General features: G+C 32.8%; 129 protein-coding genes, 8 tRNA genes and 1 pseudogene. 77 read left to right on the top strand and 61 right to left on the bottom strand.

Translation table 11 applies throughout. The features are described 5' to 3' along the window. The first annotated feature begins 53 nt into the window (after positions 1 to 53). The 7 genes from KO361_01190 (at position 54) to KO361_01160 (ending at position 3,991) form a co-directional block, all read left to right on the top strand. The gene (locus KO361_01190; GenBank protein ID MCC7574187.1) at positions 54 to 452 is read left to right on the top strand and encodes a translation initiation factor IF-5A; all 399 of its coding nucleotides are present in this window, start codon (positions 54 to 56) and stop codon (positions 450 to 452) included. 15 nt (positions 453 to 467) lie between these two features. Further along, the gene (gene rpl40e / locus KO361_01185) at positions 468 to 629 is read left to right on the top strand and encodes a 50S ribosomal protein L40e (protein MCC7574186.1); all 162 of its coding nucleotides are present in this window, start codon (positions 468 to 470) and stop codon (positions 627 to 629) included. Positions 630 to 771: 142 nt separating this feature from the next. Then, complete coding sequence (locus KO361_01180; GenBank protein ID MCC7574185.1) at positions 772 to 1,407, top strand: 50S ribosome-binding GTPase; 636 nt, start codon at positions 772 to 774, stop codon at positions 1,405 to 1,407. A 14-nt stretch (positions 1,408 to 1,421) separates the two neighbouring features. Next, complete coding sequence (locus KO361_01175; protein MCC7574184.1) at positions 1,422 to 1,799, top strand: DUF2073 domain-containing protein; 378 nt, start codon at positions 1,422 to 1,424, stop codon at positions 1,797 to 1,799. A gap of 12 nt (positions 1,800 to 1,811) precedes the next feature. Next, positions 1,812 to 2,201 (top strand): Zn-ribbon domain-containing protein, encoded by a 390-nt coding sequence (locus KO361_01170; GenBank protein MCC7574183.1) that lies wholly within the window; start codon positions 1,812 to 1,814, stop codon positions 2,199 to 2,201. Between the two features lie 132 nt (positions 2,202 to 2,333). Continuing rightward, positions 2,334 to 2,897 (top strand): 50S ribosomal protein L15e, encoded by a 564-nt coding sequence (locus tag KO361_01165; protein MCC7574182.1) that lies wholly within the window; start codon positions 2,334 to 2,336, stop codon positions 2,895 to 2,897. A gap of 44 nt (positions 2,898 to 2,941) precedes the next feature. Continuing rightward, positions 2,942 to 3,991, top strand: a complete 1,050-nt coding sequence (locus KO361_01160) for a tRNA (guanine(26)-N(2))-dimethyltransferase (protein ID MCC7574181.1) — start codon at positions 2,942 to 2,944, stop codon at positions 3,989 to 3,991. On the opposite strand, the gene KO361_01155 is transcribed toward KO361_01160, so the two are convergent. Beyond that, positions 3,981 to 4,259, bottom strand: a complete 279-nt coding sequence (locus tag KO361_01155; GenBank protein ID MCC7574180.1) for an elongation factor 1-beta — start codon at positions 4,257 to 4,259, stop codon at positions 3,981 to 3,983. The two genes, KO361_01160 and KO361_01155, sit on opposite strands and share 11 nt — an antisense overlap. A gap of 29 nt (positions 4,260 to 4,288) precedes the next feature. Then, complete coding sequence (locus tag KO361_01150; protein MCC7574179.1) at positions 4,289 to 4,459, bottom strand: DUF1610 domain-containing protein; 171 nt, start codon at positions 4,457 to 4,459, stop codon at positions 4,289 to 4,291. A gap of 112 nt (positions 4,460 to 4,571) precedes the next feature. Here KO361_01150 and KO361_01145 point away from each other — a divergent pair, with 112 nt between their 5' ends. Both KO361_01145 and KO361_01140 read left to right on the top strand, forming a co-directional pair. Next, complete coding sequence (locus KO361_01145) at positions 4,572 to 4,928, top strand: RimK/LysX family protein (GenBank protein MCC7574178.1); 357 nt, start codon at positions 4,572 to 4,574, stop codon at positions 4,926 to 4,928. Continuing rightward, positions 4,925 to 5,989: a RimK family alpha-L-glutamate ligase gene (locus tag KO361_01140; protein MCC7574177.1), complete on the top strand. Its 1,065-nt coding sequence runs from the start codon at positions 4,925 to 4,927 to the stop codon at positions 5,987 to 5,989. The genes KO361_01145 and KO361_01140 overlap by 4 nt, the downstream gene beginning before the upstream one ends. A gap of 3 nt (positions 5,990 to 5,992) precedes the next feature. Here KO361_01140 and KO361_01135 read toward each other — a convergent pair whose 3' ends face one another. Both KO361_01135 and KO361_01130 read right to left on the bottom strand, forming a co-directional pair. Then, the gene (locus tag KO361_01135; GenBank protein ID MCC7574176.1) at positions 5,993 to 6,523 is read right to left on the bottom strand and encodes a ZPR1 zinc finger domain-containing protein; all 531 of its coding nucleotides are present in this window, start codon (positions 6,521 to 6,523) and stop codon (positions 5,993 to 5,995) included. A gap of 73 nt (positions 6,524 to 6,596) precedes the next feature. Beyond that, positions 6,597 to 6,992, bottom strand: coding sequence for a cell division protein SepF (locus tag KO361_01130; GenBank protein MCC7574175.1), 396 nt, complete (start codon positions 6,990 to 6,992; stop codon positions 6,597 to 6,599). A gap of 188 nt (positions 6,993 to 7,180) precedes the next feature. Between KO361_01130 and KO361_01125 the strand changes: the two genes are divergently transcribed. Next, the gene (locus KO361_01125; GenBank protein ID MCC7574174.1) at positions 7,181 to 9,721 is read left to right on the top strand and encodes an alpha/beta hydrolase; all 2,541 of its coding nucleotides are present in this window, start codon (positions 7,181 to 7,183) and stop codon (positions 9,719 to 9,721) included. Between the two features lie 88 nt (positions 9,722 to 9,809). On the opposite strand, the gene KO361_01120 is transcribed toward KO361_01125, so the two are convergent. The 3 genes from KO361_01120 to KO361_01110 all read right to left on the bottom strand — a co-directional run bounded on the left by KO361_01120 (position 9,810) and on the right by KO361_01110 (position 10,821). After that, positions 9,810 to 9,924: transfer RNA gene (locus KO361_01120), tRNA-Thr, on the bottom strand. Between the two features lies 1 nt (position 9,925). Next, the gene (locus KO361_01115; protein ID MCC7574173.1) at positions 9,926 to 10,081 is read right to left on the bottom strand and encodes a hypothetical protein; all 156 of its coding nucleotides are present in this window, start codon (positions 10,079 to 10,081) and stop codon (positions 9,926 to 9,928) included. A 35-nt stretch (positions 10,082 to 10,116) separates the two neighbouring features. Continuing rightward, complete coding sequence (locus tag KO361_01110) at positions 10,117 to 10,821, bottom strand: alanyl-tRNA editing protein (protein MCC7574172.1); 705 nt, start codon at positions 10,819 to 10,821, stop codon at positions 10,117 to 10,119. Positions 10,822 to 10,895: 74 nt separating this feature from the next. On the opposite strand from KO361_01110, the gene KO361_01105 reads away from it, so the two are divergent. Next, positions 10,896 to 11,537 (top strand): endonuclease III, encoded by a 642-nt coding sequence (locus tag KO361_01105; protein ID MCC7574171.1) that lies wholly within the window; start codon positions 10,896 to 10,898, stop codon positions 11,535 to 11,537. On the opposite strand, the gene KO361_01100 is transcribed toward KO361_01105, so the two are convergent. The 3 genes from KO361_01100 to KO361_01090 all read right to left on the bottom strand — a co-directional run bounded on the left by KO361_01100 (position 11,538) and on the right by KO361_01090 (position 13,206). Further along, positions 11,538 to 12,161 carry a hypothetical protein gene (locus tag KO361_01100; protein ID MCC7574170.1) on the bottom strand — a complete coding sequence of 208 codons (624 nt, stop codon included), beginning with the start codon at positions 12,159 to 12,161 and terminating at the stop codon, positions 11,538 to 11,540. A 39-nt stretch (positions 12,162 to 12,200) separates the two neighbouring features. Then, positions 12,201 to 12,866 carry a hypothetical protein gene (locus tag KO361_01095; GenBank protein ID MCC7574169.1) on the bottom strand — a complete coding sequence of 222 codons (666 nt, stop codon included), beginning with the start codon at positions 12,864 to 12,866 and terminating at the stop codon, positions 12,201 to 12,203. Between the two features lie 85 nt (positions 12,867 to 12,951). Beyond that, a complete protein-coding gene (locus tag KO361_01090) occupies positions 12,952 to 13,206 on the bottom strand; it encodes a DUF4282 domain-containing protein (GenBank protein ID MCC7574168.1) in 255 nt (84 codons plus the stop codon). Between the two features lie 108 nt (positions 13,207 to 13,314). On the opposite strand from KO361_01090, the gene KO361_01085 reads away from it, so the two are divergent. Continuing rightward, entirely contained in the window at positions 13,315 to 15,000 is a 1,686-nt protein-coding gene (locus KO361_01085) for a tRNA uridine(34) 5-carboxymethylaminomethyl modification radical SAM/GNAT enzyme Elp3 (GenBank protein ID MCC7574167.1), read from the top strand. Here KO361_01085 and prf1 read toward each other — a convergent pair. Further along, entirely contained in the window at positions 14,997 to 16,115 is a 1,119-nt protein-coding gene (gene prf1 / locus KO361_01080) for a peptide chain release factor aRF-1 (GenBank protein MCC7574166.1), read from the bottom strand. The genes KO361_01085 and prf1 overlap by 4 nt on opposite strands. A gap of 381 nt (positions 16,116 to 16,496) precedes the next feature. Between prf1 and KO361_01075 the strand changes: the two genes are divergently transcribed. Continuing rightward, the gene (locus KO361_01075) at positions 16,497 to 17,642 is read left to right on the top strand and encodes a Fic family protein (protein ID MCC7574165.1); all 1,146 of its coding nucleotides are present in this window, start codon (positions 16,497 to 16,499) and stop codon (positions 17,640 to 17,642) included. Between the two features lie 13 nt (positions 17,643 to 17,655). On the opposite strand, the gene KO361_01070 is transcribed toward KO361_01075, so the two are convergent. Beyond that, entirely contained in the window at positions 17,656 to 18,411 is a 756-nt protein-coding gene (locus KO361_01070; GenBank protein ID MCC7574164.1) for a class I SAM-dependent methyltransferase, read from the bottom strand. A gap of 125 nt (positions 18,412 to 18,536) precedes the next feature. Then, entirely contained in the window at positions 18,537 to 19,451 is a 915-nt protein-coding gene (locus KO361_01065) for a hypothetical protein (protein ID MCC7574163.1), read from the bottom strand. Positions 19,452 to 19,606: 155 nt separating this feature from the next. Between KO361_01065 and thrS the strand changes: the two genes are divergently transcribed. Beyond that, the gene (gene thrS, locus KO361_01060; GenBank protein MCC7574162.1) at positions 19,607 to 21,529 is read left to right on the top strand and encodes a threonine--tRNA ligase; all 1,923 of its coding nucleotides are present in this window, start codon (positions 19,607 to 19,609) and stop codon (positions 21,527 to 21,529) included. 49 nt (positions 21,530 to 21,578) lie between these two features. On the opposite strand, the gene KO361_01055 is transcribed toward thrS, so the two are convergent. Next, on the bottom strand, positions 21,579 to 21,785 hold the full coding sequence (locus tag KO361_01055; GenBank protein MCC7574161.1) for a hypothetical protein: 207 nt from the start codon (positions 21,783 to 21,785) through the stop codon (positions 21,579 to 21,581). Positions 21,786 to 21,906: 121 nt separating this feature from the next. Here KO361_01055 and KO361_01050 point away from each other — a divergent pair, with 121 nt between their 5' ends. Further along, on the top strand, positions 21,907 to 22,518 hold the full coding sequence (locus KO361_01050) for a uracil-DNA glycosylase (GenBank protein MCC7574160.1): 612 nt from the start codon (positions 21,907 to 21,909) through the stop codon (positions 22,516 to 22,518). Here KO361_01050 and KO361_01045 read toward each other — a convergent pair. From KO361_01045 to KO361_01035, 3 genes are read right to left on the bottom strand one after another with little or no spacing between them, the layout of a single operon-like run. Further along, positions 22,515 to 22,697, bottom strand: coding sequence for a hypothetical protein (locus tag KO361_01045; protein ID MCC7574159.1), 183 nt, complete (start codon positions 22,695 to 22,697; stop codon positions 22,515 to 22,517). The genes KO361_01050 and KO361_01045 overlap by 4 nt on opposite strands. Before the next feature lie 9 nt (positions 22,698 to 22,706). Further along, a complete protein-coding gene (locus KO361_01040; protein MCC7574158.1) occupies positions 22,707 to 23,360 on the bottom strand; it encodes a hypothetical protein in 654 nt (217 codons plus the stop codon). Between the two features lie 5 nt (positions 23,361 to 23,365). Then, positions 23,366 to 25,006: a hypothetical protein gene (locus KO361_01035; protein ID MCC7574157.1), complete on the bottom strand. Its 1,641-nt coding sequence runs from the start codon at positions 25,004 to 25,006 to the stop codon at positions 23,366 to 23,368. Between the two features lie 129 nt (positions 25,007 to 25,135). Between KO361_01035 and KO361_01030 the strand changes: the two genes are divergently transcribed. The 5 genes from KO361_01030 (at position 25,136) to KO361_01010 (ending at position 26,821) form a co-directional block, all read left to right on the top strand. Then, a complete protein-coding gene (locus tag KO361_01030; protein ID MCC7574156.1) occupies positions 25,136 to 25,330 on the top strand; it encodes a winged helix-turn-helix domain-containing protein in 195 nt (64 codons plus the stop codon). A 68-nt stretch (positions 25,331 to 25,398) separates the two neighbouring features. Continuing rightward, positions 25,399 to 25,956 (top strand): DUF655 domain-containing protein, encoded by a 558-nt coding sequence (locus KO361_01025; GenBank protein MCC7574155.1) that lies wholly within the window; start codon positions 25,399 to 25,401, stop codon positions 25,954 to 25,956. Positions 25,957 to 26,020: 64 nt separating this feature from the next. Next, entirely contained in the window at positions 26,021 to 26,164 is a 144-nt protein-coding gene (locus KO361_01020; GenBank protein ID MCC7574154.1) for a hypothetical protein, read from the top strand. Between the two features lie 184 nt (positions 26,165 to 26,348). Further along, on the top strand, positions 26,349 to 26,552 hold the full coding sequence (locus KO361_01015; protein MCC7574153.1) for a hypothetical protein: 204 nt from the start codon (positions 26,349 to 26,351) through the stop codon (positions 26,550 to 26,552). A gap of 56 nt (positions 26,553 to 26,608) precedes the next feature. Beyond that, positions 26,609 to 26,821, top strand: a complete 213-nt coding sequence (locus KO361_01010) for a hypothetical protein (GenBank protein ID MCC7574152.1) — start codon at positions 26,609 to 26,611, stop codon at positions 26,819 to 26,821. Positions 26,822 to 26,828: 7 nt separating this feature from the next. Here the strand turns inward: KO361_01010 and KO361_01005 are convergent, their stop codons facing one another. Together KO361_01005 and KO361_01000 are read right to left on the bottom strand one after the other, a co-directional pair. Next, on the bottom strand, positions 26,829 to 27,485 hold the full coding sequence (locus tag KO361_01005) for a hypothetical protein (GenBank protein MCC7574151.1): 657 nt from the start codon (positions 27,483 to 27,485) through the stop codon (positions 26,829 to 26,831). 30 nt (positions 27,486 to 27,515) lie between these two features. Beyond that, positions 27,516 to 27,857 carry a hypothetical protein gene (locus tag KO361_01000; protein MCC7574150.1) on the bottom strand — a complete coding sequence of 114 codons (342 nt, stop codon included), beginning with the start codon at positions 27,855 to 27,857 and terminating at the stop codon, positions 27,516 to 27,518. Positions 27,858 to 28,025: 168 nt separating this feature from the next. On the opposite strand from KO361_01000, the gene KO361_00995 reads away from it, so the two are divergent. Beyond that, entirely contained in the window at positions 28,026 to 29,624 is a 1,599-nt protein-coding gene (locus KO361_00995) for a TCP-1/cpn60 chaperonin family protein (GenBank protein ID MCC7574149.1), read from the top strand. A 12-nt stretch (positions 29,625 to 29,636) separates the two neighbouring features. Here the strand turns inward: KO361_00995 and KO361_00990 are convergent, their stop codons facing one another. Beyond that, positions 29,637 to 30,386: a carotenoid biosynthesis protein gene (locus KO361_00990; GenBank protein ID MCC7574148.1), complete on the bottom strand. Its 750-nt coding sequence runs from the start codon at positions 30,384 to 30,386 to the stop codon at positions 29,637 to 29,639. A 124-nt stretch (positions 30,387 to 30,510) separates the two neighbouring features. Here KO361_00990 and KO361_00985 point away from each other — a divergent pair, with 124 nt between their 5' ends. After that, positions 30,511 to 31,596, top strand: coding sequence for a GTP-binding protein (locus tag KO361_00985; GenBank protein MCC7574147.1), 1,086 nt, complete (start codon positions 30,511 to 30,513; stop codon positions 31,594 to 31,596). A gap of 68 nt (positions 31,597 to 31,664) precedes the next feature. On the opposite strand, the pseudogene KO361_00980 reads toward KO361_00985, so the two are convergent. Continuing rightward, a pseudogene (locus tag KO361_00980) lies at positions 31,665 to 32,522 on the bottom strand (ORF6N domain-containing protein). Between the two features lie 68 nt (positions 32,523 to 32,590). Then, complete coding sequence (gene gltX / locus KO361_00975) at positions 32,591 to 34,273, bottom strand: glutamate--tRNA ligase (protein MCC7574146.1); 1,683 nt, start codon at positions 34,271 to 34,273, stop codon at positions 32,591 to 32,593. 279 nt (positions 34,274 to 34,552) lie between these two features. Between gltX and KO361_00970 the strand changes: the two genes are divergently transcribed. The 3 genes from KO361_00970 to KO361_00960 all read left to right on the top strand — a co-directional run bounded on the left by KO361_00970 (position 34,553) and on the right by KO361_00960 (position 35,867). Further along, a tRNA-Ala gene (locus tag KO361_00970) sits at positions 34,553 to 34,661 on the top strand. A gap of 108 nt (positions 34,662 to 34,769) precedes the next feature. Then, the gene (locus KO361_00965) at positions 34,770 to 35,120 is read left to right on the top strand and encodes a hypothetical protein (protein MCC7574145.1); all 351 of its coding nucleotides are present in this window, start codon (positions 34,770 to 34,772) and stop codon (positions 35,118 to 35,120) included. Between the two features lie 99 nt (positions 35,121 to 35,219). Next, positions 35,220 to 35,867 carry an HAD family hydrolase gene (locus tag KO361_00960; GenBank protein MCC7574144.1) on the top strand — a complete coding sequence of 216 codons (648 nt, stop codon included), beginning with the start codon at positions 35,220 to 35,222 and terminating at the stop codon, positions 35,865 to 35,867. A gap of 46 nt (positions 35,868 to 35,913) precedes the next feature. Here KO361_00960 and KO361_00955 read toward each other — a convergent pair whose 3' ends face one another. After that, positions 35,914 to 36,627 carry an rRNA pseudouridine synthase gene (locus KO361_00955; protein MCC7574143.1) on the bottom strand — a complete coding sequence of 238 codons (714 nt, stop codon included), beginning with the start codon at positions 36,625 to 36,627 and terminating at the stop codon, positions 35,914 to 35,916. Between the two features lie 160 nt (positions 36,628 to 36,787). On the opposite strand from KO361_00955, the gene KO361_00950 reads away from it, so the two are divergent. The 7 genes from KO361_00950 (at position 36,788) to KO361_00920 (ending at position 42,137) form a co-directional block, all read left to right on the top strand. Further along, positions 36,788 to 37,969, top strand: coding sequence for a radical SAM protein (locus tag KO361_00950; GenBank protein MCC7574142.1), 1,182 nt, complete (start codon positions 36,788 to 36,790; stop codon positions 37,967 to 37,969). A gap of 36 nt (positions 37,970 to 38,005) precedes the next feature. Continuing rightward, positions 38,006 to 39,871, top strand: a complete 1,866-nt coding sequence (locus KO361_00945) for a hypothetical protein (GenBank protein MCC7574141.1) — start codon at positions 38,006 to 38,008, stop codon at positions 39,869 to 39,871. A 56-nt stretch (positions 39,872 to 39,927) separates the two neighbouring features. Then, positions 39,928 to 40,152: a 30S ribosomal protein S17e gene (locus KO361_00940; GenBank protein MCC7574140.1), complete on the top strand. Its 225-nt coding sequence runs from the start codon at positions 39,928 to 39,930 to the stop codon at positions 40,150 to 40,152. 12 nt (positions 40,153 to 40,164) lie between these two features. After that, positions 40,165 to 40,446, top strand: a complete 282-nt coding sequence (gene albA / locus KO361_00935; protein ID MCC7574139.1) for a DNA-binding protein Alba — start codon at positions 40,165 to 40,167, stop codon at positions 40,444 to 40,446. A 92-nt stretch (positions 40,447 to 40,538) separates the two neighbouring features. Next, positions 40,539 to 40,612 (top strand) — tRNA-Arg (locus KO361_00930). Positions 40,613 to 40,703: 91 nt separating this feature from the next. Continuing rightward, positions 40,704 to 41,795 (top strand): hypothetical protein, encoded by a 1,092-nt coding sequence (locus KO361_00925; protein ID MCC7574138.1) that lies wholly within the window; start codon positions 40,704 to 40,706, stop codon positions 41,793 to 41,795. Positions 41,796 to 41,921: 126 nt separating this feature from the next. Continuing rightward, positions 41,922 to 42,137, top strand: a complete 216-nt coding sequence (locus KO361_00920) for a hypothetical protein (GenBank protein MCC7574137.1) — start codon at positions 41,922 to 41,924, stop codon at positions 42,135 to 42,137. On the opposite strand, the gene KO361_00915 is transcribed toward KO361_00920, so the two are convergent. Together KO361_00915 and KO361_00910 are read right to left on the bottom strand one after the other, a co-directional pair. After that, complete coding sequence (locus KO361_00915; protein ID MCC7574136.1) at positions 42,134 to 42,403, bottom strand: CDGSH iron-sulfur domain-containing protein; 270 nt, start codon at positions 42,401 to 42,403, stop codon at positions 42,134 to 42,136. The two genes, KO361_00920 and KO361_00915, sit on opposite strands and share 4 nt — an antisense overlap. 66 nt (positions 42,404 to 42,469) lie before the next feature. Next, a tRNA-Val gene (locus tag KO361_00910) sits at positions 42,470 to 42,542 on the bottom strand. A gap of 162 nt (positions 42,543 to 42,704) precedes the next feature. Here KO361_00910 and KO361_00905 point away from each other — a divergent pair. From KO361_00905 to KO361_00890, 4 genes are all read left to right on the top strand, one after another. Beyond that, on the top strand, positions 42,705 to 43,295 hold the full coding sequence (locus KO361_00905; protein MCC7574135.1) for a nucleotidyltransferase domain-containing protein: 591 nt from the start codon (positions 42,705 to 42,707) through the stop codon (positions 43,293 to 43,295). Next, complete coding sequence (locus KO361_00900) at positions 43,288 to 43,767, top strand: HEPN domain-containing protein (protein ID MCC7574134.1); 480 nt, start codon at positions 43,288 to 43,290, stop codon at positions 43,765 to 43,767. Before KO361_00905 ends, KO361_00900 begins: the two co-directional genes overlap by 8 nt. A 460-nt stretch (positions 43,768 to 44,227) precedes the next feature. After that, positions 44,228 to 46,429: a hypothetical protein gene (locus KO361_00895; GenBank protein MCC7574133.1), complete on the top strand. Its 2,202-nt coding sequence runs from the start codon at positions 44,228 to 44,230 to the stop codon at positions 46,427 to 46,429. A 167-nt stretch (positions 46,430 to 46,596) separates the two neighbouring features. Then, on the top strand, positions 46,597 to 46,815 hold the full coding sequence (locus KO361_00890; GenBank protein MCC7574132.1) for a hypothetical protein: 219 nt from the start codon (positions 46,597 to 46,599) through the stop codon (positions 46,813 to 46,815). On the opposite strand, the gene KO361_00885 is transcribed toward KO361_00890, so the two are convergent. After that, positions 46,810 to 48,114, bottom strand: coding sequence for a hypothetical protein (locus KO361_00885; protein ID MCC7574131.1), 1,305 nt, complete (start codon positions 48,112 to 48,114; stop codon positions 46,810 to 46,812). The two genes, KO361_00890 and KO361_00885, sit on opposite strands and share 6 nt — an antisense overlap. A 140-nt stretch (positions 48,115 to 48,254) precedes the next feature. Between KO361_00885 and KO361_00880 the strand changes: the two genes are divergently transcribed. The 11 genes from KO361_00880 (at position 48,255) to KO361_00830 (ending at position 57,298) form a co-directional block, all read left to right on the top strand. Then, positions 48,255 to 48,402: transfer RNA gene (locus KO361_00880), tRNA-Tyr, on the top strand. 101 nt (positions 48,403 to 48,503) lie between these two features. Beyond that, positions 48,504 to 48,578, top strand: a tRNA-Asp gene (locus KO361_00875). Positions 48,579 to 48,609: 31 nt separating this feature from the next. Further along, a tRNA-Lys gene (locus KO361_00870) sits at positions 48,610 to 48,683 on the top strand. Between the two features lie 36 nt (positions 48,684 to 48,719). After that, entirely contained in the window at positions 48,720 to 49,088 is a 369-nt protein-coding gene (locus tag KO361_00865; GenBank protein MCC7574130.1) for a DNA-directed RNA polymerase subunit H, read from the top strand. Beyond that, positions 49,081 to 50,595 carry a DNA-directed RNA polymerase subunit B'' gene (locus tag KO361_00860; protein ID MCC7574129.1) on the top strand — a complete coding sequence of 505 codons (1,515 nt, stop codon included), beginning with the start codon at positions 49,081 to 49,083 and terminating at the stop codon, positions 50,593 to 50,595. Before KO361_00865 ends, KO361_00860 begins: the two co-directional genes overlap by 8 nt. Continuing rightward, on the top strand, positions 50,592 to 52,397 hold the full coding sequence (gene rpoB, locus KO361_00855) for a DNA-directed RNA polymerase subunit B (protein MCC7574128.1): 1,806 nt from the start codon (positions 50,592 to 50,594) through the stop codon (positions 52,395 to 52,397). Before KO361_00860 ends, rpoB begins: the two co-directional genes overlap by 4 nt. Positions 52,398 to 52,406: 9 nt before the next feature. Continuing rightward, positions 52,407 to 55,004, top strand: coding sequence for a DNA-directed RNA polymerase subunit A' (locus KO361_00850; protein MCC7574127.1), 2,598 nt, complete (start codon positions 52,407 to 52,409; stop codon positions 55,002 to 55,004). An 18-nt stretch (positions 55,005 to 55,022) separates the two neighbouring features. Continuing rightward, a complete protein-coding gene (locus KO361_00845) occupies positions 55,023 to 56,171 on the top strand; it encodes a DNA-directed RNA polymerase subunit A'' (protein MCC7574126.1) in 1,149 nt (382 codons plus the stop codon). 19 nt (positions 56,172 to 56,190) lie between these two features. Next, positions 56,191 to 56,445, top strand: a complete 255-nt coding sequence (locus KO361_00840; GenBank protein ID MCC7574125.1) for a ribosomal L7Ae/L30e/S12e/Gadd45 family protein — start codon at positions 56,191 to 56,193, stop codon at positions 56,443 to 56,445. Next, complete coding sequence (locus tag KO361_00835; GenBank protein ID MCC7574124.1) at positions 56,442 to 56,858, top strand: NusA-like transcription termination signal-binding factor; 417 nt, start codon at positions 56,442 to 56,444, stop codon at positions 56,856 to 56,858. Before KO361_00840 ends, KO361_00835 begins: the two co-directional genes overlap by 4 nt. 5 nt (positions 56,859 to 56,863) lie before the next feature. Beyond that, the gene (locus tag KO361_00830; GenBank protein MCC7574123.1) at positions 56,864 to 57,298 is read left to right on the top strand and encodes a 30S ribosomal protein S12; all 435 of its coding nucleotides are present in this window, start codon (positions 56,864 to 56,866) and stop codon (positions 57,296 to 57,298) included. Between the two features lie 36 nt (positions 57,299 to 57,334). On the opposite strand, the gene KO361_00825 is transcribed toward KO361_00830, so the two are convergent. The 4 genes from KO361_00825 to pta all read right to left on the bottom strand — a co-directional run bounded on the left by KO361_00825 (position 57,335) and on the right by pta (position 60,339). Beyond that, positions 57,335 to 57,691, bottom strand: coding sequence for a hypothetical protein (locus KO361_00825; protein MCC7574122.1), 357 nt, complete (start codon positions 57,689 to 57,691; stop codon positions 57,335 to 57,337). A 65-nt stretch (positions 57,692 to 57,756) separates the two neighbouring features. Next, positions 57,757 to 58,179, bottom strand: coding sequence for a hypothetical protein (locus tag KO361_00820; protein ID MCC7574121.1), 423 nt, complete (start codon positions 58,177 to 58,179; stop codon positions 57,757 to 57,759). A 49-nt stretch (positions 58,180 to 58,228) separates the two neighbouring features. Next, positions 58,229 to 59,374, bottom strand: coding sequence for an acetate kinase (locus tag KO361_00815; protein ID MCC7574120.1), 1,146 nt, complete (start codon positions 59,372 to 59,374; stop codon positions 58,229 to 58,231). Further along, positions 59,371 to 60,339, bottom strand: a complete 969-nt coding sequence (pta, locus tag KO361_00810) for a phosphate acetyltransferase (GenBank protein ID MCC7574119.1) — start codon at positions 60,337 to 60,339, stop codon at positions 59,371 to 59,373. The genes KO361_00815 and pta overlap by 4 nt, the downstream gene beginning before the upstream one ends. Before the next feature lie 99 nt (positions 60,340 to 60,438). On the opposite strand from pta, the gene KO361_00805 reads away from it, so the two are divergent. Genes KO361_00805 through KO361_00795 form a run of 3 tightly spaced genes read left to right on the top strand, consistent with a single transcriptional unit; the run spans position 60,439 to position 63,888 of the window. Beyond that, complete coding sequence (locus KO361_00805) at positions 60,439 to 61,293, top strand: A24 family peptidase (GenBank protein MCC7574118.1); 855 nt, start codon at positions 60,439 to 60,441, stop codon at positions 61,291 to 61,293. Positions 61,294 to 61,300: 7 nt separating this feature from the next. Next, a complete protein-coding gene (locus tag KO361_00800) occupies positions 61,301 to 62,410 on the top strand; it encodes a metallophosphoesterase (GenBank protein MCC7574117.1) in 1,110 nt (369 codons plus the stop codon). Next, on the top strand, positions 62,407 to 63,888 hold the full coding sequence (locus tag KO361_00795) for an L-lactate permease (protein ID MCC7574116.1): 1,482 nt from the start codon (positions 62,407 to 62,409) through the stop codon (positions 63,886 to 63,888). Before KO361_00800 ends, KO361_00795 begins: the two co-directional genes overlap by 4 nt. Before the next feature lie 4 nt (positions 63,889 to 63,892). Here the strand turns inward: KO361_00795 and KO361_00790 are convergent, their stop codons facing one another. The 3 genes from KO361_00790 to KO361_00780 all read right to left on the bottom strand — a co-directional run bounded on the left by KO361_00790 (position 63,893) and on the right by KO361_00780 (position 67,189). Continuing rightward, positions 63,893 to 64,438: a hypothetical protein gene (locus KO361_00790; protein ID MCC7574115.1), complete on the bottom strand. Its 546-nt coding sequence runs from the start codon at positions 64,436 to 64,438 to the stop codon at positions 63,893 to 63,895. A 67-nt stretch (positions 64,439 to 64,505) separates the two neighbouring features. Further along, positions 64,506 to 65,747: a nucleotidyltransferase domain-containing protein gene (locus KO361_00785; protein MCC7574114.1), complete on the bottom strand. Its 1,242-nt coding sequence runs from the start codon at positions 65,745 to 65,747 to the stop codon at positions 64,506 to 64,508. Positions 65,748 to 65,833: 86 nt separating this feature from the next. Continuing rightward, the gene (locus tag KO361_00780; GenBank protein ID MCC7574113.1) at positions 65,834 to 67,189 is read right to left on the bottom strand and encodes a translation initiation factor IF-2 subunit gamma; all 1,356 of its coding nucleotides are present in this window, start codon (positions 67,187 to 67,189) and stop codon (positions 65,834 to 65,836) included. A 121-nt stretch (positions 67,190 to 67,310) separates the two neighbouring features. On the opposite strand from KO361_00780, the gene KO361_00775 reads away from it, so the two are divergent. The 9 genes from KO361_00775 to KO361_00735 all read left to right on the top strand — a co-directional run bounded on the left by KO361_00775 (position 67,311) and on the right by KO361_00735 (position 72,960). Then, a complete protein-coding gene (locus KO361_00775) occupies positions 67,311 to 67,919 on the top strand; it encodes an NAD(P)H-dependent oxidoreductase subunit E (protein MCC7574112.1) in 609 nt (202 codons plus the stop codon). Continuing rightward, the gene (locus tag KO361_00770) at positions 67,916 to 69,709 is read left to right on the top strand and encodes a 4Fe-4S binding protein (GenBank protein ID MCC7574111.1); all 1,794 of its coding nucleotides are present in this window, start codon (positions 67,916 to 67,918) and stop codon (positions 69,707 to 69,709) included. The genes KO361_00775 and KO361_00770 overlap by 4 nt, the downstream gene beginning before the upstream one ends. Positions 69,710 to 69,837: 128 nt before the next feature. Beyond that, positions 69,838 to 71,538 (top strand): [FeFe] hydrogenase, group A, encoded by a 1,701-nt coding sequence (locus KO361_00765; GenBank protein ID MCC7574110.1) that lies wholly within the window; start codon positions 69,838 to 69,840, stop codon positions 71,536 to 71,538. An 83-nt stretch (positions 71,539 to 71,621) separates the two neighbouring features. After that, positions 71,622 to 71,723, top strand: a tRNA-Pro gene (locus KO361_00760). A gap of 27 nt (positions 71,724 to 71,750) precedes the next feature. Continuing rightward, a complete protein-coding gene (gene rpl37ae, locus KO361_00755; GenBank protein ID MCC7574109.1) occupies positions 71,751 to 71,987 on the top strand; it encodes a 50S ribosomal protein L37ae in 237 nt (78 codons plus the stop codon). Between the two features lie 25 nt (positions 71,988 to 72,012). Beyond that, positions 72,013 to 72,150, top strand: a complete 138-nt coding sequence (locus KO361_00750) for a DNA-directed RNA polymerase subunit P (protein MCC7574108.1) — start codon at positions 72,013 to 72,015, stop codon at positions 72,148 to 72,150. Between the two features lie 2 nt (positions 72,151 to 72,152). Then, positions 72,153 to 72,386: a hypothetical protein gene (locus tag KO361_00745; GenBank protein ID MCC7574107.1), complete on the top strand. Its 234-nt coding sequence runs from the start codon at positions 72,153 to 72,155 to the stop codon at positions 72,384 to 72,386. Further along, entirely contained in the window at positions 72,383 to 72,709 is a 327-nt protein-coding gene (locus KO361_00740) for a prefoldin subunit (protein MCC7574106.1), read from the top strand. The genes KO361_00745 and KO361_00740 overlap by 4 nt, the downstream gene beginning before the upstream one ends. Before the next feature lie 2 nt (positions 72,710 to 72,711). After that, on the top strand, positions 72,712 to 72,960 hold the full coding sequence (locus tag KO361_00735) for a UPF0147 family protein (GenBank protein MCC7574105.1): 249 nt from the start codon (positions 72,712 to 72,714) through the stop codon (positions 72,958 to 72,960). On the opposite strand, the gene KO361_00730 is transcribed toward KO361_00735, so the two are convergent. The 4 genes from KO361_00730 to KO361_00715 form a co-directional block, all read right to left on the bottom strand. Next, entirely contained in the window at positions 72,955 to 73,521 is a 567-nt protein-coding gene (locus KO361_00730; GenBank protein ID MCC7574104.1) for a mechanosensitive ion channel family protein, read from the bottom strand. The genes KO361_00735 and KO361_00730 overlap by 6 nt on opposite strands. Before the next feature lie 46 nt (positions 73,522 to 73,567). After that, complete coding sequence (locus KO361_00725; GenBank protein ID MCC7574103.1) at positions 73,568 to 74,008, bottom strand: hypothetical protein; 441 nt, start codon at positions 74,006 to 74,008, stop codon at positions 73,568 to 73,570. Positions 74,009 to 74,038: 30 nt separating this feature from the next. Further along, on the bottom strand, positions 74,039 to 74,176 hold the full coding sequence (locus KO361_00720; protein MCC7574102.1) for a hypothetical protein: 138 nt from the start codon (positions 74,174 to 74,176) through the stop codon (positions 74,039 to 74,041). 85 nt (positions 74,177 to 74,261) lie between these two features. Beyond that, positions 74,262 to 75,827 carry a hypothetical protein gene (locus tag KO361_00715; GenBank protein MCC7574101.1) on the bottom strand — a complete coding sequence of 522 codons (1,566 nt, stop codon included), beginning with the start codon at positions 75,825 to 75,827 and terminating at the stop codon, positions 74,262 to 74,264. A 224-nt stretch (positions 75,828 to 76,051) separates the two neighbouring features. Between KO361_00715 and lonB the strand changes: the two genes are divergently transcribed. The 4 genes from lonB (at position 76,052) to KO361_00695 (ending at position 80,227) form a co-directional block, all read left to right on the top strand. Then, complete coding sequence (gene lonB / locus KO361_00710; GenBank protein ID MCC7574100.1) at positions 76,052 to 77,974, top strand: ATP-dependent protease LonB; 1,923 nt, start codon at positions 76,052 to 76,054, stop codon at positions 77,972 to 77,974. A 63-nt stretch (positions 77,975 to 78,037) separates the two neighbouring features. After that, the gene (locus tag KO361_00705; GenBank protein ID MCC7574099.1) at positions 78,038 to 78,292 is read left to right on the top strand and encodes a 50S ribosomal protein L35ae; all 255 of its coding nucleotides are present in this window, start codon (positions 78,038 to 78,040) and stop codon (positions 78,290 to 78,292) included. Between the two features lie 160 nt (positions 78,293 to 78,452). Next, positions 78,453 to 78,851 (top strand): hypothetical protein, encoded by a 399-nt coding sequence (locus tag KO361_00700; protein MCC7574098.1) that lies wholly within the window; start codon positions 78,453 to 78,455, stop codon positions 78,849 to 78,851. A gap of 62 nt (positions 78,852 to 78,913) precedes the next feature. Continuing rightward, positions 78,914 to 80,227 (top strand): hypothetical protein, encoded by a 1,314-nt coding sequence (locus KO361_00695; GenBank protein ID MCC7574097.1) that lies wholly within the window; start codon positions 78,914 to 78,916, stop codon positions 80,225 to 80,227. Between the two features lie 5 nt (positions 80,228 to 80,232). Here KO361_00695 and KO361_00690 read toward each other — a convergent pair whose 3' ends face one another. Both KO361_00690 and KO361_00685 read right to left on the bottom strand, forming a co-directional pair. After that, a complete protein-coding gene (locus tag KO361_00690; protein ID MCC7574096.1) occupies positions 80,233 to 80,664 on the bottom strand; it encodes a hypothetical protein in 432 nt (143 codons plus the stop codon). 5 nt (positions 80,665 to 80,669) lie between these two features. Then, the gene (locus tag KO361_00685; protein MCC7574095.1) at positions 80,670 to 80,930 is read right to left on the bottom strand and encodes a hypothetical protein; all 261 of its coding nucleotides are present in this window, start codon (positions 80,928 to 80,930) and stop codon (positions 80,670 to 80,672) included. A gap of 170 nt (positions 80,931 to 81,100) precedes the next feature. Between KO361_00685 and KO361_00680 the strand changes: the two genes are divergently transcribed. Beyond that, a complete protein-coding gene (locus tag KO361_00680) occupies positions 81,101 to 81,820 on the top strand; it encodes an ArsR family transcriptional regulator (protein MCC7574094.1) in 720 nt (239 codons plus the stop codon). On the opposite strand, the gene KO361_00675 is transcribed toward KO361_00680, so the two are convergent. From KO361_00675 to KO361_00665, 3 genes are read right to left on the bottom strand one after another with little or no spacing between them, the layout of a single operon-like run. Beyond that, the gene (locus KO361_00675; protein MCC7574093.1) at positions 81,821 to 83,191 is read right to left on the bottom strand and encodes a hypothetical protein; all 1,371 of its coding nucleotides are present in this window, start codon (positions 83,189 to 83,191) and stop codon (positions 81,821 to 81,823) included. Beyond that, entirely contained in the window at positions 83,175 to 84,650 is a 1,476-nt protein-coding gene (locus KO361_00670; GenBank protein ID MCC7574092.1) for an ATP-binding protein, read from the bottom strand. The genes KO361_00675 and KO361_00670 overlap by 17 nt, the downstream gene beginning before the upstream one ends. 30 nt (positions 84,651 to 84,680) lie before the next feature. After that, positions 84,681 to 85,772 carry a hypothetical protein gene (locus KO361_00665; protein MCC7574091.1) on the bottom strand — a complete coding sequence of 364 codons (1,092 nt, stop codon included), beginning with the start codon at positions 85,770 to 85,772 and terminating at the stop codon, positions 84,681 to 84,683. 576 nt (positions 85,773 to 86,348) lie between these two features. Between KO361_00665 and KO361_00660 the strand changes: the two genes are divergently transcribed. Beyond that, entirely contained in the window at positions 86,349 to 87,149 is an 801-nt protein-coding gene (locus tag KO361_00660) for a tyrosine-type recombinase/integrase (GenBank protein ID MCC7574090.1), read from the top strand. 324 nt (positions 87,150 to 87,473) lie between these two features. On the opposite strand, the gene KO361_00655 is transcribed toward KO361_00660, so the two are convergent. From KO361_00655 to KO361_00640, 4 genes are read right to left on the bottom strand one after another with little or no spacing between them, the layout of a single operon-like run. Further along, positions 87,474 to 87,713 carry a DUF167 domain-containing protein gene (locus KO361_00655; GenBank protein MCC7574089.1) on the bottom strand — a complete coding sequence of 80 codons (240 nt, stop codon included), beginning with the start codon at positions 87,711 to 87,713 and terminating at the stop codon, positions 87,474 to 87,476. Positions 87,714 to 87,718: 5 nt separating this feature from the next. Further along, positions 87,719 to 88,858 carry a hypothetical protein gene (locus KO361_00650; protein MCC7574088.1) on the bottom strand — a complete coding sequence of 380 codons (1,140 nt, stop codon included), beginning with the start codon at positions 88,856 to 88,858 and terminating at the stop codon, positions 87,719 to 87,721. A 48-nt stretch (positions 88,859 to 88,906) separates the two neighbouring features. Next, positions 88,907 to 89,374 (bottom strand): hypothetical protein, encoded by a 468-nt coding sequence (locus KO361_00645; GenBank protein MCC7574087.1) that lies wholly within the window; start codon positions 89,372 to 89,374, stop codon positions 88,907 to 88,909. 5 nt (positions 89,375 to 89,379) lie between these two features. After that, the gene (locus tag KO361_00640; protein ID MCC7574086.1) at positions 89,380 to 90,384 is read right to left on the bottom strand and encodes an AAA family ATPase; all 1,005 of its coding nucleotides are present in this window, start codon (positions 90,382 to 90,384) and stop codon (positions 89,380 to 89,382) included. Between the two features lie 143 nt (positions 90,385 to 90,527). Between KO361_00640 and rpl44e the strand changes: the two genes are divergently transcribed. Genes rpl44e through KO361_00615 form a run of 5 tightly spaced genes read left to right on the top strand, consistent with a single transcriptional unit; the run spans position 90,528 to position 92,584 of the window. Then, positions 90,528 to 90,845, top strand: coding sequence for a 50S ribosomal protein L44e (gene rpl44e, locus KO361_00635; protein ID MCC7574085.1), 318 nt, complete (start codon positions 90,528 to 90,530; stop codon positions 90,843 to 90,845). A gap of 36 nt (positions 90,846 to 90,881) precedes the next feature. Then, positions 90,882 to 91,067, top strand: a complete 186-nt coding sequence (locus KO361_00630; protein ID MCC7574084.1) for a hypothetical protein — start codon at positions 90,882 to 90,884, stop codon at positions 91,065 to 91,067. A gap of 40 nt (positions 91,068 to 91,107) precedes the next feature. Then, positions 91,108 to 91,992, top strand: a complete 885-nt coding sequence (gene map / locus KO361_00625) for a type II methionyl aminopeptidase (GenBank protein MCC7574083.1) — start codon at positions 91,108 to 91,110, stop codon at positions 91,990 to 91,992. A gap of 19 nt (positions 91,993 to 92,011) precedes the next feature. After that, positions 92,012 to 92,230, top strand: coding sequence for a hypothetical protein (locus KO361_00620; protein MCC7574082.1), 219 nt, complete (start codon positions 92,012 to 92,014; stop codon positions 92,228 to 92,230). A gap of 39 nt (positions 92,231 to 92,269) precedes the next feature. Then, complete coding sequence (locus KO361_00615; protein ID MCC7574081.1) at positions 92,270 to 92,584, top strand: transcription factor S; 315 nt, start codon at positions 92,270 to 92,272, stop codon at positions 92,582 to 92,584. Between the two features lie 8 nt (positions 92,585 to 92,592). On the opposite strand, the gene KO361_00610 is transcribed toward KO361_00615, so the two are convergent. The 7 genes from KO361_00610 to nifJ form a co-directional block, all read right to left on the bottom strand. Then, on the bottom strand, positions 92,593 to 92,946 hold the full coding sequence (locus tag KO361_00610) for a DUF192 domain-containing protein (GenBank protein MCC7574080.1): 354 nt from the start codon (positions 92,944 to 92,946) through the stop codon (positions 92,593 to 92,595). A gap of 52 nt (positions 92,947 to 92,998) precedes the next feature. Continuing rightward, positions 92,999 to 93,784: a PAC2 family protein gene (locus KO361_00605; protein ID MCC7574079.1), complete on the bottom strand. Its 786-nt coding sequence runs from the start codon at positions 93,782 to 93,784 to the stop codon at positions 92,999 to 93,001. Beyond that, complete coding sequence (locus KO361_00600) at positions 93,765 to 93,935, bottom strand: RNA-protein complex protein Nop10 (protein ID MCC7574078.1); 171 nt, start codon at positions 93,933 to 93,935, stop codon at positions 93,765 to 93,767. The genes KO361_00605 and KO361_00600 overlap by 20 nt, the downstream gene beginning before the upstream one ends. Positions 93,936 to 93,937: 2 nt before the next feature. Beyond that, positions 93,938 to 94,723: a S1 RNA-binding domain-containing protein gene (locus tag KO361_00595; GenBank protein ID MCC7574077.1), complete on the bottom strand. Its 786-nt coding sequence runs from the start codon at positions 94,721 to 94,723 to the stop codon at positions 93,938 to 93,940. A 17-nt stretch (positions 94,724 to 94,740) separates the two neighbouring features. After that, positions 94,741 to 94,917 carry a 30S ribosomal protein S27e gene (locus KO361_00590; protein MCC7574076.1) on the bottom strand — a complete coding sequence of 59 codons (177 nt, stop codon included), beginning with the start codon at positions 94,915 to 94,917 and terminating at the stop codon, positions 94,741 to 94,743. 125 nt (positions 94,918 to 95,042) lie between these two features. Then, on the bottom strand, positions 95,043 to 95,225 hold the full coding sequence (locus KO361_00585; protein MCC7574075.1) for a 4Fe-4S binding protein: 183 nt from the start codon (positions 95,223 to 95,225) through the stop codon (positions 95,043 to 95,045). 2 nt (positions 95,226 to 95,227) lie between these two features. Next, a complete protein-coding gene (gene nifJ, locus KO361_00580; protein MCC7574074.1) occupies positions 95,228 to 98,752 on the bottom strand; it encodes a pyruvate:ferredoxin (flavodoxin) oxidoreductase in 3,525 nt (1,174 codons plus the stop codon). 208 nt (positions 98,753 to 98,960) lie between these two features. Between nifJ and KO361_00575 the strand changes: the two genes are divergently transcribed. After that, positions 98,961 to 99,530, top strand: coding sequence for a hypothetical protein (locus KO361_00575; GenBank protein MCC7574073.1), 570 nt, complete (start codon positions 98,961 to 98,963; stop codon positions 99,528 to 99,530). Positions 99,531 to 99,603: 73 nt separating this feature from the next. Continuing rightward, complete coding sequence (gene aspS, locus KO361_00570) at positions 99,604 to 101,007, top strand: aspartate--tRNA ligase (protein ID MCC7574072.1); 1,404 nt, start codon at positions 99,604 to 99,606, stop codon at positions 101,005 to 101,007. Positions 101,008 to 101,016: 9 nt separating this feature from the next. Here aspS and KO361_00565 read toward each other — a convergent pair whose 3' ends face one another. Both KO361_00565 and KO361_00560 read right to left on the bottom strand, forming a co-directional pair. After that, positions 101,017 to 102,099 carry a hypothetical protein gene (locus KO361_00565; protein ID MCC7574071.1) on the bottom strand — a complete coding sequence of 361 codons (1,083 nt, stop codon included), beginning with the start codon at positions 102,097 to 102,099 and terminating at the stop codon, positions 101,017 to 101,019. Then, complete coding sequence (locus tag KO361_00560; GenBank protein ID MCC7574070.1) at positions 102,096 to 105,308, bottom strand: LamG domain-containing protein; 3,213 nt, start codon at positions 105,306 to 105,308, stop codon at positions 102,096 to 102,098. Before KO361_00560 ends, KO361_00565 begins: the two co-directional genes overlap by 4 nt. A 251-nt stretch (positions 105,309 to 105,559) precedes the next feature. Between KO361_00560 and KO361_00555 the strand changes: the two genes are divergently transcribed. From KO361_00555 to KO361_00535, 5 genes are read left to right on the top strand one after another with little or no spacing between them, the layout of a single operon-like run. Beyond that, positions 105,560 to 106,027, top strand: a complete 468-nt coding sequence (locus KO361_00555; GenBank protein ID MCC7574069.1) for a hypothetical protein — start codon at positions 105,560 to 105,562, stop codon at positions 106,025 to 106,027. Then, positions 106,024 to 107,166: a hypothetical protein gene (locus KO361_00550; GenBank protein MCC7574068.1), complete on the top strand. Its 1,143-nt coding sequence runs from the start codon at positions 106,024 to 106,026 to the stop codon at positions 107,164 to 107,166. The genes KO361_00555 and KO361_00550 overlap by 4 nt, the downstream gene beginning before the upstream one ends. An 18-nt stretch (positions 107,167 to 107,184) precedes the next feature. Then, on the top strand, positions 107,185 to 107,415 hold the full coding sequence (locus KO361_00545) for an NrdH-redoxin (GenBank protein MCC7574067.1): 231 nt from the start codon (positions 107,185 to 107,187) through the stop codon (positions 107,413 to 107,415). After that, positions 107,412 to 108,305 carry an FAD-dependent oxidoreductase gene (locus KO361_00540; GenBank protein MCC7574066.1) on the top strand — a complete coding sequence of 298 codons (894 nt, stop codon included), beginning with the start codon at positions 107,412 to 107,414 and terminating at the stop codon, positions 108,303 to 108,305. Before KO361_00545 ends, KO361_00540 begins: the two co-directional genes overlap by 4 nt. Beyond that, on the top strand, positions 108,302 to 108,730 hold the full coding sequence (locus tag KO361_00535; GenBank protein MCC7574065.1) for a hypothetical protein: 429 nt from the start codon (positions 108,302 to 108,304) through the stop codon (positions 108,728 to 108,730). Before KO361_00540 ends, KO361_00535 begins: the two co-directional genes overlap by 4 nt. Positions 108,731 to 108,745: 15 nt before the next feature. Here the strand turns inward: KO361_00535 and KO361_00530 are convergent, their stop codons facing one another. The 6 genes from KO361_00530 to KO361_00505 form a co-directional block, all read right to left on the bottom strand. Then, positions 108,746 to 110,089: a phosphomannomutase/phosphoglucomutase gene (locus tag KO361_00530; protein MCC7574064.1), complete on the bottom strand. Its 1,344-nt coding sequence runs from the start codon at positions 110,087 to 110,089 to the stop codon at positions 108,746 to 108,748. Positions 110,090 to 110,280: 191 nt separating this feature from the next. Next, positions 110,281 to 111,501 (bottom strand): ABC transporter permease, encoded by a 1,221-nt coding sequence (locus tag KO361_00525; protein ID MCC7574063.1) that lies wholly within the window; start codon positions 111,499 to 111,501, stop codon positions 110,281 to 110,283. Then, positions 111,501 to 112,700 carry an ABC transporter permease gene (locus tag KO361_00520; GenBank protein MCC7574062.1) on the bottom strand — a complete coding sequence of 400 codons (1,200 nt, stop codon included), beginning with the start codon at positions 112,698 to 112,700 and terminating at the stop codon, positions 111,501 to 111,503. Before KO361_00520 ends, KO361_00525 begins: the two co-directional genes overlap by 1 nt. Before the next feature lie 31 nt (positions 112,701 to 112,731). Then, positions 112,732 to 113,964, bottom strand: coding sequence for a hypothetical protein (locus KO361_00515; protein MCC7574061.1), 1,233 nt, complete (start codon positions 113,962 to 113,964; stop codon positions 112,732 to 112,734). 32 nt (positions 113,965 to 113,996) lie between these two features. Continuing rightward, positions 113,997 to 114,737: an ABC transporter ATP-binding protein gene (locus KO361_00510; protein MCC7574060.1), complete on the bottom strand. Its 741-nt coding sequence runs from the start codon at positions 114,735 to 114,737 to the stop codon at positions 113,997 to 113,999. Positions 114,738 to 114,776: 39 nt separating this feature from the next. Then, positions 114,777 to 115,274: a PadR family transcriptional regulator gene (locus tag KO361_00505; GenBank protein ID MCC7574059.1), complete on the bottom strand. Its 498-nt coding sequence runs from the start codon at positions 115,272 to 115,274 to the stop codon at positions 114,777 to 114,779. Between the last annotated feature and the right edge of the window lie 69 nt (positions 115,275 to 115,343).

Below are 115,343 nucleotides of genomic sequence, written 5' to 3'. Positions count from 1 at the left end.
AATATTTTTAAATAAAATAGTAATTCTTGACTATTATACAGGACGTGATATTCATGAGTGATATAAAATATAAATCTGCAGGAAGCTTACAAAAAGGAAACTACGTAGTAATGGACGGCGTAGCATGCATTGTATCAGATGTTAATATATCGAGACCAGGAAAACACGGACACGCAAAAGTAAACTTTTCAGGAGTAGGATTACTAGATGGCAAGAAAAGAAACATGGTGTTGCCAGGATCAGACAACGTTGATATTCCAATAATAGATAAAAGAAACGCACAAGTACTAAGCGTGCATGGAACATCATGCAACGTCATGGACTCAGAAACATTTGAATCATTTGATTTAGAAATACCACAAGAATTAGCAGGAGAAATAAACGAAGGAACAATAGTTCTGTACTGGGTAATACTAGGCGAAAAAGTAATGAAACAAATAAAATCAAACTAAACACGGTGAAAAATAATGGGTAAATTTCCAGAAGCAGCAGCAAGACTTTTAAACAACATATTCGTATGCAAAAGATGCAAAACCAAAATAAGAACAACTAATCTTAGAGTTCTAAAAGGAGAATCATCTTGCAGAAAGTGTTCTTCAAAAGCATTAAGACCAGCTAAGAAGAAATAAACAATTTTTTTTATTAAATTTTTTTTTTTTAAATTCTAAACATTAAAATAAATTAAAAACTATTTTTTTAGAACTTAATACTTCTTAATTAAAGAATAAGTAAACAAAAGATTTAAATACCTTTACGGTAGTTTAATTTTTCATGATAAAAAAGTTTAAAGGTTTTTTCAAAAAATTTTTCAACGGACTCTTTAGGAAAAAGAAAAAAGTAAAACTAGGATTATACGGACCTCCAAACGGAGGAAAAACAACTCTTGCTAACAAGATATGCGTAGATTGGCTAGGAGAAGAAATGGGCTCAGTATCAAGCATAGCTCACGAAACTAGAGAAATCCAAATAAAAGAGCATATAACAATAAAATCTAAAGGCAAAGAATTATCTTTTAATTTAGTTGATACTCCGGGAATAGCAACAAAAATAGACTATGAAGACTTCATAAAAGTAGGAATGAAAGAAAAAGAAGCAAAAGAAAGAGCAAAACAAGCAACAAAAGGAGTAATAGACTCAATAAAATGGTTAGATGACATGGACACAGTAATAGTTGTATTAGACGCAACACAAGATCCATACAGCCAAGTTAACATAACAATAATAGGTAACTTAGAAGCAAGAAAAATACCTGTATTAGTAGTTGCAAACAAAGTAGATCTTAAAAAAGCAGACATAAAGAAAATACAAGCAGCATTCCCACAATATGAAGTAATAGGAATAAGTGCTAAATTCGGAAAAAACATGGACGAATTTTATGACAAATTATTCGACATGGCGGGTTCATAATGGTGAAAAGAAACATGCTAACATTACAATTCATACCTTACAATGAGATAGATGGCTTAAGCTCAGATAAAAGAATATCAAAACTACTAAAAGCAGTAAAAGCCAACAAAATAGTGCTACTAGAAGGAAGATTAAAACCAGAAGAAGAAGCGGAACTAATACAAAAAACAATGGAACAAATAAATGATAACTTCAAAGGAATAGAATTAAGTGCGGTAAACACAACTAACTTATCAGAAGGATTCATAAAAAAATTAAAAACAAAATTAGTAAACTTACTTCTAGGAAATAGACACGGATTAACAATAATAGGTCCGGCAAAGATAATAAAGGAAATAAAACAAGATCCGGACAAGATACAACTCTTCACAGAAGACTTGTCCAAGAAATAGAGGTGAATAAAAATGCCTCATCAATGTGTTAAATGCGGTGTTCTACATGGAGATGCGTCAAGCGCGATACTGAAAGGCTGTACTAGTTGCGGAGGCAAACTATTCTTCTTCGTTAAAGACACGGACTTAAAAAGAGCAAAAGAAAGAACATTTGACTTAACAAAAAAAGACAAAGACCAAATAGAAAAAGACGTATATGACATAATAGGATCAGACGTAGACAAAGAATTACCAGTAGTTCTAGACTTTGAAAGCATAAACATAATAGCGCCAGGAAAATACGAATTAGACTTAGTTAACCTATTCAAAAAGAAACAACCATTAATATACAAATTAGAAGACGGAAAATACATGATAGACTTAATAGAAACCTTCAAAAAATTTAACATAAACAAAAAATAAACAGTCTAAACAACGAAAACATTAATCAAAAACCTTTATAAATCAAGTGTTATTTCTAAAAACAAGGTTAATGTGGCGAGTAGCTTCGCTGAAAACCAAATAAAAAAACAAAACAACGGAGGCTAAAAAAAAATGGGATACCTAAAATATTTCAAACAAAACTGGAATTCTAATACTCAAGAATCCAAAGAACTAAACAAAGAAAGACTAATGCAGTGGAGAAGAGAACCAGTAACAGTCAGGATTCACAGACCAACAAGATTAGATAGAGCAAGAAGCTTAGGATACAAAGCTAAAAAAGGATTCATCCTCGTAAGACAAAAAGCAACAAGAGGAGGAAGACAAAGACCAGACATAAAAGGAGGAAGAAGAACAGCTCACTCCAGTCAAAGAAAAGACGTATCAAAGAATTATCAATTAGTATGCGAAGAAAGAGCAGCTAAAAAATACGTTAACTGCGAAGTACTAAACAGCTACTACGTAGGAAAAGACGGAAAAAATATATGGTACGAAGTAATACTAATAGAAAGAGATAATCCATCAGTATTCTTAAATAAAGAAACAGCTTGGGCACTAGACACAAAAAACAAAGTCTTAAGAGGACTAACTAGTGCAGGAAGAAAATCTCGAGGCTTAAGAAAAAAAGGAATAGGCTCAGAGAAAACAAGACCAAGCAGAAAAGCAAACAAACACTAACTTTTTTTATTTTTATTTTTCTTTTTTTTAACTCAGGTAGCACTATGAAAAAAGTAACCGAGGGAAAAACCAAGATATGTGTGGAAACACAACAAGTAGTAAATAAAAAAATGCCCTCGTTCTACAACCCAGTCATGACTACTAACAGAGACTTCACTTTATTAGTTCTAAACGCGTTAGAAAAAAAAGAACTAACAATAATAGATCCCCTAGCAGGAACTGGAATAAGATCACTAAGAATACTAAAAGAACTAAAACCAGAAAAAACAAAAAAAATAGTGATAAATGACATAAAAAAAGGATTCAAAGAGAAACTAGAACAAAACTTAGAATTAAACAAATTAAGTAAAGAAAAAATAATAATAAGAAATGAAGACGCAAATAAAGTTCTAAACACAGAAGGACACTTTGATTACGTAGACATAGACCCTTTCGGAACACCCAATCCTTTTCTAGATTCAGCAATAAGAGCCTTAAACAGAAACGCGATCCTAGGAGTAACAGCCACAGATACTTCTGCACTATGCGGAAGCTACTCGAGCGCGTGCAAAAGAAAATACTGGGCAGAACCCTTAAGAAACGAGTTAATGCATGAATTCGCAACTAGAATACTAATACGCAAAGTACAACTAATAGGTGCACAACACGAAAAAGCACTCACTCCATTAGTTTCATATGCAACTGATCACTACATAAAAATATTCTTCGAATCACAAAACAACAAAACAAAAACAGATGAAATACTAAAAAAACATGAATTATACAAAGAAAAAGGACCTATATGGACAGGCATAATAAATAATCATGAATTCATAAAAAAAATGCTTAATCAAAACTTAGAGATAAACAAAAAAACCCTTAAACTATTAAAAATACTAGAAGAAGAATCAACAATACAAGAACCTTTCTTCTATGATTTACATGAAATTGCGAGTCAACAAAAAACCAAAACAATACCGCGAAAAGAACAACTAATACAAGAACTACAAAAAACAGGATACGAAGCAACAAGAACTCATTTCAACGAAAACGCAATAAAAACAAATGCGTCAAAAAAAGAATTAATAAAAAAATTTAAAAAAATTATCCGATAGCTCGTCTAACATCAATAACTTCAACGGAATTAACACCTTTAAGAGCTTCAATTTCTTTCTCAACAGGTTCAGGACTACCCATGGATTCATCCATAACGAAAGTAATTTTTAAAGCCTTAAGACCAAAAGCTACAGGTTCAATCTCTTCACGAGTATCACCTTCACCAGCGAAATCAGCGATCTTCTTTTTAACTTCCTCAGTCAAAGAAGCTAAATCAACTTCTGGAGACTCAGGCATAATTTTTACAGTAACAATTGCATTAGCCATTATACATACCTCTTATTCCTTTTATTTACTTAATTAGGACCTACAAAGCCACACTTAGGACAAGTATACTTAGAAGCTATTTTTCTAGCTTTTGAAGACCTAACTATTTCATAATCACCACAATTAGGACACATAAAAGAAACAGAGCCCCTATCATTCGTTACACTAATATTCAATGATAAACATTTCTTTTCAACCATAAAAACCACGAAAACACAATCAATTTATAAACATTACGGGTCTAACAAAGAAAACAAATAAAAAAATAATTAAACCAAATAATTTTTAAATGAAACAAAAATAACTAAAAACATGACAAAAAGAACCAAGGAAGAGCAAAAAATCATAATAGGTCCTGTTGAAAACATAACTATTAATGCTAAAGAAAAAAAAGGAAAATACGAAGGTAGAGTAGACACGGGAGCCGCCAGTAGCTCAATAGACGCCAGAATAGTGGCTGATTTAAAACTCGGACCAGTACTGAGTGTAAAAACAGTAAGAAATGCGCATGGAGAAACATTAAGGCCTGTAGTAGAAGCAGAAATAGTGTTAAAAAAGAAAAAAATGACGACTATATTCACAGTCGCGGATAGAAGCAGAATGAAATACAAAGTCCTAATAGGAAGAAACATATTAAAACAAGGATTCTTAATAGATGTGACAAAATGAAAGCAGCAATAATAAGCCAAGGAAGCGAAAGTTCAAAATGGACATATGAGGCAATGAAGAAATACTTTGAAGAAGTAGATGAAATAAACGTAAAAAACCTAGAACTAAGCATATCAGGAAGCACAGCACAAATCTTACATAAAGGAGAACCTCTAAAAAAATATGATTGCATATACGCAAAAGGCTCATTTAGATATAGCCAAATATTAAGATCATTAACGTCTATATTACACAAAGAATGTTATATGCCAATAATACCTAGCGCGTTCACAATAGCACACGACAAATTATTAACTCAATTAATGATGCAACAACACAGCATACCTATGCCAAAAACATACATAAGTTCAACCATAGATTCAGCAAGACAATTATTATCAAGTCTTAATTATCCTATAATCATGAAGTTCCCACAAGGAACACAAGGAAAAGGAGTGATGTTTGCGGATTCATACAGCTCAGCATCATCTATTCTAGATGCGTTATCCGCATTAAAACAATCATTCATAATACAAGAATACATAGATACAGGCTCGACTGATTTAAGGGCATTCGTAGTGGGAGAAAAAGTCGTAGCTAGTATGATAAGAAAAGGAGCAAAAGACGAAGTAAGATCAAATATACATACAGGTGGAACAGGAGAAGTGATAGAAATAGATGAACACACAAAACAAATCGCGATAAAAGCAGCAAAAGCAATAGGTGCAGAAATATGCGGGGTAGATATATTACAAGGATACAAAGGACCCCTAGTAATAGAAGCAAATATTAGTCCAGGATTGCAAGGAATAACAAAAGCAACAAAAGTGGATATAGCTGACAAAATAGCCAAATATTTATATGAACAAACTAAGCATAGAAAAGACAATTATAATAATAAAATTAAAAAAGAAGCAATGGCTGACATAAACAACGAAAGTACAATAATAACTAATCTGGATTTTAGAGGATCAAGAATATTATTGCCTGAAATGACTTCAGTAATATCAAAAATAAAATCAGAAGACCAAATAGAAATAACAGCAAAAAAAGACTACGTGTCCTTAAAAAAAATAATATAAATATTATTTCTTAACAGTTTTATCACTAATAATAGCAGAATTACCGCTAGGATCATTTAGATTAATAGTGATTTCTTCTTGACCCATAAGAACCTTTGTAAGCTTTTTAACCATGTTTTTAGCTTTCTTCCGCTCAGAATCATCCTCGGCATTATCCCTTAAAAATTCGACTTGACGTTTAATCCTATTAATAATTCCTTCCACGTTAGTAACGTATCCATTACTGGCTTCACCAGGCTCAATACTGCCAATCCTAGGAATAACAATAGTGGCAAAAGAAGACTTAATAACACGCACTTTCAAATCATCCTTAGAAGAAACGACTAAAGAACACTTAACAGCGGGCTTATTATCTAATGCTTCAACGTCAGCTTTATGATAACCACATTCTTCATTCTCACAATCCATAGAAAAAACAACTACTCGACCAAAAAAAGGAATCTCTCGTTCAGCTTCTCTAAGAGTCAAAGTATTCTTCTTACAAAAAGGACACTGCTCTCCTTCTAAAACATCAATATTAAAATCGTCATTCATAAAAAAACAGTTTCTTTATCTATTTAAAAAATTTGTTGTAAGAAAACATATAAAAAAAAGAAAAAAATAATAATTAATCTTCAAACTGAGCGGGGCTGGCTGATTTATGAATCTCAGCGAAACTAGGTACGACGACTACGTAATCCTCGCCGAAACCAGCAATTTCACCATCAATAGCTTCAACTGTTTTCTTTAACTTGTTAACGGCGCGTTTAAGCTCAATCATATCCTTCTCACGCAAAGGACTAATATTAACTAAACAAATAGTATTTCCTTCACGTAAACACTCAAGAATAGACTTAATGTCAGCAAAATCATCAAGTACGAACGGCCTCACAATAACCTTAGAAGAACCACTCCTTGAACCAACACTAGTATCAAGCTCAACATATTCATCCTCAGAATCTAACATGTCGTCATCATCATAATTCTTCTTTTTAAATCTCCTCATCGAAAAAAAATTCGTCATTTAACCTTCCCTCCTATAAATCATAATTATTGCTTGAAATATTAGTAAAGCAACAAAAAAATGATTATCAAGAACATATATAAAACTTTCGTTTCTAAAATAAGTCCAGAAAAACTGTTAGTGCACAACAAAAAAGATTTAAAAGATACATTTTTATACTTTCACGCATAATCCTAAAAAAGATAAAAATGTCTAAAAAAGATAAAAAAAAGAGAACAAACAAAAAAATCTCTAAAAAAATAAAAAAAGAGAAATCAAGCCTTGTTGATAACTTAAAAAAGCACAAAAAAGAACTAATTAGAATATTGATTGTATTAACAATCCTAATAATTCTTTATTTTTCATCAGCTATGATGATAAACATAAGATCAAACTACGCAGAACAAATAATAATGGAAACAAGTCCACAAAACATAAATATTAACACAAAACAAAATGAAAAAGAACAAATATTAATAGAAACAGAGATAAGAACAAATCTTTTCTGTAAAACTACTTGTGAATACGAATTAAAAGATTTAAGTGAAAACAAAATATTAGATAAAGGCGAATTTTATTTTTCAAACTATAAAAAACATGAATATGAATCAATATTATCAACAAATAAATTGGGATCGGGACAAATAATGTATTTGTTCGAAATAAGTTGTATAAATTATGAATCAAATATGTGTAAAGCAATGACTTTACCAGTTATAAGAACTGCTTTAATAACTATGAATTACGAACCAAGCAAAGAACAACAACTAAAAAAAGAAGAAGTACAAACAATAATAAATGAAATAACTGAACTAATAATGGCTGGTCAAACAAACACGTTAATGGCGCAAGCTATTGTTAACAATATTTCTCAAATGAAAAAAGATCACTTAGAAAAAGAAATAATTGAATTAATATTTTTTCAAAACATATTAGAAAAAGACTTAGATAAAATAAATGAAGATTGGAAAACACAGAATTATTCATATGTAGAACAAGAAATAAAAAAACATAATGTGATTGAAAAATCATTAAATTTCAAAGAAAAAGCCAATCACTTAATATACATAATAGAAAAAGAACAAGAAATATACAATGAAGCAATACAAACATTAACAACTTTTAGAGAAGAAATAAACTTGTTAAATCAAATAAACAAAATAATAATATTATCTGACAAAGAACCAGAAACTAATTTACAAGAAATACACCATTTAAATCTCAAATTATTAACTGCGTTAAATGAAAAAAAATTCAACAACTATCAAGAATTAAAAAATTTAATAATAGATATACAAAACAAATCTTTACAATTAAAGAAAACACATGATGAATTAAAAGAATCATCATTTTATGAAATAAATACTTGGATTCAACTAATGAATAATGATTTATGCTTACTACAAAACAAAGAAAACTGCAATGAAAAAATAAAAATAATAAGTAACGAAACAAACATACAAGAACCAACATTATTATGTGAAGAAACACAAATAATACAAGAACTAAAAAAAGAACTAAAAGAACAACAAGAAACAAAAAGACAAAATCTAACAAAACAAGAAATACTAGAAATAGATACAGAAAAAAGATTAGTGGAACAATCGATGTTACAATGGCAAATACAACAAATAAATGATACTAATGCAACAAAATTAATAAACTTGTTAATGAATTATGCTCAAAGAGTAAATGAAACAAGTAACCAAAACTATTATTTAAATAATCATAATGAATCAAAACAAGAATACTTCTTACCATTAACTTATTTAGAAAATGAAACCCAAAAATATTTCTTAACATGCACATCAGAATTAGAATTTCCAATAATAACTAAACAAAAAGAACTAATAAAAGAAATAAAAATAATGACTCCTAACATAAAGATAATAGAAGACGTATCAGCGACGTGTTGTTTCAAAAACAAATGCGAATCATGCTGTGACTATGAAGAATGCATACAACAACAAAAAAATCCTTTAATAGTATTACATGGATACTCGTTTTATAGCTTTAATTCAGCATTACATTCCACGAACGCTTTTAACGACTTCGTAAAACAAATAACTCAAGAACATAAATATTATCCTGCAGGAATAATAGGACCATCTTATTATCCTGAATATGAAGAGAATGAATTAACAAGAAACTTTGCAACACCAATATTTAAAGCGACATATTACGAAGTACTAAGATTCGGAGAAATAACACCGGGAGAATTATCAATAAGAATTCAAAGCATAACAGAACACGCAGAGAAACTTCATGAAATAATAGAATACATAAAAAAAATAACCAAAAAACAAGAAGTGGATATAATCGCGCATTCAATGGGGGGATTAGTAACAAGAACATACATAGAAAAATACGGAGAAAACTCACTAGGAACAATAATATTAGTAGGAACACCTAACCAAGGAGTACCACAAAGACTAGCATATCTGTGCAGATTCTTCGGAGGACAAACAGAATGCGACGATATGTACCAAGAAAGCGGGTTTATGAATTACATAAATAAAGAAATATCGCCTCCAAAAAAACAAATACACTTACTAATAGGAACGGGTTGTAACACATTCGGAGCAGACGGAGACGGCATAGTGCAAACAAGAAGCGCAGAATTAAACTTCACCACGAATTATTACTTCGAAGGAACTTGTGATTTAGTGGATAATTTTCATAGAGATATGATAAAACCTACTAAGTACCCTGAGATATACGAAAAAATAAAAGAAATACTAATGAATTAATTCTCAAAATCAAAGATTTAAAAAAATTTGGATTTCAAATGTAAATAATTCTTTGTTTGAAAAACAATTTTTTTTTTAAAATTAAAAGAGCCTCTGGCGAGATTTGAACTCGCGACCTTCTGCTTACTCCACCCCTTAATCGAGTCCTAAAAAACTCGTTTAGAGGATACGAGGCAGACGCTCTACCACTGAGCTACAAAGGCACTATTCAATTTTTTCTTTAAGTTCATCAAGAGACAGCTTAGACTGACAAGAACTACAAACTAATCTTTTCTTGCCTTTAGTATTCTTAACGTAAGTACCAAAAACTTTACCAAGAATACCTTGTTCAACTTTCAAATTACAAACATGACACTTCATTTTATTATTGAAACAAACCTTTATTTATAAAATTTTCATTCAAAACCAACAACTAATCTACGATTATTCTTACCTTTATTCTCAGTTTTTAACAATTTCAAATTCTTAACTTCAGAAGTGCTCTTAACATGAGTGCCTCCATCAACCTGAACATCAACACCTTCAATCTCAACAATCCTCAAAGTCTTAATATTAGGAGGTAAAATATTAGCGAGCTTCAAAGCTCCAGGCAACTTAAAAGCTTTTTCCCTAGATAAATAATAAGAAGAAATTGAATGATCTTGAACAAGAACACCATTAGCTTTATTAACTAATTCTTTTAATAACTCTTTATCGTAATTATCAAGATTGAAATCAATTCTTAATTTATCTTCATACAATTGATTACCAGTAATCAAAGCACCAGTTTCATTATGAAGAATACTACAAAGAACATGAGTCGCTGTATGTGCTTTCATCAAATTATAACGACGATTCCAATCAATAAAACCTTTAACAACATCACCCGCAACTAAACCATTAGCTTCAAGAACATGAATAATTTCACCACTCTCTTTTCGAACATCAACAACTTTGAATTCGTCAACTCCTCTAACAATGAAGCCAGTATCATGAGGCTGACCACCACTACTAGGATAAAAAGCGGTTTCTTTTAAAACAACAGAATCGCCAACAACTTTTTCAACAACACTCTCAAATTCTTTCAAATAAGAATCATCCATATACAAAGCCTTACTCATAATATCACCCAAAAATAATTATTAAAAAGAAAGAATTAAAAAAACCTTTAAATAAATAACTATTCACTAATAAAATGAATAAAAACCTGAGTATTAAAGAAAAACAAAAAGAATTCTTAGAAATATGGAAACAAGCAAACAAGAAATATGGAAAAAACAAAAAAAGATTAGCGGGAGAAGGATGGAAAAAAGACTGGCAATTATTAATAACGACGATGCTATCAGCACAATCAAGAGACGAAATAACGATACCAGTCGCAGAAGCATTATTTAAAAAATATAAAACCTTAAATGAAATAGCGAACGCGACAAAAGAAGAATTAAAAGAAGATATAAAAAAAATAAATTACAACGAAACCAAAGCCAAACACATAAAACAAACAACGCAAATACTCCTAGAAAAACATAAAGGAAAAGTGCCAAGAACTAAAGAAGAATTAATAAAAATGCCTGGAATAGGAATAAAAACAGCGAACCTAGTATTAGCAGAGCTCTACGACGAACAAGAAATATGCGTAGATACACACGTACACAGAATCGCAAACGTATTCGAACTAGTAAAAACAAAAACACCAGAACAAACAGAGAAAGAACTAAAAAAAATAGTGCCAAAGAAGTATAGGAACAAAATCAACAGGATATTCGTATTGTGGGGGCAAGAAGTAAAAGGAAAAAATCCTGAAAAATTCCTAGAAAAACTCAAAGAAAAAAATTAATCACTTAATGATTTTCCCAGTACGAAAACTCCACATGGCCAAATCAAGAACATCAACATCAAGATTGTGTTCATCAGCAAACTCTTTAATTTTCGACTCAATCCTAAAATAATCAGAGTCCTTAAAAGGAAACTCATCAACCTCGAGAACTCCTAATTCCTTCATCACACTAAGAACATGCTTATCAACAATACATAATCCTTTAACACCTATGTTCCTAAGAAAATGACTAGATTCCTTCAAACCAAAACCCTTAAGATTATTCTTAATAAACAACCTTTTAACATGAATATCTTCATCAGAAACAACATGCTTCAAATCAATACCTAATTCTTTAAGTTTTTCACGATTAAAAAATAAATACTCTGATCGCTTATTATAAAACCTAACTTTCTTATGAACACTACGCTTATAATCATCCAAAGAACCATGATGAAGAACAGGCCTTAATAATTCAACAGCTAACAAACCCATCTCAGCACTAGAATTAGCAGCAAAAACACAAAACGCCAATTCCTCAAATAAATCGTCGTGAGACGCATCACGAAAACGCTCAAAATCCTTTAATCTAGATAAAGCTTCCACTTCAACGTTCCTATAATGATCCAAGAAATCTTGCTTCATAAAAACAAAGAATTACTAATTACTTAAAATAAATTTCTACTAATTACCAAAATCAAAAACAGCATAATCTTTTTTTTGAACGCCTAAATTCTTAAGTTCAGAATTATAAATTCCAACTTCTCGAAAATTACAATCATTAAAATCATTAGTTTTCAAAGGAGAATAAATAATTAAAGAATCATCCTTAAAATTATTAGAAAATAAACCAATATTCTTCTTAAACCAATCCTTAGGATGCTCTATTTCAGAAGGAACAATCAAAAAATCACAAACATCATCATGAAGATAAGGCAAACCAATATCTGAACAGATCCTAGTTATAGCACTAAATGATTTATCGCCAATACAGAAATTTAAAAGTTTATCATCAGAATAAAAATCAAAAAGAGCCTTATCCAAATTAGTAATTAACAAAGAATCAGAATCAATACGCGGAATAAAATAACCGGTGTAACTAGACGAACCAACACTTAAAGACTGATTAGAAACACAAATAACTTTCTGATAATTCTGCTCTCTCAAAGTACCAACTAAACCAACGTCGTAATGATTACTTAATTCAAACAATTTTTCTAAATCTTGCTCGTTAAAAGAATTCTCAGGAAAAACAACTAATCCATTAATGCCTAAACTAAATTCTTCAGCGTACATATTTAACGCGGCCTTATCAAAAGGACTAGGAATATTGGTCGCGACGACTTTCATAAAACTAAAGAATAAACAAAAATATATAAAACTATCGCTAAATAATCACTATTAAGTAGTATTAAATAAAAAAAGAAAAAAATAATTATTTCTTCTTAGAACGAGTATTTTCCTCAATTCTAAACAAAACCAGAGCCACTTCTAACCATATCCTCAAGAATACATAAGCAGCAACAGCTCCCACAACGCCCATAATGAAAGAAACAAATCCTCCAAAAATAGACGCAATCACGCCCAAACCAAGAAAAATTATTACAACCATATTAATAATTTTAATAATCCTAGGCGTAACCAAACTCGTCATGAAGAAAAAATCTCCCCAAAAATCATTCTTCGCCATAAATATCAACCTCCTTAAAATTTAATACAAAGATTATTTAAATAATTTACTACAAAAAACAACAAAAAAGCCTAAACATTATTATAATAAACAAAATTACTAAACAACATGAACGAAGCAATACTGGACCAAGGATTCTTATCAGAAATATTAACATACTTAAAACAAAAACCAAACAAAAACCAAATAGCAAAGAAAAAAATAGAACTCTGTAGAAAATACGGCTTAAAAAAAATACCAACAGACATAGAATTATACTTGAATTTAGAAGAAACACCTGAACTAAAAAAAACACTACAAACCAAACCAGTAAGAACAATATCAGGCGTAGCAACCATAGCAATAATGACTCACCCAGCTAAGTGCCCGCACGGAAAATGCACATACTGCCCGGGAGGACAACAAAGCTACTTCGGAGACGTACCACAATCATACACAGGAAACGAACCAGCAACAATGAGAGGAATCAGAAACAACTACGATCCATACTTACAAGTATTTAACAGACTAGAACAATACATAGCAATAGGACAAAACCCAGAAAAAGCAGAAATAATAATCATGGGAGGAACATTCATAGCAACAAACAAAGAATACAGAGAACAATACATAACACAAGTATTCAACGCATTAAATGATTTCTCACAATTATTCTACGAAGAAGAATTTAATGCTAAAAAATTCAAAGAATTCTTCGAATTACCAGGAAGCATAAAAAACGAGGAAAGAGGAAATAGAATAAGAAAAAAAATCCTAGAACACAAACAAAAAAATAAAGACACACTAAAAGAAGCACAAAAAAAGAACGAAGACTCAAAAATAAAATGCGTGGGCCTAACAATAGAAACCAAACCAGACCAAGGCTTTAAGGAACACGGAAATCAAATGCTAGAACTAGGATGCACAAGAATAGAACTAGGAGTACAAACACTGAAAGATGACGTATTAAAAAAAGTAAAAAGAGGACACACCTTAGAAGATACAAAGAAAAGCATACAAGAACTAAAAGACCTAGGATTCAAACTAAATTTTCACATGATGCCAGGACTGCCTGATACAAGTAAAGAAGAAGAAAAACAAATATTCAAAGAACTCTTCAACAACGAAGATTACAAACCAGACATGCTCAAAATTTATCCACTAATGGTGATGCCAGGAACACCTTTGCACGAAGATTACAAAAAAGGATTATACAAACCCTTAAACACAGAAGACGCAATAAAAATATTAGCAGAAATTATCCCAGAAATACCAGAATATTGCAGAGTAATGAGAGTACAAAGAGACATACCACCAACGCAAGCAGAAGCCGGCGTAAACATGAGCAACTTAAGACAAGCAATAGACCAAGAAATACAAAAACAAGGAAAAAAAATAAAAGAAATAAGAGTAAGAGAAATAAAAAATCAAGAAATAAAAGAACCAACAACACTAAACGTAACAGAATACGAAGCAAGCAAAGGAAAAGAATACTTCATAAACGTAGAAGACGCAAACCAAAAACTACTAGGCTTCCTAAGATTAAGATTTCCAAGCACACAACTTAGAAAAGAAATAACAAATAAAACCGCGCTAATACGAGAATTACACGTATACGGAGAGGCAACAGCTCCACAAAAGACAGGAATAACACAACACAGAGGAATAGGCAAACAACTCATGAAAAAAGCAGAACAAATAACTAAAGAACAAGGAAAAAACAAAATAGTAATAATATCAGGAATAGGAGTCAGAAAATACTACGAAAAACTAGGATACCAACATGAAGGACCATACATGACTAAGAAAATCTAAGCATTATCTCCTACGTCATAACGAAGAATAGCAGCAAAACCACCCATGTCACGAAGCTGAGAACCTTCTCTTGTTTCAGTACTAATAATCTCAACGTTAGAACCAAACTGTTCAGCTTTCTCAATCAAATCATCAATAATGGCTTCATCAACAATATCAGAAATCAACAAAATATCAACGGCACCCATATCGAGCAAACGCTTACAATCAGCCAAACCATAAGTTACGGTACCGCTATTCTTAGATAATTTCTCAAAGAAACGCTGCATTAACTTCTTTTCCTCAACCACTGATTCTTCAGCTAACAAGTCCTGACTACGCTCCAACAACTCTTGCAAACCAAACTCATCAGTATAACTAAGATCCTTAACACCAATAACTTTATTCTTTAACTCAGTAGGTAAAAAACTACCTTCAACGAATTCATACTTAGTAGGACCGGGACCCCCAACAATCAAACCACGAAGCTCCTTCAACTCAAAAAACTGATCCTTAACCAAAGAACCAACACGCTGATAAAACTCCTTAGCAGCCAACTCACGATTCCTAGCAAAACGAACAGAAGACTGACCACCAGCCTTAAACTTACCAGGAACCATACTCTCAGCACTAGCAACAACAACTATGGACTTACCACGAAGAATAGCAATCGTAGCCTCCCTACGATCCATAGCAATTAAACCAAAAGAATCCTCATCAGCCAACATTTCACGAAGAGGCTCCAAAACGAATTCTTTATCACATCTATACAAACGCTGATTCAAAGGAATAGGAGGTTCAAAACTCCAAACTTGAAAATCTTGCTGACCCTCGCGCTCCGCGACGTTACCAGCAAAAATCACCAAGCCATTATTAGGAGTCCTAGAAAAAAGCTTCAAATGTTGAATAATTTTCTCCAAAGAAGAAATCACGTTATCACGAGTTTGCTTACTCTTAATATTAGAAGCAGTACCTTGCTCTTGAGAAATATGACTAACAATCTTATTCAAATCATAACCAGCAGGAACATACACAGAAACCAATTCCGTGCCTCGACCACGATGATTCTCAACTTCCTTAATGAATTTCTTAAGCTTAAACTTTTGCTTCTCATTAATCTTAACTAACTTAGCCATAAACAATATGAAACGAACAAGTATTTATAAATCTTTCAGGACAAACAACAAACAACAAACAAGTGAATTAAAAATTAAAAACCAAAGAAAACCTTTTTTAATAAAACAACATTCTCAAGAACAATGCCTGCGTAGTATAGTTGGACAGAACACGAGCTTGCGGAGCTTGAGACCGGGGTTCAAATCCCCGCGTGGGCACCTTCTTAAATTAAGTTTTTTTAGTTTATTTCCTAAAATTAGTTAATTTAGTGCTGTTTAATTTTTTTTGGTTTGGTGTTTTTGAATTGAGAGTTTGCGCGAATACATTTCTTAAATTAAGTTTTTTTAGTTTATTTCCTAAAATTAGTTAATTTTATATAGTTTTAAGTGTTTCTTTTGCTTATGCCAACAAAATACGATGTTTTTGCTAAGTTAATTGAAAAAAGCCCTTGCAGAGAATCGGAACTGGGTTTTAAATCAGAAGTATATGTTCAATTAAAAAATTTAGTAAAAATTGGTTGGGTAAAAGAACAAAATAAATTTTATGTTCCAATTAAAAATAACAAAACATTTTATGCATTTAAAACAATTAAATATTGTTTGAAAAATAATTTAGATTATAATTTATTTTTTTCAAAAAATATGCCTTTAATTTTAACAGATTTAATCAAAAACTTGCCAAATTTACGTCCACGTAAATTAAAAAATAACAAAGACATTTTAAATATTTTATCTTACTTAGAAAACAATCAATTCATCCTTGTTCATAAAAAAAAACCTTACATAGGGATAATGCTAAGACATCAATTATTTGATTATATTCTAGGTGTCTTTGATATTAAAATAAAAGTTCCTAAACCTAACATAGATTTTAAGGATGTTAAATTAAAAGTTAAAAAAATAAAGGGAAAGCCTGTAAATCCTTTTGATGAAGAAATTTTTTCTTTTCTCGCTGGTAGCGCTCAACTTGAAGGCGCGACTATTTCAATTGGGGAAACAAGAGATTTATTAGTTAAGGATATTTATCCTGAAAAGCCTCAAAAAGATATTCAAATGGTAAAAAACCTTAATGAAGCACTAATTTATGTTCTAGAAAATATTGATGAAGAAATAACTGAAAAACAAATAAAAAAAATCAATTACTTGATAATGTTTAGTATGCACAGGCACGCAGGCAAATATAAAATAACTCAAAACAAAATTCAAGGAAATCCTGATTTTAAAACAGTTATTCCTAGCAAAGTTCCTGAGCACATGAATTCTTTTTGCTCTGAAATAAAAAAAATAAATTCTGCTAATTGTTTAGATAAATTAGGTTGGATTCACAACGAATTTCAAAGAATACACCCTTTTGCTGATGGTAACAGTAGAACAACTAGGATGATTTTAAATTGGATAATGATGCAAAACGGTTTCCCTTTAATAATTTTGAAAATGGGTTCTTTCGATGAATACATGAATTTAACAAAACTCTCAAAGAAACGAGATGATGATGAACTAACACAATTTTTCTGGAACATACTTGTTCACGAAGAAATAAATAAATAATAAGTGCGAAAAACTATTTTTTTCTTGCTAAAATAAGATATCTTTTAGAAGAAAACTCTAATTTTCCTTCTTTTTCTATTTTTTTATGGAGTCTCAATAAAACTTCTTTGTATTTCTCAACACCAAAATTATTTATTGTCCAAGGAATGACTTTAAGAACAAAAACTAAGGCTTTAATATCTTTAAAAAAAGTTTTACCTTCCCATTCCTCTGCCCTTTCAATTTTAAAACCTTCTTTTTTTAATTTTTCAACAACGATTGATAAAGTGTTATCAGGCCAATTAGGAGTATCGCCAAATTCAGACATTAAATCAGACCAATTATTTGCTTCAACTTGTTGCGTGAAAAAAATACCGTCTTTGCGAATGATCCTGCTAAGTTCTTTAACATTAAAAGCACCATGTCTATTAAGCACCAAATCAAACTCACCTGTTTCAAAAGGAAGATTTTCATTATTTGTGACAAACATAACTTTTCCTCCGAAAGCATCTAAAGCCTTTTGCGCAACAGAAACATTTGGTTCATATTTCTCAATAGCTTTAACATTAAACGGTTTAAAAGTTGATAAAATTTTACAATAAACTTCTGCGCCTCCTGTGCACATATCTAAAACAGATTCAGAATTTTTAATAAAATTCTTCGCATTTCCTTCATAATCCCAATCAGGATATCCTTCATCGTAACGATTACCTAAATACGAAAAATCCCATCCTTCGAAGCTCTTTTTTTCTTCTTTTTTCCATTCATTTATTAAATCAATATCTTTCATACTATTGATAAAAAATTTATCAAAGTATATAAAATAAACGCGAAATTATATGATTGATTGATTTGATAGAGTGATTTGAACCTGAAAAGTCCAAGTCCCCGCGTGGGCATTCCTATTAAAAAAATTTAATCAAAAAGCAAATCCAAGATTTCTCTTCGCTCATTTTTAACTTCGTCAAAAGATTTACCAAAAACAAAACCACTAAAAACATTCCTTGCCAAACCAGAAAAATAATTAACAGGCTTACTATCATTATAAGAAACACTTCTCAAACCCCTAACGAAATCATCAGAAACAACATAATTATTAGAAAAACACTCAACAAAATCCTTTAAAGGCAAACCAGAATTATAAGAACCAGAAATAATGAATTGAGAAGCATCACGCGCAAAATCCTCGTTAGCAATAGTTTTCTTAGCAAACCTAAGATTAGTAAAATACGCTTTACCTTCAGAATACTCAACGATGAAAGCAGTAGGATCACCAACAACGTAATTATGCTCATGCATAACACTAAGAGAACCAAATAACTCATTAAGAGCTTTAACTTTTTCAAAATCAGGCCGTTCATCACTAAGATACTTAGCTAAATTAACCATGTCGGGCTTAGCTTCAAAAACCAATAATTCATCAGTGCTTAAATCAAGAACAAGATTTAAAACAGGCAAAGAAGAAACACTTGATTCTTCATAAAAATTTTTTCTAGAACTAATAAAATCAGAATCAACAGTAGAAAAACCTTTATTCCAAGTATTTTCAAAGAATTTCCTAAAATTATTAAGAACTAATCTCTCAACTAAACTATCAGATTCCAAAAAATAATCTTTGTTATCAAGAGAAACAATTCTTCCCTGATTCTTATATTGCTCAAGAGACAAACCCTTAACGTAACTTTTGTAAACAGACTCTTTATTAAAAGAATCTTTTTCAGAAATATCAGAAAAAAACAAAACATCACGAACACAAAAATTATCAACTCTATTATTAGAACTAACAGGCACTAATACTAAATCCTCTAAATAATTTTTTGAAAAAAACATATTTAACTAATAAAGTAAAACAACAAAAACATATAAATGTTGTGTCATCTAGTAGTAGTTATAAAACATTATTGTGTGGATTAATCAAAAAACTTTATAAAAAAAAGAAACACACGAATTAATCAAAAACAAATAATATTTTCAAGAGGTAAAAAATGACTAAAGAAATAACTCTAGAATTCCCAGATGGATTAAAGAAAAAATACGAAGAAGGAATAACAGGAGAAGAAATAGTAAAAAACATATCAGAAGGACTAGCAAGAAAAACCATTTGTTACTCAATAAACGAAGAACTAAAAGACTTGTATGAACCAATACGAACTAATGGAACAATCAAATTCTTAACCTTTGAAGACGAAGAAGGACAAGACGTATTCAGACACTCGTCTGCTCACTTAATGGCACAAGCAATACTACGCGTATTCCCAGAAGCAAAACTAACAATAGGACCAGTAGTAAAAGAAGGATACTACTACGATATTGATCACGCACCATTCAAACAAGAAGACCTAGAAAAAATAGAACAAGAAATGAACAAAATAGTAAAAGAAAACTTACCAGTGAAAAGAAAAGAACTAACACAAGAACAAGCACAAGAACTATTCAAAGACAACAAATACAAACTCGAATTACTAAAAGGCATAGGATTAGACGAAGAAAACTACAAAGATAAAATCACTGTTTACGAACAAGGAGAATTCTCAGATTTATGCAGAGGACCACACGTTCCCAGAACAGGAATGATAAAAGCATTCAAAATCACTAAAATAGCAGGAGCATACTGGAGAGCAGACGCAAAAAACAAACAACTACAAAGATTATACGGAATAAGCTTCCCAGAAAAAAAACAACTACAAGAACACTTACACTTAATAGAAGAAGCAGAAAAAAGAGACCATAGAAAAATAGGAAAAGCCCTAGACCTATATTTTTTTAATGACGTAAGCCCAGGCGCAGCATTCTTCCACCCAAAAGGAACAATCATATACAACGAATTACTAACCTTTTTAAGAGAAGAATACAAAAAAAGAAAATACCACGAAGTCATAACACCATTAATATATGACAAATCACTATGGGAAACCTCAGGGCACTGGGAACACTACAAAGAAAACATGTTTTTACTAAACATAGATGAAAGAGAATTCTCATTAAAACCAATGAATTGTCCAAGCCACCTAATATTATTTAAAAACATAACAAGAAGCTACAGAGACCTACCACTAAAAATAGCTGACTTCGCACCCCTACACAGAAACGAACTAAAAGGAGTCCTAGGAGGACTAACCAGAGTAAGAAGATTCTCACAAGACGACGCACACATCTTCTGTACTAAAGAACAACTACAACAAGAAATACTAGACTTACTAGACTTCACAGAGTACATATACAAAAAAATATTCAAATTCGAATACAAAATAAAACTAAGCACGAAACCAGAAAAAGCAATGGGCTCCTCAGAATTATGGACTGAAGCAGAACGCGCACTAAAATTAGCACTAGACCACAAAAACATGATTTATGAAATAAAAGAAGGAGAAGGCGCATTCTACGGACCAAAAATAGACTTCGACATAAAAGACGCATTAGGACGAGACTGGCAATGCTCAACAATACAACTAGACTTCCAAATGCCAGAACGATTCAAAGCAACATACGAAGGAGAAGACGGAACCAAACACTACCCCATCATGGTGCACAGAGCAATCCTAGGATCACTAGAACGATTCATCGGCGTACTAATAGAACACTACGCAGGAAAACTACCACTATGGCTCAGCCCAGTACAAGTAAAAGTATTAACAATAACGGACAAACAAAACATTTACGCAGATAAAATAATAGAATACCTAGAACAAAAAGGAATACGCACAGAAAAAGATTACAAACCAGAAACAATGGGTAAAAAAATCAGGAACGCACAATTAGAACAAGTAAAATACATAATAGTACTAGGAGAAAAAGAACAACAAAACGAAACAATCAACGTAAGAACTCGCGACGGAGTAATACACGGAGAAGCAAAACTAGACAAATTCACAGAACAAATAATACAAGAAATCAAAGAAAAACAATAATCAAAAAAGTATTATTTAACAAAGAATCATAAAAGAACCCAAAAAAAAGTTATTTACGCTTACCCTTAACATTTTTCTCTTCAAAAGCCTGCTCGTAAGCATCATCGCCCTCAAAGTTCTTTTTCACTTTTTCTTTAACTTCGTCATAACCAGCCATGAACGCCTCTTCCTCAGGAGAAATCTGATCATTATCAACTAATTCCTCACGAGACTCATCGTCATACACTTCCTCGAAATCATCACGGTCTTCATCCATAAACTAATTCTTTCTCGAAGTTGTTTAAATACTTTTCTATCATACAAAATAATTATTACAAAACTTAAAATGAGCTAAAAAACACAAAAAAATAAAAATAACAACAACTAAAAACAAATAAATGACACAAACAACATTAAGAGAAGATTCAAAACAAGAACAACTAAAAATAATAGAACAAGAAATAAAAGAAAACCTGAACTGCCCACTAAAAAAAACAGCCACTAACTTAGTATTCGGAAAAGGAAACCCCGACGCTAAGATATTATTCATAGGAGAAGCACCTGGAGAAAAAGAAGACCAACAAGGAATACCCTTCGTAGGATCCGCAGGAAAAAAACTAGACGAACTACTAAAAAAAATAGACCTAACCATGGAAGACGTGTACATCGCCAACATCCTAAAATACAGACCACCAAAAAACAGAAACCCAACCACAGAAGAAATAAAAAATCATACACCTTACCTAATAAAACAAATAAAAATAATAAACCCACAAATAATCTGCACCCTAGGAAATTACGCAACAAAATTCGTACTAGCAGGATTCACAACGAACGGAATGAACAAAATACAAGGAATAACAAAGCTACACGGAGAAACACAAAAAATAAACGAACTAATAATAATGCCTATGTACCACCCTGCAGCAACACTATACAACCCCGACTTAAAAGAAACACTAGAAAAAGACTTCGAAAAACTCAAACAAAAAATAAACAACCAAAACTAATCATCCTCAACCTCGTGAATTTCCTCAACTCTACGCTTCGCATTCTTATAAGTAACATTCAACAACAAAGAATTCTCCTTCCTCAAACGCTCAATCTCTCCATCCTTCCGAACAATCTCTTCCCTCAACAACTTAATGACAGCATCCTTCGATAAAGGCTTTTCCTTAGGAACTTTCACAAAACCACCTCAAACACCCAAAACATCCTCAGCCTCAGAAAAATCATCAACAAAAACATGAGCCGAATTACTAAAAGTAGTAATAGTACCATTCTTCAAATCAAGCTTCTTAGAAACAAAGCTCATCAAACAAAACAACTGATAAATATTAGCAGGCCAACCAAAAAACAAATCATTACTACGAATATGACAATTCATATTAAGCTTATCATCAACGACCCTGAACTGAACATAAATAATACCAGGAGTATTCTTATTATCAATCTTAGAATCCTCACAAGGATCATAAAAAACAAGAACTGCGCGCCTAGAACTAGGATCCCTAGAAAGCAAAGGAATAATAAAAGAATTAATCTGATCAAGCTCATTACCAAAACCAAAAATTCTACCACCATAAGTATACTCATAAATAGGAGCCTGAAACTCCTTAAACATAATACCAGACAACTCCTCCTTAGAAGGATAAACCCATTTCTTAGACTCAATCATGGTCTTAATAGGTTCATCAACACCAGAATCATCAACACACTCAAGATTCAAAACAAGATTAAATAACTCACGACAAACCCTACTATCATTATCAGTAAAATCTCTACCATTATCCCTAATAAGCAAAACCGCGCGCTTCCACAAATCCAAAGCACTATTACTCGTAAGCTCCATAAACATCACCTAAAAAAACTATCCAAAGTAACCTCGCCACTCAAAGACCTAAAATCATAAGTAAAAAAAGGCAAATAATGATTAGTTAACAAAAAATGAAACTCAGAAATTATCTCCTCAGGCAAAGACCTAGAATCCCTAAAAAAACGAACCCTATCCCCGCCCCTAAAAACCTTATACAAAGACTCTCTCCTACGAATGTCCCTAACAATAATATCAGAATAATAATCAGACAAACTCTTAATCAAAACCTTCTTATAAATCCTAGGACTCAAAAAATCCTTATCAAAACGCCTAAACGCACTAGACAAAACAATCTTAAAACGAATAGGAATACCACAAGATCTAAAAATAGTCTCCTCAGACTTACAGAATTCATCCAACTCATCAACCGCGCTCATCAACAAATCATTAAAAATCACGAAACCAGAATCCTTATCCTGCTCCTGACTAAACAACAAATCATAATTCCACAACCTAATATAATTATAAGAAAAACTAAAAAACTTACTCTGAAAACCCTGATTAAGCTTATTCACAGGCCTAAACAAAGAATCAGATTTCTTACGCTGAGTAGAAGTAGCCAACAACAAAGCACGAGCAATCTTCATAATCAACTCACGAAACGCAGAATAATTAACCTTATCCTTAAAAGAACGATAAATATCAATATAAATACTAGTCTCAGAACAACAAACACCAATCGTTTTCCCACGAACCTTAGAACAATAAAGCTCCCAATCCTGCTCATCAAAAGTATAAGCACCAGCCCTACCAATCATATAAGGAGCCTTATGCAAATCAACATTCTGAACATTAACCCTTATCTTCTTCTCAGAAAAATTCTTAACCACGCTACTAATCAAACGATTCTGACCAGACAAAGTCTTAGAATTAGTCTGAAAAATCACAAAGACCTTATCAGGATTAACCTCAGAAAAAACATCAAAAAAATCACTCAACCTAACATAATTCCTAACCTTAGTCAAATCAAAAACAAGATTAACATACTTATTATAATCCTTAGTATCAATATTAATCTTACGCAAAAAATTAGTCTGCTCCTCAACAGAACTCTTATCAACCACGTCCTGAAAATCCAACAAACCAACAACGTCATTAAAAATAGGATATGACTCACTAAGAGTTTCATACAACTTCTTAATACTTTGAAAACGAGAACACTCCAACACAAAAGAATTAATCTTAGTAAGCCAATTCTGAGAATCAAAACGCTTCACAACCCTATCATCCTCGTACTCCTCAATACCAGACAAAAAAGGAACATCATCCTTTAAAGAAGAAATACTCTCAACCACGCGCCTAACCGCGAAATCCTTCTTATCAAGAACAATTTTTTCATGATTCAAACAAAAAAACTTTTCACCCTTACCAACAACCCTAGTAATCTTAATAAAATCATCCTCAGATAACTTATTCAAATGATACAACAACTTCCTATGAAGACGAGCCTTATTCCGCTTACCAATCTTAACCAACTCAAAATCACGCTGAGGATTATTCATCAAAGAAACCAACTCCTCATACTCAGAAGGAAAAACACTCTTAACCAAAACAGTCGTAGAAATATCAGAATTCTTACTCAAAGTCAATGCTTGAATAATTCTCTGCTCAATCTTATTCATAAAAACCACCAAACAACCATGAAAAAACTAATTGTAACACTTATTTATAATGATTTTTATTAATTTTTTCATTCCAAACCAAGAAAAACAAGCAAAGCTTTATATATTGATAACACAATGTAACAAAATATGGGACAACAAGAAGTATACGATTTCCTCGTAAAAAACAAAAAAGGATGGTACACATCTAAAGAAATAAGCGAATCAATAAACGCAAGCATAGGATCAGTAACTATGTCCTTAAAAAAATTAAGAAAAGCCAATCTAGTAAAATTTAAAACAGCAGGCAAACGAAACACGTATTCTTACCAAATACAAGCATGAAAGGCAAAATATATAAATATGTGAACAAATTCACTAATCACTAATGAGTAAATTGGGGGATGTAAATGATGCAAAACAGAAGAGAAGAAACAGCGATAGTTCTAGACTTTTTGCTAAACGGCTATTCATACGACAACAGTCCGAGCCATTTGAAAACCCCTATAGTTCAAGCTCTTGGGATTAACAACTTCACAATCCTAGAATTAGTACCAAGAAAAGGAATATTCTTACAACCATTCGAAACAGTGTACGTAGGACAATCAAAAAGAGACAAAATACACCACATAAACGGAAGAATACCCTACACGAAACTAACCAGCACAGCGAAAGCAGAACTAGAACACGCAGTGAAAGACATAGTGCATAAAGAAGAAAAAAGATTCATAGAATTCTTCAACGAAGCAAAACCACTAAACACGAGGATACACACCCTAGAATTCTTACCAGGAGTAGGAAAAAAACACATGATGGAAATAATAGAAGAAAGAAGAGACAAACCATTCAGCGACTTCAAAGACTTAAAACAACGCGTAAAACTAATACAAGACCCAGAAAAACTCATAGTAAAAAGAATAGTTCAAGAACTAGAAGGAAAAGAAAAATACAACTTATTCGTATCAAGATAATTCTATAATTATTTTCATTAAAAAATATAAACAAAGACTCATTACTAATAATAAGGTGAGGGGTTTGAAGAATATCTACGTAGAAAGGTTCCAGAAGAAACTAGGTTGCGGAGCCACAGTGACAAGATTCAGAGAAACAGTATTCGAAGACGACGAAGAAAGACAAGGACAATACTTCAAAGATAAACTCTGGGAAGAAGAAAATTAAAAAAAAAACAAAGAGGAGCTAAAAGCAACTAATCTAGGTTTTCCTATTCAAAAAAAATTATTTTTGCTGCCAGCTACGGAGCAGGACCTCAAAAAAAGTCCTGCCCTAGTAACTGAAAATTCTAAGTATTTCATCCGATAAATTTATATGCTAAACAATAAACCAAAAAAATAGGTGATTAATAATGACTGAAGAAAAAAACCCAATGGACGAACAATACGAAGAGCTAGCAACAGAAGACTTAGTATATGGGAATCATCATGCACTAAACACGTTACTAGACATACTAATAGAAAAAGGCATAATCAGTGAACAAGAATTCAAAGATAAACTAGATGCCGTAATAGAAGAAAGCGAAAGCGTAGAAGACGTAAAAATAGACCAATAAACACTGGACAAATACGCGCGCAGAACTTTTTAAACAAACCATTTTCTTATTTTTTTATGTTCTTCGAAATAAACAATACAGTTCAAGACACAAACAAACTACTAAGAAAAAGACTACTAATCAAAAAAAACATACAACGAATTCTAGAAGAACAACCACTACTACAAAGAATAAACAAAGAAGAATACTACTGCGAAGAATCAATGCAAATAATAAAAATAAAAACACAAAACATAGAAGAATACACAAACAATAACTTCACATTATAAAAAAAAACTAAAAAGGCTTCCTAGCAATAGTACCAGGACTCTTCCTACCAACAACAGGACCATCAAAAACCTCGAAGCCCGCACTAACAAGATTATTCCTAACAAACTTAGCACAAGAATAAGTAAACAACAACGCACCAGGATTCATTTTACCAAACAAAGAACTAAAAACACTTAAAGACCACAAATCAGGAACCTTACTAGGAGAAAAAGCATCAAACAAAACAAAATCAGCCATCTCCAAAACATCATGAATCCTAGTAGTAAAATCACCAAAAACCATATTCAAAAACAAACCTTCCCTAACCAAAGAATCTTGTTCCCTTAACAAAAAATTATTAACAAACTCCTTAACAAAAACATAACTACTAAAACCAGGATTTAACAAAGCAACCTTACCAAGAATACTTTTATCATTCTCAAAACAAAAAAACCTCAACTCTTTATATTTAACCAAATCAATAACAGCAGCGGAATTATAACCAAGACCAAAACAAACATCATAAACAACGACTTCATCCTTAACAGGAAGAAACCTCGCAACCAACTCAGCATATTTCTTCCTAGACTCTTCCTCCGCGCCACTAACAGAATGATAAGAATCCTGAACTAATTCATTAAAAAAAGTAACAGAACCATCCTCAGTAACAATTTCCTTAAGCAAAATAAACAACTCCTGAACCCCAAAAAAAAATTATTCCTCGCTACCCAGCATCAAAATAGACCTAATAGCAATAACCAAACCAGACGCGGACACGAAAGCACTAAAATTCATCAACACACCCTTAAGCAAACCAGTAGCCATAGTGCCAAGGTAAGGCTCAATCAATATAATACCTGAACTAACCACTATTAAAGCAATAATAGAAACCAGGTACTGCGTAATCTCAGATTTCTTAATATTCATAAAACCAACACTAATACCCAAAAGAAAAAGAATCAAAGACAAACCAGGAATAACCAAGAAACCACTCATAATAGCCAAAACTAAACCAGTAATAAAAGCCCACTTACCCAAAAAAAATTTACCATGCATAAAGATACCTCAAACAATTTTTTTAAAATAATAAAAAAAAGATAATAAAAACTCAATTAAATACTTTTGGATTATAACAAAAAAAAGAACTCGTAAAAAAGCTTTTATATAAAGATACATTACCAAAACTAATACAACATTATGAACTCAAAAAAAGGAAGAATCAAAATGACAAACAAAAAAGATCACGAACAATACATATTACCAGAAGGCACACAAAGAAACACAGGAAGAAACGCACAAAGAATGAACATATTAGCAGCGAGATTAATAGCAGAAACAGTGCGCTCAACACTAGGACCAAAAGGCATGGATAAAATGCTAGTAGACGAAGAAGGAAACATAACAGTAACAAACGACGGAGTCACAATACTAAAAGAAATGAACATAGATCACCCATCAGCGAAGATGGTAATAGAAATCGCGAAGACACAAGAAGAAGAAGTAGGCGACGGAACCACAACGGCGGTGGTACTAGCAGGAGAATTACTAAAAAAAGCAGAAGAATTACTAGATTCAGGAATACATCCAACAATCATAGTGAAAGGATACAGATTAGCAAACCAAGAAGCACTAAGAATACTAGAAAAAACAGCAAAACCAATAAACAAAGAAGATAAAGAAACACTAATAAAAATAGCAGAAACAGCTATGACTGGCAAAGGCGCAGAAGAAAACAAAGAAAAATTATCACTAATAATAGTAGAAGGATTACTAGAACTAGCAACACGCGACGAAACAAATCTAAGAAGCAACATATCAGTAAAAAGAAAAATAGGAAATAACGCGTCAGAATCAGAACTCATAAGAGGCGTAATAATAGATAAAGAAAAAACACATCCTGACATGCCAACAAAAATAACAAACGCGAAAATACTATTACTAGATACGCCTTTAGAAATAAAAAGCACCGCTTCCGAAACAAAAATATCAATAAACACGCCGGAAATGATGCAATCATTCATAGACATAGAAGAAAAAACCCTGAAGAACCTAGTAGAAAAAGTAAAAAAAACAGGAGCAAATACGTTATTTTGCCAAAAAGGAATAGATGACTTAGCACAATACTTCCTAGCAAAACAAGGAATATACGCGATTAGACGAGTAAAAAGAAGCGACATGAAAAAATTAAGCCAAGCAACAGGCGCAAAAATAATCAGTGATTTAGACGACGCAGAAAACACGATAGGAACTGCTGGAATAGTAGAACAAGTAAGAACAGGCGAAGATTACATAACGCTAGTAAAAGAATGTAAGAATCCAAGAACACTATCAATCCTAATAAAAGGATCAACGAGTCACGTAGCAGACGAAACCGCTCGCGCAGTTGAAGACGCAATAGGAGACGTAGCAACAGTGATACAATCAAAAAAAGCAGTACCAGGCGCAGGAAGCACAGAGATCCTGCTGTCAAAAAAACTTAAAATTTATGCACACACCTTAAAAGGAAGAGAACAACTAGCAGTACAAAGCTTCGCAGAAGCATTCGAAATAATACCAAAAACACTAGCAGAAAACGCGGGACTAGACCCTATAAATGTGCTAACAGAATTAAAACATGCACACGACGCAAACAAAAACGAAGAAGGAATAAACGTATTTAACGGAGAATTAATGAATTCTTGGCAAGAAGGAGTAATAGAACCACTAAAAATAAAATCACAAGCAATAAACAGCGCAACAGAAGTAGCCACGATGATACTAAGAATAGACGACGTCATACTATCAGAAAAACAAAAAACAAGAAACGAACCAAAAGAACTATGACTAACACAAAAATTATTTCTTCATTAACTTATGACCTAAGTAAAACAATAACGAAACACCAATAATTGAAGGAACAACAAAGCCTTGCATAATAACAATCACGGTCCAAAACAAATTACCAAAAAAAGCACTAAACAAAACATTACTACTCATCCCGAATTTATCTTTAACAAACAAATAAATAATTAAAACACCTATAGCACCAGAAAAAATCCATCCAAGGAAATTACTAAAAGGAATACCATAATAAAAACCATTAATACCCCACTCCCAAAAATTAATACTAATAGAACCAGGATCAAGAACCAAATCAAAAACCATTAAAACAAAACCACCAACAACGACTTTTTTTAACAACAAAAACCAATCACGATTATTCTTATTAATCCAAGACTTATTATTAAAAAAATCCTCAGTCAAAAACCAAGAAGCAATAACCAAAGGAACCCAACCAAAACTAACAGTCCAAGGAATAACACCAACAAAAAAACCAAGCTTATCAGTGTAATTAAAAAAACCATAAGGAAAACCAGTAACAACACCAAGAGTCTCAATGAACATAGAAAAAAAAGAAAGCAACAACAAAACAACTAATCCCTTACGCTTAGTTGCTTTAACAAAATAACAATAACAAGGAATAGCCAAAACAACCATGAACAAAGTAGAAATCAAAACATAACTACTCTGATAATCAAGTAAAACAACGAAGAAAGCACTCAAAGCAACAAATAAACCAATAAAAAACATAAACATCTTCTTCATAAAAAAAAGAAAACCCGAACAATATTTAAATATTCATAAACAAATATTTTAAGAAAAATAACGAACCACGTTTTAAAGAATATAAACATCAAGATTTAAATAATACTTCTAAATCACAAGTACTGTGGGAAACGAAGACAAGATAAAAGAACTAGAAGACTTAATAGCTAATTCACAATACAACAAAAGAACCCAAAAAGCCATAGGAATCTACAAAGCACAACTCGCAAAGCTAAAAGAAAAAGAAGCAAGCAGAAGCGGAGGAGGCGGAGGAGAAGGCTTCGCAGTAAGAAAAACAGGCGACGGCACAGTAGTACTACTAGGATTCCCAAGCGTAGGAAAAAGCACATTACTAAACAACTTAACAGACGCGGACTCAGAAGTAGGCGCATACGCATTCACCACTTTAACAACAGTACCAGGAATGCTAGATTACGAACACGCAAAAATACAAATCCTAGACGTACCAGGAATCGTACACGGCGCAGCCACGGGGCGAGGAAGAGGAACAGAAGTATTCTCAGTACTAAGAAGCGCAGATCTAATCCTAATATTAATAGATGTGAACAACCCGAACCACTACGAAGCCATCCTAAAAGAAATAAACGATTCAGGAATCAGAATAAACCAAGAAAAACCAGACGTAAAAATAAAAAAAACCAGCAAAGACGGAATAAAAATAAGCAAAACAGTGAAACTAGAACTAGACGATGACACAATAAAAGAAGTACTAAAAACATTCAGAATAAACAACGCAGACGTAGTCATAAGAAGCCAAATAAACGTAGACCAACTAATAGACTGCATAGAAGCAAACAAAATATTCGTACCCTCAATCACGATCCTAAACAAAGTAGACATGGTAACAAAAGAAGAAGCAGAACGCGTCGCAAAAAAAATAAAAGCGGACCTAAAAATAAGCGCAGAAAAAAAATATCACATAGAAGAACTAAAAGACCTAATCTACACAAAACTAAACCTCATCAGGATATACATGAAAGAACCAGGAAAAGAACCAGACCTAGACATACCACTAATAATAGCAAAAAAAAGCACAGTAAGAGACGTATGCAGCAAACTACACAAAGACTTCATAAGCAAATTCAAATTCTGCAGGATATGGGGAGAATCCGCGAAGTTCCCAGGACAAAAACAAAGCCTAAAACACATCCTAAAAGACAAAGACATACTCGAAATACACCTACGATGAAAAACAAACTAACAAAAAACCAATCTAAAATCAATTCAAAAAAAAACTACAAAAAAACTAAAATCAAGTTAATTAATTCTTGACAAAACAAAATCAGAACCAATACCAAGCTTAGAGAAAGCAAACCATTTTTTGCCGAGGTCTTTCAAACTCGCCCCGAAATGAAACAAATCACCATTAATAATCAAAAAACGATCATGACTTAAACCAAATTCAACAATTTCCCAACCACCAAATTGTTCATTAAATTTATCTTTCGCAAACAACAATTTACTAGACAAATTCTTAGTATAAATCTTCACTGAAACACCCTTTGCTTTATCAGAAAATAACTTCAAAGTGTTCTCATCCACATAATTATCAATAAGAATAATTTCTCACTTCGCTTTTTTAATCAAATCAGAAACAAACAAAAAAGCATCAAAAACCTGACCATCAAAAAAAATACCCCGCACAGGAAATCTTTTTTGTTCCATCGCCTCAAAAATCTTATTAAAATTATCATCATAAGCTAAAAATTTTTGATTAATCCTATGAAATTTCTCAAAAACATCAACATTTTGAAATAAAAAACGACGCATATCAATAAAAGCACGCATAATCTTAACATTAACCTCAACAGCTTTTTTACTACGCAAAACACTAGAAAGCATAGCCACGCCCTGCTCTGTGAAAGCAAAAGGTAAAAATCTTTTTTTAATCCAACTAATATTTGCTGTCGCAATTTGCGACCGCAAAATCTCAAAATCAGATTCACTTAATTGAAACATGAAATCCTCTGGAAAACGCTCAATGTTCCTTTTAACTTGCTCATTTAATCTAGTTGTGGACACACCATAAAGCTCTGCTAAATCAGAATCAAGCATTACTTGCTTACCACGAATATTGCGAATCTTTTGTTTAATAGATATTTCTACTTCATTCATACACTGAAAAGAACAGGTCTTATTTTAATAATGATTACGAGTAAAAAACCGGAAAAACAAACGAAAACCTAAGAATGAGTAAACCAAAAAAAGTATTTATTACCTTCAACTTTATCCAAGCGACAAAACCCGAAACGCTCGAACTGAACAACATCACCAACTCTCGCTTTCTTTACGTTTTCTTCACACAAACCCTTAACAACTTCTTTATCAGGCATTAAAACCTCAGCTTCAACACCGCTTGAAACAGGCAAATAATGAAGCATACTCTTACCTTTTTCCTTAAACGTTTTAACATCTTCATCCAAGAACTTAGCCACCTTACTTTCAAAGTCAAACTCAAAATTAAACAATTCAATAAACCTGTAAACACCACTCTTAAAAGAATCAAAATCTTTACGCGAAACAAAGAACACATCCTTTGTATTAAACAAACGACCACCCTTCCTGTGCATAGGATGAAGATTCAACTCAAAACTCTTACTCGGAGCACCCACAACTTCTAACTTAACAGGATCAGAAACAAAGAAAAACCTATCAGAAGACTCATCCAATAATCTACGATTCTGAACAATCAAATCATCCCAAGTCAAAACAGATTCACTCTTAGAAATACCAGTACTAACAACGAAATTCTCAATAGCCCTAGGAAGAAAACCCCTACGACGAAGAGCACAAAGAGTAATAAGAGAAGGATCATCCCAACCAATCAACTCATTATTCTTAATCATCTCACGAATAACCCTACCAGACGCTTCAGCACCCTCAATATTAAACCTCGCCATCTCAAAAATCTTAGTTTCATCATAACCAAACAAACGCTGAATAAATCTTTGAAGCTCATTCCTCATCTCAAACTCCTTACTCCTAATACGATGAGTAATCTTAAAATAACCATCCATGATGCTATTTTGAAAATCATAATTAGGCCACACCCTATACTTAGAACCATGACGAGCATGTTCATTCAAATTAACACGAAAAATACTAGGATCACGCATAGTACTATTCTTATGCAACAAATCAATTTTCAAACGAACAGTAGCATCACCAGGACTCATAGAAGTCTTCATCAAATCCCATAACTCAAGATTCTTAACAGACGAATTACCACGACAAGAACAAGGAACACCAGTTTCCCTTTGAACCTTAATATCCTCAGATTTACAAGAACAAACATACGCCTTATCATCCTTTAACAAAGATTCACAATGCTCATAATACAAATCCATAAAATCAGAAGCAAAAACCAACTCATCCCAAGACACACCGAGCCAACCAAAATCCTTCAACATAATATCATAAAACTCAGCCCTAACCAAATCAGGATTAGTATCCTCAAAACGCAAACAAAATTCGCCGTTGTATTGTTTAGCAAGCAAATAATTCAATAATAAAGATTTAGCATGACCAATATGAGGATGCTTCTCAGGACCAGGAGGAAACGCGGTCTTAACAAACTCACCCTCTGAAATGCCTAGAAAATCAAAAATATTCCTCTCCTTCTTAACAAAAACATCAGGTTCCAATTCAAGAAGCTTCTCCTTTTGAACATCCAAACCAAGACTATTAACTTCGCCTGCAACAACACCTAACTCAACAACCAAAGACTTCATATCCTTACGCGCATCAGGAAACTCACCAAGAAAACCACCAATCAAAGCCTTAGGATTAGCAGAACCATCATGCTTAACAGCATTCTTCAACGCGAGCTTAAACATCAAATCCCTTTGCTCAATACTAAAAACCATAAAACAATAGTGAGTGAGAAATCTTTATAAAAACTTCGACTTTTACAACCAACGGTTTCGTCCGTTGATGCCGAGTGGGTCTTCCTTCGGTCGAGCCCAAAGTTAAGCAATAAGTAGGGGCTCTTAGCTCCAACGGTTTCGTCCGTTGATGCCGAGTGGGTCTTCCTTCGGTCGAGCCCGAAGTTAAGCAATAAGTAGGGGCTCTTAGCTCCAACGGTTTCGTCCGTTGATGCCGAGTGGGTCTTCCTTCGGTCGAGCCCGAAGTTAAGCAATAAGTAGGGGCTCTTAGCTCAGTCTGGTAGAGCGCTCGGTTGGCACACAAAAGAATAAAAAAAATTTTTTTTGTCCAAAGATCGTGAGGCCGCGGGTTCAAATCCCGCAGAGTCCATCAGGAGTTTGCGGTCCTGAAACAAGTGTTGAGGATATCGCAGAGTCCATCTTAGAGGAAAACGAGTTATTCACAAACTTTTTATAATTAATAACAATACTTCAAGGAATGAAGACGCATATTGACCCTAAAGAAAAGAACATAAGAGTCAAAACAACCAGTGTATTAATATGCAGTAAGCCGTGTAAGAAGTACGGCTCACAAAACGATGATTATCCTGTGCTCGTAATAAAATTATTTGACGTTAATAATCCGCATAAGTCACCAAGTGTTTTTCCACACACGATTTACGAGTTTACAAACATAGAGAAAGTTAGAATAAGAAGATTGAATGTTTCTTATTATTTAGCGGGTGAACACACTGTTATAAATGACTTGGAAGAATTATACATAATAAGGGATGAAAACAAGATAGAGTTAAAAGCGTACCAATACGAAGTGGAACACAGAGATAAATAATTAATAAAAATAATTAATAAAAAAAAGTTATTCGTTAATCCTTAAAAGGATTCATGTTCAAAAAGAAGCATAACGCTTTTTTTCAAGGAGGAAAAAGAAATGAAGAAAAAAGTATTAGTTTTTGATTTATGGGGAACCATAGTCGAAACAGGAGTGAAACCAAGTCCGAGCCGACAAATAAAATATTTCTTAAGAGTGAGAGAGTCATTCTCAGACTTCGTGTTAGCGTTTGAGCATAGCTTCATGACTCGAAAATTCGAATCATTAAAACAAGGATTCGAACACGTAGTTAAAGATTTTAACTTAAGAATACCTGATTTTGTCTATGAAAAAATGATAGGGATGTGGAACAAAAACGTTATATTATCAGAGATGTACGAAGACGTAAAACCAGTACTAGAAGAACTAAGAAAAAAGAAATACAAAACAGTGCTACTAGCAAACATAGATCAATTCGCATACGAACAATTAGAACACAAACACCAATTATCAGAGTTATTCGACGCTGTTTACCCATCATTCGAAACAGGACTATTAAAAATAAATTCTGAGTCATTCGAAAAAATAGCTAAGGATCTAAAAGTAGAAAAAGAAGAAATACTAATGATAGGGGACTCGGTGCATAGCGACATGGAAGCAGCTGAGAAAGCAGGAATACAAGGATTGCTATTAGACAGAAAAGACAACAGAGAATACGATAACAAGATATTGTTATTAACAGAATTAGAAGAACAACTAAAAAAATAAGCACCTAATAATTTCATTTTTTTTTTTTTTTTTTTTTTTTTTTTATTTATTTCTTATTGTTTAATCTTTTCTCAAGCTCTTCCTTAGAAAATTCTTTAACAACGTTATTACCAAGAATATCCAAAGACAAACCACCAATCTTAATCCTACGAAGACTCACAACTTCATGATTCAAAGCATCAAACATCCTACGAATCTGCCTGTTCCAGCCAGTCTCAAGAACGATTTCAAAAACAGTTTGCTCAACACTAGGAATAATCTTGATGTCACATTTAGCAATACCTTCATCTAATTTAATACCTGTTCTTAACGCGACGATGTCATTCTTAGACAAATTACCAAGACACACCCCATCATAAGTCTTCTTAATATTATTAGACGGATGCATAACGTAATTCGCGAAGTCACCATCATTAGTAAGAATTAACAAACCAGTAGTATCCTTATCAAGTCTACCAACAGGATACACATTAAGATCCTTAAACTTATCAGGTAAAACACTCATAATGGTTCGCTCATTAGGATCAAAAACACTAGTCACTAATCCAGCAGGCTTATTCATCAACAAATAAACTTTTTTAACAACGCGCACAACGTCTTTATCAACCCTGACTTCATCAACTAAAGGATCAGCAACAGAACCCAGAACAGCTACTTCACCATTAACAAAAACACGACCTTCCCTAATCAAATCCTCAGCTTTCCTCCTAGAAACACTAGAATTATTACAAATAATCTTCTGAACCCTAACTTTAACCATAAAAAAAAGAAATAACTCACAATTTAAAAATATACTCAATCATATTCAGTATATTCAGTATAATCAATATATGCAATATGTTAATTTACTGCGCTTAATTAGCTTAAAGATTAATTAATAATCGTAAAAAAATATAAACAACACAAAAATCCTAATAAAAATGATAGAAATAAAATTCGAAGACATAACGTTTCAAGAAACCAATACGGGAATAAGAATATGGTATTACGATAATTATTACTTTGACGTAGAAGAAGAACTAGGATTCGAATACGAAATAAAAACCAAGAACTTGTACGTGAACAACGAAAAGAAAGCAGAAAAAAAACTAAGCATAATAATAAATCAAGGACTAAAAAAATTAAGAAACAAATTAAGAAACAAAGAAACATTACTAATAAACGAAGAACTAGGACTGCCACTAATAGGAAGCAACGAATTCGGATTAATAGACAGAGGAACAAACATAATAGAAGTAAAACCAGTAACAGGGTGTAACTTAAACTGCGTTTTTTGCTCAATAAGCGAAGGAATAAACAACAAAAAAGACTTAGTAGTAGAACTAAACTATTTAATACAAGAGTTCAAAAGATTAGCAAGCATAAAAAAGAAACCAATAGAAGCAAACATAGGACCACAAGGAGAACCTTTATTGTACCCAAGAATAATAGAACTAGTAAGAGAAATAAAAAAAATAAACAACGTAGAAACAGTATCCATAAACACTAACGGAACATTACTAAATGAAGAATTAATAGATAAATTAAAAGAAGCAGGACTCACAAGAATAAATCTTTCATTACATTCATTAAGCACTGAACAAGCAACAAAGCTAGCAAACGCTTATTACGACGTGGAAAAAATAAAAAGAATCATAAAGTACTGCGAAGGAAAAATAGACATCATGCTCACCCCGTTATACATACCAAGTCACAACGAAGACTTAGAAGAATTATTCTTATTCGCGAAAAACATAAAAAACAAAAACTCGCCGATCCTAGGAGTACAAAATTATTTGAACTACAAACAAGGAAGAAACATAACGCAACAAGCAGAATGGAACACTTTCTACGATTACCTAAGAAAAAAAGAACAAGAACTAAAAATTCCATTAATGCTAAAAGAAACAGATTTTCAAATAGATTACGACGAAACACTTCCTAAGCCATTCAAAAAAGGACAAATAATCAAAGCAACAATAATAACTAATGCGAGAAACAAAAACGAGTACTACGCGACCGCGCAAGAAAGAACAATAACAGTGATAAACCCTAAGAAAATTAACGGAGTAGTAAGCATAAAAATACTAAGAGATAAACACAATATATACTTAGCAACATGAAAAGATTTAAATAAAAACAAAAACAAATAAAAAAACATGATTAACAAAAAAAGAGGAACAATACTATTAATAATTTCTTTAATAATATTAAGCATGAGCTTAGCATCAGCACAAAAAACAATAAAAGAAGACTGGTTCGAACACTACGAAACATTCATTATAGGAAGTGACATTTACGAAGTAAAACTAAGCCAAGACTACAAAAACGTTTTATTCAGACAAAATGAGTACAGAAACTTAATAAGCTTAGGAAGTTGCAGAGACCACGAATCATACACTTTTTGCTATCAAAATTACAGCTTCGAAAAAAAACCAAACATAGACGATAAAGGACAATTGATGCCGGGAATACACATAAAAATAACGCAAGCAGACGCGGCATCAGGACATTCAGCCACGATAAAATCATCAGAGACAGGAAGCAAATTCACTAATTATGAACAAGAAGCAAAAATAACAATTAAGAACACCGCAACCATTCATCTAAGCGGAGCACAACTAGAAATCACGATTCCAGAAGGAATAAACATAACTAACAGAAAGAACTTTGTTTACTTAGGAAACAAATTAACAATACCAGTATCATTATCACCGAACGAAGAAAAAGAATACGTTTTCAATTACGAAATAAAAACAGAAGGAAACAAAAGAGTAGACTATGACTTAACCAAGGAAGGAGTATCCATCAGGAAAGGAAGCTTCACAGTGAAAGGATTACTACCTTACGAAATAAAAATTACTAATCCAAAAGACATGTACATCAGGGAACTAAAAACTTTTGAGATACTAGTAAAGAACATACACATGTCCAACGACTTAGAAATAAAAGAATTAATATTAACAGGACCTGTGAATTTTCAATACGTACCAATGCAAAGACTAACAAGAACAGGATTCGGAGTACACTCCGCGACTAACGTAGTAATACCTGCAAGAACGGAACGCGTATTCTCAGTTAGATACAGACCTTTCTTCGCGGGATCATACACATTTAATTTAGTAACGCAACTAAGTCACAACTATGAATACGAAGAAAACTTCGAAGAAAAAATAGAAGTACTAAATGATGGATTAGCAACATCACTACAATTCACAAGAAAAGAAATATCACTAAACTCGGAATCAGACTTACAAATAATACTAAAAAACGAGCACGCATCATTATCATTCAGAAACATAGAAGCAAAAATAGAATCAGCACTGTATAACGGAACAGAAACACTGAGTAACATCGCGCCAGGAAGCATAATAACTTTACTAAACCAAAAAATTATTCCTCCGCAACTAGAAGAAGATAAAACATACGAAGTAAAAGCAACAATTACTTTCTCTAACGAAGCAGGACAAAAAGAAACAGTGATACTAACAGATTCACTAAAAGTAATAGGAAAAGGACCATTACTAAAAATAAGTCATAAACTAACGCCGAGATCAACAACTAAAGCAGAAGAAGAAATAATAATAGAAACAACAATTCAAAACTTAGCAGACAACCAATTAAGAAACGTAGAAATAAAAGATACGTTCTCCCAAAAAGTAACAATGATAGCTGGACAAACATCAAAAACAACTAATATGCTAGGAAAACAAAACGAACAAGCATACTTATACAAAATAAAAATGCCAGAAAGACCAACAAGAAACGAACTAATAATAACGACGACGGCGAGAATCCCTGACTTAGACTACGAAGTACAACAAACATCAAGATTAAAAGTAGACGGACAAATATACGAAGACGAACACGAAGAAGAAGAACAAGAAATACTAGAAGAAGAACAAGAAATAATAGAAGAAGAAAAAGAAAAAATAGAAAGAGAAATAAAAGACCAAGAAAAAGAAACTAATTTCTTAAGAAGAATGATTCGCGGAATAGAGAGATTCTTCTCAAACCTATTCTAAAAAAAAGAATAATCCCTAAAAAAAAGTTTTTTTGCAAAAATTTTATAAACAAAACAATGTTTCACGTTGAGAAGAGGCATACAAATATGGGGAGAATAAAACCAAGAAGATTAAAAGCAGCGACCGAGAGCGTGTTCTCAGAAAGAGGAGAAACATTCACAACGGACTTTTCAACCAACAAAAAAGCAACGTCAGACGCACTAGACGTGAAGTCTAAAAAATTAAGAAACGTAATAGCTGGATACGCAACTAGGTTGAAAAAAAGAGAAACAAAGAACTAAAAGGTGATAACTATGGAAGACGAACACTCCATATACATAGGACAAAAACCATTTATGAATTACGTAACAAGCGTAGTCGTGCAATTCACGACTAAAGGCGCAGAAGAAGTAACTATTAAAGCACGAGGAAAATTCATTGCTAGAGCAGTCGACGTCGCAGAAGTAGCACAAAACAGATTCTTAAAAGACAAAATAACTGTGAAAGACATAAGGATAAGCTCAGAAGAATTCAAGAACCAAGAAGACAGAGAAGTAAGAGTATCCACAATCGAAATAATCTTATCAAAAATATAATTCTTCAACTCATTTTTTTTAATTTTTTTTTTAATTTTTTTCTAATATTTTAGAAACTTTTATTAAAAAAAACAACGTAACAACAAGAACAAGGGCTCGTAGTATAGTCTGGATAGTACGACCGGCTTCGGACCGGTAAACCGGGGTTCAAATCCTCGCGGGCTCATAAAAAAAACAATTTTCTCGAAAAACATGTGGATAATTTTCAATAAAATTTATTAATTAAAAACTTATTAATTTATAAAGAAGGAAATAAAATGGTAAGTATAATCGGTATCGATTCAAGATTATTTAAAAGACAAGTTATTAAAAATAATGGTGAACCAGGATATTTTGACTCAGTATTGGGAGTGGCTGTAAAAGTAGATGATTTTTTTAAATTTGATGAAGCATACAAAATAGCTTTGAATAAAGCTTTTAAAAAAGTTAATAAAATTCCTGATTATCAATATTATTGTTATAATGATATTAAAGATTTTGAAAATGCTTTTGAAATACTTGATGAATTTTCTAAACAAATAGTTAAACATATAGAAAAGATTCATGTGTTTTACACTCTTTTTTCAAAAAAAAGAGTGCCTGAAATAAAAGTATATGGTAGACTTTCAAAAGATAAAAAAATTAAATTAAATAAACCAACAATGAATTATGAAGAATTGTTAAATAAACATTTAACTCATTGTTTTCCGATTGTTTGCGCGTGGAGATTAAGCGATTATCTTTCTTCAGAAACAGTTAATTTTCATTTAGACTTTTTTGAAGGACGTAATTTTGAGGGCTATGAAAGATTAAAAAAATTAGGATTTAATTTTTTAACATATCCTTCAGGCGATTGTTGTAATCCAGTCATATCAACAGCGGATTTATTATTAAGTTTATTAGATATGCGTTTAGAAAAAGAAAAAAAATTTTTAATATTTGAAAATATCAGGCCGTTGATGCCGGAATTCAAAGAAAAAGTACTTGTTTATCCTATTTCAAATAAACATCTTCCATTTATAACTCCTTTAGAAAAAAAATCAATTAATACAATTTCTTACGCGAGACACCCTGTCTACTGGGTTTTTAAAGGTGATGAATTACTCAACTCAGGAATTATGAAAAGATCTCCTGCTTATAGAAATCTTATAGATTTAGCATCATCAAATTGTGCAGTAGTTAAAATGTTTAATAAAAATAAAGACTCTGACAATTTTAAAGTAGGGGATTATGGCGTATTTATAAATGAAGAAGGCAAATCTTTAATAAATAATTACATAGTATTAGGGAAGAAATTAAAACTTTTTGATTTAAATCTAATGGTTGCAAAATCTCCGAAAGAAAAACAGAAACATTTATATAATTTATAAGGCTTATAATTAGTACAACATACCCGATAGGTTATGTTTACCGCGTAGATTAATTGATAACCTTTCTTTCTTTTTTTGTCTTTATTTTAAAAACATTTATTAACTACTAAAAAAAATTAGTTATGAATGATTGAAACACAAACATTTTACGTAATAGTGCTATTGTTGGCAGTGTGGGAGCTAATCTGGAAAGGAATCGCTCTCTGGAAATCCGCGAGAAACGAAGAACTAACATGGTTTATTTGTTTACTAGTGCTAAACACAGCAGGAATACTACCAATAATATACATACACTTTTTTTCTGAGAAGAAAAAAACTAAGAAAAAGATTAAAAAGAATTAATTATCTTTCTTGGTTTTATCTTCTAATTTTTTAAGAAGATCACCTTCGTTACTAATCTTAACATCTTCTTTCTTACTGATAAGAATTCTTTCACCAGTCTCAGTGTATTCATACAAAGAATCTTCATCTTCCCCAGTACAGAATTCGTGAGAGTTATCACAGAATGGTTCATTCTTAGTTAAACCACACATACAAATCCACTTAGTTTCTCCACCGACCTTGATAGCTCGAGGAGAAGTTTCTTCACGCCTAGTAAGCCTTGCCACCAAAAAACACCCCTTAACCAATTTTTTGCAATCCCTCAAAAAAAAGAAATAACAAAAAAAGATATATGGGCCCACCCGGACTCGAACCGGGGATCCTCTCCGTGTAAGGGAGATATCATAGCCGCTAGACCATGGGCCCACACAAATCTAAAAGGTATAATGATTGTTTTAAAAATTTTTTGGAAAACAAATTGAGGATAAAAAACAGAAAAACATTGAGTGCGCGACTAAAAAAAGTATGATGATAAATTATGAAAATAATAAAAAAATTTATATAATGGTTGTATTATTAAGTATACGTATGTATGAAAAATTAAGATTCACGGAGAATACTTTGAGAGTATTAGCTTTATTCACTAATGATTTTAAAAGAGAGTATTATGTTAGAGAAGTTGGAAAATTGTTAAAAATTAGTCCGAGAACGGCGCAACTCGTCCTTGAAGATTTAGAAGAAAAAGGAATTGTGGAATCAAAAACAAAAGGTAAAATTAAGATATTTAAATTAAATGTGAGTGAATTCACTAAGAGATATCTTGTTTTTGTAGAACAATATAAATTAATTGCTTTTTTAGAAAAAAAACTTTTAATTAAAGAAATAATAGAAAAAATAACGCCTCATATTAAAGGAATAGGTATAATTTTTGGAAGTTACGTTAAAGGATTAGAAAAAAAAGGTTCTGATTTGGATATCTTTATTGTAGGAAGTCATAATAATGAAGAAATAAAAAAAGTTTCAAAGAATTTAGGTTTAGAAATAAGTGTTAAGTGTTATCCTTTAAATAATTTTGAGAAAAATATGATGAAAGACGTTCTCATAAAAGAAGTTTTAAAAAACCACGTGGTTTTTTTAAATGCAGAACAATTTATAGAAGTGGTTTTTAAAGATGAATAAAATAAAGTGGTGTATTGAAAAAAAAGAAGGGTTGAACTTAATCGATCCAAATTCTGATTTGGCAAAAGCTTACATTAAAAAATCAGAAGAAGCACTCGAATCGATGAGGCTAAACATAATTAAAGATTGGAGAATATCCACGGCGTATTACACGATTTATTTTTCATTATATGCTGTTCTGATGAAATTAGGTGTGAAATGTGAAATTCATTCATGCACTATCGAATTCGCAAAAAGATTCTTAAAAGAGTACTTTGAAGAAGATGAATTAGGATTTATTGAAGATTCTTTAAAAGCGAGAGTTGATTCTCAGTACTACGTAGACAGAACTGTTCCAGACGAACAATACAATAAGATGATTCAAAAATCACCGGAGTTCTTAGTGAAATGTAAATCTATTCTTATTAAATTAAACGAAAAAAAAATTAATGAATTAAGACATAAACTCAAAAAAGAAATAAAAAAAGAATAATTTTAACACCTATCGATGAAATAATTCTGCGTAAAAAAAACAAAAAAAACAAGCTCTTATATATTAATAGGAACCACTAAAAAAAGCCTCGACGAAGCAAAGACGAGAACACAAAGAAAAAACCCTGAAATGCTGAGTGTAACTAGAGAGTGATAATAGCTTAATTCTTAGGAATTCTTAGGAATTAAGGCGTAATACGGATTTTTTGTTTCTAAAAAACCTTATTTGTACGAAAACTTTATAAAGAAAATAAGATACTAGAGTTGTACGTTCAGCGAATTATCGACTAGAGTAAGTTGGTGCTCGTGGGCTTAAATTAACCAGTAAGCAATTGTTGGTTAGCGCAAACCACGGGTGACAAAAGAAAATCGTCGGTGACAATGAGCGAAAAAAAAATAAAAAAAGAATACCGGTTGAAAACAAAAAACGAAAGTTAATGTTTTAACACGGAGGTGTTTAAATGAACATAAAGAAAACAGTAAAAAAAATAACCGCTGTTCTTACAGGAGCAACAATGCTTGGTGCAACTGTAATGGGAGCAATGGCGGCTGATTTAGGAAACTACCCAGCACCATTAATCGAGAACGGCGCATGGAACGGTAAAGTAGTTGTGGGCGCAGTAGCAGCAGCTGAAGACATCGCTGGAGCAGCAGCTCTAGGTGCAAGCTTACAAACTTATTCTAAAGTACCTGTAAGCGTAGGCGGCGGAGTAATCACCGTAGAAGGTGGTTGGTATGACGAATACGGTCTAAACACACCTTTCCCAGAAGTAGCTGAACCATTGGACCAGTCAGACCTTTCAGGATTGTACGATAGAACAATCAGATGGGGAAGTGGCAACGTTAAAGTAAAAGAAGTAGTTGAGTTAGCAGAAAAAGAAATGAAGGTAAAAACATCAATTAAAGATTTGAATGAAGACTTCGGATTAAATCCTTACTTAGTTGTTAAGGAAGACGCTATAGAATACAGAGTAGAATTTGAATCAAGCAAAATAAATGTTAATGATTCTGATTTTGGATCAGGAAACAAAGAACTAAGATTCGAATTCCTAGGAAGAGAATTCATAGTGACTGAATACAACAATGATACTGGTGCTTTCACAGTAGAATCTTCAGTTGAAGAATACTTCAACCAAGGAGACGAAGTAACTGTTGATGGTGTAACTGTAAAAGTTGATGTAATCGCACAAGACACTGTTAGAGTAATAGTAAACGGTGAATCAAGATTTATTAGCTTGAATGACGAATACTCATTCAGAAATGCTAACTGGTTCACAGTTAAAGTAGATCAGCTAATGTTCGTTGAAGCAGGACATGCAAGCAACGGCGTAGTATTGAAACTTGGCGAAGATATCACATCTGAAATCGAAGATGGACAACCAGCAGAGCTACTAGGAGAATCAGACAGAATGTCAGAAGCAGAATGGTTATGGACTACATCATTCACAGATAACTATTTGAATTCTGTTGGGATTGTTAACAACAAACTAAGAGAAGATCCATTATCAGACAGTGCAACAACCAGGCCTGCATTAGGAATGGGCGAAGAATGGAAACTACCAGGAGGATTCGTAGCAGTAGAATTCTCAGGATATGTTGACAACGCAAGAACTGATTTGAACATCGACTTCGTAAGAACAAGTTTCGTATTGAATAGTAATGATACAGTAGCAACTCCTAACTTGTATGTTATGAGATTAACAGCAGACACAAGCAGTGATGTATTCGAAATTGGAACTGTTAAAACCAATGAACTATATGTCTATGCTATTGATCAAGACAATGATGAACTCTTATGGGGTTACGACGATGGTACAGATTTAATCCTTATGGATGATACACCTGTTGACAGTTTCTTGATAAACATGAAGAGAAACCAAGGATTAAATGTTAGTGTAGATACAGAAGGACTAGTGTTTGAATTTGGTAGTGAATCTCTGTTTGTAAATCTTACTCATGGAGCTGGATACACAGGTGCTGCAATAAATGGTAATTGTACAGTGGGTAGTTTCGTAGTAAATGTAAATGGCACGACTGAAGAAGCTATTTGTGGTTTCCGAACATTCGGAGACAAACTAAGCGAAGCACAAGGAACTGATTTAATATATGGTCCTAACACACAACTAGGTAGATTAGACTATGGTTTAATGCTAGGATATGGTGTAACAATCGATAATCCAGAATACCAACTAGACAGAAACAGACTAACAATGAGTATACCTCATGAAGCAGCTGAAGCAGTAGTTGTAGTAAAAACAAGAGACACACAAACACATGTTTCAAGTACAGACGGCGCATACCAAATCGTTGCAATACCACCAGCTGACGTTGGAGTATTAGACAGAGAAGTTATGAACATGATTGGTAACGTACCAATGCTAGTAGTTGGTGGACCAAACGCTAACACAGTAGCAGCTAACCTATTAGGCGTACAACAATTCAGCGAAGAAATCGCAGATATGTTCGAACCTAATAAAGCTATGATTAAGTTGTTCGAAGATAAGAACGCTATCTTAGTAGCTGGTTACGAAGGTAAAGACACAAGAGCAGCTTCACTTGCTCTAGCTGACTTTGAAGCTAACAAAGCTAAGTTCGCTGGAAACAAAGAAGTTGAAGTTATCGTGTCTGGAACTTCAGTTAGTGCAATCAACGCTCCTAACTAAGAAGCATTGATTAAGCCAAAATAGTTTTTAACCTTTTTTCTTTTTTTTTCTTTTTTTTTCTTAAATTCTTCTCGTAATTTATTTTTTAAGTTTCAGACATTAACAAAAACTTAAAAGTAAACTTTATAAAATACGAAGTACAACGAAGTAATAAAAGGTGATAATTAATGGATACGAAGAACATGTCTAAAGATGAACAAATAGGATTTCATAAAGGATCATTATCAACGCTTTCTAAGGAAAGAGAAGAACTAGCAAGAATCCTTAGCATAGTTGAACAATTAATGCAGATGCACATAGGCGCATTAAAAGAACTAGGCGTTGACTTAACTAAGCAAGAAAAACAAGAAGTTCCTAAGAAGAAACCTGTTGAAGACATCTTATGAATAATTCCTAGAAGATAAAAAAGCAGGCAAAAATATCTCGTTAGCGACATACTCAGCTATTTTGTTAACGTTATATTCTTTATTTTTTATTTTCACTTTCTTAAACAATTCGTTAGTCCTCATAGAGTTATAAGCCTTAGAATTATGACCGAAAGGACTATTAAAAACGTACAAGAAATAACCAAGATTATCCTTGAACTGTACTTCTATAGGGCTCTTATTACTTTTAAGATTCATATCGAGCCAAGTACCATACACCAAAGCACTTTTGCATTTGTTTACTCTATGCTCAGACAACTCGTTATTACCTATTAAGTAAGAAGTTCTAAGCAACTCCACGACTGCTTCCTCAGAAGCATCAAAAGACTCCCTAAGCGTTTTACTAATACTTTTATCATCAAGACTTAAAGGATAACGATGACTAAGATTATGATTCCTGTTGCTTTTCAACAAAAGAGCCTGAGAAACATGCTTGTTAATATCATCAATACTCTCACAAAGCTCCATCACGCCTATACCATCATACATAGGCTCCTTTCTTATACCTGAGACGTACTTAGCGAGCTTCATAGCTTCCGAAGACTTAATCCTACCTTCGAGCCTGGCTTTCTTAGAAGTCTTCTTAGAAACAACGTCATATTCAAGAACATTAGCAGTCACTATGGCTATGTCTTTCCAATCCAATCCAGGATTCTCAGAAAGAATCTTAACGGCGCTACTAGGCAAATACTTATCAGGCTCATTAAGAATAAGAGTCTCTATGCCTTCCTCAGAAACATGAGAATTAACAGGGGTTTCCTTTATGCTAACAGGATAATCAATCATTGTTTTCAAACGAGAAAGAACTTGCTTCTTAGTAGAAGTCCCTGACAAAAAATTACGATTATGAGCTTTCTTTAACACGTTACTCACACAATCAACCCAAGGCTCAAGATCTTCTTCTAATACTTGAGTTAAAGAACCCTGAGAATTACCCTTAGTAGCCACTTTTAAGAACCGTCTAGGATTAACGCCTTCATCAACTTCCATTCTAGAATCAAAATACTTCTTAATAGTGCTTCCACGAGCATCAGTCCAAACCTTAACGATAGCATCAAGCTGATAAAAATCAGAACTCTTCAAACTCTTCTTAATATGCCTAATAACCTCGTCCTGAAACTTATTATCACTTATATCTTCATCCTTAAAAGAATACTTACTATGAACTTGCTCCATAGTACTTTTAACTAAGCTTTTAAGATTCTCAACCCTGTTCTTAAGGTCTTTACAAAGATAAGCTTCAGGCATTACTTTATTCATAATAACTAATAATAACAAACAATATATAAATCTTTCGTCATTTACTAGTAGTTATAACGTTTTAGGGGTTAGAATAAAACACAAACACAACAAAAAACCAAAGGAAACCTTTATAAAAAATATTATTTCTCTAAGAGTATCCCTCGGTAGCTCAACGGTAGAGCGTTCGGCTGTAGAAACCACGAGACGGCTCCTCGGAGTTGAATGAAACATGGTCAGCTGAAACCGAAAGGTTGGGAGTTCAAAAAAAACAAAAAAAATTTGTTTCTGAAAGTCTCCCCCGAGGGACTCTTCTTAAATAAACAAAAACGTAAGGTTTATAAATTGACCAAATTTCCAAATAATGCTAGATGGAGTGCTTTATTCACGAATAAATGACAAACAAAGATGCCTTGGTGGTGTAGTCTGGCCTATCATGAAGCCCTGTCGAGGCTTCGACCCGGGTTCGAATCCCGGCCAGGGCGTTTGTACTTTTTTTTAAAAATAAACGCTTAAGGGTCGGTAGCTCAGCCTGGTAGAGCACTTGGCTTTTAACCAAGTTGTCGCGAGTTCAAATCTCGTCCGACTCATCAAAATCAAATACCTTAAGGGGGTAACAAATTAAAATGGCTAAAAAAAACGAAAAAGAAACTAATTCTAAAAAAACAATTAAAAAAGTCACAGTGAAAAAAACAGCTGTAAAAAAAGAAAAAGCTGAAAAAGTCGTAAGAACAAAGAAAAAAACCAGAGCAGACACAAAAGAAACTTCTCATGTGAAACACTCCTTAATACCGTTGCACGAAAAAATAACAGAAAAAGAAGCACAAGAACTCTTTGATTATCATAACATAACAATAAAAGAACTACCAAAAATAATCAGAAACGACCCAGCAATAAGACACTTAAAAGCAAAAGAAAACGACATAATAAAAATAACAAGAACAAGCTCAACAGCGGGAAAAGCAATATTCTACAGAGGTGTAATCAATGAATAATCAAGCTCAAGACATAAAAATGACTAGGTCAAAACTCTTAATAAGAAAATTCTTCGAAGAACACTCAGTAGCACAAGCAGACATAGATTCTTTTAACAAATTCATGGATGAAGAACTACAAATAATCATAGAAGAAAACAAAGAAGTAGAACCAACAATTATACCAACGAACGTAGAAGAATTCAAAATAAGACTAGAAAAAATAACCGTTGAAAAACCAGAAATAACAGAAGCAGACGGCTCAAAAAGAATACTATTACCCGCAGAAGCAAGACTAAGAAAACTATCATATTCAGCACCAGCATTCTTAGAAGTATCGGCTCACGTCAACGGACAACAAAAAGAATCATTCACAACGCAAATAGGAAACATCCCAATAATGCTAAAAAGTAAGTACTGCAACTTAAAAGGAAAAAACAGAGAAGAACTAATAAAAGCAGGAGAAGACCCTGACGACCCAGGAGGATACTTCATAATAAACGGAACAGAAAAAGTAATAGTTTCAGTTGAGGACTTAGCAGCGAACCGCTTCATCGTAGAAGAACAAAAAACAGGAACAGTACAATTCACAGGGAAAATATTCTCAGAAAGAGGATCATACAAGATTCCTCATCAAATCGAGAAACAAAAAGATGAAATAATCTACATTTCATTTACGAGAGTAAGAAAAATACCAGTAACAGTTCTAATAAAAGCACTAGGAATACTAAAAGACGAAGAAATAATGAAACTAATAGATTTACCAACTAGCTCAGAAGTATTCATAAACTTGTATGAATTCGTAGACATAAAAACAGAAGAAGACGCAATAGACTACATAGCAAAAGAAATAGGAATAACACAATCAAAAGAAATCAGAATAGAAAGAGTAAAAGAAATAATGGACAAGTACTTATTACCTCATGTTGGATTAACAACTGAAGCAAGAAGAAACAAAGCAATAAACTTGTGCAAATACGTAAAAGACTACTTAAGAGTATCTAACAAAGAAATACCTATGCCTGATAAAGATCATTACGCAAACAAAAGACTAAAACTAGCAGGTGACTTATTAGCGGACTTGTTCAGAGTAAACATCAAAGTCCTAATAGGAGACATGTTATACAACTTTCAAAGAATCGTAAAAAGAGGAAAATTCCCAAGCATAAGAGTAATAATCAGAGAGAAACTATTAACCCAAAGAATATACAGTAGCATGGCAACAGGGAACTGGGTAGGTGCAAGAAAAGGAATCAGCCAAAGAATAGAAAGAATGAACTACATACAATTATTATCAGTATTACAAAGAGTAGTAAGTCCTCTGAGTGCGAGCCAAGAAAACTTCGAAGCAAGAGCACTACACCCAACGCATCTAGGAAGATTGTGCATGAGTGAAACACCAGAAGGAACAAACATAGGACTAAGAAAAAACTTTGCTTTACTAACAAAAGTAACAAGCTCAGTGAACGAAGAAGAATTAGTACCAAAATTAAAAGAACTAGGATTAGAAACGGTGAGTGTAAAATGACGGACGTATTCATAGATGGAAAATTCACAGGAACAGTAAAAGAACCAGAAGACTTCGTGAACCAAATAATATTCGCGAGAAGAGCAGGAAAAATAGAAGAAGATGTGAACGTATTACACGTTCCAAACGAAGACAAAGTAATAATAGAAACTTCTAGTGGAAGAACAACTAGGCCACTAATAGTAGTAAAAGAAGGAAAACCATTACTAGAAGAAAAACACCTAAAACAATTAGAAAAAAACGAGATTACTTGGTCAGACCTAATAAAAACAGGAGTAATAGAATACTTAGATTCAGCAGAAGAAGAAAACTCATTAATAGCATTCTTTGAAGAAGACTTAACAAATGAGCACACCCACTTAGACGTAACACCATTATCAGTACTAGGACTAATCACGGGACTAGTACCATTTGGAAACTACAACCAAGGAGTACGTTTAAATCAAGGAGCAAAGAATCAAAAACAAGGAGTAGGACTATACGCGGCTAACCTAGCAGTAAGAATGGACATGGACGTTAACTTACTACATTACCCACAATACCCATTAGTACAAACAGCGTTACACGACGTAATAAAATATGATAAACACCCATCAGGACAAAACATAGTACTAGCTGTTATGAGTTACAAAGGATACAACATGGAGGATTCCATCGTAATCAACAAAGGCTCAATAGACAGAGGACTAGGAAGAACAAGTTATTTCAGACCAATAGTATCAGAAGAACTAAGATACTCAGGCGGATTAATGGATGAAATAAAAATACCAGACAAAGAAGTCAGAGGATACAGATCAGAACACGATTACAGATTCTTAGAAGATGACGGAATAATATTCCCAGAATCAAAAGTGAACGAAGGCGACGTAATAATAGGAAAAGTCAGCCCGCCAAGATTCTTAAGCAGCATGGAAGAATACAGCTTAGCAACTGATTCAAACAGAGAATCATCACTCGCACTAAAACACGGAGAAAAAGGAATAGTGGACTTCGTATCATTAACAGAGAACGAAGAAGGAAACAAACTAATACAAGTAAGACTAAGAGAACAAAGAATACCAGAAATAGGAGATAAATTCACATCAAGACACGGACAAAAAGGAGTAATAAGCTTAGTAGTACCAGAACAAGACATTCCATTCACAAGCACAGGAGTAAGACCAGACATAATATTCAGTCCGTACGGAATACCTAGCAGGATGACTATTTCTCACCTACTAGAATTATTAGCAGGAAAAACAGCTGCGCTATCCGGAAGACTAGTTGACGGAACAATGTTCGAATCAGAACAAGAAAGAGACATAAGACAAGAACTAAAAGACTTAGGATTCAGAGAAGACGGCTCAGAAACATTATACAACGGAATAACAGGGGAACAATACCAAGTACAAATCTTCGTAGGAAACATATATTACTTAAAATTAAAACACATGGTAGCAAACAAAATACACAGCAGAGCAAGAGGACCAATACAGCTACTAACAAGACAACCTACAGAAGGAAGAGCAAAAGAAGGAGGACTAAGATTAGGAGAGATGGAGAAAGACACCTTCATCGCTCACGGAGCATCACTAACACTAAAAGAAAGATTCGACACAGACACAGTAGTAGTACCAATATGCGAAAAATCAGGACTAACAGGTTATTACGACGCGAGAAAAAACAACAGAGCAATCTCGCCTATGTATGACGAGGACTCAGAGATGAGCGACATAGAAGTTAGCTACGCGTTCAAACTACTAATAGACGAATTTAAGTCCCTAGGATTATATCCTAAACTAAAACTAAAAAGCAAATTTTGAGGCGATCAAATGAGTAACGAAAAACCAATATACAAATACATCGGATCAATCGAATTCGGCCTAATGTCGCCGAAAATGATAGAAAAAGTAGCAAAAGCAAAAGTAGTAACTCCTGAATTATACGACAAAGAAGGATACCCAGTAGACGGAGGACTAATGGATGTACGCCTCGGCGTAATAGACCCAGGACTAAGATGTAAAACAGACGGACAAAGACTAAAAGAAAGCTTTGGGCACTTCGGATACTTAGAACTAGCAAGACCAGTAGTTCACATATCTTTTGTTCCAGTAATACTAGATTTATTAAGATCAACATGTAAAGCTTGCGGAAGAATACTAATACCAAAAGAAAAAATAAAACAATACTCAGACATATTAGACAAAATAACATTAGAACAAGGACTAATAGAAAGAAGAGACGCAATAAAATTAATCATAGCTAATCTAAGAACAATACAAACATGTCCTTACTGTAAAGAAAAACAATCAAAGATATCACTAGAAAAACCATCAACGTTCGTAGAAGAAGATAGAAGATTATCTCCAATACAAGTAAGAGCAAGACTAGAAAGAATATCAGATGAAGACCTAAAAGTATTCGGAATAAAACCTGATATAGCGAGACCTGAATGGATGATACTAACAGTGTTACCAATACCGCCAGTAACAATGCGTCCAAGCATCACACTAGAAAGCGGAGAAAGAAGCGAAGATGATTTAACACACAAATTAGGAGACATCGTGCGTATAAACCAAAGATTATTTGAAAACATAAACGCGGGCGCACCAGAAATAATCATTGAAGACTTATGGGATTTATTACAATATCACGTAACAACGTTCTTCGATAACGAAGTAGCGAATCTACCTCCTGCGAGACACAGATCAAATCAACCATTAAAAACGTTATCATCAAGAATAAAAAGCAAAGAAGGAAGAATTCGTAAGAACCTAGCAGGAAAAAGAACGAATTTCTCAGCTAGAACAGTTATCAGTCCAGATCCTAAACTAGACATAAACGAAGTAGGAGTACCAAGTATTATAGCAAAGAAATTATCAGTTCCAGAAAGAGTCACTGAGTGGAACATAGAATACTTAAAAGGATTCGTAGAAAGAGGAAATGAAGATTACCCAGGAGCTAACTACGTTTTAAGACCTGACGGAAAAAGAAAACGCATAACTAATGAAACAAAAGAACAATTACTGGAAGAAATCCAACCAGGATTCATAGTTGAAAGACACTTAATGGATGGAGACATAGCACTATTCAACAGGCAACCAAGCCTGCATAGAATGAGTATGATGTGTCATAAAGTAAAAGTACTACCGGGACTAACACTAAGACTTAATCCTGCTGTTTGTGCACCATACAACGCTGACTTCGACGGGGACGAGATGAATATTCATATTCCTCAAACAGAAGAAGCAAGAGCAGAAGCAGAAACATTAATGGAAGTACAAACACAAATAATAAGTCCTAGGTATGGTTTAAGCATCATTGCGTGCATCCAAGACAGCATAACAGGTAATTATTTACTAACAAGAAAAGGATACGAAATGAAACGCGAAGACGCAATAGACTTATTAGCAAGCGCGGGAATAGAAGATTTCTCTAAGTTACCAAACAAGAAAGTAGTAACAGGGAAAGAAGTATTCTCAGTGGTGATACCTGACGATTTTGACTTCGTAGGAAAATCAAAAATAGCATCAAAGAACCCTGAGGATCCTGACGCAGTCGTGAAAATTGAGAAAGGAAAACTAATATCAGGAGTGATGGACTCTGCTAATCTTGGTCAAGGATCAGGACTATTATTAAGAAAATTGCACCAAAAATATGGAGAGAAAGAAATAGTAAGATTACTAAGATTAATCAACGGATTAGGAGCAGAAATGCTACTAAAAAGAGGATTTACATCTAAGATATCAGACATGGATCTAAGTGAAGAAGCACAAATAAGAGTTAGTCAGATAATAACAGAAGCACAAAAAGACGTGGATAAGTTCATTAAACAATATAGTGAAGGAACACTAGAATTATTACCTGGCAGATCCGTTGAAGAAACAATAGAACTAAGAATAATTGAGAGACTAAGCAAAGCAAGAAATGAATCAGGAAACATAGTGGAAGAAACAGCGAAACAAAACAGTAACACTATGCACATGATAAGAAGCGGAGCAAGAGGAAATATAATTAACTTAGCTCAAATGGCTGCTTGCGTAGGACAACAAGCGCTAAGAGGTGGAAGAATCGACAAAGGCTACAAAGACAGATCATTATCTTGCTTCAAGAAAGGAGATCTGAGCGCGGTCCCAAGAGGATTCATAAAAGGAGGATTCAAAGACGGATTAAAACCACACGAGATGTTCTTCATGGCAATGACAGGAAGAGACAGCTTAATGGATACCGCTCTAAGAACGCCTAAGTCAGGTTATTTATACAGAAGATTAGCGAACGCGATGCAAGACTTAAAAATAGAATACGATTTCACAGTAAGAGATGCATCAAGAAAAATCGTACAATTTAATTATGGAGAAGACGGATTAGACGTATCAAAAACTGAAGGCGGAAAAATAAACGTTAAATCAATAATAGAATCAACCAAATAAGAGAAAAGGTGAATAAGAATGAGTGATTTAAAAAGCATATTCAAAGAATACGAAGATAGACTACCCTTATCAATCTTGGAGGAAGTAGAACAAAACTTACCAAAAGACTGCAAAAAAGACAGACTACAAAAAATAATGAAGAACGTAGAACACGAATACTTAAAGTCTGTTTCAGCACCAGGAGAATGCGTAGGGGTAATAAGCGCGGAATCAATAGGAGAACCAGGTACTCAGATGACTCTTAACACTTTTCACTTCGCAGGTGTAGCTGAGATGAACGTCACTACAGGTCTTCCTAGATTAATAGAAGTACTGGATGGAAGAAAAACTATTTCTACGGAGATGATGACTATTTACCTAAAAAAACCATACTCTGAAGGAAAAGACATTAAGATATTAGCAGAATCAATTAAAGAATTAACAATGAACGAGTTCATAAAAGAAGTAACAATAAACATCGCGGAAGCAAACATGATTATAAGCTTAAAAGAAGAAAAAATGAACTTGTTAAAAATGACTTCTGCTAAAGTAGTAGCGGTACTAAAAAAGTCATACAAATCATTTGATTTCGAATCAAAAAACAATGACATAATCGTGAAACAAACAGGGAAAGACAAAGACATAATAACTTTGTACAAATTAAAAGAAAAAATAAAAACCACGAGTATTCACGGCGTAAAAGGAATCAAACAAGTACTGCCTGTAAAGAAAAACGGAGAATTCATTTTAATGACTGCAGGATCTAATCTGAAAGAAATACTAAAACTAGAATTCATAGATGAAACAAGAACTTATACGAATAATTTATATGAAGTAGAAGAATTCTTAGGAATAGAAGCAGCTAGGCAACTAGTCATTGATGAATTAATGAAAGTTATCGAAGCACAAGGATTAAATGTTAATGTAAGACACATCATGTTAGTTGCAGATGCTATGTGTATGTCAGGGAAATTACTAGGAATAAACAGGTACGGAATAGTAAAAGAAAAACCATCCGTGCTAGCAAGAGCATCCTTTGAAACTCCGATAAATCATATGATTAATGCGTGCTTAGCGGGAGAATCAGATCCTCTTAATAGCGTCATAGAAAACGTCATGATAAATCAGCCAGTACCAGTAGGAACAGGATTGCCTGGATTATTGGTTAAAGCAAAAAAGAAAAAATAATAATTAGAAAGGTGAACGAATGAACGAATTAAAAAAACTATTAGAATCAGAAAAACTAATAATAGGAAAAGAAAGAACAATGAAGCTCCTAAAAAAAGGAGAACTACAAAAAGTATTCATAGCTAAGAACTTAGACGAAGAAACAAAAGAAGACATAACTAGGTACGCTGAATTAAACAAAACAGAACTAGAAGTTTTAAAAATAAATAACGACGAACTAGGAACTTTTTGCAGAAAACCATTTTCAATAGCAGTAATAGGACTCCAAAAATGAAGACTAAATACGATGTGCAAACACTGCAAATAATGACTATGTTCGAAAAAATAACGAGAGCAAAACTAAAAGACTGCTTCACGAACAAAGACAAATTGTATTTCATCGTACAACACGGAGAACTAAGAAAAGCACTCGGAGATAAAAAAGAAAACGTTCAAAAACTCGTCAAAGCAACTAATAGAAACATTAAAATAGTGGAATTTAATCCTAATGTTTTAGATTTCGTTAAAAACATTATGCATCCATTAAAAATGGAAGACATAAACATGATTGAAGGAATAATCACGATTAAGGGAACAGACACCAAAACAAAAGGATTAATGATTGGTGCAAGAGCCCAAAACCTTAGAAACTATGAAGACATAGTAAAAAAATACTTTGAGGAAATAAAAGAAATAAAAGTAGTGTGATAACAATGAGTAAAAAAGCATCAGGAATAAACGCAGGAACAAAACTAATTAAGAGAAGAACTGAACAGAAAAAGAAATACAAATGGTACGCTAAAAAACTCGGCTTAAAAGAGAAATCAGACCCATTAGAAGGCTCAAGTCAAGCTTCAGGAATAGTACTAGAAAAAGTACAAAGAGAAGCAAAACAACCAAATTCAGCAATGAGAAAATGCGTCCGTGTACAACTAGTTAAGAACAGCAGACAAATAACAGCTTTCTTACCAGGAGACGGAGCTCAAAAAATGGTTGACGAACACGACGAAGTAGTCGTAGAGTGCATGGGTGGTAACATGGGCAGAGCAAAAGGAGACTTACCAGGAGTAAGATGGCAAGTAATCAAAGTAAACGATCAAAGCCTAGAAGCACTTCTAAACGGCAAATTACAAAAAGCTAGGAAATAAAGCTTAACTATTTTTCTTTATTTTTTATTCTCTTTTTTATTTAATTATGTAATTAGTACCAGGTATGGCTAAAGCATAATGCTTATTATCTTTATTATTCTTAAAATGAACACAAACAGCAGAATTAGCCCCATTAAGAATATTACCAACGCAACTAAGATGATAATAATTAATACTACTATTGCTAATACGAGAAATAGCATCATCTAAATTAGTCGTCACGATGCTTTCACAACCATTAATTATCTTACTAGAATGTTTCTTCCTAAAATCATCCACGTTCAAATGAAACATAACTTGTTTTAAACCAACATGCTTACCAGGATAATTAGAATGATTCCTCAACAAAGACCAAAGAGTATTTAATTTATTAGAATCGTAATTAATATTCATAAAAAACAGTTGAACAAAAAGAATATATAAACATAACGATTAGTAACCACTAAAAAATAGTTATTCTACTTTTTTTTGTAAGCCTCAAAATTCAAATCAAATTTCTTAAAAATAGTTCTAAAAACAACAAAGGTCTTCTCAGTAGGAACATAAGTAACACCAGGTAAAGCCAAAGAACGATTAACAGAATCATTCAAATCATAATGAATACACAACGCGTTATTCCTCAAAAGATCAGTATCAGCTGCACAAGTAAGATGATGAAAACTAATATTAGCATTAACTAATTCATCCAACGCTTTTTCAACACTACCAAAAATCAAAGTATGCTTAACTAAGTGCTGATTAATCCTAGAATTATAAACATCCTCAAAAACATGCCGAGGCATATCAAAATCACAAACCCTAAGACCAGTGTACTCACCAATCATAAGATTCCTATGATCCTTAATAAGGCGCCATAAATCACCAAGATAATCATCACTCATAAAAAAAAAGTAATAACCAATAATATATAAAAATAACCATTAATAAATACTAAGAAGTGGATTTAACTAATTTTAAAGCTTCCAAAGCAATCATCAATTCTTCATCCGTAGGAACAACCATGATTTTAATAGGAGAATCATCCTTAGAAATAAACAAATCATGCCTATTATTTTTATCATCATCCAACCAAAAACCAAGATGACTAAGCTCATCACAAACCTTCTTACGCAAATAAAAAGCACCCTCACCAATACCCGCACTAAACACGAGAACATCAGTCCTATCACGCATCAAACCAAGATAAGCACCAATAAAATGCTTTAAACGCCACACAAAAACATCAAGCGCGAGCCCGCAACGCTCATCACCCAATTCAGCTTTCTCATGAATAACACGAACATCAGAAAAACCACAAATACCCTTCAAACCAGACTCCTTATTAAGAAAATCACAAAGCTCATCAGGACCTAAATCCTTAATTTTCTGCAAATAAATAAGCAAACCAGGATCAACACCGCCACTCCTAGTACCCATTACTAAGCCATCAAGAGGAGTAAAACCCATGCTGGTATCAACAACTCTTCCTTGATTAATACAAGCAACACTAGCACCATTACCAAGATGACAACTAATAACATTAATATCCCTACCTAAAACTCTTTTAACTTCACCATACAAATAACTATGAGAAATACCATGAAAACCATACTTTCTAACACTAAAAGATTCATACAACTCTAAAGGAACACCATAAAGAAAAGCATCCTTAGCCATAGACTGATGAAAAGAAGTATCAAAAACAGCCACTTGTTTCTTACCCTTAAGAAGACTCATACAAGCTTTAATACCTTGAAGATTAGCAGGATTATGCAAAGGAGCAAGATCACATAAGTCCCCAATAGCTTTAACAACATCATCATCAATAATCACAGAATCAACGTACTTCTGACCTCCATGAACAACTCGATGACCAACACAATCAATAACATTAACATCAACAACCTTAAAAATTTCTTTCAAAGCAGACTCATGAGTATCAACAAACAACTTAGTCTCAGAACCATTTAACTTCAAAACACAAGAATCCAAACCAATACCATCAACATGACCCTTAACCAAAACATCCCTAGAAACAGAATTAATAACCTTAAACTTAACACTAGAACTACCGCAATTAATCACAAGAACATTCATTTACCAACCTCAACAACAGTAATCATCGCGACACGAACAATATCATCCACGCCACAACCCCTACTAAGATCATTAACGGGCTTCCTAAGACCCTGAACAATAGGACCAATAGCCATGAAACCACCTAAACGCTCAACCAACTTATAACCAATATTACCAGAATTAAGATCAGGAAAAACTAACACGTTAGCATCACCCTTAATAACAGAATCACCACATTTCAACTTAGCAACATCAGGAACAATAGCAGAATCAAGCTGTAACTCGCCATCAACAACCAAACCAGGATTTTTCTCCTTAATAAGACTCAAAGCATTCCTAATCTTAATCAAAGACTCATGCTCCGCGCTACCCTTAGTAGAAAAACTAAGCAAAGCAACCCTAGGCGAAAACCCTAAAGTTTCAGCACTACGCGCAGTACTCAAAGCAATATCACAAAGCTCATTCTCATCAGGATTAATAACAAAAGCACAATCACTAAAAAAATAAGTCAAATCATCCTTACAAACAATAAAAAAACTAGAAGCAGTATTAACGCCTGGCTTAGTCTTAATAATCTGCAAAGCAGGCCTAAGAACAGAAGCAGTAGGATGAACAGCACCAGAAATCATACAATCAACAAAACCAGACTCAACCATCAAAACACCAAGATAATTAACATCTTTAACCAAAGACTTAGCATCCTCAGCACTCAAAGATTTATGCTTACGCTTCTCAACAAGCAAAGAAACATAAGAACCCAAATCAATAATAGATTCATCAACCAACTCTAAACCATCACAAGAAATATTATTTTTCTCCAACAAAATCTTCGCCTTAGAACCACGAAGAATAACAGGAAAACCAATATTTTCATCACGAATAATCCTACAAGCCCTCAGAACACGAACATCATCACCCTCAGGAAAAACAATCCTCTTAGGAGACTCCCTAGCTCTGACTTTAATATCATCCAAGATACTCATAAAAAACAATTAAAATTCATAATTAATAAATCTTTCCCCCAACCCAACAAAAATAAACAAACAAAATATTTAAATAAACACACAAAAAAATAGATAATAATGATACAACAAACAATCATACTAGGAGCACTAATTCTAGGAACAATCACGGACCTAAAAAAAAGAGAAGTACCAGATACTCTTAACTTCTCGTTAATAGCACTAGGACTAATAATAAGCATAGCATTATCAATACACAATCAAACAATCACTTACCTATTAAACGCAGTCACAGGACTAATAACAGGATACGCAATAGGTGCATTATTTTATTACACAGGACAATGGGGAGGAGGAGACGCAAAACTAATAATAGGAATAGGAACAATAATGGGGATAAACCCTTTACTAATAACAAAAACAATACCATTATTCCTAGTATTCATAATAACTTCGTTACTAGTAGGAGCAATATACGGATTAACGTGGATGATAGTCTTAACAATAAAAAATTATGAATCATTCAAAAAAGAATACTGCACAATAACAAAAAACAACAAGAACAAAAATAAAATAACAAAAATAATACTAATAATAACAACTACGTTGATAATAATAGGGCTAATACTAAAAATAAACACTCAACTAATAACAATGAGCTACATATTAATATTGCTAATAACGATGATGCTCTACTCAAAGAACATATTAAAAGCAATAGAAAAAACAGCACTAATAAAAAAAACAAACATAAACCAAGTAACAGAAGGAGACTGGACACCACAAGAATTTAAATTCAAACAAAAAACAATAAAACCAAGCAAAACAGGACTAACAACACAAGAAATACAATACTTAAAACAAAAAGGAATAAAAAACATAATAATAAAACAAGGAATACCATTCGTACCAAGCTTCCTAATAGCATACATAATAATACTAATACTAGGAAACTGGTTACCTTTAATGATGTGAACAAAAAATGAAGCACCAAGAAACAACAATAACCCAGCCAGAAAACAAACAAGAACACTTAGTAACAAAACTAATAATGTTCATAACCCTATACTTATTACTAAATTATTTTATAATATCAGAAATATACTATTTCTTAGAAATACCAAAAAACACTTGGTTCAGCATAATACTAATAATAATGTCATTCTCCTACGTATTAGGAGCAGCAGCAATAAGATACTCAAACAATGTATTAGCAAAAACAATAAACATCATAGGATCAACGTGGCTAGGAATAGTCGCAATAGCATTCATAATACTAGTACTAGTAGAACTACTACTATTCCTAAAAATAATAATACCTGAACAAAGAATAATACTAACGTTCATAACAATAACGGCAATAACAATATACGCACTAATAAACGCTACATACACACACAAAAAAACAATAAACATAACAACAAACAAAATAAAAAAACCAATAACGCTAATACAAGTATCAGACATACACATAGGCGCAACACACAAAAAAAACTTCCTAGAAAGAATAATACAAAAAATAAACGAAGAAAAACCAGACATAACAGTAATAACAGGGGACCTAATAGATGGAAAACACAAATACGAAAAAAACTATTTTGACGTACTAAGAAAAATAAAATCAGAAACATACATGGTACTAGGAAACCACGAAGAAATGACAGGAATAAAAACAGTAAAAGAACTACTAAGAAAATCAAACATAAAAATACTAGAAAATCAAAAAATCAAGAAACAAGAAATAAACATAATAGGCATAAATGACACAGACAAAAAAAGAAAAATGATTCTAGAATTAAACAAAATAAACACGAACCCAAAAGAATACAACGTACTACTATTTCACAGACCAATAGGATTCAAACAAGCAAGAAAAAAAATAGATTTAATGCTAACAGGACACACCCACGCAGGCCAAATATTTCCTTTGAACTTAATACTAAGATTCTTTTACAAAAAAATAAAAGGACTAAAAAAGAAACAAAACTCTTATTTATACGTATCACCGGGAACAGGATGGTGGGGACCCCCGATGAGACTAGGATCAAAAAACGAAATAACCATATTCAAAATAAAACCTGAACAAAAATGAACACAGTAATTATAGCAATTACACCTATAATACTACTAATAATATTCTTAATACTAAAAAAACCCTTGTACATAGCAGCACCAATAACATTTATTTACACACTAATAATAAGCACGACTCACTGGTTAATAAAACAAGAATACGTAACAGCAGCAATAACAAAAGCACTACTAATATCAATAGATATAATACTAATAATAACAGGAGCAATCCTATTCCTAGAATTCCTAAAAAAAACAGGGCTAATAAAAAAAATAGAACAACAAATAACACAAATAAGCACAGACAAAAGAATACAAGCAATAATAATAATATGGTTCTTCGGAAGCTTCATAGAAGGAACAGCGGGATTTGGAACACCTGCAGCAATAACCGCGCCACTACTAGTAGCAATAGGATTCCCTGCTATACTAGCAGTAACACTAGCACTAATAGGGAACTCAACAGCAGTAGTATTTGGAGCAGTAGGAACCCCTATAAGAATAGGATACTCAGGACTAGAAACAACGTTTGTAGCAGAAACAGCAGGACTCATAAACTTAATAGCAGGACTCATAATACCAGTACTAATCATAGCAACAATAACCTACTACGAAAAACAACCAATACAAAAATTTAAAGAAATGATACCCTACGCGATATGGGCAGGACTATGCTTCCTAATACCCTACTACTTATTAACGTACATAGGACCAGAATTCCCCTCACTACTAGGACCAATAATAGGACTCATCATAATAATGTATACAACAAAGAAAAAACTATTCGTACCAAAAAACGTAAAAAACGTAATAAAAGAAAAAAAATCACAACTAAAAAACTTAATGCCCTACGCGATACTAACAACACTATTACTACTAGGAAAATATGTACTACCATCAAAAACAATAACAATACAACCAACAGTAACCCATAACTTAACACTATACAACCCAGGAATAATATTCATAATAACAATACTGATACTAACAACAATAATAAAAAACAGCTACAAACACATAAAACCAATACTAAAAGAAACCACGAAGAAATTAATAAATCCATTCTTAACAATACTATTCATAACAGCAACAATACAAATACTAATACTAACAAGCTTCAACAACAAAAACATACCAGGAATGCTAACAACAATAACACAAACAATAACAACAAAAAACTTCCTAATAATATCCCCCACAATAGGCGCATTCGGATCATTCCTATCAGGAAGCGCAACAGTATCAAACATATTATTCGGAGCATTCCAACAAGAAACAGCACAAATAATAGGCATAAGCACATTCCTAGTATTAGCATTACAAGTAATCGGCGCAGGAATAGGAAACATGATATCACTAACAAACATAATAGCGGCACAAACAACAGTCAACCTAAAAAACCAAGAAATAAAAATACTAAAAAAAACAATCATGCCTGCAATCATATACTTAATAATAGCAACAATCACAGGAATACTAATATCAAAAATAATCTAAAAAATCAAAAAAAACAACCCTCAATCAAATCCAACTTATAAAAAAAATCAACCAAAACAGGACTCTTAACCTCAACAGTCAACTTACTAAACTTATTCTTCAAAGAATAAAAATTATTAGAATCAGAATTCTCAGCCAAAGAACAAAAACGCTTCAAAGAAGAATCTAAAACATCAACATAAGAATTAAGCAATTCCTGCTTCACATCCAAAACTCTACGCTCAACCCTATCACAATCAGGAATATAAAAATTATTAATATGAACATCATCCAATCCATCAAAAATAACAAACAAATCCTCCAAAGAATCAACACGTTTTTCCTTTAAATAATTGATATCAAAATTAGCAATACAAAAACTCTCCAAACCAAAAAAATCCAAATCACCATAATACACAAAAAAATAATCAGGACAAACCCTCTTATAAAATTCAGCAAACTCAAGTTCCTTAACCAAAGCAGAATACTCACCATTACTAGCCAAACGCTCTAACAAAGAAACCTTACTATTAACAAAACCATCCATTAAATATTCATTAAACTCAACCATGACAAACACGAAAAAATCAAACAAATATAAAAAACTTTTCACAAAGCACCACTAAGAAGTAAAAAAATCAAATCTTTTTATAAGAGATACTAACACAACGCTCCAAAACATAAGAATCCTCAATCAAAAAATCAAACAAAGAAGAAACACAAACAAAATCCCTATTAACCTTAGCAAACAAAAAATTACCATCATCAAAAACAACTTTGTGCTTAGCCCTAAAAGCAGAACAATGAACCTCAGAACTCAAAGGAGGACCACGAACAACCTTAACAGGATCCAATTTTATATCCTCAACACAAAAATAAGCCCTACAAGGAAAACCAAAATCCCAAACAAAACCAGAACACAAAAAATCACGATTCTTCAATTCCTTAAACAAAAAATCCAAAACCTTAAGAACCTTAGAACCAGAAACATCCTCACTACCACTAAGAGGATCAATAACGAATTCAAACAAAGACTCCCCTTTCTTAGGAGAAACAACGTCCCTAGCAGACCTCAAAACAAAAAAATCCTCAGAAGGAGATTCCAAAAAAGACTTACAACGATTCACAAAATCATAAAAACAATCAAAACTTAAAGCAGTAGCCGCGTTCCTATCCTTCTGAACAGGATCAACAACTACTAAAGGACCAGAAACCTTAGCCTTATCAAGCTCCAACAAAGGATCCTTTAATTTCTTATCAATATCAATAATAACAACAGGCTCCCACTTAGAAACAGCCCTTAATACATTCATAAAACTACCATATTTAATAACCAACAAATCAACAACGTGCCCACTAAAACCCTTAATGAAACTCTCCGCACCATAAACACGAGCAGACTTCATAAAACGCTTCAACAAACGAACATCATCCTCCAAACCAGCACCCTTACGAAGAAAATAATCAACATGCAAAGGAGACATATCAATAACATTATCAGCATCCTCAATACGAGAAACATCAATAACAGGAACCAACTCAAAAACTAATCCACGACGAACATGAAAATAATCCCTAGAACCACGAACACGATCAAACACGAAATTATCCTTCAAAACACTAGCAAGCAAACCCGAAATATCTTTACCCTTAAAAGAAACATCAAACTTAACAAAAATATCAGCATCAAAATCATCCTTAAGAAAAGTACCCTTAGCGGTACTACCACCAAGAACCGCGACAGCACCAACCTTTTTTTTCTCAAGCAAAACATTTAACTCATTAACAAAATCATTAACAACAACCAAAGAATCAGAACTAGGCATAATATCAACCAAAACCTTATCCAAAATTGAATCAACAAGCTTTTTATTAACCATACAACAAGAACAATAAACAATCAATTAAAAACTTTATGAAAAATCATGAAAATTTGCCGAAAGTGTTCAACCCCTACACAAAAGAATTATTCCTTAATAATACCGAAACCAATAAGCCTAAACCTATTACCAACTTTACGACTAACACTAACCCTAGCACCAACATCAGCACAAACAGGCAAACGAAGACGCAAAGAAGCAATATTCTTACCAAGATCAACAACCTGACCAACAGTAGCAGCAGAATTAACATTAAGCATTAAAACCTCACCAGAACGCAAAGGCTGAACCTCCAAGTCTTGCTGACTACCCACAACCCTATTAAGAAGATTCATCTCCAACTTCAAAAAAGTCCAAACAGGAGGCAACTTACCAGGAAAACCTGCGACGTTACCAACAAGATTATCAGACTTAACAATACTAGGATCAAGAGAAGTCATAACACCAATAGAACCACCAGGACTAATACTATCAACTGAGCTACCACCACTAGTAATACTAACAACACGAGCAAATAAAGGCTTAGTAACCAACTGATTATGCTCCTCAAGAACACGACCAGGACGAATCTCTAATTTATCACCAACCTTAAAAGAACCCTGAACCAAAGCACCACCAAGAATACCACCAGTAAGCTTCTCAGGACCACTACCTGGCTTATTAACATCAAAAGACCTAGCAATCAAAAACAAAGGATCCAAATCCTTATCCTTATCAGGCGTAGGAATCCTCTCTTCAATAGCACTAATCAAGAAATGAATATTAGCACCGTGCTGAGCACTCAAAGGAATAATAGGAGCATCCTCATAAGCAGTACCTTTCAAAAATTCACGAATCTGAACATGATTTTTCAAAGCACGCTCATCATCAACCAAATCAATCTTATTCTGAGCAATAATAACATTCTTAATACCAGAAATCTGCAAAGCCATCAAATGCTCACGAGTCTGAGGCTGAGGACAAACCTCATTAGCAGCAACCAACAAAATAGCACCATCCATAACAGTAGTACCAGCAAGCATAGTAGCCATCAAAGACTCGTGACCAGGCGCATCAACAAAACTAACCTTCCTAACAACCTCAGTATCAACCCCACCACAATCATGACACTTAGCCTTAACCAAGAACTTAGCACACTTAGGACACTTATAAAAAACAGTATCAGCATAACCAAGCTTAATAGTGATACCACGCTTCATCTCCTCAGAATGAGTATCAGTCCACTTACCAGATAAACGCTCAGTCAAAGTAGTCTTACCATGATCAACGTGACCAACCAAACCAATATTAATAGAAGGCTGCAAAAAATCAGATTTATTCTTAACAATATTAACACTTTTCTTAGTGTCCTTAACAATTTTAACATCTTTAATTTTATCCTTAACCACTTTAGAAACTTTCTTAACAGTTTTTTTAACTTTAGGCTTATCTTCAGACGTCATAACCAAAAAGAAAAGAGCGACACTTTATAAATCTTTACAAGAAAAAAACGAATTCAAAAAAAAATTTATCACTCAATAATACGACAAAACATTTTTAAACTATAAACAATGCGTAAACGATATGGTTTTTCTAAGAAAAGTAAAAATACACGAACAAGACTATTATTACTTGTTCAGATGCGAATCTAATCCATTCAAAAAATACAAAAAATACATAGGAACCAATAAACCAAACAAACTAGAATTAAAAAAATTAGAAAAACAATTCCTAGAAGAAATACAAAAAAATCCAGACACACAAGAAATACAAGAAAAAAACATCATAGAACTACTACAAGAAATACAAGAAAAAAACAAATACATAAGCGAAGAAGCAATAATTAAAATATCAAAAGAACTAGGAATACCAGCAATAAACCTATACGGCGTACTAACATTTTATTCACAATTCAAACTTAAAGAACCAGGCAAAAACCACGTATGTGTGTGTAGAGGAACTGCTTGTCACGTAAAAAAATCAGACAGCTTACTAAAAAGCATAGAAGAATTACTAAAAATAAAAAGCGGAGAAACCACTAAGGACAAATTATTCTCGTTAGAAGAAGTAAACTGCATAGGAGCATGCGCGAAAGCACCCGCGATAATGATAAATCAAAAAGTTTACGGAGAACAAAACAAAGAAAAAACAAAGAAAATAATACAAGAACTAAGAATAAACAACGCAAAATGATTCACCCAACAATAAAATTAGAAGAACTAAGAAAAAAAGGCAAAACAGACCTAGAGAAGAACAGAATAACCATAGGCTTAGCCACGTGCGGAATATCTGCAGGAGCACAACCAGTATATGAAGCATTAAAAAAATCAGATTTACCCTACGAAGTAGACAAAACAGGATGCGCAGGGATGTGCTACGCGGAACCAATCGTGACAGTGATAAACAACGGAAAAAAAACGATTTACGGATACGTCACAGAAGAAAACGTACAAGAACTAATAGATTCAATAAAACAAAATAAGAAACACAAACAATTATTCTTAGCACACGAATTAGAAGACCTAGAATTTTACAAAAAACAAAAAAGATTAGTAATGAATAATTGCGGAACAATAAACCCTTACAAACTAGAACACTACTTAGCAAAAGAAGGATACCAAGCATTACAAAACGCGATAAACAAAGAACCTTTAGAAGTAGTAGAAGACATAAAAAAATCAGGACTAAGAGGAAGAGGAGGCGCAGGATTCCCAACAGGACTAAAATGGTCGTTCCTAGCAGAAAAAAAAGGAAAAAAATACTTAATTTGTAACGGAGACGAAGGAGACCCAGGAGCGTTCATGAATAGAACATTAATGGAAAGCGATCCATATAAAATAATAGAAGGAATGACAATAGGAGCATACGCCACAGGATGCGAAGAAGGAATAATATACACAAGAGCAGAATACCCCTTAGCAATCAAAATATTACAAAACGCGATAGATGAAGCATACAAAAAAGGACTACTAGGACAACACATCCTAGGAAAAAAATTTAATTTTGACCTAAAAATACAACAAGGCGCAGGAGCATTCGTGTGCGGAGAAGAATCAGCACTAATAAATTCACTAGAAGGAAAAAGAGGACAACCAAACCCTAGACCGCCGTTCCCAGCACAGAAAGGATTCCGAGGATTACCAACACTAGTAAACAACGTCGGAACATGGGGACACGTCACAACCATAATGAGAATAACTCCTGAAAAATACGCAGAAATAGGAACAACAAAAACCAAAGGAACAAAAATAATATGCTTAACAGGAAAAATAAAAAGAACAGGAGTTATAGAAGTACCATTCGGAATACCACTAAAAGACTTAGTGTACAGCATTGGCGGAGGAATGATAGATAACACAAAATTCAAAGCATTACTATCAGGAGGACCAGCAGGAGGATTCTTACCAAAAAACAAATTAGACACACCCTTAGATTATGAAACCCTACAAGAACTAGGAACAATAATAGGATCAGGTGGATTCATAGTAGCAAACGACAAATCATGCATAGTGAACATAGCAAAATTCTTCATAAACTTTACACAACAAGAAAGTTGCGGGAAATGCACACCGTGCAGAGAAGGATCTAAAAGATTACTAGAATTACTAACAAAAGTAACAAGAGGAATCGCGACGCCACAAGACCTAGAAAAAATAGAAGAATTATCACACTTCATACAAGACACAGCACTCTGCGGATTAGGACAAAACGCGGCTAACCCAGTACTATCAAGCATAAAGAGTTTTAACGAAGAATATGACTTACACATAAAACAAAAAAAGTGCCCAGCACTAGTATGTGACAACTTATTAACGTACGAAATAAACAAAGACTGCATAGGGTGCGGTAATTGCAAAAGACACTGCCCCGTAAACGCGATCACAGGAGAACCAAAAGAAATGCATGTAATAAACCAAGAAACATGTATAAAGTGCGGAGCGTGCTATCATGCCTGCGCATTCAACTCAATAGACAGAAAATAAAAAAAAATGAAAATTTAAAATCGTGACACGCTCGCACCGATGTTTTCATCGACGTTTCACCGAGCTTAAAGGATTCGTGTTTGTTAAAACACAGCTCGCTAGGTGTTGTCACTAAACCCCAAAAAAAAATGAAAATAACAATAAACGGAAAAGAAGTAGAAGCTAAAGAAGGCGAAAAAATAATAGACACAATAACGAGGAACGGAATAATAGTTCCAACACTGTGCAGAAACAAACACTTAGACCCAGCAGGAGCATGCAGATTATGCGTGGTAGAAATAGAAAACGCACCAAAACTCGTCGCTTCATGCACCACGCCAGTAAGAGAAGGAATGAACATAAAAACACACACACCAAGAGTAATAAAATCAAGAAGAATAAACATAGAACTCCTACTAGCAAACCATAACAAAGACTGCACCTCTTGCTCACAGAACCTAAACTGCAAACTACAAAGATACTCAGAGGAACTAATGATAAACGAAGTAAGATTTGAAGGAGAAAAAAGACAATCAACACCGGATAATTCAAACATTTCAATAAAACGGGACAACTCAAAATGCATATTATGCGGACAATGCTACAGAACATGCAACGAAATACAAACAGTGTACGCAATAGGACAACAAAACAGAGGATTCCAAACCAAAGTAGCCCCGCCATTCGAATTAAACATGAAAGAAAGCAACTGCGTGAATTGTGGACAATGCGTAATAACTTGTCCGACAGGAGCACTAAGCGAACAAAACAACGTAAGAGAAGTAACAAACGCGTTAGCATCAGAAAAAATACTAATAGCCCAAACCGCGCCATCAATAAGAGCAACACTGGGAGAACTACTAGGAATGAAACCAGGAATAAGCGTAACAGGAAAAATGGTCACAGCACTAAAAGAACTAGGATTCCAAAAAGTATTTGACACGGACCTAGCCGCAGACATAACAATAGTAGAAGAAGCCACAGAATTCGCAAAAAGACTAAAAAACAAAAAAGACTTACCTATGATTACGACGTGTTGCCCAGCGTGGATAAAATTCGCGGAACAATACTTCTTCGAACAACTAAATCACATGTCATCATGCAGAAGCCCGCAGGCAATGATGGCGTCACTAATAAAAACGTACTACGCAGAAAAAAACAAAATAAAACCAGAAAACATAATATTAGTGGACATAATGCCTTGTACCGCGAAGAAATACGAAATAAACAGACCAGAATTTCAAGGCGAAGCGGACTACGTCCTAACAACAGTGGAACTAGCAAGACTAATCAAACAACACAACATAAACTTCAAAGAATTACCAAGCACTGACTTTGACAATCCATTAGGAGAAAGCACAGGGGCAGGATTAATATTCGGACGAAGCGGAGGAGTAATGGAAGCAGCATTAAGGACGGCTGCGGACTTAATAACAGGACAAGACATAAAAAATATAGAATACAAAGAAGTACGAGGCTTACAAACCACGAAAGAAGCCACAATCAAAATAGGAAACCAAGAAATAAAAGTGTGCGTAGTTCACACACTAGGAGAAGCAAGAAAAATAATGAACCAAATCAGACAAGGAAAAAGCCCATATGACTTCATAGAAATAATGGCGTGCTACGGAGGATGTATAGGTGGAGGAGGACAACCAAGATATGAATCAGACGAACAACTAAAACAAAGAATGCAAGCAATAACAAAAGAAGACAAAAACAAAAAAATTAGGAAATCACATCAAAACCCATCAGTAATAAAGCTCTACAAAGAATACATAGGAGAATATGGAGGTAAAAAAGCTCATAAATTACTGCACACGAAGTACGAAGAAAAAGAATCAATATGACGTTTCTCCTCTAAGCACGATAAAAACGAAACAAAATCTCCTAGAAAAGTTTATAAAGCAATTACTAATTCTCAAGTACATGAGGGGCCGTGGGGTAGCTTGGCTAACCTTTTAGGTTTGGGACCTGAAGCCCCCGGTTCAAAAACAACCAATTGGATTGGTTATTGAAAGTCCGGGCGGCCCCATTTTCACAATTAATCAACGAGGAAAAAATGGCAAAAAAAACAAATCTAACAACGAAAAGATTCGGACCTAGATACGGAAGAACAGTAAAACAAAAAGTAGCAAAAGTAGAAGCATTAGCAAAAAAAACATACAAGTGTCCGTATTGTAGCGCCGAAAAAGTAAAAAAGAAAACAGCAGGAATCTGGGAATGCAGAAAATGTGACAAAGTATTCACAAGCAAAGCATACACAGTAGATAAAGCAGTTTTCTCAAAAAAAGAATAAAAAAAACTCTTGAGAGGTCCAAAAAATGTCAGAATATGTCTGTTTTAGTTGTAGTAAAACCCTTACGAACGATCATCTAAGAAAAAGAATAAGATGTCCGTACTGCGGTTCAAAAATAATGTTCAAAAAAAGATCAATATCCACCACTGTAGACGCAATCTAAAAATGCTAAAAGCTACAATAACAGTAAAAGAAGACAGTGAAGAACTAAACAAGTTGTTTGAATTCGAAGATAAAGAATTTCAAAACGAAAGAGCAAGCTACGAAACAAAACTTACCGAAGAAGGATTAAAATTCATAGCAGAAGCAAAAGACGCAACCGCGCTAAGAAGCGTACTAAACACAATAACTAAATTATTAAGCGTTCACGAAAAAACAAAGAACGCACTAAAAAAATGATAACAACAGAAGAAAAAATAAACCAATTATCAGTAATGGAACAAAGCATTCAACAAATAATAAACCAAAAAAAGAAATTCCAAAACCAATTACTAGAAACAGAATCAGCACTAAACGAAGTAAGTACAGAAACATACAAAATCATAGGGAACTTCATGTTCAAAAAAAATTCTGAAGAACTAAAAAAAGAACTAATAGAAAAAAAAGAATTACTAAAAACAAGAATAAGAACTTACGATGAACAAGAAGAAAAAACCGAAAAAAGATTTAAAGAACTACAACAACAAGTACTAAAAGAACTAGAAAAAAAAGGAGATAAATAAAAATGAAAGAAGTAAAACAAGTAATAGACTTACTAGAAGAACTACAAGAAGATACATCAGTGTCAAAAAACGTCAAATCAAAAATACAAATAATGAAACAAGAATTACAAGAAACAGACAAAGAAAACTTATCATTAACAGTTAACAAAATATTATCAGACCTAGAAGAATTATCAAGTGACGTAAACATACCGATGTTCGTAAGAACCCAGATATGGAGCGTGACAAGTCTACTAGAAACACTATCATAAAGTTTTAACAACTTTAGCTTTTCTCAAAATTAATTTATTAGGAACCAAAAATGTTTCTCCTTTCAAACCCTTAATCTTAGTGTTAAAAAAACCAATACTAACAACTTCTCCTCGCACCGTATTAACAACAACAAAATCATTAACCTTAACAAAAGACTTATTCTTAATAATGAAACCAGCAAAGAAATTAGGCAAAGAAAAAAACAATCCAAAAACAAAAGAACCAAAAAAAACAAAACCTACAAAAAACAAAACAACTAATAATAATTCACGAAGAATATTAAGAGATAATAAGGCTAAAACAACACTAATCACATAAATAATCCAAGAAACAAAAGAACTAAAAGAACGACTAAAATCAAAACCAAAAACAAACAACTTCTTCAAACCCTTATTAAGCTCTATACCATTAAAAAACTTAAACAAAGCAATACCAACAAGTTTACCAACAGCGAAACCAACAAGCATAATAATTAAAGCAAACGTGATATTACTCAACAAATCAATACTCACAACTGGATTAACACCATCAAAATTAAAAGACTCAACAACTTCATCCATAAAAACAAAAAAAACAAACAAAGTATTAATACTTTTCTAAAAAAAATTACTTTGTTCTAAGAATCAAATCATCAAAAATCTTATCAGAATAAGTATTTTTTTCTTCAAGCTTTTTTAAAGAATCATAAACGCAGTTTTTAGAAAAAAGCTCAGAAGTAATCCTATTATATTCTTTAACGCCTTTAACAAACCCTGCTTTTAATTCAGATGAAGAAAAATAAGAATCGACCATTATATTAACAGCATCATCTAAAGAATAAAAAGAAGGAGTTGAAGCATAATATAAAGGAGAAGTATCATCCATATTAGGTAATAAAGGAAAAAGTCTTATCCTGTTAATACATTCAAAACCAAAACTAGGATAATTAACAACGCCAGGAACTCCACCAAGAACTAAACTAGCAATTTGATAACTCTTTTTATCTTTCATTAATGAAATTTCATCAGAAACAAACAATTCACTAGGATAATAAGGCGTAACATTCATCCAACCACCAGGTCTTTGAGAATCAGCACTTTATTTAGAAATCTCAGCGATGTTAACACTTATTCTATTATAACCTTTACTATTCATTTCTTCAAACAATTCAGAAAGAGTAATTTTAATTTCTTCTTTAATATTAAATGAATCATTTTTTGTTTTCCAAAAAACCATTTTTGATGCCTCTTAAAATATTTATAAAAAAAGAAAAAGAACAAACAATATATAAATCTTTAGCTACTAATCAGTGATTACTTTTTCATTCGAGGTTTTTCTCACGAATCATACCCTTAATACGCTCAAGAATATCATGACCATGAGCCTGAACAAACTTAATAGTACCAGCCATCTCATGACCGCCACCATCCACGTTAGCCTCAGGCAACTCCTTCTGAAGAGTACTCAAAATTTCCTGAACAGGCAAAACAGGCTTAGTAGCACGAATAATAATCATATCACTCAAAACCCCAAAAGAAATAACAGGCTTGTGCTCATTACCAACAGCCACACGATCATGAATCATACCAATAACCTTACCAGGCGTAGGATACGTAAAACGAAGAGTATACTTCTCCAAATCAATCCAAGAAAACAAAACACCGTTAATATCCTGAGACCTAAGATAAGGAAGAGTACTCTGCAATTGAGTCTCCGCGCCCTCACTAACCTTCTCATTAATCATATCAACCAAATCCTTATTAAAATAAACTTCCTCAAATAAACCTTTACCAGGATCAAAACGCATCTGATAAGCCAAAAAATCAATCGCAACACCCATCTTAGATAAAACATCCTTGCCAAGACCAGTCTTCTCAATATAAGCATCAGTCTCAGAAATATCACACCTATCACTAATACCAGCAATAGCAGGCATCAAAGAATTCTCAAATTCTTCATCCACGAACCTAGCAACCTCATAACAAAGCATACCAGCACTAGTCTTACTATCCAAACCAAACATGTAAGGATTCAAATGAAGAGATAAAAAAGGACAAACACTAGTTACACCATCAACAACACTAACAGGATTATGATGATCAATAACAATAGCCTCAAAACCCATACTTTTCAAAGTCTTAAAAGCAAAAACATCCTCAGGCGTAGAACCATTATCAGCCACAATAATCAAAGGCTTCTTCTGATTAAAACCAGTAAGACGCTTAGCAAACACCACGTCCTTAAAAACATCACCGACCTCATAAAAAGGCGCCTTACTAGGACTCCTATAAAGATTATAATCAGGATTAATACCAACACGACCCATAAAACCACGAATTGACTGCTCCAAAGCCAAACCAGAATTAATACCATCAGAATCATTATGATGTCTAATAAAAATAGGCTGATTATTAAGAACAGCCAAACGAATACGCTTAGCAATCTCCAAGAAACGAGGCTTCATTAAATCAAAACGTTCAGAACTAATACTGAAATTAGTACGAACAGGCACACTATGCTTATCAAGAACAGAATCAAAATCAACATCGGACTTCAAAATAGTAGTAATCTCAATCTGAAGCTTACCCGCGCGCTCACTAACCTTACCCTTCAAAAAAACAATATCATCCTCTTGAAAATCAGAATTCTTAGTAACAGCATCCACGCTACCAGTACCATCACTCACCAAAAAAATAACAGGACCAGGAACAGACTTCCTAAGAATCTTAACGTTCCCCTCAAAAAAATCATTATCCTTCAAATCCTTAACCAAAAACGTCTTATCAAACTTCCTAAAAACAAGACCCTTATCAAAATCTTCACTCTTACTAACACTGTTAGTTTTAACATTATTATTCTTACTATCTTTATTACTATCGTAACTCATTTTTATTACCTCTTGAAAAGAATTAAACATTATTTTTCATCCACTCCCAATCATCTAGGCAGGATTAGTCAATTTCAATAAATCTGAAAAAGACAACTCTTCTTTTCTCTACAAAAACAAGAAAACAATAATCATTTATAAATATTATCACAAAAAACACAGAGAAGAAAACGAAAACTATTAAAAAGACAACAAACTACGAAAAAGAATAAAAAGTGACGAGCATGACCAAGAAAAAAACCAAAAATACATCAAAAAACGGATTCTCATTCAAAACAACAGCTGAACTCAAAGTAAACGATAAACTAATAGACCAAGTCATAGGACAAGAAGACGCGATAAGAGTAATAAAAAAAGCAAGCACACAAAGAAGACACGTACTACTAATAGGAGAACCCGGAACAGGAAAAAGCATGCTAGGTCTAGCCATGGCGGAACTACTACCAAAAGAAAAACTAGTAGATATAATAAGCTTCCACAACCCCAACGACGAAAACCAACCAATAATAAAAACAGCAACAGCAGGAAAAGGAAGAACACTAGTCACAGAATCAAAAACTCAAGGACTAAAATCAATGCAAGGACAAAGCACAATCATACTAATACTAGCACTACTAGCAATGATAGCACCATGGTTCATACTAAACCATTACACAGAAAAATTAGGAGCAGCAGCGGGAGCAATAATGTTCGCAGCATTCTTCATAGGAGGAATAGCATTCCTAGCAATATTCATTATATTCCTAAACTTAAACAAAAAAATGGGCGACAAAACCAGCGCACCAAAAGTTATAGTGGACAACTTCAACAGAAGTCAAGCACCCTTCTATGACGCAACAGGAGCACACGCAGGAGCCCTACTCGGAGACGTATTACATGACCCTTTCCAATCAGGAGGCTTAGGAACACCTGCACATGAAAGAGTGGTAGCAGGAATGATACATAAAGCACACCTAGGAGTATTATTCATAGATGAAATCGCAACATTAGCACCAAACACACAACAAGAATTATTAACAGCGATACAAGAAGGAAAATTCTCAATCACAGGACAAAGCGAAAGAAGTGCAGGAGCAATGGTAAGAACCGATCCGGTACCTTGCAAATTCGTACTAATCGCAGCAGGAAACATGGAAACAGTAAAACACATGCACCCCGCATTAAGATCCAGAATTCGAGGATATGGATACGAAGTATTCATGGCAGACACCATGAAAAACACAGAAAAAAACAGAACCCACATCGCGAAATTCGTCGCGCAAGAAGTCAAAAAAGACGGAAAAATACCGCATTTCACAAGAGAAGCAGTAGATTACATAATAGAAGAAGCAAAAAAGAAAGCAAACAGAAAAGGACACCTAACACTAAGACTCAGAGATCTAGGAGGATTAGTAAGAGCAGCAGGAGACCTAGCACTAGACGAAAACGCAAAAATAGTGACTCCGGAACACGTAAAAGAAGCAAAAACAATTGCTAGAAGCCTAGAAAAACAAATCGCGGACAAATACATCGAAAGAAAAAAAGAATACGAAGTAATAATCACAAAAGGAAAACAAATAGGACGAGTAAACGGATTAGCAGTCATAGGCGAAGGAGACAGCCACTCAGGAATAATACTACCAATAGAAGCAGAAGTCGCACCAGGCAAAGAAAAAGAAATAATAGCTACGGGCAAACTAGGAGAAATAGCGAAAGAAGCCATAAAGAACGTGTCAGTAATCATTAAGAAATACTTCGGAAAAGACATTCGAGATAAATACGATATACACGTACAATTCTTACAAACATATGAAGGCGTAGAAGGAGACAGTGCAAGCGTCGCAGTAGCACTAAGCATAGTATCAGCATTAAACAACTTACCAATAAAACAAAATTATGCCATGACAGGAAGTCTAAGCGTAAGAGGAGAAATACTCCCAATAGGAGGGGTAAGTAGCAAAATAGAGGCAGCAATAGAAGCAGGCATAGAAAAAGTGATAGTGCCAAAAAGCAACGTCCAAGACATAGTCGTGGACGAAAAAATGCTAAAAAAAGTAAAAATAGTCCCTGTAACCATGCTTCACGAAGTCTTCGAAGAAGTACTAGACTGGAAAGGAAAAGAAAAACTAAAAAACAAGATCATAAAAGAAATGAAAAAAAACGTCTAGAACCACACTATTAATTCTACGCCAAGAGTAATATTTATAAACCCTCCAAGATTCCGAGAAACAATGAACGGAACAATAATTAACTTCAAAAGAGGAATACACAGAACAAGTCCAAATCAGATGATAATCCAACCAGAAACAACAAAAACAAAAGAAGAAGCACAAAAACTGATAGGAAAAAAAGTCATCTACAACACAGGAAAAAAAGAAATGAGTGGCGAAATAAGAAGCGCACACGGAAACTCAGGAGCAATCAGAGTATTATTCGAAACAGGAATGCCAGGACAAGCAATAGGACAAAAAGTCCAAATCAAATAAAAAAGTTCTATTAAACAATTTTTTTTAACTTATTTAATCAATTATACTATTATTAAATTCTTTAAGATAAGTACTTAGAACTAATCAAATCACTAGTAATGAAGTAAATAATGCGAAAAAAATCAAAACATTTAAATATCTAAGAGGAGCAAAAAAATTCATGGCAGAATTCATGATACTACCACCACTCATATTCGGAGTACTACTAGGATTAATAGAGCTGTATTTCTTATCAGTAGACGAACACGGAATGCACTGGCTACAACACGGCCTACACACAATGCCTATAATGTTTATATTAACATTTGTAAGTTTCAACGTGGCATGGGCACTAAACTTAGTAGGATTAGCAGGAAACTTCATAATATACTTAGGAGCAAGAATAGCCATAGGACTAATAGCTATGATAAAAATCAAAGTAGCAGCATCCATAACAGGAAAAGGAGGAGTCGGCGAAAGCTGGTTACACGTCATAATAATAGTAGTATTACTAATAATAGGGCCATACATATGGGAATACTTATTAGCAGGACTAATAGGACAATACCTGCCGTTTTAGTAACTATTAAATAATAATAACAAAAAGAAAGATTTAAATAAAACAATAAAAAGAGCAATAACATGAAAAAATACAAACCATTACTCTTACTATTATCATTATTAACTCCGAAATTAGTTCTAGCACAACAAGGAGACATGTTAGGAGGCACAAGCGGAATAATAGTATCAATATTCGAATTAATAAGCATAGAAATCACAATACCAAACATAGTGAGCTCAGCAGCGTACACAGGACCTTTATGGATATTAATACTAGGTTTCTTGATAGCATTCTCAGTAATATTTTTAGCAGCTGGAAAAATACCTTTATTCAGAGACGCACCAAGCAAAGGACCTCACAAAATTTTCAGCATAGCAGTATCACTAATGATTATATTCTCAACACCATTCTTATCAGCCCTACTAGGACTAATAGGAACATTCACCTCACTAAGCATGATAGCAGTACTAATCCTAGGAATATACACAATATGGGCCTTGTTTAAAGGAGGATGGTCAGAACAATCAAAAGCACTAGCAGACGCAAATAAAATATCCGCGGATGCAGATGAAGTAAACAGAGAAGCAAGACAAATAAGCGATAGCGCAAAAACAGGAATAAGCGCATTAGATAAAGAAAAAAGCGCATTAGACAAAATAATAGGCAAATCAGGAATACCTTTCTTCAGAAGAAAAGGAATAGTAGAATTAGACATAGAAAACAACAAGAAACTAGTAGCACAACTAAAAAAAATATCAGACACGATAGGCGAATCATCCTACGTCAATGATGAACGAGGAAGATCACTAGTACACAGCGCCATGAAAGATTTAAGCAACGCAATAGGAAGACTAGAAGGAAACACACAAAGAGTAGTAAGAAGAATAAACCTAGTAAAAAACATATTAGAAAAATCAGAAGGCGAAGAAAAACAAGCAATAACGGCAATAAAAGAAGTACTAATAAAACACATAGAAGACTTCAAAGACAAAACAGAAGAATCAGAACAACAAATACACAAACAACTAAACGAGTTACTACAAAAATTCATCGCTTTAGAACAACAATACGAACAAAAAATAACGAACGTAAAAAAACTAGAACAACAATTCATGATTAATCAAACAAGTAAAACACAAATAGCAGACGAACTAAAAAACGCAATAAACACAAAACAAATACCGCCTGATTCATCAGGATTAATACAAAAACTAATAGGTGAATTAGAAACAGAGATGTCAATAGACTCACAACTAGCAAGAGAATGCGAAGAATTAGAAATAATAATAGACAAACTCAAAAAAACAGAGAAACAAATGAATAATATAATGAACCAAGAAAAAAAACTAGTAAACAAAATAAAAAATCAAACAAAAAAAATATTCAAAAAATAAAAAATTCATTCTAACATTTTTTTCTTTAAATCACGCATCTTTAAACGCAAGTACTGATAACCTTGATTAATCTTTTCACCAATATCATCTAACTTATCAATTTTCCTAAGCTTATCCAATTTATCCAAAGAATCCTCAAGAATAATATCTAAACTATCACATCTCTGTTTTTCAATCAACAATTCTTTTTCCTTAAAAGAAAAACCCTGAAAATAAGCCAAATCCCTAACACCATTAAGATTATGATCAACACCACCAAGATAAAAATTATCACTAAATTCATTTAATTCATATGCTTTTTTAACATTCTTAGAAAACAAATAATTAATATTATTCTTCTCACTTAGAGTATACAAAGGCTGATTATTCTTAGCAACAAAATAACCAACAACGCCACCAATCAATAAGCCACTAACAACGTTCCTTAAATTACTCACACGAATCACCTCTTAGAATCATAAGAACTAACCATTTCCTTTACGCCATTAATCATATGCTCCAAATCACCCATGTACACTTCACGATTAATCTCACGCAAAACATAAGATTTATCAAGCTCTTTAGAACGAAGAAAATGATTATCTTCCCGTTGCACAACTTCATACTTAGAAGAAACAACGTCCTTATTAACAAAACCCTTACCAACAAAATAACCCGCGGTGAAACACCCCGCAAATAACAACATTTTTCCGAGCTTACTCATAGTAATCAACCTCCACACAAAAAAATACACAAATAATTATTTAATCATGAGCAGTACAAAAAAATACAACAAAAAAACCGAAAAAACCGAAAAAACAAATAACAAAAACAAAAAAACAACGAAAAAAACTCAGAAGAATTAAAATAAAAACAAACCCTTCTAAAAAAAATATGAAACCAGAAGAAATACTAACAGACATAGGAATGACCAATAACGAAACAAAAACATACTTATCACTACTAGAACTAGGAAGCACAACCGTAACAAACATATCAGAAAAAACCAAACTACACAGAACAAATGTTTATGATACTCTAAAAAAACTAACAAACAAAGGAATAGTATCCTATATGAAACAAGACAACATAACATTCTATGAAGCATCAGACCCAAACATACTAATAAGAATAATAAAAGAAAAAGAAGAAAACCTAAAAAAAATAATACCGCAATTAATACTAACAAAAAAACTAGCAGAAAACACATCAGAAATAACACTAATAAAAGGAATAAACTCATTCATAGACAAACTATTCGAATTGCTGAACCACGAAGAAGAAATACTAGTTCTAGGAATGCCCGAAAAAGCAATAAAACTCCTGGGCGCAAGAATATTCCCATTCCACAAAACAAGAATACAAAAAAACATACCACTAAAACAAATATACTCAAAAGAATTAGAAAAAAAAATAAAAAAAATAAACGACGAAAAAACAAAAACAAAAATATGCGAAAACCAAGATTTCAACGTATCAACAATAATATGCAACAAAGAAATACTAATAACAGAATGGACAAAAGAAATCACAACTTTAAGAATACAAAACGAATCAATAACAAACAATTACAAAGCACAATTCCAAGTACTATGGAAAAACTCAAAAAAATAATTAATAACTCAAAAAAGAATACTTCTCTTTCATATCATGAACATAATTATTAGAATTAAGCCTGGAAACATACTTATAAAAATTATCACCTAAATTATTCTTACTAACTTCTAAGCCTTTACTAAATGCAACGTCCCAATCAACAAACTTCTTTCTCAAATCCTGAATTAACAATAATTCATCATCAAAATTATTACGCTCACTAAAACCACTTAAAGTATCCAAGAACTCAGAATAATAAAGCTTATGAACAACGAAATGATCCTCCAACTCAGAAACAACAACGTCTTTATCACCATACTTAAACAAAAACCTATCCTTAAAATTAAAACGAGTAACAGCATCAACCAAAGAAAAATAATGATCAACATAACCAACAGACTTCTGAGTCCTAGGCAAAAAATCAGACAAATAAGAACAATAAGGATCAAAAATCTTAACGTCCAAGTTCCTCAAAAAACCAAAATAATTTTTTAACTTAGACTTTAAAGAATCAACATCCTCAAAAAAAGAAAAATCCTGACGCTTCAAAGACTTACTATTAAGAACATCATCCAAATGTTCCTCGCTACTATTTGTTTTAAATCTCAAAAAACGACGATTAAGCTCTTCATCCTTCTTAAAATAATTCTCAGAAGCAAGAGTATAAATAACCGACTTTCCCTTAGTAATATTAAAAACTTTACTACCTTTATTTTTATAATCAGTAACAACTCGCTTAACATCTTTACCCTCAGTAAGATTCTTAACAACCTCAACAATAGGAGACTTCGTATCTTGCAAAGCCTTTTGCAACTCAGGAATATAAATAGTCCTAAAACCATTAATATTTTTAGAATCATAAAAAACAGCCATCTTAGAACTCAAATCAAGACGATATAAATCATTAACATCAAACAAATCAATAAGCTTATCAACAACAAAAGTCTTACCAGAACCACTAAAACCCTCAACACCAAAAGACAAATTATTAGAAGCAGCTAAAAAAATCTTTAAACACAAAGATTCCTCGCCAACCACGCCCCTACCACGAAAATAAGAAAGAACATCATCAAAAGAAACACAACCAAGACTAACATCTTCTTTAAAACTAAAAGAAAAATTATTCTCATCAACAACATCTTCAGCAGAATCATCATCCTTATTTTTATCACTTAAATCAAGAAAAACATTTTTAGGCTCTTCAGAAACAAAATCAAGAGACAACTTCCTAGACTTAACAACATCCAAATCAAGCAAAGAAGCAACACGCTCAAAATCCTTCTTCTGATTAATCCTACTAATTAAAGAAGAATCATTCTTATCAACATCAACATAAGACTTTAACCGATCCTTCAATGCATCAGACAAAGAATTAAACAGACTCAACATAACCACCCCTCAACAAATAATTATCAACTTTTCTACGCTCACCCGTCTTAATAATTCCATCAAGAATAACAGAATCATCAATAACTTTAAAATCATTAAAAAAAGATAACTGCTTATCATAATCCAAACCATAAATATTACTAGGAAGACCATTTAAACAACTAGACTCAAACAAATTCTCAACACAATCCTTAAGCTCCCTACCAGAAAGTCCTAAATCATACGCAACACCACCAATTTTATTCCAATCCTTAACACGAACAACATCATCAGGAACCAACTTATAAATCAAATTCTTCACAAGCAAAATTTTCTCATCAACAGACTTAGGACCCTCACATAAATAAGTACCTTTATTCAAACGATTAAGAAAAGCAGGATCTAACTGATTAGGCGTATTAGTCATAGCAATTAAAACATAATTACCTTTATTCACATACTCAACAGAATTACTAGTAAACTTCAACAACTCAGTAACCAATTTTTTCTGATAATTCTGAGTCTTATAATCAACCCTAGAAGAAAAAACAGAATCAACCTCATCCAAAATAACAAGAAACAAATCATCACTATTAGAAATATTCTTTAAATAACTCAACAACTTAAGAATAGGACCGTCCTGATAACTAGAATTATTCTCCATAGAAACAATCCTTAAATCCTTATCAAGCTTACTAGCCAAATCAGAACCAACACTCGCAGCATAAGCCGCAAGCATACCTTTACCATTACCAGACTCACCAACCAACAAAAAATTCTGCTTAAACTGCATCTTCTCAAGAGCAGGATTATTTTTCCGTTCAGAATTATACAAAAAAAGCTTACGCATAGACAAATCCAAAGAATCTTTAACAACAACATTACCAATAATATCATCATAAGAAGTCTCAACAAAACTAATATTCTCTAAATCAACAGAATCAACACCATTAACTTTAACAGGAACAATATTAGAACCATTAATCTTAGATTTACGATCTTTAAACTTAATTAATTTATCATCAACAGAATCCTTCAAAAAAGAAAACAAAAAATCATTCAAACCACAAAAATAAGAATAAGAAGAATTAACAAAATCATCATATTTACTAACTTCATCAACGTGTTTCTTAAGTATTCTCAAATTAGACTCATAATCACTAACAGAAAAATTCAAAGAACCAAAATTCAAAGGAAAACCAAAATCAACACCCTCAAAAGAATTCAACAAATTAACAGAACTAACCGCGGAAAAATACATTCTCTGAAAAGAATCATCAAGATGCTTAACATCACCAGACAAAGAATCCTTAGCAGCATAAAAACCACCAAGAAACAATAACTGATGATTTTTAACATAATCAACATCTTTAATATTACAACTAAAACTCTGAGAATTCAAAAAACTAGAATACTCTTTAACAACAAATCTTTTATTTTTCTTAACCAAATCAGGACTTAAAACATCATCCAAACTCATAATAAAGCACCCCCAAAAAAATAAAAAAAATTAAAAACCAAGATTATTAAAATAAGTATCACGCATAGCCTTCATATTAGACTTAGACGAATTATACAACTGCTTATTAATCCTAGTAATACTATCAGACAATTCTTCACCATTATCATCACTAACAACTTTATTAACTTCATCACACAAACGACTATTCCTAGATTTTTTTTCAACAGCATACTTATTAATGAACGATCTGAACTTTTCACTAATATTCTTAACAGTTTTCAAACTATCAATAGCTTGCTCCAAAGTCTTACCCTCAGGAGATAAATCAGAACCAACGATACTAAGACTAAGCTCAACATTATTATACAAATTCCTACCAGTATTCAAAATAGTGGAATATTCATAAATCATATTCTCAACAATTTTATGATCAATAATGTATTTGTTCATATCATTATTAATATCTTCAACTTTTCTCTGATAAGAATCAAGCATCCTTAACAAATTAGTTCTTTCTTTACTTAAAATCCTAGCAGACTTAATATCAGAACTTTTAATATCAGTCAACTTATTATCTATATCATCAATTTGTTGTTCAAACAAATCAATTCTATTATTCAACTCAATTTCTTGAGATCTATACATCAAATTTATATCTTTAAGCTCACTATCACGAAAATACAAACCTTTCCTTTTAGGACTAACACTATTAATGTACCTAAGCAATTCAGCATTATTCAAACTAGGAGGATTATAAACTTCCTCTCCATTCAAAGCTTTCTCAAGAACTTTAATATCTTTCTTTAAAACATCAAGAGAACTATAAGCTTTTTTTAATTGTCTTTTATTCTCTAATTTATACATATCAATACCTAAGAAATTACTCAACACATCATATGCTTGATTTTTTAAATTCATAGTAGAAGTTTCAACATCACTAAAAGAATTATTTAATTCCTTATTAGTTTCAGTATCTTCATCAAGATTAGTACTGCTTTTTTTACTATAAATTTGTTCAACTTTCTTAATCAAATCATTAGTCTCTCTTAATAAATCATTATTAGTAGCACAATTCTTAAGTCGTTCAATAGCATCTCGTAAGTCATCAGATTCAACATCTAATAATTTTTCTTTACCCATAATATCACCTATAACAAAAAAGTGATTAATGAGTATAAAACAAAAAGCAGTCTACAAAAATACAACAAAAAATATTTTTCTAAAATAATTGAAAGATATTTGTAAAAATTAAGATTTATTTCCAAACTAATTAGTTTCAATATTGAAAATAATAAATAAAATATTGTTTAAAACTTTTAAGCAAATCTAAGAAGTTTTATAAATAAGTTTTTTCGAGATTAATCTAAAACTTTTAAGCAAAAATTAAACATTTTATTTTCAAAAAATTTGGTGAAAAATTAAATAAAACTAACTAAATCATTATTGAACTATTATTGAATTAATTATCAAACTATTAATTTTATAACATAAATTGAAGAAATAATTTTTAATGATTTATTTTAGCTAAATTTGTTTAGAAAGTCCGGCCTTTTTGATGAAAATATAGTGTTTTAACGCCTTTTTTTATCTTTCTCGTCGAGAACAGTATAAAACCGAAACATATAAATAGTTAAAAGTTCGCACAATATACATTATGGTAACTTTTCGAAGGTTTTTTTATCAAAAAAATCAAAAAAATCAAAAAAATGGTGAAAAATGATGAAATTGCTAGAAGCCGAACTAAAATTAAGAGGTTACAGCGGATCAACAATAGAATCATACATAAAATATAATTTGGATTGTTTAGAGTTCTTAAAGAAAAAACCTGAAGAAATAATAGCTAATGATTTAAAGATTTATTTAGCTCATTTAATAACTGAAAAAAGATTATCGCCAAGAACTCTGAATTTGGCAAGATCTGCTTTATTGTTTTTTTACAACAACGTTTTAGAAAAAGGTTTTGTTAATATTAAAACGCCAAAGATAACTGCTTCTCTTCCAACAGTATTGACAAAAGAAGAAGTTAAGAGATTGTTGGAGCACAGTAGTGCGAAAAAATCAAAATTAATGATGATGTTACTTTATTCATCTGGTTTAAGGGTTTCAGAGCTCGTAAATTTAAAATGGAATAATTTAGAGTTGGATGAAAAAATAGCTTGGGTGAGAAGCGGAAAAGGCCAAAAAGACAGGATGATAATATTGTCAGAAGCATTATCTGATTTATTAAAAAAACTTCCAAGACAATCTGAATACGTATTTTCAGGACGAAATGGACAACTCTCTACTAAGAATATACAAAAAATCGTTAAATTAACGGCTAGTAAAGCAAATATATCTAAAAAAGTTACACCTCATACTTTAAGACATAGTTTCGCAACACATTTATTAGAAACAGGTAATGATATAAGAGTTATTCAAGAATTATTAGGGCATAGTAATTTACAAACTACTCAAATATATACTCATGTTAGTTCTGAACATAAAAAGAAAGTTATAAGTCCTTTAGATTCTTTGTAAAATCTAAAAAAACAACATTTAGTTTTTGCTTAAAACTTTTAGTTTTTTATTAAAAAAATATATAATAAAAATTCTGATAAATGCTTAAAACTTTTAGATTATTATATTTTCTTTTTTTAAAAAAAAATAAAAAAATAATTTATTGGTTGTCCAATATTAAATAATATTTGTCGTCATTATGTATTGATTTTCCAATATTTAATTTTTTAAGTTATTTTATTTATTGTATTTCCAATAATTAAATTTAAATATGTTTTTTAAAGGTTATGTTATGATGTTTTTAAAACATTTAATCAAAAACAAAACATTTTAGTGAATTTTTTTTTAAGAAAAAACAACAACTTTTTTCCTAGAAGATTTACCCTTAACAATCTTAACAGATTTACCAAAAAACTTAGATAAAACGCGTTCAACCTCTAAATTAGCTAAATTATTCTCAGGCTTAGCCCTAACACAAACAACAACCAAATCATCAACCAAATCAACACAATCCTTACGTTGATTAGTTTTAACAACAACATCAAAACCAGACCTATCAACAAAATTCTTCAAATCAAAAGACATAAAAATCACTTCTTATCCTGAACAAAAACCATGTTGCGCTTTAAAGCATCCTCAGCGCGCTTAATTTCACCACCAATATCCAAAGCATGATACAACAAAGAAACCTTATTATCATCAATCAATTTTTTAAACAAAGACTTAGAATTATCAGCACAAAACTCCTCAAGAACCACGCCATCAACATCTAAATGAGTGACCTTAATCAAATCATCCTCAACCCTAACAAGCAAAGAACCATGAGGATCCTGATCCCAAACCTGAGAATCAGGAATACTGCCAACCAACTCATAAGCAGACTCCAAATCCGCTTCGTCAATAAACAACTCAAAACACACAACATTCAAAGAATTATCCTTATCATGAACCCTAGCCAATTCCTGCAAAGAATTCCAAGCATCGAATTTCTTAAAAAAAAACGAATCAAAATACTTATTAGACAAAAAAGAATCAGACTCAACCAAAACATTCTTTTTAGAACCAAGAAATTGCTTATCCTGACCAGAAACCCTTTTAGCAACAAGAGTAACATTCCAAACCTTTAATTTCTTCTCAACATCATTAAAAACACCAAATTTCAAAACAAAATTAATCAAAATCTTATAAGCAGTAGTAAAATCAAGACCACGAGCCTTAAAACCAGAAAAATCAGTCGGCAAACGCTTAGGAGGCTCAAGACTAGGCAAATCCAAAACAACACAATCTCCAAACGCACCACGCTTATCAAACAACAAAAAATCATTCAACTCATCAAACTTCTTATTAGTCAAATCAACAAAATTAATTCTTTCCCTCAACAAATCAACATGCTCCAAAACATCCTTATCCAAATAAGTCTCAGTACCAAGAATCTTACCATTAGAATCAACACCATCATAAAAAAAAGAAGAAATAACCTTACCAGAACCATTAAGATCAATACCAACCATAACAAGATTCCTTAAATCATTCTTAGCCAACAAATTCCTCAAAAGAACCATGACTCCATAATCCTTAGAATAAAGCTGACCAATAAAACTATACAAATCAGGATTTAACTTCTCAATAAGACGCTCCTTCTTAGTCCACAAACAAAGAATACCAGTCTCAGACTCAGGATTACTCAAATAAAGATTATCCGAAAAATACAAAGGCCATTTATCAACCATGAAAAAAAAGAAAATAATAATCTTATTTAAATATTAAGTTAAAAAAAATTATTTCTTACACAACTCAGAATGCAACATATAAGTCATTAAATAATCCTGAAATAAATCATTCTGAGAATTAACCGACAAATCCTTCAAAAAAGAATTATCACTAAAAGAATTAGCAACCAAACCATCCAAAGGACATAATTTCTCACCACGTTCATACATGCCAACAAGCTTAGACTTAACAGGATTAAAAGTCTTATACTTGCTACTAAACGCTAGCACTTTCTTATCTTTAAGCTCAGAAGCAACATTAGAAACAAAACTATCAATAGCATCCAAATTCTCAGCCAAAACACGCATCTGATTTTCAGCATCAAACACACTAAGAGCCCTATGCTCAGACACATAATCATCAGATTCCTTATAATGAGCCATTACACTATCCAAAGGAATAACACACCGCTTATCAGGAATAACAATATGCAAATACTTCAAATCCTTAATTTGTTGCTTAAAAAAATCACTCATATCAATCAACCTCGCTCATAATCTATATTTTTATCTTCTAACGCAATAAGTGCTACGCCTGCTTTTTTAAACATTTTCCTAGTTTCCTGACCAGCATGATACCGCTTAGCACAAATAACTTTCTTAATACCAACAGTAATAATTTGCTTAGCACAAGAAAAACAAGGCTCTAACTTCATATAAATAGTCGCACCCTCTAAAGAAATACCATTCCTAGCAGCCTGAGCAATAGCATTCTGCTCAGCATGAGTAGTCCTAATACAATGATCACGCTCAACACCATCAGGATGCAAAGTCTTAACCATCAAATGACCAACATCATCACAATGAGGCAAACCCGGAGCAGAACCAACATAACCAGTAGCTAAAATATGATTATTCTTAGTAATAACACACCCAGTTCTACCCCTACCACAAGTAGCACGCTTAGCAACAACCTTAACTAGCTCCATGAAATAATCATCCCAACCAGGCCTTTGATACTTAGAAATACTATCAATCTTTTTATACAAAGAATTCAAAGAAGAATCATTCAATAAAATAATATCAGAAACCTTCTTTATATCATCCAAGTTCCTTTCAAGCTTCTTACCCTTAGACTCAATTCTTTCAAGTTTCTTAAAATCACTAAACTTTAAAGGTTCGCTTTCTCTCTTTCTTTTCCTAGCTCTTTCAAACCTTAATTTTAAAGGAGCATCAACAAAAATAATCTTAACACCTTTACTCTTAAAGAACTCAACTTCTTCAGTTCTACCAACAGAAGTAAAAACATAATTCTTATCTTCCTCAACTTTAGCATAAGCCCTCTCAGCAAGAATAGCACCACCATATTCCTTTCTTATTCTTGCACCTAACTCAACAAGATTATCTCTAGTAACATTTTTACCTTGTCTTTTTAAGTCTTCACGAAGAATATCAGATAAAGAAATGTGAATAAAACCTTTTTCCACTAGTTTATCAGCAACAGTGTCTTTTCCGGAACCAATTTTACCTGTAATTCCAAACTTCATAAAACAAGTTAACCAAAACAAATATATAAATGTTACTATTAATTAGTAAATAATCGATTTTTTTGGTGATTACAAAAACAAAACAAAACAAAAAAACAACCAACCCAAAAGGTTTATAAATCAAACATAATTTCTGAGAAACCATGAAAAAGCCAAAAGTAATGAAGCGATACTGTTCCAAATGTAAAAAACACACAGAACACAAAGTCGCAGAATCAAAAAACAGAGGAAGAAGCAAAGCAAATCCACTATCAAGATTCGGATTAAGAAGATTACTAGACAGAGGCCTAAGAAGAGGCGCAGGAAATCAAGGAAAATTCTCAAAACCACCAATAAAAAATTGGAAAAGCACAGGAAAAAAAACAACAAAGAAAACAGACCTAAGATACACCTGTCCTGACTGTAAAAAAACAAGCGTTCAAAAATCAGGAATAAGAGTAAAAAAACTAGAACTAATATAAAAACCTGATTATTAATCTAAAAAAAAAGGGAAATTAGTGATATACAAAACATTAGAAGACCACATAGAAGAACTTTGTCCTAACTGCAACACAAAACACGAATCTAAATGGGAACCAGAGTTTGAACACTTCACGTGCTACAAAAAACAAAAATGCAATAATTGCGGATACACATTATTCAAAAAATTAGATTTCTCCTCAGACGGAACAATATTAGTATAAGCCTAAAAACTTATAAATAAAAAAACATTCTAAAAACATAATGAATGAAGAAATAATAAAAAAATACAAAGAAGCAGGAAGAATAGCTAACCAAGCACTAAAACTAGGAAAAGAACTAATAAAACCAGGAAAAGACATGCTTACAGCTCTACAAAAAATAGAAGAATACATAATAAAAGAAGGAGGATTCCCTGCATTTCCACCACAAATATCACTAAATAGCGTAGCCGCACATTTCTACCCAGACGAAGAATACATATTTCAAGAAGGAGACTTAGCCAAATTAGACGTAGGCGTAAGCATAGACGGATACATAGCAGATAACGCAATAACCTACGATTTAGGAAACAACAAAGAATTAGTAGATGCAAGCAGAGAAGCACTAAACGAAGCACTAAAAATAATAAAACCAGGCATAAAAATAAGCGAAATAGGCGCAAAGATACAAGAAGTAATAACAAAGAAAGGATTCTCATCAATAATAAATTTATCAGGACACGGCTTAGAAAGATACGAAATACACGCAAAACCATCAATACCAAACATCAAAATAGAAAATGACTCAGTACTAGAAGAAGGCATGATCATAGCGATAGAACCATTCGCAACAAACGGCGCAGGAGTAGTATACGAATCAGGAAATGCAACAATATTCACACTAATAAACGAAAAACCACTAAGAAGACCTGACTCAAGAAAAGTACTAAATGAAATAAAAAAATATAAAGGACTACCATTCTGCTCCACTAATCTATACAAAATATTTGGAAAACCAACAACGCTATTCGCATTAAGAGAAATGAAACAACAAGGAATGCTAAGAGAACACCCTCCACTAGTTGACAAAAATAAAGGATTAGTAAGCCAAGCAGAACACTCAGTAATAGTATTAAAAGAACCAATAATATACACAAAATTCGACTAAAAAAAAGGAGAACAAAAAAATGATGAGCAAAATACAAACATTCAAAATAGAACGTGACAAAAGCAACATAATACACAAAGCAATAGGAATAATAGCAATACTAATAGCAATAATACTACTAATACCATACATATTACACTTTCTAAAAATAACACTAGCAATAATGCTACTAGGCACAGGAATATATTTTCTAACAAAACAAACAAGATTCAGATGGTTTAGAATAAAAAGATTCTAAACAAAAAGGTTTTTAAATACACAGAAATTTCAATGAACAATGATGTTTTGCCCGAAGTGCGGATCAATTCTAACGCAAAAAAAAGAGAAAAACAAAACCTTCATAGGATGTAGTTGCGGATACATCCTAAAAACAGGAAACGTAGAAGTAAAAGAAGAAGTAAAATCAAAAGAAACAGAAATAGAAATAATAGACGCAAACAAAGAAACACTACCAGAAATAGACATGGAATGCGAAAAATGCGGAAACAAAAAAGCATACTTCTGGATGATACAAACAAGAGCAGGAGACGAACCAGAAACCAAATTCTACAAATGCACAAAATGCAACCATACATGGAGAGATTATTCTTAAAAAAAAAATTAATCTAAAACTAACTTAGAACCAACAATTATTTTTTTATCATCAATAAAATTCAAAGGCAACTCAATGACCAAATCAGCTTTTTCTCTAGAAATATAATTACTAAAAGGCCTAAAATTCTTTTTTAACTCAACAACAACATTGTTCTTTAAAAAAACAACATCAATAGGAAAAAAAACAAACAACATAGTCAAAGCAACCCTTCTAGGACTACAAAAATAAAAAAGATGAGCCTCATCAATAATCTTAGAATGAAACATTAAACCAAAACCCTTACTAAAAACACTTCTTCTAAAAACCACATTACTAGTAACAAATACTTTCTTACCATTCTTAGAAAAATAAAGAGTCATAATAAAAATAAAGAAACAAACTAATTTATTAAATTTCCTAAAAAAAAAAGAATCAACCAATATAATTAATTTCCTTAAGCTTCTTAATCTTCTGCAAAGAAGCAGAAGTAGAACCTTCTTCATATTCTAATTCTTCCTTCTCCACGAGCCTAATTTCCCTATTCAAACTAGTAAGACTAACCTTAAAATCATATACTTTATTAAGCACCTTAATAGAAGACCTAGCACCTTTTAAACCTAAGTACATAGGATGACCAAAAGTCTCAGCTAACAAAGCAGTAGATTTAATATTACGCTTAGCACTCATACCAACAAGTAAACCAGACAAACCAATAATAGGTCCAACTAAACCATAAACATTGTTCTTAGCCCCCTTACTCAAAAATTTCTTAACAAAAACCTCATTGTTACCTGCACAAAAAACAGCGGGCTTCTCAGGAGGCTCAGACAAACCAATACCACCAAGAGTAATAATTTCTTTACAACCATGCTTCTCAACAATATTAAGAACTAACTCAGAAAAAACATAACTAGCACGCTCAGAAGAAGGCTGAACATCACCAGCTAAAAACAAAAAATCCTTACCATTAATCTTCTTATGATACATCTCAATCTTAGGCAACTCAACCAAATTATCCTCATTAACAAAAACAGAATTAGGCAAATCATAACTAAAAAAAACCATTATTTTATCCGCATCTAATTCCTCAACCAAATAATCAACAACGATCTTACCAACATTACCAATACCAGGCAAACCCTCAATAAGAACAGGATTAGACAAAGCAACCTTCTTCACAACAGTTATTTCCCAATCATTAACCATTTGCTTTTTCATTTTCTAACTCAAGCTTAGCTTGCCTCCTATACTTAGCATATTTATCATCAGGACTAAAACGAGGAGGAACAACCCGCTCAGTCTTAGCCCCACAACTACAAACATTATCTAAACAATAATTTCCACAAACAACACATTTAAGGATATGCATCATTAATCTTTCTCTTTCTTCTTAAAACTAAAAGAGGTCAACTTACTACTTTTAATAGAGTCATGAATAGAATCAAGAACCAATTTTAACTTAGCTTCCGCGCCCTTATAATCCTTATCATGAAGCTCCAAAGAATAATTACCAGCGCCCAAACACTTAATAAGAAGCTCATCAGTAACACCCTGAGCTTTAACCAAAGCATTCTTAACAAATTCAGCACCTTCCTCTTCATAACTCTTAATCATCAAAGTACCAGAAATAGTAACTTTTTTAGGTTTAATCTTCTCTTTAACCAAAACCTCTAATTTATCAGCATACTTATCAGGAACACCAACACTTTTAAGAGAAATACCATTCTCAATCACATCCTCAAAAGCATATTGTAACATTTCATACTTAGGAAGTAAAACATCACTAATTTCTTTGTAAACCTTATCAACAGATTCCTTAAGCGTAGACGCCAACAATTCAATAATATTCTCAGCTTTCTGCTCTTGCTTACGCTCATCATTCTTAGAACGCTTCTGCATCTCAGTAACACGACGAAGAGACAAATCAATATGACCTTTAGATTCATCAATCTTAATAACCTTACAAACAACCATTTTACCTTCTTTAACATAATCCCTGATGTTCCTAATCCTACCAGGACTAACCTCAGAAATATGAATAAGACCTTGACGATTATAATCTTCAATCTTAACAAAAACAGAATTATACTGAACACTCGTCACAGTAGCAAAAACTAAATCACCTTCCTCAGGAAACCCTGTCTTCTTAAATAACATTATTTACGAACTCCTAATTATTCCAAAACTTCAAGAACTCTTGCTTTAACCTTAGTTTTACCACCAGTAGGCGAACCAAGTTCTTTACCACAAACTAAACAAGAAACTTTAGAAGAAGATTTTCCAAAAATAACTTGTTCATTCTTACATTTAATACATCTAACTTTAATAAATTTAGATTCAGGTTGCTTCATCATTTTTTCCTCCAATACCTCAAAATTAAACAATAGTATTGACCTATAATTAATTAATTAGAGGAAAAACAAGTCTATTTATAAGTTTTATGAAACAAAAAAATAAATAAAAAAAAACAAAATTATTAATCTTTAACAGAAATAGCACCCGCAGGACAAGTATCAACGCAAGACTTACAAGAAATACAAGCATTTTCATTTTTAACAACTGCTTTTCCATTATTCATTTCGAACACGCCAGAAGGACAAGCATCCACGCAAGCGCCACAACCAATACACTTATCAGAATCAACACTAACCTTAACCATATTTATTGCCCTCCGTCAAATTTTTTTAAAGCTTTATAACGCTCAAATCTTAAAACATTATCCTTCTCAGCCTGATCAAATAATTTCTGAGCATTCAAAGGATGACTACTTAACAAAGACCTATACCTGTTTTCAGACATCAAGAATTCATTAAAATCTAAAGACTTAGGAGGAGCATCCCACGAAAACTCGTCACCCTCATTACCAGGATTAAACCTGTACAAAGGCCAATAACCGCTACTAACAGCGTTCTTAGCATGAATCTCACGATCAAACATATTATAACCATGAGCAATACAAGGAGCATACGCAATAACGATACTAGGGCCATCATAAGCCTCAGCTTCCTTCAAAGCCTTAAGAACCTGAGCCTTATTAGCACCAAGATTAACAGAAGCCACATAAATATAACCATAAGAAGTAAGCATCAAACCAAGATTCTTCTTCGGCAAAGACTTACCAGCCATAGCGAATTTAGCCGTAGCACCCCTAGGAGTAGCTTTAGAAGCCTGACCACCAGTATTAGAATAAACCTCGGTATCCAAAACTAAAACATTAACATTTTTACCCTGAGCCAAAACATGATCTAATCCACCAAAACCAATATCATAAGCCCAACCATCCCCTCCGAATATCCAAACACTCTTATCAAGCAAATAAGTTTTTAACTCATCAATCTTTTTAAGAATAGGTTCGCTTTCACCATAAACCTTAGATAAAGCATCAGGCATTAATTCAAGAATTTTATCCCTAACTTGTTTAGCTTCATTATTAGTTTCATGCCACAACCCTAAAAGCTTAGAAAACTGATCCTTTAATTCAGCAGTAGTTCCCGAATTAAGTAATTGCTCAATCAAAAGTCTTAAAGATTCACGATTCTCATCAACAGCTAAACGCATACCATAACCATATTCCGCGTTATCCTCAAACAAAGAATTAGCCCACGCAGGACCTCTACCATCATCATCTTTACAATAAGGAATAGTGGGAAAAGTACCACCAAAAATAGAAGAACAACCCGTAGCATTAGCAATAATCATCCTATCACCAAACAACTGAGTTACTAATTTAACATAAGGAGTTTCACCACAACCACCACAAGCACCAGAAAACTCAAAATAAGGCCTTAAGAACTGAGAACCTTTAATAGTAGCAGAATCAGTACCTTCACTAATATAAGGCAAAGACTCAAAGAAATCAAGATTAACATTTTCTTTTTTTCTGTCTTCCTCAATAGGAATCATTTCTAAAGCCTTATTCTTAACAGGACAAGCATCAACACAGACACGACAACCAATACAATCCTCAGGATAAACCTGAACCTTAAAATCAAGATCATTATTATTTTTAGTATTAGACTTAATAACCTCAAAAGAACTAGGAGCATTCTTTAAAGAATCAGGATGAATCTGCTTCATCCTTATAGCTGCATGAGGACAAACAAAAGAACATTGACCACACTGAATACAATTTTCAGGCAACCACCTAGGAATCTCTAAAGCAACACCTCTCTTCTCAATCTTAGTAGTGCCAGTAGGAACCGCGCCTGTATTAGTCATTAAAGAAACAGGAATAGAATCTCCTTTTTGACGCATAACGGGCTCAACTATGCCTTTTTCAAAATTAGAAGCGCCATCAGGAATGAGCTTTAACATAGACGCGGATTTATCAGTTTTAACAATAGGAACTTCGTGTACGTGATTAAGAGTTTCATCAATACACTGAAAATTCATATCAACTATTTCTTTACCCTTAGATTTAAACTGGTCCTCCACGTGTTTCTTCATTAATTTAATAGCTTCATCAACAGGAATAATACTAGTAACCTTAAAAAAAGCAGTCTGCATAACTGTGTTAATCTTATTTCTAAGACCTACTTTGTAAGCAATATCAGACGCATCAACAACATAAACCTTTATGTTCTTACTAATAATAGTTTCTTGCATGTCCTTAGTTAAACTCTCAAAAACTTCTTCAGGCTTCAAAGAAGAATTAATCAAAAAGGTTCCATTATCGCGTATTCCTTCTAAAATATCGTATCTGCCAATATAAGAAGGTTTGTGAAGCGCAATAAAATCAGCTTCAGTTAATAAATATTGAGACCTAATTTTTTCTTTACCAAAACGGAGATGCGAAACGGTGACTCCACCACTTTTTTTAGAATCATAAGAAAAATAAGCTTGAACATTCAAATCAGTAGCTTCACCAATAATCTTTATAGAATTCTTATTAGCACTAACTGTGCCATCAGAACCATAACCCCAAAATTTACACTTAAAAGTTGAATCAGGCTCAGTAAAAATTTGTTCTTTCACCTTCAAAGATTTATGAGTTAAATCATCATTAATACCCACAGTGAAATCATGCTTGCACTCTTCATCAAGAAAATCAAAAACAGCTTTCACCATGGAAGGCGTAAACTCTTTAGATGACAAGCCGTAACGACCACCAATAATCTTTAAATTTTTATCTTTAAGAGTTGCAATAACATCTAAGTATAATGGTTCACCAACAGACCCTGATTCTTTAGTTCTATCAAGAACAGCTATTTTTTTAACAGATTCAGGAATTAAATTAAGTAATTCCTCAGAAGGAAAAGGTCTATACATGATTATTTTAATTAAACCAACTCGTTCACCTTTATTGTTAAGATAATCAACAGTTTCTTTAATCGTGTCAGTAGCAGAACCCATCGCAACTATTAATTTCTCGGCTTCAGGATGACCTTGATACTCAACCAAGGAATAAGATCTGCTTGTTTTCTCTTTGAATTCAACCATGTATTTTTTAACAATGCTAGGAAGAACCTCATAATGCTTATTAGAAGATTCTCTTCCTTGAAAATAAACATCAGGATTCTCAGCGCCTACTTTAGCGTATGGTGAATCAGGATTTAAAGCATTTTTTTTAAATCGTAAAACGTGTTCTTCACGAAGCATTTCTTTAAGAGTTTCAGTATTAATAGTTCTTATTTTTTGAATTTCGTGAGACGTTCTAAATCCATCAAAAAAATTCAAAAAAGGAATACTGGCTTCTAGAGTAGATAAGTGAGAGATGACTGCTAAATCTTGAACTTCTTGAATGTTTGATGCGGCCATTAACGCAAATCCTGTTCCACGAACAGCCATTACGTCTGAATGATCACCAAAAATAGATAAAGATTGATATGCTAGGGAACGAGCCGCGACGTGAAACACTGCTGGTAAGAGTTCTCCTGCTATTTTGAACATGTTAGGCATCATTAATAGTAATCCTTGAGACGCTGTGAACGTAGTTGTTAACGCGCCCGCGCTTAATGAACCATGGATGGCGCCTGCCGCTCCAGCTTCTGATTGCATCTCTGCAACTTTAACTGGTTTTCCAAAAAGATTTTTTTTGTTTTGGGAAGACCATAAATCTATTAGTTCACCCATTGGTGAAGAAGGAGTTATAGGATAAATTGCTGCTACTTCGCTGAATTGATATGCTATTTTTGCAGCAGCAGTATTTCCATCAAATATTTCGTATAGTGCAGAATCTTTTTCCATATTCTTGTTATATGCAAACAGTATTTAAAATAATATAGTAATTTTGTAGTAGAAACATTTTTGCGTTTTTTTTTGGTGAGAACATAAGAGAAACTAAAAAACCCCAAAACAATTAGTGTAATTACTAATAAGTAAAAACACATAGAAACATTTATATATTGATAAACACTACTAAGTAGTAATAAATGTTTTTTTAGGGTTTGGAAAAATGAACAAAAAAAAATTACTCAAAAAAGCAATCACACAACCAATAGTAATGTTTCTATTAGGCATAGCCACAACCCTACTATTAATAAGTAGCATAACACCAAGCGTAGCAGAAACATATCCAATAATAAAAAACAGCGAATTAATTAATGATATAGCACATTTAAATACAGAAATACCAAAACAAACAGCAGACGAAAGAAACAAACCAAGCCCCTCAAATTTCTTTAACACACACCAAATAAGAGTATACCCAGACCGAGTAGTACTAGAAGCAGAAAACATAGTATGGGCAGGATTCGAAGACACAAAAAGCATGCTACCAATAATAAACAAAGACTCAAACGCACTACAAATAATACCAAATTGTCCAGAAGACATACAACTAGGAGATATAGTTTCATATAGATCAAATTACGCCAGCGGAATAATAATACACAGAGTAATACACATAGATGAAGATGAACAAGGAATTTACTTCGTATTAAAAGGAGATAATAATCCAGCATCAGATCCTGGCAGAATAAGATGTAACCAAATAGACAGAAAAGTAATAGCAATACTTTACTAAAAAAAAATTTCTAAGATTTAAGCAAATATTTTTATATAAGCAACAATGTTCCCTAAACGAGGAGGGAAATAAATTGCTAAGAACACACACATGCGGAGAATTAAGAAAAGAACACGCAGGACAAAAAACAACACTATCAGGATGGGTACAAACCCACAGAATCCAAGGAAAATTAAGCTTCATATTACTAAGAGATAGATACGGAACAACCCAAATATTTGTCAATCCTAAAATAACACAAGAAATAGGCGAAATAAGAAGAGAAAGCGTCATACAAGTAACAGGAGAAGTAGTACTAAGACCTGAAAATCAAATAAAAAAAGAACTAAGCACAGGCGAAATAGAACTATCGGCAGAAAAAATAACAATCCTAACACACGCAGACCCATTACCCCTAGAATTAGATGAAAACACAGAATCAGGAGACGAAACAAGACTAAAATACAGATACCTAGATTTAAGAATGCCAAAAATGGCAAAAAACATAATCAAACGACACGAAGCAGTGATGTTCGTCCGAGAATACTTAGATAAACAAGGATTCCTAGAAATAAACACACCAATACTAACAAAATCCACACCAGAAGGAGCAAGAGACTACTTAGTACCATCAAGAATACACAAAGGAAAATTCTACGCGTTACCACAAGCACCACAACAATATAAACAATTACTAATGGTAGCAGGATTCGACAAGTACTTCCAAATCGCGCCATGTTTCAGAGACGAAGCAGCACGCGCCAACAGATGCCCAGGCGAATTCTACCAAATAGACATGGAAATGAGCTTCGTAACACAAGACGATGTCTTAAAAATAGTAGAAGACATGATGATAAAACTCATAGAAACTGTTTTCCCAGACAAAAAAATAACACAAATACCCTTCCCAAGATTAAAATATGAAGACGTAATGAAAGAATACGGAACAGACAGCCCAGACATAAGAAAAAACAAAGAAGACAAAAACGAAATGGGCTTCTGCTGGGTAATAGATTTCCCATTGTTCACAAAACAAACAGAAGAAGACTACTTCCACGGAGCAGGAAAAAATCTAGCACCAAGCCACCACATGTTTACGGCACCAAAAAAAGAAGACGAACACTTACTAGACACAGAACCACAAAATGTTAAATCATACCAACACGACTTAGTACTAAACGGATTCGAAGTAGGCGGAGGAAGCATAAGAATACACAATTCAGAGATGCAAGCAAAAATCTTTGACTTAATAGGATTCACAGAAGAACAAAAAAAAGAATTCAAACACATACTAGAAGCATTCAAATACGGCGTACCACCACATGGAGGAATCGCACCAGGACTAGACAGGTTATTAATGGTGATAATGGGAAAAGACACAATTAGAGACGTAATCGCGTTCCCAAAAGATAGCTCCGCGAAAGACCCAGTAGTAAACGCGCCTTCAACAGTAACAAAAGAACAACTAAACGAATTACACATAGAAACAAAAAAATAACGCGTTTCTTTATTTTTTATACTTTTTATTATTCTTTTTCAATAAACCAATTTCTAGAAGCAAGAATAAAAAAACAAAAACAGAAATAACAATAACTAAAACTAAATTAAAAGGATTACTACTTCTAAGAATAAAAGACTCACCATTAACAAAAACAACACCATCTCTTATAATAATATTATATTCTTGAAATTCCTGATTATTAACACTAACAAAAAGAACAAATTCCTCTTCTAATACCTCAACGAACAAAGGAATAACAACGGAACCAAAACCATCTAAAGAAAAAGACCTAGATTCAAACTCAGAACCAGAAGCTTTAGCAACAACACTTAAATCACTCAAAGAACTAGGCCAATCACTGTTCATAAACAACTCCAAAGACAAAATATTATTAGCAAAATCAAGAACCTTCAACTTAGAAACATTAACAAAAGGACTACCTGAATAAACAACAGAAGATAAATTCAAAGAATCATCATACTCAATAAAAACATTAACATCATAAGAACCCTTACTAAAAACATCATCAAAACCAAGAACTAAATAATCACGACCCCTACCCTCAACAAAGAAAGACTTAGAAACTTCTCTATCATCAACAACTAACCTAACAAAACCAGAAGCATCATTCAACCCTAAGTTCCTTAAAGAAATAACATAAGGACCCTTAGCAAAAGCACTCCTTAAAGGAACATTTAAAGAAACATCCAACAAAGCATTTTCTTCATAAACAAGCAAAGCAACAGGCAAAAACAAACCAAGATTAACATTAATCTGAGAACCACCACCCCTAGATTCATAAATAACTATGTTAGCCCTCTGAGAAAAATCATAATCATCATTTATAACCCTAGCCCTAAAAATCTTATCCCTAACATCCCTAGTAAAAGAAAAATTATTAACGTCCAATTCAATGAAGTCATCACCCTGAACTTCAAAAAAAATATCCAAATCAAGACCCTCATTATTAAAAACTTTAAAAATAAAAGAATCAACACCCTCTTCTAATTCTATAGAACCAGGAGCCACTCCTAAACCTGAAACAAAAGGTAACATTAACAACAACACAAACAAACTAATAAATCTCAACTAGCAACACCCCAAAAAAAACTCATATTAGAAGATTTATCACCAGGACCCTCAGAAACAGGAACTCTAACAGCAACATCAACCAAGACTTCGTTATTACCCGTAAAATTCAATCCTTTAATTAAATAATCAATAACAGACGAAACATTAACCCAATCAATAATTGATGCCTCATAATTAAACGAACCACTAGACCTAGCACGAATCAACCAATAATCCGTACCAAGACCTGCCTCAACAGAATCCCATAAAGACTCATCAACAGACACATTAACCAAATCCGCCTCGATATTACCAATATTCAAAAACCTAAAAGGAGGAGGCGTATTACTAGATGTATTCGCAGATTCATTAACAGACAAACCACCAAAATCAACAGACGCAGTAGCCAAATCAATCATCACATTAGTAACAAGAGTAAAATTAAAAACCTCACTCCAAACACCAAATAAAACCCCATTAAAAGCACGAACCCTCCAATAATAAGAACCAAAATCCAAAATACCAGAATAAGAATAATTACTATCAATAACAGTTTCATCAAAAACCAAAGAAATAAAATCAGGATCCTCCGCTAAAACAATCTGATACTCAACAGCAGTATCAACATCAGACCACTCAAAACCAGGACTCCTATCAACAAACAAAGAATCATTATTAACCGGATAAATAAGCTCAGGCACACCAGGAGGACTAGAAACAGAACAACAAATATTCAAATCATAATAATCACAACTACCAAAATGAGCATTAGTAAAATCCCAACCCTCACTAGAAGCAACACTCCCTATGCAAGTATAATTCTCAGAACAAGCACCATACGAACCAAAGCATTCACCATCACCATTACCTGCAACACAAACAGAATAATCATACTTACGCAAATCATCAACAAACAAAGAACCAATCTCAAACTCAGACAACGCACGATTAAACATACGAACATCATCAATCAAACCATTAAAAAAAATACTATAAGTAGAACTATAAAAACGAGCACCAATAATTAAACGACCAGCCGCGCGAGCATTACTGCTAGATTGTAATTCTTGCTCAACACCATCCACAAAAATCTTATAACTATCAGGATAACTCAAACCAGTCTTAACAACAACCAAATGCCTCCAAGTATCATCATTAAAAGTATTAACCGTTTGTAAAGACTCCCCCCCACCAGAAGAACTCTTAACAATTCTACCATTCTGCATCAAAACACAAAAATTATCAAAAACACCCGCCGCAATAACTTGCTCAGCAGAACTACTAGACTTTATCCAAGCAGAAAAAGAACTATAACTAGCAGAACTACCCGCAAGATAAACATAACTAGAACCATCAAGAAACAAAGCACTATTCTCAGCACCGAACCTATTATTAACCCAAGAAGCACCAGAATTAGTACCATGAACACCACTACCAGAATAATCCAAGAAATCACCATTAAAACGCCAATGACCCACCAAGCCATCACTATACAACTGACTAACCTCAGTAGCATTCAAAGCCCTATCAAAAATAATAACTTCATCAACTAAGCCATGAAAAAAAGTAGAATCACCACCAATTCTTAAACCACCAGAAGTAATCAAACTAGAATTAAGAATATTACTAGTTTCCCTATTCAAAGACCCATTAATATAAAGTCTCACAAAACCAGAATAATCCTCATCAATAGTCAAAACAACATGAACCCATTCATCAACAAGAACAGACGTAGACATTATAGCACTAGCAATAATATTATCATTACTATCCCTCAAATAAGGATAAATCCGATTACTATTTTCTTCAGTCCTAATAAATTGAGCACCCGTACCCTGAGAAATAATTCTTCTCCTACTACCATCAATAGTACTAATTTGAATCCACGCAGAAACAGACAAACCCTTAGAGATATCAGACAAATCCAAATCAGTACCTAAATAATTTCCAACACCATTAAAAGACAAAGCACTATTAGAATTACCCCTCCTATCAGAAGTCCAAGACGCACCATTATTAGTAGCATGAAAACCACCAACGAAGTCAGTAAAATCATCATTAAATTTCCAATAAGAAACTAAACCTTGAAAATCAACAGGAACCTGAACATGAGAATTAGATTCATTATTCATTCTAAGAAATTCAACAGCGTTAGACAAACTACAATCATAAGAAAAAACTTGATTAGGAGAAGAACAACAAACACCATAAGAATAATGCGGAGAAAAACTCCTCATCTGAGCATGAGAATTATCAAAACCACCAGTATAATTCCTAAGCTTAAACAAAACATAATCAGAAACAGAACTAGCAACTAATAATTCATAACCAAGCCTAGGATAATCTAAACCATTACTAATAATCCAAGAATCACCATCATAATTACCAATTAAAGCAATATCCCAATTAGCACCATCAAAAGTATCAAAATTCCTCATATCAGCAGTGATTCTAGGACTGCCTTTACCAGTATCGCTCTGACCAGAAGTCTGATTATCATAAAAAGAATTAGAAACAGAACCTGAATTAGAACCAACTAAGCCTCCTGTATTAGTAGAACCGCTAACCAATCCTGAAGAATAAGACCTAGATATTTGACCTCCATTATTATGACCTACTAAGCCACCAACATTAGTAGTAGAACTAATACTCGCTCTAGAATAAGAATCAAAAATAGAATCTTCATTTTGACCAACTAAGCCACCAACATCACTACTACCAATAACGGAACCAATAACGAAGGACTTAGAAACAGAACCATCATTCCAACCAACTAAGCCACCAACATTATCATCTCCTGTAATATTAACATTAATTAAACCAACATTTCTAATAATACCGCCATCAACGAAACCAAACAACCCTTGCTCAGAACTAGAAGGCCTATTAATAAACAATCCTGAAACATTAAAACCCTGACCATCAAAAACACCAGTGAATGCTTCCAAAGAAGTGCCAATAGGCTCAAAACCACCACCGACCCAATTAACAGTGTCATAACAATCAATATTATTCATTAAAACATAATTACCAGATAAATCATAACTAACATTTTGCAAATCATCACAATTAAAAATTCTAACATAATCAAGAAGTGAATCACTACAAAAATCAGACCTAAAAACACCACAAGTAAGATCAGCAGAAACAAAAGACAAAAACAAAAAAAAGAATAAAATCAAGCAACCAACAAATAACAAACTGCTTAATCCAACATTCTTACTCAACAAAAACCACCCTTTAACACAGAGAAATGATAACAACTATTATTTAAGTATTTTGTTGTTTTTAACACAAAAACTCAACTATAACCAAAACTTTACAAACAATCAATCACTACAAAGAAATAAAAAAATAAAACTCATTAATAGACAATAAAGAAAGAAAGTTTCACATTTATGAAACCATAAAAAAAACAGTTTCATAATTATGAAACGTTACGAAATATTTATATATAGTTATTAATTCACACAGAATCATGAGGGTAAGAGATTTCATACTTATAATAGGAGGAGCATCATTTTTAACATTAATTATTAGCTTAAGCCTCTTATTAGCTGACAGATTCCAAGTAAGAGGATGCGGATGCCCAAAAGTAGTCTCACACAATTTTATATGGTTATTTATAGTATTAGCAATATTATTTGTGAGTTCTTTACTTTATTATTTATTTTCTCTAAAAATAGAAAAAAAAGAAAAAGTAATAACTAAGAACATGGAAGTTCTTAGCTCAATCTTAGACAAAGACGAAAACAAATTCTTAGACCTAATCATCAAGAACAAAGGAAAAATGGAACAAGCAGAATTATCAAAAAAATACGATAAAATAAAAACACACAGAATATTAAAAAAATTACAAGAAAAAAACATAATCGACATAAAAAAAGAAGGAAAAACAAACAAAATAATTTTGAAAAAAGAACTAAGGGAGGAATTAGTGAAATGAAAAAAACACAATTATTTTTAATCACGTTATTGTTTTTAACGATACTATTAGGACAAGCATACGCTGAAACTGAACTAATTGAAAACGAAATACATTTCTTTGAACAAAGAGGATGCCCAGATTGCGCGAGACAAAAACAATTCTTAGAAGAAGAAATAAAACTAAACTATCCTGAAGTAAACATTATAAGTTATTCTATAATGAGTCCTGAAAATCAAAACAAGTTCCACGAAATGATGAAAGAAAGAGAAATTGAAGATTATAATTTAATAGTACCAACAACATTCATAGGAAATAATTATTTCCAGAACTTCTACGAAGGAGATAAAGAATTAATAATAAGAGCGCTTAAAGGAGAAAATGTACAAAATCAAATTTACCAAGTACGAGGAGAAGGCATAATAACTGTGCCTTTCTTCGGAGAAGTTAACATAAGCGAATGGTCAATCCCTGTGTTAGCAGTAATTATAGGAACAGTAGACGGATTAAACGTTTGCTCAATAGGCGCACTCATACTAATATTAACTCTAGTTTTAGCATCTTTTAAGAGAAGAAGAGATTTAATTTTATTCGGAGGACTATTCATAATAACAACAGTATTAGTATATGGCTTACTAATCTTTGCATGGACCGCAGTATTTCACGCATTAGCAACATACATAGGCGGAATAAACATAATAATAGGAATAGCAGCACTCGGAGGAGGAGCGTTCTTTTTTAAAAAATTCATAGATTTTTACAGATACGGACCCGCGTGCGAATACTCATCTAATAAATATTTATCAAAATCAATAAATAAACTAAAAAACGCTTTTAGCTCCAACGAAAAAACTATATTACTCGCATCAGGAATAGTACTCTTCGCGTTCATAGTAACCCTGGTAGAATTACCTTGTTCGTTTGGATTACCTATGATATACGCAGGAGTACTAGCCGCGGAAGGACTAAGCACCATGGGCTACGTTTCATACGTAGGATTATACTTGTTCTTTTATATGCTCATAGAACTAATAATATTCGGAGTAGTAGTAGCAACAAGAGAAATGTATTTTACAGAATCAAAATGGATAACATGGATTTATTTATTCGGATCACTAGTACTATTAGCATTATCATATAATTACTTAATAGGATTTTAAAAAAAGAGGATTGATAACATGACGAAAGTAAAAATATACACAACACCTATATGCTTAGAATGTGAGAAAGCCAAAAAATATTTTAAAGAAAATAATATTGAATACGAAGAAATAGATACTTTTGAAAATAAAGAAGCAACAGAAAAAGCATTCAAGAAAGCAGGCCAAAAAAGAATACCTATAATAGAAATAAGAGATAAAGCTTTTTCAGGTTTTGATAAAAAAAAGATTGAAAAACAACTAAAATGAAAGACTTAACAATAATAGGAGGAGGACCAGCAGCCATAACAGCTGCGATATACGCAGCGAGAGCAAAAATGACCATAACCTTAGTAACTGAAGAGCTAGGAGGATACTTAACAAAAACAGATAAAATAGAGAACTATCCTGGATTTAAAACAATAACAGGCCTCGAATTAACTAAAGCGTTAGAAGAACATTTAAAATCATACGACGTAGAAATAATAGAAGATGAAACAGTAAAAACAGTGAAACAAGAAAACAACGAAGTAATAACAGAACTAGAAAACGGACAAATCCTAAAATCAAAAATCGCGATAATCGCGACAGGAAGCAAAAGAAAAAAATTAGGAATAAAAGGAGAACAAGAATTTGCGAACAAAGGAATAACTTACTGCGCAGTATGTGATGGATCATTATTTCAAGACCAAGAAGTAGCAGTAATAGGAGGAAGTTACGCAGGAACAAAATCAGCGATGTACTTAAGTAAAATAGCAAAAAAAGTATACATAATAGAGATACAAAACGAATTAAGCGGAGAAGAACTATTAATAGAACAAGTAAAGAAAACAGAGAACATAGAAGTAATAACTGGAGCAAAAACTTTAGAGATTTACGGAGATGAATACGTAAAAGGACTAAAATACGAAACAAATAATGAAACAAAAAATTTAGAAGTTCAAGGAATATCAATAGAAATAGGCCTAATCCCGAATTCAGAAATAACAAACGTAGAAAAAAACAAAGAAGGAAAAATAATAGTGACTGATGATATGAAAACATCAAGCAACAAAATATTCGCAGCAGGAGACGTAAACAACAAAGGAAAAGAACAAATAATAATCGCGGCGGCACAAGGATGCATCGCGGCACTAAAAGCCAAAGAGGAACTAAAATGAAAAAAACAATGATAATCCTAACAATAATAAGCTTGTTAATATTAAGCGCTTGCACAAATAATACTTACAACAATAATAATTATGAAAATAATAGTAATAATACTGAATTAAACAATAACGAAAAAGAATCAAACAAAGAAAATAATAATGAAGAATACGGATTAAAAGAATTTAACGATTGCCTAGCAGATAACGGCGTAGTAATATACGGATCAGAGTGGTGTCCTGCGTGCAGAAGCCTTGTACAAAGCCTAGGAGGATATGAAGCAGTAACCTCTGTGTACGTAGAATGCACAAAAGAACAACAAAGATGTACACAAACAAAAACAAACTACGTACCAGAAATACAAATAAACAAAGAAGTATACGAAGGCTCAAGAAGCATAAAAGCCCTAGCAGAAATAACCAGATGTAAAACTCCTTAAAAAAAATCAAAGATTTTACTTAACAAGACTCATAATATTATTAATTCTTTGAAGATGCTTATCTAAAACTTCTTTAGAAGTTGACTCCGCGTTAAGACGCACAATGTTCTCAGTATTACTTTTACGAAGATTAAACCAAAAATCATCATAATAAACAGATAATCCATCAATAAACAAAGACTTAACAGGATCAGAAAAAGACTGCTCAACTAACAAAAAAGCCTTACTAGTATTCTTAACCTTGTAATTTATTTCACCCGAATGATGATACTTCTCAAATTCCTTAACTAAATCACATAAGGACTCATCACAAGAAAGCAAGATATTCAAAACTTTAATTGCACAAACACCTGCATTATCTAAATAATCAGATTCCTTAAAAAAATAATGACCTGAATTCTCTGCGCCAATCTCCGCGCCCTCATCCTTCATCACCCTATAAATAAAAGTTCTACCCGCTTTAGACATAATAGCACGAATACCCCTAGCCTTACAAGTATCAGCAACAGCTTGAGAAGACCTAGTATCATAAACAACAGGACCTTTCTTTATCTCTTTAGATAACAAAGAAAGAATCAAATCAGGCCTAACAAAATGACCCTTATGCGTAACAAAACATACCCTATCCGCGTCACCATCAAAAATTAAACCAAGATCCGCCTTCTGCTTCTTAACCTCAGCAACTAATTGCTTACGAGCATCAGGAGATAAAGGATTAGGCTCATGACTAGGAGAAGCCGAAACCTTACCATTAATAATCTTAGAAGAAGGAAATAACTTCTTCAAAGTATTAACTTCGTTAATACCCGAACCATTACTCTGATCAATAACTAATTTGATGCTCTTCTTAGTTTTAAACTTCTTTAACAAAGAACTAATAAAAACCTCGTAATCCTTAACGAAACTCTTCTTCTTAGATTTACCCTTCTTCTTAGAAGACATAAATTCCTCAGACTCAATAATTTTCAACAAATCCAAAGAACCATTCTCAGAGAACAAAGGCTCAGCTTTCTTAAGCATTAATTTAAAACCATTCCAATCCTTAGGATTATGACTAGCAGTAATCATTATTCCAGCATCAAACTTACCCTTAATAACAGCAAAATAACTCATAGGCGTACTAACCAAACCAATATCGACAACATCAACACCACACTCAACAAGACCCTTCTTTAAATTTTCAAATAACTTAGGAGAACTCTTCCTACCATCATAACCAACAGCGACCTCTTTAACCTTAGCATAAGTAGCAAAAGACTTACCAAGTAGATAAGCAAAATTATTATCAACTTCCTTAGGATAAACCCCCCTTAAATCATAAGCTCTAAACACAGAAGAGTAATCTTTCTTAACCACCATGGAACAGAAACTAAAAAGTATTATTTATAAATTTTTTGAATTTAAAACCCAAAAAAAAGCCAAAAAAAGCTCAAAAATGATTTATTAAGCCCAAAAAAAAGAATTTACTCAGTTATCAACCAAACATACTCACAAGCTTAGATTTATCTACTCCTTAGCCAATACAAACTTACTAACGCGCGTAGCATTATCTACTCCGTAGACAATGCATCCACAGGATTCATCTTCGCGGCTTGTTTCGCAGGGAACCAACCAGAAACACTACCAAGAACAAACGCAAAAAACAAAGAACCAACAATTAACCAAACAGGAAATAAAGGCTTTAACAAATCAGTTCCAAGAGCATCAGCAGCAATAAATTCAATTAATTTGCTAATACCAAAACCAAACAAAACACCAATTAAGCCACCAACCAAACCAAGTAAACCAGACTCAATCAAAAACATGTTCTGAATATCAGAGTTACGAGCACCAATAGCCTTCATAATACCAATCTCCTTAGTTCTTTCAAGAACAGCAGTATACATAGTATTCATAATACCTACACCACCAACAAATAAACTAATACTCGCAATACCAATAATTATAGCTTGAACAACATTAAAAATAACAAGAAAAGAATCTAATATATTCTCAAAAGTTTCAGCCTCAAAATCTTCCTGACCAAATTTCACATCACGATGACGCCTAAGAGCCTCTTCAACATTTACAAGAACATCAGCAGGAATCCTGCCAGGAAGAACCTGAACAACAATCATACTAACCTCATCACCATGATCAAATAAATCATCAAAATCATGCTCATTCAAATAAATAATATTATCATCAGCTTCATTACCCTCACTCTGCTTTATTCCAACAACCTGAAACTCAACACCATTAACAGTGATCTTTCTACCCGGAGTAATCAAAGTATCATACCTAGAAGAAAAACCATAATTATAACTAATAAACGCTGTTCTTCTCTCATTATCCCTAAGCTCCCTACCAACTATAATTTTATTCAAACCCATTAATTCCTTCATTATAACTCCTTGCTCACCAGAAGGAACACTAACAACGAAAGCAACCTGAAAATCATCTTTACCCCACTCAACCAAACCCGCGCGATAAGTAGAATAACCAACAACATTAACTCCTTGAACATTCTTCAAAACATCAACATCATCCTTAGTTAAAGGATTAGAAGATTGAGTCATACCAAAAGAACTACCTGCTGCTCGAACAACAATTTTATCAGTACCTAACGCTTTAAACTCATCTTCAATAACAGCTTGCAACCCCTGACCAATACTAATAAGACTAACCACTGCGGCAATACCAATAAATATACCAATAAGAGTTAACCAACTCCTCATCTTTCTTTTCTTAATACTTCCTAAAGCTATCCTAAAATAATCTCCTATCATCATTATTGCCTCAAAGCATCAACAGGCTTCATAATCGAAGCCCTATAAGCAGGTAATAAACCAGCGATTGCACCTATTAAAAATGAAAAAAACAAAGCACCAAAAATTAATTCTAAAGTAAAAACAGCCTGAACAAGACTAGTACCTAATAATAATCTGCCTAGAGTTTGAACAAGCAAACCAAGACTCATACCTAGACCTAAACCAATTAAGCCACCAACCAAACCAAGCAAACCAGACTCAAATAAAAACATTAACAAAATATCAGAGTTACGAGCACCAATAGCCTTCATAATACCAATCTCCTTAGTTCTTTCAAGAATCGAAGTAAACATAGTATTCATAACACCCACACCACCAACCAATATACTAATAGCAGCAATACCAATCAAAAAATAAGTAACAACAGACAAAATATTATTCAAACTATCAAGAATATCTTGACTAGTTGCAACACTAAAATCTTCTTTACCAATACGAACATTTCTACTTTTTCTCAAATCATGTCTAATGTTCTCAGCAACAACATCTATATCCTGAACGTTAATAGGCACAACTTGAATTACACTAAAAACATCAGGTTTATCAAACAAAAATCTCGCAGCATCCTCATTCATCAAAACAACACTATCAACCTGAAAAGAACCTGTTCTCTCTAAGAAACCAACAATTTCAAAATATTCTCCATTAATATTAACATCATCACCAATCCTTAATAATCTATCAAAAATAGGTCTATCTTTATATGTAGAACCCAAAACTATCTTAGTACGCTCATCAGGCTTCAACATACGACCCACAACGACATCATAATTATTAGTACTAATAATAAAGTTTCTTTCAACAGTATTCCTAGGAAGAGTAGCAACATAAGAATTCCTAGTTTTATCCCCAAAAGACATAATTATAGAATCAATCATTTGACCAGCAGCGACATCAACACCCCTAGTTCTACGAATAACTTCTAAATCCTTATTAGTAATACCTTTAGAACTACCAGCAGTACCAAGAGCAGAAACAGAAATTTTTTCTGCACCAAGATCTTGAAATTGCTGAACAACAGCTTTCTCCAAGCCCTGACCAAGACTAATAATACTAACAACAGTAGCAATACCAATAAATATACCTATGAGAGTTAACCAACTCCTCATCTTCTTCTTAGTCAAATTCTTGACAGCAATCCTAAAATAATCCTTAATCATCTTAAAAACCTAAAAAAAAAATTAAAAAAAGTTAGTCATCCTCATCCAATAATTTCTTTTTTCTTTGCTTCCTTCTATGATACCAATAAACAACCATTCCAAGAATAACTAAAACAACAATTAAAGTTCCAGAACTATTACCATTACTCTCAGGATGTCTAAGTACATGAATAATTTCAAAAGTTTCCACGAATTCATTATTCAAAGCATCTCTAAAAGTTAAAGTTAAAGGAAACGCAACTTCATCAACGTCACCATCAACAAGAATTCTAAACCTAGCAGACTTAAAATCATCAGATTCAACACTTCCAAGATATTCAATGTTAGAAGCAGAAGTTACTTTAAAAGAATCAGAATCTTCAAGAATAACAGATAATAACTTAACATCAGATACTCCTTGATTCACAACATCAAAAATAACTTCTCCTGACCTAGAATCAGTATCAACAGTTATTCCTTCTATCATCACGTATAAATCAGGTTGAGAATTAACATTTATAGAAACAAAAGAAATATCATCATATCTTCTTCCCAAATCATCATAATAAGCAAAAACAACAGGAACTTTATAAATTTTAGAATCAGCATCAGGATACGCAGTTAAACTAAACCTGAACTCAGTTGTTTGACCAGGTAATATTCTATTAATAGATTTCTTATTAGTTGAACCAATAGGTGCAAACGGCAAATTAAACATGGAACCACCTTGAGTATCAGCTAATTGCAAAGCCACACTAACATCTCTCAAATTAGATGACTGCGCAGGATTAGTAACCCCTATAACTAGTTCAGCCTTCTGCCCTGGCTCAACAGGATCAGGATATAAACGAACAGAACTTATACTAATAGGAACATCAGTTGACTTAACATCCAATCTTAAATTAGACGTACTAATAACACCAGGTGCGCCACCAAGAGAATATTCAAATCTTAATTCATTAACTCCTTCAACCACGTTATTAGCAACTTTAAATCGATACTTCAAAGTGTAATCTCTATAAGAACCAAGAACAGAAATTTCTCTTACTTTCTCATCAGGATTAACTAATTCAAAAAAAGGCGAATCCAAATATTCTAATCTTAAATCTTTAGCTTCACCCGCACCAATGTTTTGAATACTTATCCAAACATCAACAAATTCACCTGGTTGAACAGGCATAGGATCATAGTTAGAAATACTCAACCTAATAATAGGCGCGTTCTGAGCACTAACAACCATCGGCAATAACAACAACAAAGCAAATACCAAACTTATTTTTTTCATAAAAATTCCTCCATTAAACATAATTACACCTCTTACTTCATTTTAGCTTTTTTTCTTTTTTCCTCAACTAATTGAGTTTCAATCAATTTAGACGTATCAACATCTAAATTATTAACAATCATACCATCCTTCAAAAAAACAGTCCTATCTGCTTTCGCAGCAACTTTTTCATCATGCGTAACTAAAACAATAGTTGTATTTTCTTCTTTGTGCAACTTTTTAAGAAAATCCATAACTGTTGTTCCAGATTTACTATCTAAATTACCCGTAGGTTCATCCGCCAATATAACTTCAGGAGAATTAGATAATGCACGAGCAATAGCAACTCTTTGTTGTTGACCTCCTGATAACTCATTAGGATTATGATTCATTCTATCTTTCAAACCAACTAAATCTAAGAATCTTTTAGCAGTCCTTTCTCTTTTTAAAGGATTTACATCCTGAAATATTAAAGGCAACATCACATTTTCTTTAGCAGTCATACTAGTTATAAGATTAAATTTTTGAAAAATAAAACCTATCTTTTTACCTCTTATCTGAGCTAAATCAGATTCGGACAATTTAGAAATATCTTTACCACTAAGAAAAATCTTACCCTTAGAAGGAGTATCCAAACAACCAACCATGTTCATCGCGGTACTCTTACCAGAACCACTAGGACCCATAATTGACAAGAATTCTCCTTTTTTTACTTGCAAATTCATACCACGAAGAGCATGAACTTTAACTTCACCCATGATATATGTTTTCCAAACATCTTTTAATTCAATTATGATTTCATCATCTTTAATTTTTTTATCTTTCAATATGATTCACCTTATTTTTTTTAAATCATTACCTGCCTTTCTTAATATATTTTTTATTTCAACAATATTCTTAGATAATAAATTCTTTTTTTGAATCCTAGCTAATTCTTCTTTTAAAAACATTGATTCATCATATATTTCATGAAATGGCATACTTCCTTTTTTTATATCTTTAAGCATCTCACGTTCCATGGACGTATCAAACCCATAAATTGATTCTAATAATTTGTAAGATTTCTCCATAGCAACAATTAATTCTTCTTTTTCATCATATTTTTCTTTAACTAATTTTTTAGCTTTAGCAGTTAAAGAATAAATCTTTTTACCTTGATTAAGATTAGAAATAGTTAAACCATCAGTTTCTAAAGAGTTTAATAAAGGATATATTGAGCCACAACTCGGTTTCCAATTCATCAAATTGTTTATTTCAGTTATTATTTCAGAACCAGACATAGCTTTATCATTAAGCATTTTTAATATTAAAGACTTTAAGTGACTGCGCATTTTTTTTTAACCTCAACCCCTTCAAAATATCGGATATGATATCGGATATGATATCGGATATGATATCGG

The organism is Candidatus Woesearchaeota archaeon (assembly GCA_020854775.1).
In the GTDB taxonomy this organism is placed as follows: Archaea; Nanobdellota; Nanobdellia; order Woesearchaeales; family 21-14-0-10-32-9; genus 21-14-0-10-32-9.
Note: the sequence above shows the minus strand (reverse complement) of the source record. Positions and strands in the feature narration are given on the sequence as shown.

Bases quoted from the DNA above. Each gene is read 5' to 3' on its own strand.
- KO361_01190 (MCC7574187.1), top strand. From the start codon at position 54: ATGAGTGATATAAAATATAAATCTGCAGGAAGCTTACAAAAAGGAAAC.
- rpl40e (MCC7574186.1), top strand. From the start codon at position 468: ATGGGTAAATTTCCAGAAGCAGCAGCAAGACTTTTAAACAACATATTC.
- KO361_01180 (MCC7574185.1), top strand. From the start codon at position 772: ATGATAAAAAAGTTTAAAGGTTTTTTCAAAAAATTTTTCAACGGACTC.
- KO361_01175 (MCC7574184.1), top strand. From the start codon at position 1,422: ATGCTAACATTACAATTCATACCTTACAATGAGATAGATGGCTTAAGC.
- KO361_01170 (MCC7574183.1), top strand. From the start codon at position 1,812: ATGCCTCATCAATGTGTTAAATGCGGTGTTCTACATGGAGATGCGTCA.
- KO361_01165 (MCC7574182.1), top strand. From the start codon at position 2,334: ATGGGATACCTAAAATATTTCAAACAAAACTGGAATTCTAATACTCAA.
- KO361_01160 (MCC7574181.1), top strand. From the start codon at position 2,942: ATGAAAAAAGTAACCGAGGGAAAAACCAAGATATGTGTGGAAACACAA.
- KO361_01155 (MCC7574180.1), bottom strand. From the start codon at position 4,259: ATGGCTAATGCAATTGTTACTGTAAAAATTATGCCTGAGTCTCCAGAA.
- KO361_01150 (MCC7574179.1), bottom strand. From the start codon at position 4,459: ATGGTTGAAAAGAAATGTTTATCATTGAATATTAGTGTAACGAATGAT.
- KO361_01145 (MCC7574178.1), top strand. From the start codon at position 4,572: ATGACAAAAAGAACCAAGGAAGAGCAAAAAATCATAATAGGTCCTGTT.
- KO361_01140 (MCC7574177.1), top strand. From the start codon at position 4,925: ATGAAAGCAGCAATAATAAGCCAAGGAAGCGAAAGTTCAAAATGGACA.
- KO361_01135 (MCC7574176.1), bottom strand. From the start codon at position 6,523: ATGAATGACGATTTTAATATTGATGTTTTAGAAGGAGAGCAGTGTCCT.
- KO361_01130 (MCC7574175.1), bottom strand. From the start codon at position 6,992: ATGACGAATTTTTTTTCGATGAGGAGATTTAAAAAGAAGAATTATGAT.
- KO361_01125 (MCC7574174.1), top strand. From the start codon at position 7,181: ATGTCTAAAAAAGATAAAAAAAAGAGAACAAACAAAAAAATCTCTAAA.
- KO361_01115 (MCC7574173.1), bottom strand. From the start codon at position 10,081: ATGAAGTGTCATGTTTGTAATTTGAAAGTTGAACAAGGTATTCTTGGT.
- KO361_01110 (MCC7574172.1), bottom strand. From the start codon at position 10,821: ATGAGTAAGGCTTTGTATATGGATGATTCTTATTTGAAAGAATTTGAG.
- KO361_01105 (MCC7574171.1), top strand. From the start codon at position 10,896: ATGAATAAAAACCTGAGTATTAAAGAAAAACAAAAAGAATTCTTAGAA.
- KO361_01100 (MCC7574170.1), bottom strand. From the start codon at position 12,161: ATGAAGCAAGATTTCTTGGATCATTATAGGAACGTTGAAGTGGAAGCT.
- KO361_01095 (MCC7574169.1), bottom strand. From the start codon at position 12,866: ATGAAAGTCGTCGCGACCAATATTCCTAGTCCTTTTGATAAGGCCGCG.
- KO361_01090 (MCC7574168.1), bottom strand. From the start codon at position 13,206: ATGGCGAAGAATGATTTTTGGGGAGATTTTTTCTTCATGACGAGTTTG.
- KO361_01085 (MCC7574167.1), top strand. From the start codon at position 13,315: ATGAACGAAGCAATACTGGACCAAGGATTCTTATCAGAAATATTAACA.
- prf1 (MCC7574166.1), bottom strand. From the start codon at position 16,115: ATGGCTAAGTTAGTTAAGATTAATGAGAAGCAAAAGTTTAAGCTTAAG.
- KO361_01075 (MCC7574165.1), top strand. From the start codon at position 16,497: ATGCCAACAAAATACGATGTTTTTGCTAAGTTAATTGAAAAAAGCCCT.
- KO361_01070 (MCC7574164.1), bottom strand. From the start codon at position 18,411: ATGAAAGATATTGATTTAATAAATGAATGGAAAAAAGAAGAAAAAAAG.
- KO361_01065 (MCC7574163.1), bottom strand. From the start codon at position 19,451: ATGTTTTTTTCAAAAAATTATTTAGAGGATTTAGTATTAGTGCCTGTT.
- thrS (MCC7574162.1), top strand. From the start codon at position 19,607: ATGACTAAAGAAATAACTCTAGAATTCCCAGATGGATTAAAGAAAAAA.
- KO361_01055 (MCC7574161.1), bottom strand. From the start codon at position 21,785: ATGGATGAAGACCGTGATGATTTCGAGGAAGTGTATGACGATGAGTCT.
- KO361_01050 (MCC7574160.1), top strand. From the start codon at position 21,907: ATGACACAAACAACATTAAGAGAAGATTCAAAACAAGAACAACTAAAA.
- KO361_01040 (MCC7574158.1), bottom strand. From the start codon at position 23,360: ATGGAGCTTACGAGTAATAGTGCTTTGGATTTGTGGAAGCGCGCGGTT.
- KO361_01035 (MCC7574157.1), bottom strand. From the start codon at position 25,006: ATGAATAAGATTGAGCAGAGAATTATTCAAGCATTGACTTTGAGTAAG.
- KO361_01030 (MCC7574156.1), top strand. From the start codon at position 25,136: ATGGGACAACAAGAAGTATACGATTTCCTCGTAAAAAACAAAAAAGGA.
- KO361_01025 (MCC7574155.1), top strand. From the start codon at position 25,399: ATGCAAAACAGAAGAGAAGAAACAGCGATAGTTCTAGACTTTTTGCTA.
- KO361_01015 (MCC7574153.1), top strand. From the start codon at position 26,349: ATGACTGAAGAAAAAAACCCAATGGACGAACAATACGAAGAGCTAGCA.
- KO361_01010 (MCC7574152.1), top strand. From the start codon at position 26,609: ATGTTCTTCGAAATAAACAATACAGTTCAAGACACAAACAAACTACTA.
- KO361_01000 (MCC7574150.1), bottom strand. From the start codon at position 27,857: ATGCATGGTAAATTTTTTTTGGGTAAGTGGGCTTTTATTACTGGTTTA.
- KO361_00995 (MCC7574149.1), top strand. From the start codon at position 28,026: ATGACAAACAAAAAAGATCACGAACAATACATATTACCAGAAGGCACA.
- KO361_00990 (MCC7574148.1), bottom strand. From the start codon at position 30,386: ATGAAGAAGATGTTTATGTTTTTTATTGGTTTATTTGTTGCTTTGAGT.
- gltX (MCC7574146.1), bottom strand. From the start codon at position 34,273: ATGGTTTTTAGTATTGAGCAAAGGGATTTGATGTTTAAGCTCGCGTTG.
- KO361_00965 (MCC7574145.1), top strand. From the start codon at position 34,770: ATGAAGACGCATATTGACCCTAAAGAAAAGAACATAAGAGTCAAAACA.
- KO361_00960 (MCC7574144.1), top strand. From the start codon at position 35,220: ATGAAGAAAAAAGTATTAGTTTTTGATTTATGGGGAACCATAGTCGAA.
- KO361_00955 (MCC7574143.1), bottom strand. From the start codon at position 36,627: ATGGTTAAAGTTAGGGTTCAGAAGATTATTTGTAATAATTCTAGTGTT.
- KO361_00950 (MCC7574142.1), top strand. From the start codon at position 36,788: ATGATAGAAATAAAATTCGAAGACATAACGTTTCAAGAAACCAATACG.
- KO361_00945 (MCC7574141.1), top strand. From the start codon at position 38,006: ATGATTAACAAAAAAAGAGGAACAATACTATTAATAATTTCTTTAATA.
- KO361_00940 (MCC7574140.1), top strand. From the start codon at position 39,928: ATGTTTCACGTTGAGAAGAGGCATACAAATATGGGGAGAATAAAACCA.
- albA (MCC7574139.1), top strand. From the start codon at position 40,165: ATGGAAGACGAACACTCCATATACATAGGACAAAAACCATTTATGAAT.
- KO361_00925 (MCC7574138.1), top strand. From the start codon at position 40,704: ATGGTAAGTATAATCGGTATCGATTCAAGATTATTTAAAAGACAAGTT.
- KO361_00920 (MCC7574137.1), top strand. From the start codon at position 41,922: ATGATTGAAACACAAACATTTTACGTAATAGTGCTATTGTTGGCAGTG.
- KO361_00905 (MCC7574135.1), top strand. From the start codon at position 42,705: ATGTATGAAAAATTAAGATTCACGGAGAATACTTTGAGAGTATTAGCT.
- KO361_00900 (MCC7574134.1), top strand. From the start codon at position 43,288: ATGAATAAAATAAAGTGGTGTATTGAAAAAAAAGAAGGGTTGAACTTA.
- KO361_00895 (MCC7574133.1), top strand. From the start codon at position 44,228: ATGAACATAAAGAAAACAGTAAAAAAAATAACCGCTGTTCTTACAGGA.
- KO361_00890 (MCC7574132.1), top strand. From the start codon at position 46,597: ATGGATACGAAGAACATGTCTAAAGATGAACAAATAGGATTTCATAAA.
- KO361_00885 (MCC7574131.1), bottom strand. From the start codon at position 48,114: ATGAATAAAGTAATGCCTGAAGCTTATCTTTGTAAAGACCTTAAGAAC.
- KO361_00865 (MCC7574130.1), top strand. From the start codon at position 48,720: ATGGCTAAAAAAAACGAAAAAGAAACTAATTCTAAAAAAACAATTAAA.
- KO361_00860 (MCC7574129.1), top strand. From the start codon at position 49,081: ATGAATAATCAAGCTCAAGACATAAAAATGACTAGGTCAAAACTCTTA.
- rpoB (MCC7574128.1), top strand. From the start codon at position 50,592: ATGACGGACGTATTCATAGATGGAAAATTCACAGGAACAGTAAAAGAA.
- KO361_00850 (MCC7574127.1), top strand. From the start codon at position 52,407: ATGAGTAACGAAAAACCAATATACAAATACATCGGATCAATCGAATTC.
- KO361_00845 (MCC7574126.1), top strand. From the start codon at position 55,023: ATGAGTGATTTAAAAAGCATATTCAAAGAATACGAAGATAGACTACCC.
- KO361_00840 (MCC7574125.1), top strand. From the start codon at position 56,191: ATGAACGAATTAAAAAAACTATTAGAATCAGAAAAACTAATAATAGGA.
- KO361_00835 (MCC7574124.1), top strand. From the start codon at position 56,442: ATGAAGACTAAATACGATGTGCAAACACTGCAAATAATGACTATGTTC.
- KO361_00830 (MCC7574123.1), top strand. From the start codon at position 56,864: ATGAGTAAAAAAGCATCAGGAATAAACGCAGGAACAAAACTAATTAAG.
- KO361_00825 (MCC7574122.1), bottom strand. From the start codon at position 57,691: ATGAATATTAATTACGATTCTAATAAATTAAATACTCTTTGGTCTTTG.
- KO361_00820 (MCC7574121.1), bottom strand. From the start codon at position 58,179: ATGAGTGATGATTATCTTGGTGATTTATGGCGCCTTATTAAGGATCAT.
- KO361_00815 (MCC7574120.1), bottom strand. From the start codon at position 59,374: ATGAATGTTCTTGTGATTAATTGCGGTAGTTCTAGTGTTAAGTTTAAG.
- pta (MCC7574119.1), bottom strand. From the start codon at position 60,339: ATGAGTATCTTGGATGATATTAAAGTCAGAGCTAGGGAGTCTCCTAAG.
- KO361_00805 (MCC7574118.1), top strand. From the start codon at position 60,439: ATGATACAACAAACAATCATACTAGGAGCACTAATTCTAGGAACAATC.
- KO361_00800 (MCC7574117.1), top strand. From the start codon at position 61,301: ATGAAGCACCAAGAAACAACAATAACCCAGCCAGAAAACAAACAAGAA.
- KO361_00795 (MCC7574116.1), top strand. From the start codon at position 62,407: ATGAACACAGTAATTATAGCAATTACACCTATAATACTACTAATAATA.
- KO361_00790 (MCC7574115.1), bottom strand. From the start codon at position 64,438: ATGGTTGAGTTTAATGAATATTTAATGGATGGTTTTGTTAATAGTAAG.
- KO361_00785 (MCC7574114.1), bottom strand. From the start codon at position 65,747: ATGGTTAATAAAAAGCTTGTTGATTCAATTTTGGATAAGGTTTTGGTT.
- KO361_00780 (MCC7574113.1), bottom strand. From the start codon at position 67,189: ATGACGTCTGAAGATAAGCCTAAAGTTAAAAAAACTGTTAAGAAAGTT.
- KO361_00775 (MCC7574112.1), top strand. From the start codon at position 67,311: ATGGTTTTTCTAAGAAAAGTAAAAATACACGAACAAGACTATTATTAC.
- KO361_00770 (MCC7574111.1), top strand. From the start codon at position 67,916: ATGATTCACCCAACAATAAAATTAGAAGAACTAAGAAAAAAAGGCAAA.
- KO361_00765 (MCC7574110.1), top strand. From the start codon at position 69,838: ATGAAAATAACAATAAACGGAAAAGAAGTAGAAGCTAAAGAAGGCGAA.
- rpl37ae (MCC7574109.1), top strand. From the start codon at position 71,751: ATGGCAAAAAAAACAAATCTAACAACGAAAAGATTCGGACCTAGATAC.
- KO361_00750 (MCC7574108.1), top strand. From the start codon at position 72,013: ATGTCAGAATATGTCTGTTTTAGTTGTAGTAAAACCCTTACGAACGAT.
- KO361_00745 (MCC7574107.1), top strand. From the start codon at position 72,153: ATGCTAAAAGCTACAATAACAGTAAAAGAAGACAGTGAAGAACTAAAC.
- KO361_00740 (MCC7574106.1), top strand. From the start codon at position 72,383: ATGATAACAACAGAAGAAAAAATAAACCAATTATCAGTAATGGAACAA.
- KO361_00735 (MCC7574105.1), top strand. From the start codon at position 72,712: ATGAAAGAAGTAAAACAAGTAATAGACTTACTAGAAGAACTACAAGAA.
- KO361_00730 (MCC7574104.1), bottom strand. From the start codon at position 73,521: ATGGATGAAGTTGTTGAGTCTTTTAATTTTGATGGTGTTAATCCAGTT.
- KO361_00725 (MCC7574103.1), bottom strand. From the start codon at position 74,008: ATGAATGTTACGCCTTATTATCCTAGTGAATTGTTTGTTTCTGATGAA.
- KO361_00720 (MCC7574102.1), bottom strand. From the start codon at position 74,176: ATGGTTTTTTGGAAAACAAAAAATGATTCATTTAATATTAAAGAAGAA.
- KO361_00715 (MCC7574101.1), bottom strand. From the start codon at position 75,827: ATGAGTTACGATAGTAATAAAGATAGTAAGAATAATAATGTTAAAACT.
- lonB (MCC7574100.1), top strand. From the start codon at position 76,052: ATGACCAAGAAAAAAACCAAAAATACATCAAAAAACGGATTCTCATTC.
- KO361_00705 (MCC7574099.1), top strand. From the start codon at position 78,038: ATGAACGGAACAATAATTAACTTCAAAAGAGGAATACACAGAACAAGT.
- KO361_00700 (MCC7574098.1), top strand. From the start codon at position 78,453: ATGGCAGAATTCATGATACTACCACCACTCATATTCGGAGTACTACTA.
- KO361_00695 (MCC7574097.1), top strand. From the start codon at position 78,914: ATGAAAAAATACAAACCATTACTCTTACTATTATCATTATTAACTCCG.
- KO361_00685 (MCC7574095.1), bottom strand. From the start codon at position 80,930: ATGAGTAAGCTCGGAAAAATGTTGTTATTTGCGGGGTGTTTCACCGCG.
- KO361_00680 (MCC7574094.1), top strand. From the start codon at position 81,101: ATGAAACCAGAAGAAATACTAACAGACATAGGAATGACCAATAACGAA.
- KO361_00675 (MCC7574093.1), bottom strand. From the start codon at position 83,191: ATGTTGAGTCTGTTTAATTCTTTGTCTGATGCATTGAAGGATCGGTTA.
- KO361_00670 (MCC7574092.1), bottom strand. From the start codon at position 84,650: ATGAGTTTGGATGATGTTTTAAGTCCTGATTTGGTTAAGAAAAATAAA.
- KO361_00665 (MCC7574091.1), bottom strand. From the start codon at position 85,772: ATGGGTAAAGAAAAATTATTAGATGTTGAATCTGATGACTTACGAGAT.
- KO361_00660 (MCC7574090.1), top strand. From the start codon at position 86,349: ATGATGAAATTGCTAGAAGCCGAACTAAAATTAAGAGGTTACAGCGGA.
- KO361_00655 (MCC7574089.1), bottom strand. From the start codon at position 87,713: ATGTCTTTTGATTTGAAGAATTTTGTTGATAGGTCTGGTTTTGATGTT.
- KO361_00650 (MCC7574088.1), bottom strand. From the start codon at position 88,858: ATGGTTGATAAATGGCCTTTGTATTTTTCGGATAATCTTTATTTGAGT.
- KO361_00645 (MCC7574087.1), bottom strand. From the start codon at position 89,374: ATGAGTGATTTTTTTAAGCAACAAATTAAGGATTTGAAGTATTTGCAT.
- KO361_00640 (MCC7574086.1), bottom strand. From the start codon at position 90,384: ATGAAGTTTGGAATTACAGGTAAAATTGGTTCCGGAAAAGACACTGTT.
- rpl44e (MCC7574085.1), top strand. From the start codon at position 90,528: ATGAAAAAGCCAAAAGTAATGAAGCGATACTGTTCCAAATGTAAAAAA.
- map (MCC7574083.1), top strand. From the start codon at position 91,108: ATGAATGAAGAAATAATAAAAAAATACAAAGAAGCAGGAAGAATAGCT.
- KO361_00620 (MCC7574082.1), top strand. From the start codon at position 92,012: ATGATGAGCAAAATACAAACATTCAAAATAGAACGTGACAAAAGCAAC.
- KO361_00615 (MCC7574081.1), top strand. From the start codon at position 92,270: ATGATGTTTTGCCCGAAGTGCGGATCAATTCTAACGCAAAAAAAAGAG.
- KO361_00610 (MCC7574080.1), bottom strand. From the start codon at position 92,946: ATGACTCTTTATTTTTCTAAGAATGGTAAGAAAGTATTTGTTACTAGT.
- KO361_00605 (MCC7574079.1), bottom strand. From the start codon at position 93,784: ATGAAAAAGCAAATGGTTAATGATTGGGAAATAACTGTTGTGAAGAAG.
- KO361_00600 (MCC7574078.1), bottom strand. From the start codon at position 93,935: ATGCATATCCTTAAATGTGTTGTTTGTGGAAATTATTGTTTAGATAAT.
- KO361_00595 (MCC7574077.1), bottom strand. From the start codon at position 94,723: ATGTTATTTAAGAAGACAGGGTTTCCTGAGGAAGGTGATTTAGTTTTT.
- KO361_00590 (MCC7574076.1), bottom strand. From the start codon at position 94,917: ATGAAGCAACCTGAATCTAAATTTATTAAAGTTAGATGTATTAAATGT.
- KO361_00585 (MCC7574075.1), bottom strand. From the start codon at position 95,225: ATGGTTAAGGTTAGTGTTGATTCTGATAAGTGTATTGGTTGTGGCGCT.
- nifJ (MCC7574074.1), bottom strand. From the start codon at position 98,752: ATGGAAAAAGATTCTGCACTATACGAAATATTTGATGGAAATACTGCT.
- KO361_00575 (MCC7574073.1), top strand. From the start codon at position 98,961: ATGAACAAAAAAAAATTACTCAAAAAAGCAATCACACAACCAATAGTA.
- KO361_00555 (MCC7574069.1), top strand. From the start codon at position 105,560: ATGAGGGTAAGAGATTTCATACTTATAATAGGAGGAGCATCATTTTTA.
- KO361_00550 (MCC7574068.1), top strand. From the start codon at position 106,024: ATGAAAAAAACACAATTATTTTTAATCACGTTATTGTTTTTAACGATA.
- KO361_00545 (MCC7574067.1), top strand. From the start codon at position 107,185: ATGACGAAAGTAAAAATATACACAACACCTATATGCTTAGAATGTGAG.
- KO361_00540 (MCC7574066.1), top strand. From the start codon at position 107,412: ATGAAAGACTTAACAATAATAGGAGGAGGACCAGCAGCCATAACAGCT.
- KO361_00535 (MCC7574065.1), top strand. From the start codon at position 108,302: ATGAAAAAAACAATGATAATCCTAACAATAATAAGCTTGTTAATATTA.
- KO361_00530 (MCC7574064.1), bottom strand. From the start codon at position 110,089: ATGGTGGTTAAGAAAGATTACTCTTCTGTGTTTAGAGCTTATGATTTA.
- KO361_00525 (MCC7574063.1), bottom strand. From the start codon at position 111,501: ATGATGATAGGAGATTATTTTAGGATAGCTTTAGGAAGTATTAAGAAA.
- KO361_00520 (MCC7574062.1), bottom strand. From the start codon at position 112,700: ATGATTAAGGATTATTTTAGGATTGCTGTCAAGAATTTGACTAAGAAG.
- KO361_00515 (MCC7574061.1), bottom strand. From the start codon at position 113,964: ATGAAAAAAATAAGTTTGGTATTTGCTTTGTTGTTGTTATTGCCGATG.
- KO361_00505 (MCC7574059.1), bottom strand. From the start codon at position 115,274: ATGCGCAGTCACTTAAAGTCTTTAATATTAAAAATGCTTAATGATAAA.